Source organism: Mycobacterium sp. NGS40, assembly GCF_059812735.1.
Window position 1 is genome coordinate 111,517 of record NZ_JCALDG010000012.1, and the last position, 104,641, is coordinate 216,157.

The 104,641-nt window shown below is 67.1% G+C and carries 89 protein-coding genes and 1 pseudogene (1 of these 90 cut by a window edge); 41 read left to right on the top strand and 49 right to left on the bottom strand.

The window, feature by feature from the left end:
• The 5 genes in view from AC5Y5O_RS19330 to AC5Y5O_RS19350 are tightly spaced (at most 10 nt apart) and all read right to left on the bottom strand, a layout consistent with a single transcriptional unit that may run on beyond the window.
• On the bottom strand, window positions 1-566 hold the 5' portion of the coding sequence (locus tag AC5Y5O_RS19330) for an acyl-CoA dehydrogenase family protein (RefSeq protein ID WP_096289682.1). 526 nt of this gene lie to the left of the window's left edge; only the first 566 of its 1,092 coding nucleotides appear in the window; it begins with the start codon at window positions 564-566; the stop codon falls past the left edge of the window.
• 10 nt (window positions 567-576) lie between these two features.
• Window positions 577-975: a Zn-ribbon domain-containing OB-fold protein gene (locus AC5Y5O_RS19335; RefSeq protein WP_096289681.1), complete on the bottom strand. Its 399-nt coding sequence runs from the start codon at window positions 973-975 to the stop codon at window positions 577-579.
• A complete protein-coding gene (locus tag AC5Y5O_RS19340; protein WP_096289680.1) occupies window positions 972-1,523 on the bottom strand; it encodes a MaoC family dehydratase in 552 nt (183 codons plus the stop codon). Before AC5Y5O_RS19340 ends, AC5Y5O_RS19335 begins: the two co-directional genes overlap by 4 nt.
• Window positions 1,520-2,749 (bottom strand): acyl-CoA dehydrogenase family protein, encoded by a 1,230-nt coding sequence (locus AC5Y5O_RS19345; RefSeq protein WP_096289679.1) that lies wholly within the window; start codon window positions 2,747-2,749, stop codon window positions 1,520-1,522. The genes AC5Y5O_RS19340 and AC5Y5O_RS19345 overlap by 4 nt, the downstream gene beginning before the upstream one ends.
• A gap of 3 nt (window positions 2,750-2,752) precedes the next feature.
• Entirely contained in the window at window positions 2,753-3,934 is a 1,182-nt protein-coding gene (locus AC5Y5O_RS19350) for a cytochrome P450 (protein WP_096289678.1), read from the bottom strand.
• A 214-nt stretch (window positions 3,935-4,148) separates the two neighbouring features.
• Here AC5Y5O_RS19350 and AC5Y5O_RS19355 point away from each other — a divergent pair, with 214 nt between their 5' ends.
• Complete coding sequence (locus AC5Y5O_RS19355) at window positions 4,149-5,618, top strand: aldehyde dehydrogenase family protein (RefSeq protein WP_500026782.1); 1,470 nt, start codon at window positions 4,149-4,151, stop codon at window positions 5,616-5,618.
• The gene (locus AC5Y5O_RS19360; protein ID WP_500026783.1) at window positions 5,615-7,909 is read left to right on the top strand and encodes a CaiB/BaiF CoA transferase family protein; all 2,295 of its coding nucleotides are present in this window, start codon (window positions 5,615-5,617) and stop codon (window positions 7,907-7,909) included. The genes AC5Y5O_RS19355 and AC5Y5O_RS19360 overlap by 4 nt, the downstream gene beginning before the upstream one ends.
• Window position 7,910: 1 nt before the next feature.
• Here AC5Y5O_RS19360 and AC5Y5O_RS19365 read toward each other — a convergent pair whose 3' ends face one another.
• Window positions 7,911-9,086, bottom strand: coding sequence for a cytochrome P450 (locus AC5Y5O_RS19365; protein WP_500026785.1), 1,176 nt, complete (start codon window positions 9,084-9,086; stop codon window positions 7,911-7,913).
• Between the two features lie 101 nt (window positions 9,087-9,187).
• Here AC5Y5O_RS19365 and AC5Y5O_RS19370 point away from each other — a divergent pair, with 101 nt between their 5' ends.
• From AC5Y5O_RS19370 to AC5Y5O_RS19380, 3 genes are all read left to right on the top strand, one after another.
• A complete protein-coding gene (locus AC5Y5O_RS19370; protein ID WP_500026787.1) occupies window positions 9,188-10,096 on the top strand; it encodes an alpha/beta fold hydrolase in 909 nt (302 codons plus the stop codon).
• Between the two features lie 36 nt (window positions 10,097-10,132).
• The gene (locus AC5Y5O_RS19375; protein WP_500026791.1) at window positions 10,133-11,554 is read left to right on the top strand and encodes an acyl-CoA synthetase; all 1,422 of its coding nucleotides are present in this window, start codon (window positions 10,133-10,135) and stop codon (window positions 11,552-11,554) included.
• Window positions 11,555-11,791: 237 nt separating this feature from the next.
• Window positions 11,792-13,048 (top strand): MFS transporter, encoded by a 1,257-nt coding sequence (locus tag AC5Y5O_RS19380; protein WP_096291314.1) that lies wholly within the window; start codon window positions 11,792-11,794, stop codon window positions 13,046-13,048.
• 1 nt (window position 13,049) lies between these two features.
• Here AC5Y5O_RS19380 and dapD read toward each other — a convergent pair whose 3' ends face one another.
• Window positions 13,050-14,003, bottom strand: a complete 954-nt coding sequence (gene dapD, locus AC5Y5O_RS19385; protein ID WP_096291313.1) for a 2,3,4,5-tetrahydropyridine-2,6-dicarboxylate N-succinyltransferase — start codon at window positions 14,001-14,003, stop codon at window positions 13,050-13,052.
• A gap of 57 nt (window positions 14,004-14,060) precedes the next feature.
• Between dapD and dapE the strand changes: the two genes are divergently transcribed.
• Window positions 14,061-15,149, top strand: coding sequence for a succinyl-diaminopimelate desuccinylase (gene dapE, locus AC5Y5O_RS19390; protein WP_096289673.1), 1,089 nt, complete (start codon window positions 14,061-14,063; stop codon window positions 15,147-15,149).
• Here the strand turns inward: dapE and AC5Y5O_RS19395 are convergent.
• A complete protein-coding gene (locus tag AC5Y5O_RS19395) occupies window positions 15,146-17,293 on the bottom strand; it encodes an AAA family ATPase (protein ID WP_096289672.1) in 2,148 nt (715 codons plus the stop codon). The genes dapE and AC5Y5O_RS19395 overlap by 4 nt on opposite strands.
• A 99-nt stretch (window positions 17,294-17,392) precedes the next feature.
• On the opposite strand from AC5Y5O_RS19395, the gene log reads away from it, so the two are divergent.
• From log to AC5Y5O_RS19430, 7 genes are all read left to right on the top strand, one after another.
• On the top strand, window positions 17,393-17,956 hold the full coding sequence (gene log, locus AC5Y5O_RS19400) for a cytokinin riboside 5'-monophosphate phosphoribohydrolase (RefSeq protein WP_096289671.1): 564 nt from the start codon (window positions 17,393-17,395) through the stop codon (window positions 17,954-17,956).
• 33 nt (window positions 17,957-17,989) lie between these two features.
• Window positions 17,990-19,774 carry a long-chain-acyl-CoA synthetase FadD6 gene (gene fadD6 / locus AC5Y5O_RS19405; protein ID WP_096289670.1) on the top strand — a complete coding sequence of 595 codons (1,785 nt, stop codon included), beginning with the start codon at window positions 17,990-17,992 and terminating at the stop codon, window positions 19,772-19,774.
• Between the two features lie 160 nt (window positions 19,775-19,934).
• Entirely contained in the window at window positions 19,935-20,759 is an 825-nt protein-coding gene (folP, locus tag AC5Y5O_RS19410; RefSeq protein ID WP_096289669.1) for a dihydropteroate synthase, read from the top strand.
• Window positions 20,756-21,751 carry a glucosyl-3-phosphoglycerate synthase gene (locus tag AC5Y5O_RS19415; RefSeq protein ID WP_096289668.1) on the top strand — a complete coding sequence of 332 codons (996 nt, stop codon included), beginning with the start codon at window positions 20,756-20,758 and terminating at the stop codon, window positions 21,749-21,751. The genes folP and AC5Y5O_RS19415 overlap by 4 nt, the downstream gene beginning before the upstream one ends.
• A gap of 47 nt (window positions 21,752-21,798) precedes the next feature.
• Window positions 21,799-22,155: a DivIVA domain-containing protein gene (locus AC5Y5O_RS19420; protein ID WP_096289667.1), complete on the top strand. Its 357-nt coding sequence runs from the start codon at window positions 21,799-21,801 to the stop codon at window positions 22,153-22,155.
• Window positions 22,156-22,214: 59 nt separating this feature from the next.
• On the top strand, window positions 22,215-22,730 hold the full coding sequence (locus AC5Y5O_RS19425; RefSeq protein ID WP_423790948.1) for a DNA-3-methyladenine glycosylase I: 516 nt from the start codon (window positions 22,215-22,217) through the stop codon (window positions 22,728-22,730).
• Between the two features lie 212 nt (window positions 22,731-22,942).
• Entirely contained in the window at window positions 22,943-23,110 is a 168-nt protein-coding gene (locus AC5Y5O_RS19430; RefSeq protein WP_003406247.1) for a DUF3117 domain-containing protein, read from the top strand.
• Window positions 23,111-23,132: 22 nt separating this feature from the next.
• Here AC5Y5O_RS19430 and glgA read toward each other — a convergent pair whose 3' ends face one another.
• Complete coding sequence (gene glgA, locus AC5Y5O_RS19435; protein ID WP_096289665.1) at window positions 23,133-24,296, bottom strand: glycogen synthase; 1,164 nt, start codon at window positions 24,294-24,296, stop codon at window positions 23,133-23,135.
• A 216-nt stretch (window positions 24,297-24,512) separates the two neighbouring features.
• On the opposite strand from glgA, the gene glgC reads away from it, so the two are divergent.
• Window positions 24,513-25,727, top strand: a complete 1,215-nt coding sequence (glgC, locus tag AC5Y5O_RS19440; RefSeq protein WP_096289664.1) for a glucose-1-phosphate adenylyltransferase — start codon at window positions 24,513-24,515, stop codon at window positions 25,725-25,727.
• A 10-nt stretch (window positions 25,728-25,737) separates the two neighbouring features.
• On the opposite strand, the gene AC5Y5O_RS19445 is transcribed toward glgC, so the two are convergent.
• The 5 genes from AC5Y5O_RS19445 to AC5Y5O_RS19465 all read right to left on the bottom strand — a co-directional run bounded on the left by AC5Y5O_RS19445 (window position 25,738) and on the right by AC5Y5O_RS19465 (window position 30,418).
• Window positions 25,738-26,412, bottom strand: a complete 675-nt coding sequence (locus AC5Y5O_RS19445; RefSeq protein WP_096289663.1) for a methyltransferase family protein — start codon at window positions 26,410-26,412, stop codon at window positions 25,738-25,740.
• Window positions 26,409-28,031 carry an ABC transporter permease gene (locus tag AC5Y5O_RS19450; RefSeq protein WP_207768587.1) on the bottom strand — a complete coding sequence of 541 codons (1,623 nt, stop codon included), beginning with the start codon at window positions 28,029-28,031 and terminating at the stop codon, window positions 26,409-26,411. The genes AC5Y5O_RS19445 and AC5Y5O_RS19450 overlap by 4 nt, the downstream gene beginning before the upstream one ends.
• Window positions 28,028-28,951, bottom strand: a complete 924-nt coding sequence (locus AC5Y5O_RS19455; protein ID WP_096289662.1) for an ABC transporter ATP-binding protein — start codon at window positions 28,949-28,951, stop codon at window positions 28,028-28,030. The genes AC5Y5O_RS19450 and AC5Y5O_RS19455 overlap by 4 nt, the downstream gene beginning before the upstream one ends.
• Window positions 28,941-29,579 carry a TetR/AcrR family transcriptional regulator gene (locus AC5Y5O_RS19460; protein WP_096289661.1) on the bottom strand — a complete coding sequence of 213 codons (639 nt, stop codon included), beginning with the start codon at window positions 29,577-29,579 and terminating at the stop codon, window positions 28,941-28,943. The genes AC5Y5O_RS19455 and AC5Y5O_RS19460 overlap by 11 nt, the downstream gene beginning before the upstream one ends.
• A 170-nt stretch (window positions 29,580-29,749) precedes the next feature.
• Complete coding sequence (locus AC5Y5O_RS19465; protein ID WP_096291311.1) at window positions 29,750-30,418, bottom strand: O-methyltransferase; 669 nt, start codon at window positions 30,416-30,418, stop codon at window positions 29,750-29,752.
• A 203-nt stretch (window positions 30,419-30,621) separates the two neighbouring features.
• On the opposite strand from AC5Y5O_RS19465, the gene sigE reads away from it, so the two are divergent.
• The 4 genes from sigE to tatB all read left to right on the top strand — a co-directional run bounded on the left by sigE (window position 30,622) and on the right by tatB (window position 33,979).
• A complete protein-coding gene (gene sigE, locus AC5Y5O_RS19470) occupies window positions 30,622-31,374 on the top strand; it encodes an RNA polymerase sigma factor SigE (RefSeq protein WP_096289660.1) in 753 nt (250 codons plus the stop codon).
• Between the two features lie 129 nt (window positions 31,375-31,503).
• Window positions 31,504-31,899 (top strand): anti-sigma E factor RseA, encoded by a 396-nt coding sequence (gene rseA / locus AC5Y5O_RS19475; protein ID WP_096289659.1) that lies wholly within the window; start codon window positions 31,504-31,506, stop codon window positions 31,897-31,899.
• Between the two features lie 146 nt (window positions 31,900-32,045).
• Complete coding sequence (gene htrA / locus AC5Y5O_RS19480; protein WP_096289658.1) at window positions 32,046-33,575, top strand: serine protease HtrA; 1,530 nt, start codon at window positions 32,046-32,048, stop codon at window positions 33,573-33,575.
• Complete coding sequence (tatB, locus tag AC5Y5O_RS19485) at window positions 33,575-33,979, top strand: Sec-independent protein translocase protein TatB (protein WP_096289657.1); 405 nt, start codon at window positions 33,575-33,577, stop codon at window positions 33,977-33,979. The genes htrA and tatB overlap by 1 nt, the downstream gene beginning before the upstream one ends.
• Window positions 33,980-34,055: 76 nt before the next feature.
• On the opposite strand, the gene AC5Y5O_RS19490 is transcribed toward tatB, so the two are convergent.
• The 5 genes and pseudogenes from AC5Y5O_RS19490 to AC5Y5O_RS19510 form a co-directional block, all read right to left on the bottom strand.
• Window positions 34,056-35,222, bottom strand: a complete 1,167-nt coding sequence (locus tag AC5Y5O_RS19490; protein ID WP_096291310.1) for an Mrp/NBP35 family ATP-binding protein — start codon at window positions 35,220-35,222, stop codon at window positions 34,056-34,058.
• Between the two features lie 47 nt (window positions 35,223-35,269).
• Window positions 35,270-36,643, bottom strand: a complete 1,374-nt coding sequence (locus tag AC5Y5O_RS19495; RefSeq protein ID WP_500026802.1) for a lytic transglycosylase domain-containing protein — start codon at window positions 36,641-36,643, stop codon at window positions 35,270-35,272.
• A gap of 183 nt (window positions 36,644-36,826) precedes the next feature.
• Window positions 36,827-37,336: a DUF1003 domain-containing protein gene (locus AC5Y5O_RS19500; protein ID WP_096289655.1), complete on the bottom strand. Its 510-nt coding sequence runs from the start codon at window positions 37,334-37,336 to the stop codon at window positions 36,827-36,829.
• Window positions 37,335-38,643: pseudogene (locus AC5Y5O_RS19505) on the bottom strand (magnesium transporter MgtE N-terminal domain-containing protein); the annotation flags it as partial. The pseudogene AC5Y5O_RS19505 and the gene AC5Y5O_RS19500, both read right to left, overlap by 2 nt.
• A gap of 59 nt (window positions 38,644-38,702) precedes the next feature.
• The gene (locus tag AC5Y5O_RS19510) at window positions 38,703-39,272 is read right to left on the bottom strand and encodes a DUF4190 domain-containing protein (protein ID WP_500026804.1); all 570 of its coding nucleotides are present in this window, start codon (window positions 39,270-39,272) and stop codon (window positions 38,703-38,705) included.
• Between the two features lie 86 nt (window positions 39,273-39,358).
• Between AC5Y5O_RS19510 and AC5Y5O_RS19515 the strand changes: the two genes are divergently transcribed.
• Genes AC5Y5O_RS19515 through AC5Y5O_RS19540 form a run of 6 tightly spaced genes read left to right on the top strand, consistent with a single transcriptional unit; the run spans window position 39,359 to window position 44,810 of the window.
• On the top strand, window positions 39,359-39,886 hold the full coding sequence (locus AC5Y5O_RS19515; protein ID WP_096289652.1) for a YflT domain-containing protein: 528 nt from the start codon (window positions 39,359-39,361) through the stop codon (window positions 39,884-39,886).
• Window positions 39,887-39,941: 55 nt separating this feature from the next.
• On the top strand, window positions 39,942-41,300 hold the full coding sequence (locus AC5Y5O_RS19520) for an extracellular solute-binding protein (RefSeq protein ID WP_243394169.1): 1,359 nt from the start codon (window positions 39,942-39,944) through the stop codon (window positions 41,298-41,300).
• Entirely contained in the window at window positions 41,297-42,193 is an 897-nt protein-coding gene (locus AC5Y5O_RS19525) for a carbohydrate ABC transporter permease (protein ID WP_096289650.1), read from the top strand. The genes AC5Y5O_RS19520 and AC5Y5O_RS19525 overlap by 4 nt, the downstream gene beginning before the upstream one ends.
• Window positions 42,183-43,022, top strand: a complete 840-nt coding sequence (locus AC5Y5O_RS19530) for a carbohydrate ABC transporter permease (RefSeq protein ID WP_096289649.1) — start codon at window positions 42,183-42,185, stop codon at window positions 43,020-43,022. The genes AC5Y5O_RS19525 and AC5Y5O_RS19530 overlap by 11 nt, the downstream gene beginning before the upstream one ends.
• A 4-nt stretch (window positions 43,023-43,026) precedes the next feature.
• Complete coding sequence (locus tag AC5Y5O_RS19535) at window positions 43,027-44,196, top strand: ABC transporter ATP-binding protein (RefSeq protein ID WP_096289648.1); 1,170 nt, start codon at window positions 43,027-43,029, stop codon at window positions 44,194-44,196.
• On the top strand, window positions 44,193-44,810 hold the full coding sequence (locus tag AC5Y5O_RS19540) for a suppressor of fused domain protein (RefSeq protein ID WP_096289647.1): 618 nt from the start codon (window positions 44,193-44,195) through the stop codon (window positions 44,808-44,810). Before AC5Y5O_RS19535 ends, AC5Y5O_RS19540 begins: the two co-directional genes overlap by 4 nt.
• Before the next feature lie 27 nt (window positions 44,811-44,837).
• Here the strand turns inward: AC5Y5O_RS19540 and corA are convergent, their stop codons facing one another.
• Window positions 44,838-45,935: a magnesium/cobalt transporter CorA gene (gene corA / locus AC5Y5O_RS19545; RefSeq protein ID WP_500026813.1), complete on the bottom strand. Its 1,098-nt coding sequence runs from the start codon at window positions 45,933-45,935 to the stop codon at window positions 44,838-44,840.
• A gap of 216 nt (window positions 45,936-46,151) precedes the next feature.
• On the opposite strand from corA, the gene AC5Y5O_RS19550 reads away from it, so the two are divergent.
• The 3 genes from AC5Y5O_RS19550 to AC5Y5O_RS19560 are packed head-to-tail and all read left to right on the top strand — an operon-like array spanning window position 46,152 to window position 49,244.
• Window positions 46,152-47,141 (top strand): malate dehydrogenase, encoded by a 990-nt coding sequence (locus AC5Y5O_RS19550; protein ID WP_500026817.1) that lies wholly within the window; start codon window positions 46,152-46,154, stop codon window positions 47,139-47,141.
• Between the two features lie 55 nt (window positions 47,142-47,196).
• Window positions 47,197-48,369: an NAD(P)-dependent malic enzyme gene (locus tag AC5Y5O_RS19555; protein WP_500026821.1), complete on the top strand. Its 1,173-nt coding sequence runs from the start codon at window positions 47,197-47,199 to the stop codon at window positions 48,367-48,369.
• On the top strand, window positions 48,366-49,244 hold the full coding sequence (locus AC5Y5O_RS19560; protein ID WP_500026826.1) for a glycine betaine ABC transporter substrate-binding protein: 879 nt from the start codon (window positions 48,366-48,368) through the stop codon (window positions 49,242-49,244). The genes AC5Y5O_RS19555 and AC5Y5O_RS19560 overlap by 4 nt, the downstream gene beginning before the upstream one ends.
• Window positions 49,245-49,248: 4 nt before the next feature.
• On the opposite strand, the gene AC5Y5O_RS19565 is transcribed toward AC5Y5O_RS19560, so the two are convergent.
• The 4 genes from AC5Y5O_RS19565 to AC5Y5O_RS19580 all read right to left on the bottom strand — a co-directional run bounded on the left by AC5Y5O_RS19565 (window position 49,249) and on the right by AC5Y5O_RS19580 (window position 55,781).
• Window positions 49,249-50,082 (bottom strand): SDR family NAD(P)-dependent oxidoreductase, encoded by an 834-nt coding sequence (locus AC5Y5O_RS19565; RefSeq protein WP_096289642.1) that lies wholly within the window; start codon window positions 50,080-50,082, stop codon window positions 49,249-49,251.
• A gap of 68 nt (window positions 50,083-50,150) precedes the next feature.
• Window positions 50,151-51,017, bottom strand: a complete 867-nt coding sequence (locus tag AC5Y5O_RS19570; RefSeq protein ID WP_096291309.1) for an SDR family NAD(P)-dependent oxidoreductase — start codon at window positions 51,015-51,017, stop codon at window positions 50,151-50,153.
• A gap of 77 nt (window positions 51,018-51,094) precedes the next feature.
• Complete coding sequence (locus AC5Y5O_RS19575) at window positions 51,095-54,811, bottom strand: multifunctional oxoglutarate decarboxylase/oxoglutarate dehydrogenase thiamine pyrophosphate-binding subunit/dihydrolipoyllysine-residue succinyltransferase subunit (protein WP_500026835.1); 3,717 nt, start codon at window positions 54,809-54,811, stop codon at window positions 51,095-51,097.
• Between the two features lie 181 nt (window positions 54,812-54,992).
• The gene (locus AC5Y5O_RS19580; RefSeq protein ID WP_500026838.1) at window positions 54,993-55,781 is read right to left on the bottom strand and encodes a hypothetical protein; all 789 of its coding nucleotides are present in this window, start codon (window positions 55,779-55,781) and stop codon (window positions 54,993-54,995) included.
• A 330-nt stretch (window positions 55,782-56,111) separates the two neighbouring features.
• Between AC5Y5O_RS19580 and AC5Y5O_RS19585 the strand changes: the two genes are divergently transcribed.
• Window positions 56,112-58,049 (top strand): MFS transporter, encoded by a 1,938-nt coding sequence (locus AC5Y5O_RS19585; protein WP_096291308.1) that lies wholly within the window; start codon window positions 56,112-56,114, stop codon window positions 58,047-58,049.
• Here AC5Y5O_RS19585 and AC5Y5O_RS19590 read toward each other — a convergent pair.
• Complete coding sequence (locus AC5Y5O_RS19590) at window positions 58,046-61,462, bottom strand: TM0106 family RecB-like putative nuclease (protein WP_500026841.1); 3,417 nt, start codon at window positions 61,460-61,462, stop codon at window positions 58,046-58,048. The two genes, AC5Y5O_RS19585 and AC5Y5O_RS19590, sit on opposite strands and share 4 nt — an antisense overlap.
• 58 nt (window positions 61,463-61,520) lie before the next feature.
• On the bottom strand, window positions 61,521-62,105 hold the full coding sequence (locus AC5Y5O_RS19595) for an LppP/LprE family lipoprotein (RefSeq protein WP_370499420.1): 585 nt from the start codon (window positions 62,103-62,105) through the stop codon (window positions 61,521-61,523).
• Window positions 62,106-62,227: 122 nt separating this feature from the next.
• Between AC5Y5O_RS19595 and AC5Y5O_RS19600 the strand changes: the two genes are divergently transcribed.
• Both AC5Y5O_RS19600 and AC5Y5O_RS19605 read left to right on the top strand, forming a co-directional pair.
• Window positions 62,228-63,946, top strand: a complete 1,719-nt coding sequence (locus tag AC5Y5O_RS19600; RefSeq protein WP_500026843.1) for a DEAD/DEAH box helicase — start codon at window positions 62,228-62,230, stop codon at window positions 63,944-63,946.
• Entirely contained in the window at window positions 63,943-65,082 is a 1,140-nt protein-coding gene (locus AC5Y5O_RS19605; RefSeq protein ID WP_500026845.1) for an acyltransferase family protein, read from the top strand. The genes AC5Y5O_RS19600 and AC5Y5O_RS19605 overlap by 4 nt, the downstream gene beginning before the upstream one ends.
• On the opposite strand, the gene AC5Y5O_RS19610 is transcribed toward AC5Y5O_RS19605, so the two are convergent.
• A complete protein-coding gene (locus AC5Y5O_RS19610; protein WP_370499385.1) occupies window positions 65,079-65,657 on the bottom strand; it encodes a TetR/AcrR family transcriptional regulator in 579 nt (192 codons plus the stop codon). The two genes, AC5Y5O_RS19605 and AC5Y5O_RS19610, sit on opposite strands and share 4 nt — an antisense overlap.
• Window positions 65,657-66,898: a cytochrome P450 gene (locus AC5Y5O_RS19615; protein ID WP_500026849.1), complete on the bottom strand. Its 1,242-nt coding sequence runs from the start codon at window positions 66,896-66,898 to the stop codon at window positions 65,657-65,659. Before AC5Y5O_RS19615 ends, AC5Y5O_RS19610 begins: the two co-directional genes overlap by 1 nt.
• Window positions 66,899-67,186: 288 nt before the next feature.
• On the opposite strand from AC5Y5O_RS19615, the gene AC5Y5O_RS19620 reads away from it, so the two are divergent.
• On the top strand, window positions 67,187-68,992 hold the full coding sequence (locus AC5Y5O_RS19620) for an ATP-dependent nuclease (RefSeq protein ID WP_500026851.1): 1,806 nt from the start codon (window positions 67,187-67,189) through the stop codon (window positions 68,990-68,992).
• Between the two features lie 58 nt (window positions 68,993-69,050).
• Here AC5Y5O_RS19620 and AC5Y5O_RS19625 read toward each other — a convergent pair whose 3' ends face one another.
• The 3 genes from AC5Y5O_RS19625 to AC5Y5O_RS19635 are packed head-to-tail and all read right to left on the bottom strand — an operon-like array spanning window position 69,051 to window position 71,231.
• On the bottom strand, window positions 69,051-69,422 hold the full coding sequence (locus AC5Y5O_RS19625) for a ubiquitination-like system serine protease family protein (protein ID WP_500026853.1): 372 nt from the start codon (window positions 69,420-69,422) through the stop codon (window positions 69,051-69,053).
• Complete coding sequence (locus AC5Y5O_RS19630) at window positions 69,422-70,603, bottom strand: ThiF family adenylyltransferase (RefSeq protein WP_500026855.1); 1,182 nt, start codon at window positions 70,601-70,603, stop codon at window positions 69,422-69,424. The genes AC5Y5O_RS19625 and AC5Y5O_RS19630 overlap by 1 nt, the downstream gene beginning before the upstream one ends.
• Entirely contained in the window at window positions 70,578-71,231 is a 654-nt protein-coding gene (locus tag AC5Y5O_RS19635; protein WP_500026857.1) for a multiubiquitin domain-containing protein, read from the bottom strand. The genes AC5Y5O_RS19630 and AC5Y5O_RS19635 overlap by 26 nt, the downstream gene beginning before the upstream one ends.
• A gap of 167 nt (window positions 71,232-71,398) precedes the next feature.
• On the opposite strand from AC5Y5O_RS19635, the gene AC5Y5O_RS19640 reads away from it, so the two are divergent.
• The gene (locus AC5Y5O_RS19640) at window positions 71,399-72,268 is read left to right on the top strand and encodes an ImmA/IrrE family metallo-endopeptidase (RefSeq protein WP_500026860.1); all 870 of its coding nucleotides are present in this window, start codon (window positions 71,399-71,401) and stop codon (window positions 72,266-72,268) included.
• Window positions 72,246-72,710 carry a helix-turn-helix domain-containing protein gene (locus tag AC5Y5O_RS19645; protein ID WP_500026862.1) on the top strand — a complete coding sequence of 155 codons (465 nt, stop codon included), beginning with the start codon at window positions 72,246-72,248 and terminating at the stop codon, window positions 72,708-72,710. The genes AC5Y5O_RS19640 and AC5Y5O_RS19645 overlap by 23 nt, the downstream gene beginning before the upstream one ends.
• Window positions 72,711-73,007: 297 nt before the next feature.
• On the opposite strand, the gene AC5Y5O_RS19650 is transcribed toward AC5Y5O_RS19645, so the two are convergent.
• On the bottom strand, window positions 73,008-74,363 hold the full coding sequence (locus tag AC5Y5O_RS19650; protein ID WP_096291302.1) for an FAD-binding oxidoreductase: 1,356 nt from the start codon (window positions 74,361-74,363) through the stop codon (window positions 73,008-73,010).
• A 33-nt stretch (window positions 74,364-74,396) separates the two neighbouring features.
• Window positions 74,397-75,644, bottom strand: a complete 1,248-nt coding sequence (gene tap / locus AC5Y5O_RS19655; RefSeq protein ID WP_096289631.1) for a multidrug efflux MFS transporter Tap — start codon at window positions 75,642-75,644, stop codon at window positions 74,397-74,399.
• Between the two features lie 71 nt (window positions 75,645-75,715).
• Between tap and AC5Y5O_RS19660 the strand changes: the two genes are divergently transcribed.
• From AC5Y5O_RS19660 to AC5Y5O_RS19670, 3 genes are read left to right on the top strand one after another with little or no spacing between them, the layout of a single operon-like run.
• A complete protein-coding gene (locus AC5Y5O_RS19660) occupies window positions 75,716-76,552 on the top strand; it encodes a uracil-DNA glycosylase (RefSeq protein WP_500026866.1) in 837 nt (278 codons plus the stop codon).
• 6 nt (window positions 76,553-76,558) lie between these two features.
• Window positions 76,559-77,689 (top strand): FAD-binding protein, encoded by a 1,131-nt coding sequence (locus AC5Y5O_RS19665; protein ID WP_096289629.1) that lies wholly within the window; start codon window positions 76,559-76,561, stop codon window positions 77,687-77,689.
• A gap of 38 nt (window positions 77,690-77,727) precedes the next feature.
• Complete coding sequence (locus AC5Y5O_RS19670) at window positions 77,728-78,771, top strand: LLM class flavin-dependent oxidoreductase (protein ID WP_096289628.1); 1,044 nt, start codon at window positions 77,728-77,730, stop codon at window positions 78,769-78,771.
• On the opposite strand, the gene AC5Y5O_RS19675 is transcribed toward AC5Y5O_RS19670, so the two are convergent.
• The 3 genes from AC5Y5O_RS19675 to AC5Y5O_RS19685 form a co-directional block, all read right to left on the bottom strand.
• On the bottom strand, window positions 78,768-82,736 hold the full coding sequence (locus AC5Y5O_RS19675) for a diguanylate cyclase domain-containing protein (protein WP_500026874.1): 3,969 nt from the start codon (window positions 82,734-82,736) through the stop codon (window positions 78,768-78,770). The genes AC5Y5O_RS19670 and AC5Y5O_RS19675 overlap by 4 nt on opposite strands.
• A gap of 110 nt (window positions 82,737-82,846) precedes the next feature.
• Window positions 82,847-83,299 (bottom strand): nitroreductase family deazaflavin-dependent oxidoreductase, encoded by a 453-nt coding sequence (locus tag AC5Y5O_RS19680; RefSeq protein WP_096289626.1) that lies wholly within the window; start codon window positions 83,297-83,299, stop codon window positions 82,847-82,849.
• Window positions 83,300-83,309: 10 nt separating this feature from the next.
• A complete protein-coding gene (locus tag AC5Y5O_RS19685; RefSeq protein WP_096289625.1) occupies window positions 83,310-83,738 on the bottom strand; it encodes an HIT family protein in 429 nt (142 codons plus the stop codon).
• A gap of 46 nt (window positions 83,739-83,784) precedes the next feature.
• Between AC5Y5O_RS19685 and AC5Y5O_RS19690 the strand changes: the two genes are divergently transcribed.
• Window positions 83,785-85,173, top strand: coding sequence for an amidase (locus AC5Y5O_RS19690; RefSeq protein WP_500026882.1), 1,389 nt, complete (start codon window positions 83,785-83,787; stop codon window positions 85,171-85,173).
• A 5-nt stretch (window positions 85,174-85,178) separates the two neighbouring features.
• Here the strand turns inward: AC5Y5O_RS19690 and AC5Y5O_RS19695 are convergent, their stop codons facing one another.
• Complete coding sequence (locus AC5Y5O_RS19695; RefSeq protein ID WP_096291301.1) at window positions 85,179-85,673, bottom strand: DNA-deoxyinosine glycosylase; 495 nt, start codon at window positions 85,671-85,673, stop codon at window positions 85,179-85,181.
• A gap of 39 nt (window positions 85,674-85,712) precedes the next feature.
• Here AC5Y5O_RS19695 and AC5Y5O_RS19700 point away from each other — a divergent pair, with 39 nt between their 5' ends.
• Both AC5Y5O_RS19700 and abmR read left to right on the top strand, forming a co-directional pair.
• A complete protein-coding gene (locus tag AC5Y5O_RS19700) occupies window positions 85,713-86,840 on the top strand; it encodes an adenylate/guanylate cyclase domain-containing protein (protein ID WP_500026885.1) in 1,128 nt (375 codons plus the stop codon).
• Between the two features lie 242 nt (window positions 86,841-87,082).
• On the top strand, window positions 87,083-87,643 hold the full coding sequence (abmR, locus tag AC5Y5O_RS19705; protein ID WP_500026888.1) for an ATP-binding transcription factor AbmR: 561 nt from the start codon (window positions 87,083-87,085) through the stop codon (window positions 87,641-87,643).
• A gap of 59 nt (window positions 87,644-87,702) precedes the next feature.
• Here abmR and AC5Y5O_RS19710 read toward each other — a convergent pair whose 3' ends face one another.
• From AC5Y5O_RS19710 to AC5Y5O_RS19760, 11 genes are all read right to left on the bottom strand, one after another.
• Window positions 87,703-89,604: a serine/threonine-protein kinase PknH/PknJ gene (locus AC5Y5O_RS19710; RefSeq protein WP_500026890.1), complete on the bottom strand. Its 1,902-nt coding sequence runs from the start codon at window positions 89,602-89,604 to the stop codon at window positions 87,703-87,705.
• Window positions 89,605-89,782: 178 nt separating this feature from the next.
• Window positions 89,783-92,152, bottom strand: coding sequence for an FHA domain-containing protein (locus AC5Y5O_RS19715; RefSeq protein ID WP_500026893.1), 2,370 nt, complete (start codon window positions 92,150-92,152; stop codon window positions 89,783-89,785).
• A gap of 153 nt (window positions 92,153-92,305) precedes the next feature.
• Window positions 92,306-94,111, bottom strand: coding sequence for a serine/threonine-protein kinase (locus tag AC5Y5O_RS19720; protein ID WP_500026897.1), 1,806 nt, complete (start codon window positions 94,109-94,111; stop codon window positions 92,306-92,308).
• Between the two features lie 243 nt (window positions 94,112-94,354).
• Window positions 94,355-95,509 carry a BTAD domain-containing putative transcriptional regulator gene (locus AC5Y5O_RS19725; RefSeq protein ID WP_096289618.1) on the bottom strand — a complete coding sequence of 385 codons (1,155 nt, stop codon included), beginning with the start codon at window positions 95,507-95,509 and terminating at the stop codon, window positions 94,355-94,357.
• Between the two features lie 282 nt (window positions 95,510-95,791).
• Window positions 95,792-96,490 carry a C39 family peptidase gene (locus AC5Y5O_RS19730; RefSeq protein WP_096289617.1) on the bottom strand — a complete coding sequence of 233 codons (699 nt, stop codon included), beginning with the start codon at window positions 96,488-96,490 and terminating at the stop codon, window positions 95,792-95,794.
• 126 nt (window positions 96,491-96,616) lie between these two features.
• Window positions 96,617-96,973, bottom strand: a complete 357-nt coding sequence (locus tag AC5Y5O_RS19735; RefSeq protein WP_096289616.1) for a DUF4189 domain-containing protein — start codon at window positions 96,971-96,973, stop codon at window positions 96,617-96,619.
• A gap of 51 nt (window positions 96,974-97,024) precedes the next feature.
• The gene (locus AC5Y5O_RS19740) at window positions 97,025-97,759 is read right to left on the bottom strand and encodes an LppX_LprAFG lipoprotein (RefSeq protein ID WP_096291300.1); all 735 of its coding nucleotides are present in this window, start codon (window positions 97,757-97,759) and stop codon (window positions 97,025-97,027) included.
• A 346-nt stretch (window positions 97,760-98,105) separates the two neighbouring features.
• Complete coding sequence (locus AC5Y5O_RS19745; RefSeq protein WP_096289615.1) at window positions 98,106-98,441, bottom strand: DUF732 domain-containing protein; 336 nt, start codon at window positions 98,439-98,441, stop codon at window positions 98,106-98,108.
• A 165-nt stretch (window positions 98,442-98,606) separates the two neighbouring features.
• On the bottom strand, window positions 98,607-98,942 hold the full coding sequence (locus tag AC5Y5O_RS19750) for a DUF732 domain-containing protein (RefSeq protein ID WP_096289614.1): 336 nt from the start codon (window positions 98,940-98,942) through the stop codon (window positions 98,607-98,609).
• A 131-nt stretch (window positions 98,943-99,073) separates the two neighbouring features.
• Complete coding sequence (locus tag AC5Y5O_RS19755) at window positions 99,074-100,969, bottom strand: ABC transporter ATP-binding protein (protein ID WP_500026908.1); 1,896 nt, start codon at window positions 100,967-100,969, stop codon at window positions 99,074-99,076.
• Window positions 100,966-102,723: an ABC transporter ATP-binding protein gene (locus tag AC5Y5O_RS19760; RefSeq protein ID WP_096291299.1), complete on the bottom strand. Its 1,758-nt coding sequence runs from the start codon at window positions 102,721-102,723 to the stop codon at window positions 100,966-100,968. The genes AC5Y5O_RS19755 and AC5Y5O_RS19760 overlap by 4 nt, the downstream gene beginning before the upstream one ends.
• Before the next feature lie 185 nt (window positions 102,724-102,908).
• On the opposite strand from AC5Y5O_RS19760, the gene AC5Y5O_RS19765 reads away from it, so the two are divergent.
• The gene (locus AC5Y5O_RS19765) at window positions 102,909-103,460 is read left to right on the top strand and encodes a DUF3558 domain-containing protein (RefSeq protein WP_096289612.1); all 552 of its coding nucleotides are present in this window, start codon (window positions 102,909-102,911) and stop codon (window positions 103,458-103,460) included.
• Window positions 103,460-104,005 (top strand): DUF3558 domain-containing protein, encoded by a 546-nt coding sequence (locus tag AC5Y5O_RS19770; RefSeq protein WP_165796463.1) that lies wholly within the window; start codon window positions 103,460-103,462, stop codon window positions 104,003-104,005. The genes AC5Y5O_RS19765 and AC5Y5O_RS19770 overlap by 1 nt, the downstream gene beginning before the upstream one ends.
• A 6-nt stretch (window positions 104,006-104,011) precedes the next feature.
• Here AC5Y5O_RS19770 and AC5Y5O_RS19775 read toward each other — a convergent pair whose 3' ends face one another.
• Window positions 104,012-104,488 carry a SixA phosphatase family protein gene (locus tag AC5Y5O_RS19775; RefSeq protein WP_423790926.1) on the bottom strand — a complete coding sequence of 159 codons (477 nt, stop codon included), beginning with the start codon at window positions 104,486-104,488 and terminating at the stop codon, window positions 104,012-104,014.
• Between the last annotated feature and the right edge of the window lie 153 nt (window positions 104,489-104,641).

The following is a 104,641-nucleotide window of genomic DNA, read 5'->3' on the forward strand; positions in this document are numbered from 1 at the left end:
TCGACACCTGGGGCGTCGCTGGGCAGCAGGAACAGGCTCACCTGCCCGTCGCCGATGGTGGCGGGCACCAGCACGGTGTCGGCAAGCTGGGCGGCCGGCACCAGTTCCTTGGCGCCGTCCAGGCGCCAGTTCTGGCCGTCGCGAACGGCTTTGGTGACCGGCCTGAGCGGGTCGGAACGACCGGGTTCGGCCAGCCCGGCGGTCAGGATGCGAGTTCCGGAGATGACGCCGGGCAGAAACCGCTGCTGCTGCTCGCGACTGCCGTGGCGGGCGATCGGGTCCGCGCCCAGCACCAGGGTCGCGTAGGCCGGCACCGGGGCCACGCTCCAGCCGACCTCCGCCAGCAGCACGCCGAGTTCCAGGAAGCCGCCGCCGGAGCCGCCCAACGACTCCGGCAACGCGGTGCCCAGCAGGTCGACGGCCGCGAGCTCCTTCCAGAGCGAGGCGTCGAAGCGGGTCTCGCCGGCTTCCAGCTGGGTCAGTCGCTCCGGGGTGGCACGGCGCCCGAACAGGTCGCGGGCCACCTTGCTGACGGTCTCTTGCTCCTCGGTGAAGGCGAAGTCCATCAGGCGTTACCTACCTGCTCGGCCGGAACTGATGCAGCACCAGATCGTTGTCGAAGGACTGGAAGAAGACCTCGACCGGCATTCCGACGGTGACGTCCGCCGGATCGATGTCACAGAGATTCGACACCAGCCGCACGCCTTCGGCGAGCTCCACCAGCACCACGATGTAGGGGTACTCGAAGAACGGAAACTTGGGTTCGTGCGGCATCACGTAGCTGTAGACGGTGCCGCGGCCCGACGATTCGATGGCCTCCCACTCCAGCGAGCGGCAGTGGGGGCACATGGGGCGTGCCGGATTGCGCAGCGTTGCACATCTCTTGCAGCGCTGGATCAGCAGCTTGCGATCACGCAGCCCGTTCCAGAAGAACTCGGTGTCCGGACTGATCGCGGGTGCCAGCCGGGTGCTCATGAGTTCTCCGGCTTGAAACGCAGGACCCGGAACCGTTGCCGGCCCAGGACTTCGCCGTTCTGATCGGAGTAGGTGATTACCCAGGTCAGGAAGAAGCCGGATCCCTTCGCGGTCTTCTTCTCGTCGGATACTTCCTCGAACACCGACGTCGCGCTGATCACGTCGCCCAGCCGGGGATAGCGTTCGATCTCGAATTCCGAGTTGGTCGCGACCGTGCTGCTGTATCCGGCCTCGTCGAGGAAAGCGGTGGGGTTGTCCTTGATCTCCATCGGTGCCCCGCCGCGCTCGCCGATGCCCTCCAGCTTGGGCGACGGCATCGTCCAGGTCTGCAACATGACCGGTGGCGACACGATGCCGCCGAACCGCGATGCCGCCGCGAACTCCGGATCGAGGTACACCGGGTTCATGTCGTCCAGTGCGTACGCCCAATGCCGGATCATCGGTTGATTCACCGGATCCGGTGCAAGGGTGGGCGTTCCGCTGCCTCCGGTGGGCTTGTTGACGAGCCCCCGCAACTTGGCGAGGAACTCGGGATCTTGGTTGGTCACGTGCTGGATCCTCCTGACTGTTCCTGACTGTTTTGGGGGCCCCGTAGGTCACGCGGTGCTCGTGGCATGCCCAACCCCGCCATGGCGATGATGTCACGTTGAATTTCGTTGGCGCCGCCGCCGAACGTGTTGATCACCGCGAACCGGTACGCCGACTCCAGCGCCCCGCGCAGTGGCGCGTCGTTGCCCTTGCGTAATCCGTTGCGGTCGAGCACCTCCAGCAGTTGGCGGGCGACCTGCTGGGTGAGTTCGGTGCCGAACACCTTGGCGGCCGACGCCTCGCCCATGTTCAGCACGCCCTTCGTCATGGCCGCGTTGACCCGCATGTTCACCAGTTTGTACGCGGCAACCTGCGCTTCGACCCGGGCCAGTGTCAGCCGGACCCACGGTTGGTCGATCACGTACCCGTCGTCGATCGCGGTGGTGCGGGCCCAGTCCAGCGTCTTATCGAACAACGGCTCCAGCGCGCCGAGGTTACCCAGGGCCGCGCGTTCAAAGTTCAGCTGCGTGGTGATCAGTTGCCAGCCCTGGTTCTCGCAGCCGACCAGAGCGCTGGCAGGGACCCGCACGTTGTCGTAGAACGTGTAGAAGGTGGAGACGCCCGGCATGGTATGCAGCGGCTGCCAGGAGAAGCCGGGCGATGACGTGGGCACGATCAGGATCGAAATCCCTTTGTGTTTCTTGGCATTCGGGTCAGTGCGGGCGGCCAGCCAGATGTAGTCGGCGTAGGCGGCGCCGCTGGTGAACATCTTCTGTCCGTTGATCACGTACTCTGCGTCTGGCCCTGAGCCGTCCCTGACCGCGGTGGTGCGGACCGACGCCAGGTCGCTGCCGGCTCCCGGCTCGGAATAGCCGATCGCGAACTCGACGCTGCCGTCCAGGATCGAGGGCAGGAACTTCTGCTTTTGTTCCTCGGTGCCGCACTGCATCAGGGTCGGCCCGACCGTGTTGAGCGTAACCAGCGGGATCGGAGCATCGACCCGCCGCGCCTCCTCGGCGAAGATGAATTGCTCGATCGCCGAGAAGCCGCGTCCGCCATACTCTTTGGGCCACCCCACGCCGAGCAGGTTCGCCTCGGCCAGGGCGCGCACGCACTCGCGTACCTCGGGGCCGCCCTCGACGCGGTCCTTGATCGCGTCGGCGCGCTCTGGTGTCATCACCTGTTGCAGCGTACTGCGGATCTCGGCGCGCAACTGCTCCTGCTCGGCGGTGTACTCGAGTTGCATCGTTCAGTCACCGGCCCCGAGTCGCACCGGCATACGTTTCACCCCGGGCACCATCGTGGCGCGCATCCGGTCCACGTCGCCCACCAGCTCGATCGCGGGGAAGCGCCGCAACAGTTCTTCGAACATCACCGTGGCCTCCAGGCGCGCCAATTGCGCACCGATACAGGAATGTTCACCGCAACCGAACGCGATGTGCGGGTTCGGATGCCGGGTTACTTTGAATTCCTCTGAGTCCGAACCGAATACGTCCTCGTCCCGGTTTGCCGAACCATACAGCATCACCACCACCTGGCCGGCGCGGATCTGCTGACCGCGAATCTCCACATCGGCCGTCGCGGTGCGGGCCATGTGGACCACCGGGCTGTTCCACCGCAGCATCTCCTCGACGGCACCTGGGATCAGCGTCGGATCCTCGACCAGCAGCCGGCGCTGGTCGGGATGCGCGATCAGCGCCAGGGTGCCGAGCGCGATGAGATTGCGGGTGGTTTCGTTGCCGGCGACCAGCAGCAGGAACGCGAAGTTGAGCAGGTCTTCGTCGGTGAGCCGTTCCCCGTCGATCTCGGCGTCGGCCAGCACCGACAGCAAGTCGTCGCGCGGTTGGCCGCGGCGGGCGGCGATCAACCGCTGAAAGTACTCGTAGAGTTGCCCGGCCGCCACCAACGGGTCGAGCTCGATCTCCGGATCGGCCGTGCCGGTCGCCGCGTCCGACCACGCCCGAAATTGCTCCCAGTCGTCGGGAGGTGCGCCGATGAGTTCGGCGATCATCCGGGTGGGCAGCGGAGCGGCGATCTGTTCGGCGAATTCGTGGACGGAGCCCGGCTCGATGCCGTCGAGGATGCCCGTCACGATCTCGCGGATCTTTCCCTCGAGCACCGAAACCCGGCGCCGGGTGAACCCGGCGTTGATCAGCTTGCGCATCTGCCGGTGGCGCGGCGGGTCGGTGAAGATCAGGCTGCCCTGCTGCACCGGGTTGGGCAGGTGCGGATCGGGAATCGTGATGCCGTGGGTGGAGGTGAACAGCGCCGGATTGCTCGACACGAAGCGGATGTCCTCGTACTTCAGCAGCGCCCAGAAGTTGGTGACGTCGTTCCAGCACACCGGCGCGGCGGCCCGCAGCTCCCGGTACGCCGGGTAGGGATCGCCTGCGTAGAAGTCGGGGGAGTGCAGTGGAAAGGTGGTCTGCATGGCCTGGCCTCCCTGGCGCTCCGGCGGGACGGGCCATCCGACAGATTGCCGCAATGTGTCCTGCGACGTTGTGTCTACTCCGGCCCGCATGGCGCTGTCAATACATGCGCAACGCGCTGTAATGCCTCGGAATTCACGAGATTGGTGATTGACGTCACAGGTGCATAGGTGTACACCAGGTGTTTAGATGACCGACCGTCGGGTGAGGATGCAGATGACCGAGCTTCAAACTCCGAAAACGCTTGTCGACACCTACGGGCTGTATATCGACGGCAACTGGGTCGAGCCCGCCGACGGTCGCTACGACGACATATCCCCGGCCAGTGAGCAGGTGATCGCAACCGCACCCGACCCGAGCGTCGCACAGGTGGGCGACGCGATCGCGGCGGCGCGGCGTGCCTTCGACAGCGGCCCGTGGGGCACGATGAGCGCCGAGCAGCGCGCCGGGTGTCTGCGTCAGCTCGGTGATGCGCTGATGAAGCACGCCGACGACTTCTTCGGTCTGTCGCAGGTGGAGTGGGGCTGCACCGCCAACGAGCGCGTGATGCAGATCGACGGTGCCGGGTTCATGTCCATATACGCCGCCCAGCTCGCCACTGAGCTGACCGACCTGCAGGTCAGCGGGATGGGCGCGGGCACCACGGTGCTGCGCCACCAGCCGCTGGGCGTGGTGTCGGTGCTGACGCCGTGGAACTTCCCGCACTGCCTCAACGTGATGAAGCTGAACCATGCCCTCGCCGCCGGAAACACGGTCGTGCTCAAGCCGTCGCCGCTGACGCCGTTGGCCGGCCTTGCGCTCGCGCGGATCATCGACGAGTACACCGACATACCACCGGGTGTCGTCAACGTGGTCACACCGTCGGGCGTCGAGGCGGCCAGGCTGCTGACCACCGATCCGCGGATCGACATGGTCAGCTTCACCGGCAGCTCGGTCATCGGCCGCCAGGTCATGTCCGCCGCCGGGGACACGATGAAGAGACTCCTGCTCGAGCTCGGCGGCAAATCGGCGAGCATCGTCCTCGAGGACACCGAGATCACCGACGAGATGCTGCGGCAGATGCTGTTCGACGGCTGCGCGCTGCACGCCGGGCAGGCCTGCATCCTGCACAGCCGGGTGCTGCTTCCCGATTCGCTGCACGACGAGGTGGTCGATCGGCTGGCCGCCTTGGCCGGCGCGGTCAAGGTCGGCGACCCCACCGATCCGGACGTGCACATGGGTCCGCTGATCAGCGCCGCGCAACGGGAGCGGGTCGAGGCGCACGTGGCCGGCGCGCTGGCCGAGGGCGCCACGCTGGTCACCGGCGGGCGCCGTCCGCCCGGCCTGAACTCCGGCTTCTACTTCGAGCCGACGATCCTGACCGGTGTCGAGCCGAATTCGACTATCGCGCAAGAGGAAGTGTTCGGTCCGGTGATGACCGTGCTGCGCTACCGCGACGAACAGGACGCGATCGCGATCGCGAACAACTCGCAGTACGGACTTTCCGGCGCGGTGTGGGGTGCCGACGTGGATCGCGCTACCCGCGTAGCGCGTCGCATCCGGACCGGGCAGGTCGCCGTCAACGGTTGCAGCCCGGGTGGTGCGCCGTTCGGCGGCTTCAAACTCAGCGGACTGGGCCGCGAGGGCGGTGGCCTCATCGGCGTCCATCAATACATGGAACAGATGGCCATCGGGATTCCCGCGTGACGGGACCCCTCACCGGGCTCCACGTCGTCGAAATCGCCAACCAGATCGCAGGTCCTTACGCCGCAAAGCTTTTCGTAGACCTCGGCGCCGAGGTCACCAAGATCGAGCCGCCCGCCGGGGATCCACTGCGCCGCTGGGGCCCGTTCGCGTCCGGGAACGCCGAACCGGCATGGGGCGGCTTGTTTGGATACCTCAACGCGGGCAAGAGCGGTGCCACTCTTGACTTCGACGAGCCGGATGGCGTTGCGGCCGCGAGCGAATTGATCGCCGGTGCGCATCTGCTGGTGGAGAACTTGGCGCCGGCAACGCTGGACGGCTGGGGGCTCGGCATCGACACCCTGCAACGGCTCAACCCAAACTTGGTGGTGCTGCGTATTTCTCACTGCGGCCAGTCAGGACCCATGCGGGACCGTCCGATGACACCGCTGACCATGCAGGCGGCCTCGGGCTGGATCAGTAGCCGCGATCCCGACCGCCCACCGGTGCAGGTCGGCGGCCGGATCTCCGAATATGTCGCGGGGACGTACGGGGCACTGGGCGCGCTGACCGCGCTGCGTATGCGGTCTGCCGGCCGAGTCCGCGAGGTGGACGTGTCGGAGGTCGAGGCGTTGCTGTCGACGCTGCCCTATCCGATGTTGATGGCGCAGCGGATGAAACGACTTGGGCTGCCGGCGAATATGCGCTCGGCGCCGATGCTGGGCGTGGTGCGGGCCGTCGACGGCTGGGTGGGCATCAACTGCCTGACGGGACAGCACTGGCTCGACGTGTGCGCGATGCTGGGCCTGCCCGAGTACGGCGAGCAGCAGATCGCGATCATGCTGGGTGGCCCCGAGCGTGACGAATTCTTCGCCAAGGCCGAGCCGATGCTCGCCGGCCAGACGGTCGCCGAGATCGTCGAACTTGGCCAGGCGCTGCGGATTCCGGCCGCCCCGGTCAACGACGGCGCCAGCGTGCTGGACTGCCCGCAGTACGCCGCGCGCGGATTCTTCGCCGAATACGACGGCCACCAGCGCCCCGGGCCGCCATTCCGGTTCTCGAAAACTCCTGTGCCGCAACCGGGTCCGCCGCCACGGCCGGGAACAACAGCCGCCCCGTGGGCTACCGCGGGCCAATCGCTGACGCCGGCGGCGGGCGAGGTGGCGTTCGCCGGATTGCGGGTGCTGGACCTGACCACATTTTGGGCCGGGGCGTATCTGACCTGCTACCTCGGCGCGTTCGGCGCCGACATCGTCAAGGTCGAATCGATCCAGCGCCCCGACGGCCACCGCTACTCGGGGGCGTTCGCTTACGAGGGCGACGACTGGTATGAGCGCAGCCCGATCTGGCAGGGGACCAACCTCAACAAGCGCGACCTGACGCTCGACCTGACCTCGCAGCGTGGCCTCGACATCGCCCGCCGGCTCGCCGCCACGGCCGATGTCGTGGTGGAGAATTTCTCGCCGCGCGTGGTGGAGAACTTCGGTCTGGACTACGGCGCGCTGACGGCGCTGAACCCCGACGTGATCGTGATTCGAATGCCCGGTTATGGATTGGCCGGGCCGTGGCGCGACTACGTCGGCTGGGCGCTGAACTTCGAGCAGACCGCCGGCATGTCGGCGATCACCGGGTATCCCGACGGGCCGCCGTGCAATCCGCAGGGCCCGGCCGACCCGATCGTCGGGGTGCACGCGGGAGTCGCGCTGCTCGCCGCGCTCGAACACCGAAGCCGCACCGGAGTCGGGCAGCTGATCGAAATCGCCCAGATCGAGGTCGCCGCGTGCGTGACCGCCGAGCCGGTGATCGAGTACTCGATGAACGGCGTCGTCTCATCCCGGCAAGGCAACCGTCAACGCGGCTACCTGCAGGGCGTCTATCCGACCGCCGTCGACGGTGTCTGGGTCGCGATGTCGCTATCCGACGACGAGACGATCGACCACGACGTCTTCGACGAGCTGGTCACCGCCTGGACCCACACGCAGCAACCCGCCGACATCATCGAAAGTCTGGGAAGGCAGGGCATTCCGGCCGAGCAGGTGATCACAGGCGAGCAGATGTATGACCCCGAGTTCATCGGCGCCCAGCTCGACGCGCGTGGCTTCTACGAAGAGTTCGAACATCCGATCACCGGCCCGCACCGCTATCCCGGCTGGCCGTTTCGCATCAGACCCGGGCCGGATCACCACCACCGCAGCGCGCCGCCGACACTCGGGCAGCACAACGACGAAATCCTGCGTGGTCTCGGGCTGTCCGACGACGAGGTGGCCACGCTGCGCGATCAGCGGGTGATCGGCGAGCGGGTGCAAGGCGCCTAGCCTAACCGCCGAACCGCACCGGCATCCGGGTTACCAACGGCAACATCGTGGCCGGCATCCGGTCCACCTCGCCGGCCAGCTCCATATCGGGAAAGCGACCCAGCAGCTCGCCGAAAAACACCGTCGCCGTGAGGCGGGCCAGTTGCGCACCGACACAAGCATGTTCACCGGAGCCGAACGCGATGTGCGGGTTCGGATTCCGGGTCACCCTGAATTCTTCGGCGGTGGAACCGAATACGTCCTCGTCTCGGTTGGCCGAGCCATACAGCATCACCACCAACTCGCCCTCGGCGATCCGCTGACCGCGAATCTCGACCTCCGTCGTCGCCGTGCGGGCCATGTGCGTCACGGGGCTGGTCCAGCGCAACATCTCCTCGACACCGCCCGCGATCTTCGCCGGATCCTCGACGAGTAGCCGGCGCTGGTCGGGGTGTGCGACCAGCGCCAGCGTGCCGAGCGCGAGCAGACTGCGGGTGGTCTCTATTCCGGAGGCCAGCAGCAGGAACGAAAAGTCAAGCAGTTCATCGTCGCTGAGCCCGACCCCGTCGGCCCGCGCACCGGCCAGCACCGACAACACGTCGTCGCCACCGGCGGTGCGGCTGGCCGCGACCAGCTGGCGGATGCAGTGATAGAGCCGGCCGGCGGTCTCGAGGCCGTCGAGCTCGGGGCTGGTGCCGGCGGTTGCGATCACCGCGTCCGTCCAGGCCTGGAATTGCTCGCGGTCGTCGCGCGGCACACCGAGTAGTTCGGCGATCACGCGCGCCGGCAGCGCAGCGGCAATCGTCTCGATGAAGTCGTGGACCGAGTCCGGCTCGATGCCGTCCAGCATCCCGCCGACGATCTCGCGGATCGCCGGTTCCAGCAGGGCGCCCTGGCGGCGGGTGAATCCGGCGTTGATCAGCTTGCGCAGCTGCCGGTGGCGCGGCGGGTCGGTGAAGATGAGGCTGCTTTCCTGCACGGGATTGGGCAGGCCCGGCGTGGGGATGTTGATGCCGCGGGTGGAGGTGAACAGCGCCGGGTTCGTCGAGACGAAGCGGACGTCGTCGTAGCGCAGCAGCGCCCAGAACCCGGCGACCTCGTTCCAGCACACCGGCGCCGTCGCGCGTAGCTCTCGGTAGCCGGGGTAGGGGTCGCCCGCGTAGAAGTCGGGGGAGTGCAACGGAAACGAACTCTGCATGGCAAAGCCTTCCTGGCCCGGTCGAGCAGCACCCTACCGAAGGCGATGCGGCCTCGGCGTGAGCCTTTCGTAAACGGCTTGTCACATGCCAAGCTGCTGACATGGTCATCGAGATCGCCCGTCCAAAGCTCGAAGGAAACGTCGCCGTCGGCGACGACCGCCAAATCGGGTTCGCCGAATTCGGTGACCCGCACGGCCGGGCGGTGTTCTGGCTGCACGGCACCCCGGGTGCCCGCCGGCAAATTCCGACCGAGGCCCGCGTCTACGCCGAAGATCACGGCATCCGGTTGATCGGCCTGGATCGTCCGGGGATCGGCTCGTCGACGCCGCACCGCTACGAGAACATCCGGGCGTTCGCCGATGACCTGCGCACGATCGCCGACACCCTCGGTATCGACAAGATGGCCGTCATCGGCCTGTCCGGCGGGGGCCCGTACGCACTCGCCTGTGCCGCGGTGCTGCCTGATCGCGTCGTTGCGACCGGTGTGCTGGGGGGCGTCGCGCCGTTCGTCGGTGACGAGGGGATCAGCAGCGGGCTGATGGAACTGGGCAAGCGGGTGGCGCCGCTGTTGCGGCTGGGCGGTGACCCGCTGCGGATCGGCGCCAGCCTGATGGTCCGGACCGTCCGTCCGCTCGCGAACACCGCGCTGTATCTGTATGCCGCGATATCGCCGGAAGCCGACCGGCGCCTGCTCACCCGGCCGGAGTTCGGCGCCATGTTCCTCGACGATTTGCTCAACGGCAGCCGCAAACAACTCGCGGCCCCGTTCAACGACGTGATCCTGTTCGTCCGGGACTGGGGGTTCCGGCTGGACGAGGTCAAGGTTCCGGTCCGCTGGTGGCACGGCGACAGCGACCACATCGTGCCCTTTGCCCACGGCGAGCACGTGGTGTCCTTGCTGCCCGACTGCGAATTGTTCGTACTGCCGGGCGAAAGTCACCTGGCCGGGCTGGGCCGCGGCGAAGAGATCCTGTCCACACTGATGAAAATATGGGACGAGCAGGCCTGACAGGGCCTAGTCGACAGGTGTCGGTAGCCTGCTGAGGTGCTGCTCGCATCGCTGAATCCCGCCGCCGTTACAGCTACTGACATCCCCGACGCGGTCAAGATCGACGGCGCCGTACTGAGTCGCAGCGACCTGATCGGCGGCGCGACGTCGGTGGCCGAACGCGTCGCCGGCGCAGACCGCGTCGCGGTGCTGGCCACCCCGAGCGTGTCGACCGTGCTGGCGGTCACCGGCTGCCTGATCGCCGGCGTCCCCTTCGTCCCGGTGCCCTCGGACGTCGGCGCGGCCGAACGCAAGCACATGCTGACCGACTCCGGCGCGCAGGCGTGGCTCGGGACAGAGCCCGACGAGCCGGGGGGCCTGCCGCACATCCCGGTGCGGCTGCACGCCCGGTCCTGGCATCGCTATCCCGAGCCGGCGCCCGAGGCCACCGCGATGGTCATCTACACCTCGGGCACCACGGGAGCGCCCAAGGGCGTCGTGGTGAGTCGCCGGGCGATCGCCGCCGACCTGGACGCGCTGGCGCAGGCCTGGCAGTGGACTCCCGTCGACGTGCTGGTGCACGGGTTGCCGCTGTTTCACATCCACGGCTTGGTGCTGGGTCTGCTCGGGTCGCTGCGGATCGGAAACCGCTTCGTGCACACCGGGAAACCGACACCGGCCGGTTATGCGAAGGCCCACACGGAATCCGGTGGCACCCTGTACTTCGCGGTGCCGACGGTGTGGTCGCGGGTGGTGGCCGATCAGGCGGCCGCCGAGACATTGCGCTCGGCACGGCTGCTGGTATCCGGTAGCGCGGCGCTGCCGGTTCCGGTGTTCGACCGGCTGGAACAGCTGACCGGGCACCGGCCCATCGAACGCTACGGCGCGTCGGAGTCGTTGATCACGGTGTCGACGCGGGCCGACGGCGAACGCCGCCCGGGCTGGGTCGGGCTGCCGCTCAGTGGCGTCGAGACCCGGCTGCTCGACGACGCCGGCGATCCCGTCCCCCATGACGGGGAAACCGTTGGCAAGCTTGCGGTTCGGGGCCCGACGCTGTTCGACGGATACCTGAACCGGCCGGAGGCCACCGCCGAGGTGTTCGATGCCGACGGCTGGTACCAGACCGGCGATGTCGCGGTCATCGACGGCGAGGGCATGCACCGCATCGTCGGCCGCGAATCGGTTGACCTGATCAAATCGGGCGGATATCGCATTGGCGCAGGCGAAATCGAGACATCGCTGTTGGGCCATCCTGGCGTGCAGGAAGCGGCCGTTGTCGGAATGCCCGACGACGACCTTGGCCAGCGCATCGTCGCATTCGTGGTCGGCGTTTCCGGCCTCAACACCAACGAGCTGATTGACTTTGTCGCCCAAGAGCTTTCGATACACAAGCGACCGCGCGAGGTCCGGGTGGTGGACGCGTTGCCGCGTAACGCGATGGGCAAGGTCGTCAAGAAGCAGTTGCTGTCCGAGGGATGAGACGTAGCGCCGTTTCTGGTATGCAGGTTGAGGGTCGTTTTAGGGGCCTGGAACTTTTAGCGACACGCAGGATTTTGCCAGGCTTTCGGACAAGCGAGAGTCCACTGCTTCGCATAATTTCGTTTGTGGACATGCAGGCAAACACACCACGGGGACAGGTAAGGATGTGCCATGGGTGAGTCGATCCGCCCGGCGGGTGCTGCGACGACGATCGCGGACCAACCGCGCGCCGCACCGATGGCGCGGGTCGCGACCTCGTGTCTGGTCGGTTCGGCGATCGAGTTCTACGACTTCCTGATCTACGGCACCGCGGCGGCACTGGTGTTTCCCGCCGTGTTCTTTCCGAACCTCACGCCCGGCGTGGCGATGATCGCCTCGATGGGGACGTTCGCCACGGCGTTTTTGTCGCGGCCCATCGGTGCGGCCGTCTTCGGGTACTTCGGGGACCGGCTGGGCCGCAAGAAGACGCTGATCTCCACGTTGCTGATCATGGCCGTGGCGACCGTGAGCGTCGGCCTGGTTCCCAGCACCGCCTCCATCGGGGTGGCGGCGCCGTTGATCCTGATGGGGCTGCGGCTGCTGCAGGGGTTTGCGGTGGGCGGCGAATGGGCCGGGTCGGCGTTGTTGAGCGCCGAATACGCCCCGGGCGCCCGTCGCGGCTTGTACGGGATGTTCACCTTGCTGGGCGGCGGTGTCGCCGGAGTGCTGAGCAGCCTGACCTTCCTCGGCGTGAACGTCACGATCGGCGAATACAGCCCCGAGTTCCTGCAGTGGGGCTGGCGGATCCCGTTCCTGATCAGCTCGGTGCTGATCGCGCTGGCGTTGTACGTGCGGCTCAACATCGACGAGACTCCGGTGTTCGCCGAGGAGAAGTCACGCGACCTGGTGCCCAAAGCGCCGCTGGCCGAGGTGTTTCGCCTGCAGGGCCGGGAGATCCTGCTGGCCGCCGGCAGCGTGCTGTGCACGATGGCGTTCTGCTACATGGGCAACACGTATTTCACGATGTACGCGCACACCCACCTGGGCTATACGCGCGGCTTCATCTGGTCGGTCGGTGTGCTGAGCGGTCTGGTGAGCATCGCGGCGGTGATCGCCTCGGCCATTCTGAGCGATCGATTCGGCCGGCGCCGGATCATGTTGGTGGGCTGGGCGACGTGTGTGCCGTGGGCGTTTGTGGTGATCCCCCTGATCGACACCGGCCACAAAGCGTTGTATACGGTTGCGATTGTCGGCACCTTCGCGATCTCCGGGATCGGCAGCGGACCCATCGGAGCCTTCATCCCCGAACTCTTCGCCACCCGCTACCGCTATAGCGGCTCGGCACTGGCGATCAATCTGGCCGGCGTCTTCGGCGGGGCGCTGCCGCCGCTGATCGCCGGGACGCTGCTGGCGACCTACGGCAGCTGGTCGATCGGGGTCATGCTGGCGGCTCTCGCGCTGATCAGCCTGGTCTGCACTTATCTGCTGCCCGAAACCTGCGGGACGTCGCTGTAGCTCAGTTGGCGTGCAGGTCCTCGTTCAGCGCAATGCCCTGACCGCCGCGGGCCACCACTTCCACGGCACCGCTGACCGAATTGCGGCGGAACAACAGGTTGTTGCCGCCCGACAGCTCCAGTGCCTTCATCGTTTTGCCTTCGGGCGTAATGACTTTGGTGCCGGCCGTGACATACAGGCCGGCTTCGACGACGCAATCGTCGCCCAGCGAGATGCCCAGGCCCGCGTTGGCACCGAGCAGACACCGCTTACCGATCGAAATGACTTCGGTACCACCGCCGGACAGTGTGCCCATGATCGACGCGCCGCCGCCGATGTCGGAGCCGTCGCCCACCACGACGCCGGCCGAGATGCGGCCCTCCACCATCGACGTGCCCAGCGTGCCGGCGTTGTAGTTGACGAAACCTTCGTGCATCACGGTGGTCCCGGACGCGAGGTGCGCGCCCAGGCGCACCCGGTCGGCGTCGGCGATGCGGACCCCGGTGGGCATCACGTAGTCGACCATCCGCGGGAACTTGTCGACGCCGTAGACGGTCACCTGTCCCTTGCGGCGCAGCCGCGCGCGGACCGACTCGAAACCCTCGATCGCGCAGGGTCCGTGATTAGTCCACACCACATTGGTCAATACGCCGAACAAGCCGCCGGCGTTCAGCCCGTGCGGCGCGACCAGGCGGTGAGACAGCAAGTGCAGCCGCAGGTAGGCGTCGTAGGCGTCGGCGGCCACCTCGTCGAGTGAGCCGATGACCGTGCGTACGGCCACGGTCTCGGTGTTGCGGTCGTCGTCGCGCCCGACCAGTGCGGCCAGCTCCGGCGGAATATCGGACAGCGCAAGGCGCGACGTGCCGCTGGTGTCCGACTCCGTCAGTTCCGGTGCGGGAAACCATGTGTCGAGGATCGATCCGTCGAAGGCCAGTGTCGCCAACCCGATACCTGCAGCTCCAGTCACGGCGGTCAGGTTACTTCGTGCGTTGCGCGCGGGTCCGCGCGCCCTTCCGACCATTACGCTGGTTGGGTGCTGGACTTGCATGGGGATCCGATCGCGTTGACCGCGGCGCTGGTCGACATCCCCAGCGAGTCGCGAGACGAAGCGCGCATTGCCGCCGAGGTCGAGGCGGCGCTGCGCGCGCAGACCACCGGCTTCGAGATCGTCCGCAACGGCAACGCGGTGCTGGCGCGCACCCGGCGAAACCTGCCGTCGCGGGTGCTGCTGGCCGGTCATCTCGACACGGTCCCAGCCGCCGACAACCTGCCCAGCCATCGCTCGGCGGACGCCGAAGGCGACATGCTGTATGGCTGCGGCACCTCCGACATGAAATCCGGTGACGCCGTGTTTCTGCATCTGGCCGCCACGGTGGCCGAACCGGCACACGATCTGACGCTGGTGCTCTACGACTGCGAGGAAATCGACGCGGCCGCAAACGGTTTGGGCCGCATCGAGCGTGAGCTGCCGGACTGGTTGGCCGCCGACGTCGCGATCCTGGGTGAGCCCACCGGCGGCTATATCGAGGCGGGGTGTCAGGGCACGCTGCGAGTTGTGGTCAGCGCCAACGGAACCCGGGCGCATTCGGCGCGGTCCTGGTTGGGCGACAACGCAATTCACAAACTGGGTACGGTGCTGGAGCGGTTGGCCGCCTACCAGGCTCGAACCGTCGACATCGACGGCTGCCAATACCGGGAAGGCTTGTCGGCGGTGCGGGTCGACGGCGGCGTCGCCGGCAACGTCATTCCCGACGCCGCCTCGGTCACCGTCAACTACCGCTTCGCCCCCGACCGGTCGCTCGCCGAGGCGCTGCAACACGTGCATGACGTGCTGGACGGCATCGACGTGCGGATCGAGCAGACCGACGGCGCCGCCGGAGCGCTACCCGGGCTGTCCCAGCCGGCCGCCAAGGCGCTGGTCGAGGCGGCCGGCGGGCAGGTGCGCGCCAAGTACGGCTGGACGGACGTGTCCCGATTCGCCGCCCTGGGCATCCCGGCGGTCAACTTCGGGCCCGGCGACCCCAACCTGGCGCACACCCGCGACGAACGGGTGCCCGTCGCCGCGATCACCGCCGCCGCGGACATGCTGCGGGGATACCTAGCGGTTTTAGCAGGCGGCTAAGCGCACTGCTGGGCCTGCGCGGCCGCAGTGGCGGCCGCAGCGTGCAGACCGACCGCCGTCAGCTCCGCGGCCACCGCACGCAGCGCGTCCCCGTCGTTCGTCGCCAGCGCTTTGGCATGAGCCAGCGCGAGCTGTCCCGCCACGCAGTCGACCTCGTCGCACAGCCGGGCCAGCGGATCGACCGCGCGGATGTCGCCGAGGCGCACGGCCTCGTGCCAGACGCGAAGCGCCACCGCAGACTGCCCGCGTCGTTCGGCCATCCGGGCCGCGTCCCGGACCGCGGCGATCGCCCCGTGCGAGTCGCGCCCGGCGGCCAACCGCCAGGCCCGGGCCACGCCCAGCTCGGGGCTGAACAGAGCCGACTTGGTGCCATGCCGAGATTCGGCTCTGCTCAAGGCTTTTGCCGCGGCGGCGATGTCGCCCTGCTGGGCCAGCGCGGTGGCCAGCAGCATCAGCGACAGCGGCCCCCACGAGTAGCCGGTGCGTTCCAGGGCCGCGGCCGCCGGACCCAACAGCGCGGCGGCTTCGCCGAATCGGCCGGCGGCGATCATCATGTGCGCCAGCAGCACCTCGCCGATCGCGCGACCCGGCTGCTGCAATTCGGCGAAATCGGTGAACTGCTGCGCCAGTTCGGTCGCCGTCTCGACCCGGCCGGCCATCAGCAGGGTCGTCGTCTCGCCCAGGCCGACCGTGAACCGCAGCAGCCCGGGGTGCTCGGCGCCCAGCGCGCGTTGCGCCAGCGGCTCTACGTCGGCGAACCGGCCCTGGCGCGCCGAACACAGCGTCGCCGCGCTCGCCGCCCAGGCCACCGCCTGGTCGTCGGCGGCCGGTGAGTCCAGCACCCGATGCGCGATCTCGACGGCGCCCCCGATGTTGCCGGCGTTCATCGCGAAGGTTGCGCTCAGCGCGTCGAGCGTGACCCGCGGGCCGACATCGGGAACGCGATTACGGATCGTCAGCAGAAACGCGGTGGCCCGCTCCGGCTCGCTGAGCATGAAGAACTGATTGGCCGCCCGCAGCAGGGTCCATGCCATCAGGTCTTCTTCGGACAACGCGGCGGAATCCACGGCGGCCAGCAACTCCTCGGCCTCGCGGCCCCGGCCCTGAAACGCCAGCGAATTCGCCAGCGGCAGCCGCGCGGCCAGTGCCTGGCCGTCCTCGCCGCGCGCCAGCGCGGAGCGGGCGAACCGTTCGGCGAGCGTGAGATCGCCGAGCCGCAGCGCCTGTTGCGCGGCGTCGACGACCGCGGCCACCGGCTGCGGAGCGTCGCTGTCCAGCGCCAGGGAGGCCAGCCGCAGCCGGTCGCTGAGGTGTTCGGACGGATGCCGGGACTGCAGCTCGACCACCTCGGTGCGCCGCTGCCGGGCACCGTCGGCGCCCAGCGCGGCCCGCGCCCGTTCGGAGAACAGCGGGTGGGCGGTGTAGACGACCGGATCTTCGGCGCGCTCGTCGCGCACCCGGGTTTCGGCCGCGCCCCACTGCTGCGCCTCGCCGACCGCGCCGTCGCCGGCCAGCGCGGTGAGATCGGCCGCCGACAGCGGCTCCTCGACGGCGAGATAGTCGAGCACCGCCCGCGCGGCGGCGGGCAACTCGGCGATGAAGGTGTCGACCTCGGCCGTGCTGGTGGGCTGGCCGGGCGCGTCGACATCGATGCGCTCCAGCAGGCCGTCGGTCCACAGCGCCGCGATGGCCTCGGGTGCGGTGTCAGCGCGGGCGGTGACGATCATCCGGGCGGTCCCGGCCAGCGCCAGCTGGTAGACCAGGGTGGCCGACAGGATGTCCAAGTCGTGGGCATCGTCGACGATCAGCAGCAGATCTCCCTGCCGGTCGCCGCTCAGCGATGCCCGGGCCGCCCGCAGCAGCGCGGCCGGCTTCCCGATGTCGTCCCCGAAGTTGGAGAAGTCCACGATGTGGCTGAAGGCGCCGAACGGGACCACGCGCTCGGTCGGGGTGCCGGTGACCCAGCGGATGAAAGTGCTCGGGTTGCCACGAGAGAAGTTCTCGGCGGCCAACCGCGCCAGGGTCGACTTGCCGACGCCGTCGGGACCGAGCACGACCGCACCGCGCCGCGGTCCGTCACCCAGCGCGGAATCCAGTCGTTCCAGGGTGGACGCGTGCTGCGGGACGTTCCATCGAATCGGCATCGCCGAATTTTATGGCGGCGCGGTGGCCAGCCGATGACTAGCTAGCGCGAAAGCCCCATACGCGCACGGTTCGAACGGCGTTGGTCTACCTTGGCGGTTATGCGCCCCGACGGCGAATCCTCGAGCGAATGGGCGGTCTGCGTCTACTGCGCGTCCGGCCCGACACATCCCGAATTGCTTGATCTGGCTAGCGAACTCGGCGAAGCGATCGCCGACCGCGGCTGGACCCTGGTGTGGGGCGGCGGCGACATATCGGCGATGGGCGCGGTGGCCAGTGCGGCGCGCGCCCGTGGCGGCAAGACGGTCGGCATCATCCCGCGCCAGTTGGTGCGCCGCGAACTCGCCGACGAGAACGCCTCCGAGCTGATCGTCACCGACAACATGCGCGACCGGAAGCGGATCATGGAAGACCGCTCCAACGCGTTCATCGCGCTTCCCGGTGGGATCGGCACGCTCGACGAGCTGTTCGAGGCATGGACGACGGGCTCTTTGGGTATGCACGACAAACCCGTGGTGCTGCTGGATACCTGGGGACACTACGAGGGCTTGTGGGTCTGGCTGAACGACTTGGTGGACCGCGGGTACATCTCACAGGTAGCGATGGACACGCTGATGCTGGTCGATAAGGTGAATGACGCAATCGAGGCGTGCGCCCCTAACTGAGGTCGGCTGCGTCAAGGGGAATCGAGGGAGCACGTGTCCGATCACGCCGGGGGAGCACGCAGACGGATCGGCCTGACCGACATCGCGTCGGGACTGCCGGCCGTACTGGCCGACATGCGGGTGATCCTTCGCGGCGCGGCGACCGGGCTGTTGGCCCAGCCGGGCTCGCACCGGTCGATCGGCAGCGTGTTCCAGGACCGCGCCGCCCGCTACGGCGACAAGGTCTTCCTGCGCTTCGGTGACCAGCAGCTGACCTACCGCGAGGCCAACGCGGCCGCCAACCGCTATGCCGCGGTGTTGGCCGCGCGCGGAGTCGGCCACGGCGACGTCGTCGGGATCATGCTGCGCAATTCGCCCAACACGGTGCTGGCGATGCTGGCCACCGTCAAGTGCGGGGCCGTCGCCGGAATGCTCAACTATCACCAGCGTGGTGAAGTGCTCGCGCACAGCCTTGGATTGCTCGACGCCAAGGTGCTGATCGCGGAGACCGACCTGGTCAGCGCGGTCGCCGAGACCGGCTCCGCGGGCACCGCCAACACGCTGACGATCGAAGATCTGGAGCGCTTCGCGGTAGGCGCGGTGGCCACCAACCCGGATTCGGTGGGGGCTGTGCAGGCCCGCGACACCGCCTTCTACATCTTCACGTCGGGCACCACCGGGTTCCCCAAGGCCAGCGTGATGACGCATCTGCGCTGGCTCAAGGCCCTGGCGGCGTTCGGCGGGCTGGGGTTGCGGCTGAAGGGCTCCGACACCTTGTACAGCTGCCTGCCGCTGTATCACAACAACGCGCTGACCGTGGCGCTGTCGTCGGCGATCAACTCCGGGGCAACGCTGGCGTTGGGTAAGTCGTTCTCGGCCTCCCGGTTCTGGGACGAGGCCATCGAGAGTCAGGCCACCGCGTTCATCTACATCGGCGAGATCTGCCGGTATCTGCTCAACCAGCCGCCGAAGGACACCGACCGCAAACACAAGGTGCGCCTGATCGCCGGCAACGGATTGCGCCCGGAGATCTGGAAGGACTTCACCAAGCGGTTCGGCATCTCGCGGGTGTGTGAGTTCTACGCGTCCAGTGAGGGCAACACGGCCTTCATCAACGTCTTCAATGTGCCCGGGTCGACGGGCCTCGCGCCGATGCCGCTGGTGTACGTGGAGTACGACCCCGACACCGGGGACCCGTTCCGCGACGCCAACGGCCGGGTGTGCAAGGTGCCGGCCGGTCAGCCCGGACTGCTGCTCAGCCCGGTCAACCGGCTGCAGCCGTTCGACGGCTACACCGACAAGGCGTCGAGCGAAAAGAAGTTGGTGCGCAACGCTTTCCGCGATGGTGACTGCTACTTCAACTCCGGCGACGTGATGAGCCCGCAGGGCATGCGGCACGCCGCGTTCGTCGACCGGCTCGGCGACACCTTCCGGTGGAAGGGCGAGAACGTCGCCACCACGCAGGTCGAGGCGGCGGTGGCGTCGGACAAGGCCGTCGAGGAGTGCACCGTGTTCGGTGTCGAAGTGCCCAACACCGGGGGACGTGCCGGGATGGCCGCGGTCCAGTTGCGCGAGGGCGCGGAGTTCGACGGCAAGGCACTGGCCAGTGCGGTCTACGGACAACTGCCGGCCTACGCGCTGCCGCTGTTCGTCCGCGTGGTCAAGACGCTCGAGCACACCACGACGTTCAAGAGCCGCAAGGTGGAGTTGCGCGAGCAGGCCTACGGGCCCGACGTGGCGGATCCGCTGTACGTGCTCGCCGGCCGCGACGAGGGCTATGTGCCGTACTACGACGAATACCCCGGCGAGGTCGCGGCCGGTAAGCGACCGCAAGGCTGAAGCCTTGGGGGAGGCGCACCGGCCAATCGGCTCGAGCCGGTAAGCGACCGCAAGGCTGAAGCCTTGGGGGAGGCGCACCGGCCCCCGACGGAGCAGGCACTATGGACGTGTGCAGTCAACTCTGTGCGGCCGACCCGTTGCCGGGGATCGCGCGCTGGTCATGGCGATCATCAACCGCACACCCGACTCGTTCTACGACAAGGGTGCGACCTTCAGCGACGAAGCGGCCCGGTCAGCCGTGCACCGGGCCGTCGCCGAGGGTGCCGATCTCATCGACGTCGGCGGGGTCAAGGCGGGACCCGGCGAGAACGTGGACGCGGCCATGGAGATCGCCCGGCTGGTGCCGTTCATCGAATGGTTGCGGGGCGCCTACCCCGACCAGCTGATCAGTGTCGACACCTGGCGCTCCGAGGTGGCCCGACTGGCCTGCGCCGCCGGCGCCGACCTGATCAACGACACCTGGGCGGGCGTCGACCCGGCCCTGCCGGAGGTCGCCGCCGAACTCGGCGTGGGCCTGGTGTGTTCGCACACCGGTGGCGCGCAGCCGCGCACCCGCCCGTTCCGGGTGCGCTTCGGCACCACCACCCGCGGCGTGGTCGACGACGTGATCCGTCAGGTCACCGGCGCCGCCGAGCGCGCGGTCGCCGCCGGAGTGGCCCCCGACCGGGTATTGATCGACCCGACGCACGACATGGGCAAGAACACCTTCCACGGGTTGGTCCTGTTGCGCCACGTGAGCGAACTTGTTAATACCGGATGGCCCGTGCTCATGGCTTTGAGCAACAAGGACTTCGTCGGGGAGACTCTGGGTGTGGAACTGACCGAACGGCTTGAGGGGACACTGGCAGCCACCGCGTTGGCAGCGGCCGCCGGCGTGCGGGTATTTCGGGTGCATCAGGTTGCCGCGACGCGACGGGTGCTGGAAATGGTCGCCTCGATCCAGGGCATCCGGCCGCCGGCGCGCACCGTGAGAGGACTGGCATGACGGCATCCGACCTGGTCGCCGGGGAGCTGACCAGCAGTGAGGCCGCCGCGGCGCGGCAGTGGCTGCAGCGTCGCAGCTGGAGCCGTCCCACCTGGACGATCAAGCAGCTGGAAGAGGCCAAGGGCGGGCGAACCGTCTCGGTCGTGCTGCCGGCCCTCGACGAGCAACAAACCATCGCCTCGGTGGTCGGCAGCATCTCGCCGCTGGTCCGCGATTCCGGGGGGCTGGTCGACGAGCTGATCGTGCTGGACTCCGGCTCCACCGACGAGACCGAGATCCGCGCGATCGCGGCCGGCGCCCGCGTCGTCAGCCGTGAACAGGCGTTGCCCGAGGTCGCGACCCGGCCGGGCAAGGGTGAGGCGTTGTGGCGTTCGCTGGCCGCGACCAGCGGCGACATCGTGGTGTTCGTCGACTCCGACCTGATCAACCCGCACCCGATGTTCGTGCCGTGGCTGCTGGGTCCGCTGCTGATCGGCGACGGCATTCACCTGGTCAAAAGCTTCTACCGCCGACCGCTGAACGTCAGCGAGGCGGGTGACCCGTCCATCCGCGGCGGAGACGCCGCGAACGGCGGCGGGCGGGTCACCGAGCTGGTGGCCCGGCCTTTGCTGGCGGCGCTGCGGCCGGAGCTGGGCTGCGTGCTACAGCCCCTTGGTGGCGAATACGCGGCCACCCGCGAATTGCTGACCTCCCTGCCGTTCGCCCCGGGCTACGGCGTCGAGATCGGCCTGCTGGTCGACACCTTCGACCGGCTGGGCCTGGACGCGATCGCGCAGGTCAACCTCGGTGTGCGGGCGCACCGCAACCGGCCGCTGGCCGAGCTGGGCGCGATGAGCCGTCAGGTCATCGCGACCCTGCTGTCGCGTTGCGGCATCCCCGACTCCGGGGTCGGGCTGACGCAGTTCTTCGCCGACGGCGAGGGGTACACCCAGCACACCCGGCCGGTGTCGCTGGCCGACCGGCCGCCGATGAACGGGGTGAGGCCCCAATAGGGCCCACGCTCGCCGTCCTGTCGGCGGCATAGGGCACTATCGATTCCGTGGCGTTGGTCTTGCTCTACATCGTGGTGTTGGTGCTGGTGGCGATCGTGCTGTTCGGCGCGGCGAGCCTGCTGTTCGGGCGTGGTGAGCAGCTGCCGCCCCTGCCGCGGGGGACCACGGCGACGGTGCTGCCCGCCTACGGTGTCACCGGCTCCGACGTCGACGCGGTCAAGTTCACCCAGGTGCTGCGGGGTTACAAGACCAGCGAGGTCGACTGGGTGCTGGACCGGTTGGCCCGCGAGCTCGAGGCGCTGCGGGGTCAGCTGGCGGCGGTCAGTGCGGCCGCAACAGCAGCGCATCGCGAGGCCGTCGACGCGGCCGACGGCGAGGACACCCCGGGCGGGGATCCGGCGTGACCGACGACGGGCGGACTCGCTGCAGCTGGGCGGTGGGCCGGCCCGGGCCCGACTTCGACATGTACCGCAACTATCACGACCAGGAGTGGGGCCGGCCGCTGCGTGGCGGGGTGGCACTGTTCGAGCGGATGAGCCTGGAGGCCTTTCAGAGCGGCCTGTCCTGGTTGACGATCCTGCGCAAGCGGGACAATTTCCGCCGTGCCTTCGCCGGGTTCGACGCCGAAAAGGTGGCGCGCTTTACCGAGGCCGATGTGCAGCGGCTGATGGCCGACTCCGGCATCGTCCGCAACCGGGCCAAGATCGACGCGACGATTGCCAACGCGCGGGCGGTGGCCGAATTGGGATCGGCGGAAGACCTGTCCGACCTGCTGTGGTCGTTCGCGCCGCCGTCGCGGCCGCGTCCCGCCTCCGAATCCGAAATCCCTTCCGCTACCGATGAATCCAAGGCCATGGCGAAGGAACTCAAACGCCGCGGTTTCCGGTTCGTGGGCCCCACCACCGCGTACGCGCTGATGCAGGCGACCGGGATGGTCGACGACCACGTCCGTGATTGCTGGGTTCCCTCGCCACGATGAGGGGTCGGGCGACAAGCCCGGCAAACCACGCGCGAACCCCCGCGGAGGGCGCTACGGACGGGTCTTGTGCATTTAGTGAGCCGAATAGGGAACAATGGGGGGGTGATTTGGCAGTTCAAAGTCGGGTATGGCTGGAAATCCGCTGGCGGGACTAGCTCGCTGCCGACCAGGCTCGCGAGGACGGGCCAACTCGAATCTGGAGGGAGCACTCGATGGCGGCGATGAAGCCCCGGACCGGAGACGGTCCTCTCGAAGCGACTAAGGAGGGGCGCGGCATCGTAATGCGGGTACCACTTGAAGGTGGTGGCCGTCTCGTCGTCGAGTTGACGCCCGACGAGGCCGCTGCCCTGGGTGACGAACTCAAGGGCGTCACCAGCTAAGTCCCCCGGGTGTCGGGGGCAGCTAAGAACACACCTTTCGGTAGATCTCCAGGGTCTGCTCAGCGACATGCGCCCAGGAGAATTCCTCGATGCAACGACGCCGTCCGGCGCGTCCGTAGCGCTGCGCCTTCGCCGGGTCCGCGACGAGTTCATTGACCGCTTTTGCCAATCCCGCCCGGTAAGCCCCGGCGTCGTCGGGGTCGTAATGCACCAGCGATCCGGTGACTCCGTCGACGACCACCTCCGGAATTCCGCCGACGTCGGAGGCCACCACCGCGGTCGCGCAGGCCATCGCCTCCAGGTTGACGATGCCCAACGGCTCGTACACCGATGAGCACACGAAAACCGTCGCCGCCGAGAGTATTTCGCGCAATTCCGCGACGGGAAGCATTTCCTGGATCCAGAACACGCCCGAGCGGACGCGGGCGAGCCCGTCCACGGCGGTGCGTACCTCGTCGGCGATCTCCGGGGTATCGGGAGCGCCGGCGCACAGCACCAGTTGCACGTCGGGGCTGAATTGGTGCGCGGCAGCGACCAAATGGCCGACGCCCTTCTGCCGGGTGATCCGACCGACGAAGGCCACCATCGGCCGGTTCGGATCGACGCCGAGCTCGGCCAGCACCGAGCCGGTGTCCGCCGGTCCGGCGGGATGCCACACGTCGCTGTCGACGCCATTGCGGACGACGTGCACCTGACTGGGATCCAGCGTCGGGTAGACCCGCAGCACGTCCTCGCGCATGCCCGAACTCACCGCGATCACCGCATCGGCCGCCAGCACCGCGGTGCGCTCGACCCACGACGAGATCCGGTAGCCCCCGCCGAGTTGTTCGGCCTTCCACGGCCGCAGCGGTTCCAGCGAATGCGCCGTCAGGATGTGGGGGATGTCGTAGAGCATCGCGGTGAGGTGCCCGGCCATGCCGGTGTACCAGGTATGCGAATGCACCACCGTGGCCTCGGCCGCGGCGTTAGCCATCACCAGATCCGTGGACAGCGTGGACAGCGCCGCGTTCGCGTCGCGCAGGCGCCGGTCGGGCTCGTGCGCGACGGCGCCGGGACGCGGGGCGCCCATGCAGTGCACGTCGACCGTGCACAGTCGGCGCAGTTGGGCGACGAGCTCGGTGACGTGTACGCCGGCTCCCCCGTAGACGTCTGGTGGGTACTCCCGAGTCATCATTGCCACCCGCATACACCGCACCGTAGTTCGCTTGCGACGCCCCTCGCGAATCGGACGGAAAAGCGGCTGGTGAATTCCCGCGGCGACGCCACCGCGCGCCGGGCGGCACAATCGATTACGGTGAGCGGCGGCCACGTTTGCCAAACACCTTGACGGACAGCCCGTCGCAACGCCGCCCCGGGGGATTGCCCCTGGCAGCGGTTCGTGACGGCCGATAGGTTTGGAGTCATGAGGGAAGCACCCCACGTGCTGGGCATCGTCCTGGCCGGCGGTGAGGGCAAGCGGTTGTATCCGCTGACCGCGGACCGGGCCAAGCCCGCGGTTCCCTTCGGCGGCGCCTATCGCCTGATCGACTTCGTGCTGTCCAACCTCGTCAATGCCCGATACTTGCGGATCTGCGTTCTCACGCAATACAAGTCGCATTCACTTGACCGTCACATTTCGCAGAACTGGCGGCTGTCCGGTCTGGCCGGTGAGTACATCACCCCGGTGCCGGCCCAGCAGCGCCTCGGCCCGCGCTGGTACACCGGCTCCGCCGACGCGATCTACCAGTCGCTGAATCTGATCTACGACGAAGACCCGGACTACATAGTGGTTTTCGGCGCCGACCACGTGTACCGGATGGACCCCGAGCAGATGGTCCGTTTTCACATCGACAGCGGGGCCGGCGCGACGGTGGCCGGCATCCGGGTGCCGCGCGGCGAAGCCTCGGCATTCGGCTGCATCGACGCCGACGAATCCGGCCGGATCCGCAGCTTCGTCGAGAAGCCGCTGGAGCCGCCGGGCACGCCCGACGATCCGGAGACGACGTTCGCCTCGATGGGCAACTACATCTTCACCACCAAGGTGCTCGTCGACGCGATTCGCGCCGACGCCGACGACGACCACTCCGATCACGACATGGGTGGCAACATCATTCCGCGCTTGGTGGACGACGGGATGGCCGCGGTCTACGACTTCAACGACAACGAGGTGCCCGGCGCCACCGATCGCGACCGGGCCTACTGGCGCGACGTCGGGACGCTGGATGCGTTTTACGACGCGCACATGGATCTGGTGTCGGTGCACCCCGTGTTCAACCTGTACAACCGGCGCTGGCCGATTCAGGGCGCGACGGAGAACCTGGCGCCGGCGAAGTTCGTCAACGGCGGCTCCGCCCAGGAGTCTGTCGTCGGCGCGGGCAGCATCATCTCGGCGGCCTCGGTGCGCAACTCGGTGCTGTCGTCGAACGTGGTCGTCGACGACGGCGCGATCGTGGAGGGCAGCGTGATCATGCCGGGCGCCCGGGTGGGCCGTGGCGCGGTGGTGCGCCACGCGATCCTGGACAAGAACGTGGTGATCGGGCCCGGCGAAATGGTCGGGGTGGATCTGGAGAAGGACCGGGAGCGCTTCGCGATCAGCGCCGGCGGCGTGGTCGCGGTGGGCAAGGGCGTCTGGGTCTGAACTCTCGCCGCTACCAGACGTAGGGCAGCAGCCGATAGCGCACGTGCTGGGTGTACTCGCGGTATCCGGGCAACTGCTCGGTCAACAGCTTCTCTTCGTCGAGGATGCGAAAAACGATCACCGCTTGGCCCGGGATCACGAACAAAAGTCCCCAGTAGGAGCCGAGCGAAAGCGGGATACCGATCATCATGATGAAGTTGCCGACGTACATCGGGTGCCGCACATACTTGTACACGCCGCTGGATACCAGCGTCTGGCCCGATTCCACCGTGACTGTGGCTGCGGCGTAGGCATTCTGGACGATCACCAGCATGGCGATGCCGAGTCCTATCGCGACCAGCGCATCACCGAACACCGATACCCAGCCGGGCACCGATGACCAGTTCATCCGATGGTCGTAAGCACTGAACACCAGCATCGCGATCAACGCGGTAAACGCGCTGACCATCACGACCTTCTGTACGACTCTGGTCTCTGCCTTCGGTCCGGCGTGCATCCGGCGCTCGAGCGCGGCGGGGTTCGTCCGGCCGATGTAGACGGTGGGCAGGATCGTCGCCACCAGGGTGGTCGCGATGAAGGCCCAGGCTTGCCAATAGTTGAGCGTGCCCGCTGGTAGGAACAGCAGCAGGCCCAAGACGGCCAGTCCGAACACCGACGATGCCGTCGCGCGTACACCGGTGTTCATGAGCGCAGATCCCGTCGGCGAAAGGCCATGGCCCCCAAAGCAATCAGGGCCGCGTCGATGACCAGCAGCCACACCAGCGGCAGCGCGATGAAGTCGCTGCCGACCCGCGGCACGTGTGCGAAGGGCTCGAGATCCAGGACCCACTGCGGGAAGCCGGCCAGGGATCCGATCAGGTACAGGGCAATGAACGCGATCAACACGCCCCAGGCCACCGGCGTGAATCGTGGTGCCACACCGAAGATTACGACCGTCACGGCTGAGGCCAGCCAGACGGCCGGCAACTGCACGGCCGCGGTTCCGGTCACGACGGCCATCTTGGCGCCGACGTCGCCGGCCGCGATCCCGTAGAGCAGCCCGCCGGCCGCGCCGGCGACCACCATCGCCGCTGCGGACCCCAGCAGGGCTGCCGCTAAATGGCTTGCCAGCCAACGAGTTCGGGACACCGCGCCGGCCAGCGTCGTCTCGGCGCGCAGGCCGGCCTCTTCCTGGTGTGGTCGCAAGGTGAGCGAGACGGCGAAGGCCGACGCCACCATGCCCATCATGTTGAACGCCACCGCGAGGAAGGCCTCTTCCAACGCGGAGGTGCCGCCCATCCTCGCGACGATGTCGCGCGCCATGCCGCCGCCGATCTCATCGCCGATGCCGTGCGCGACGCTGCCCATCACCAGTCCGTACAGGCACAGGCCCACCGTCCACAGCAACAGGGCGCCGCGGTCCAGCCGCCAGGTCAGTCCGAACACGTTGCTCAACCACGGTGCGGCGGTGGCCGGGCCGGCGCGCTCGGCGATGAGTCCCGCTCCGACGTCGCGCCCGGCCAGCAGCCGATACGCCACCGCGGTGAGCACGATCGCGGTGACCAGATGCAGCAGCAGCACCCACCCGTGATCGCCCGCATAGGGCCGGACCTGTAGAGACCAGCCCAGCGGGGAAAACCAGGACAGCGTGCCGGAACCGGCGTCGCCGATGGCGCGCAGCGTGAACGCGGCTCCCAGCACCGCGAAGGCGGCACCGCGGGCGAATCGCGCGCTCGACGACAGCTGCGCGGTCACGGCGGCCACCGCCGTGAACACCACTCCGGAGCCGGCCAGCGCGGCGCCGAAGGCCAGCGATCCGCTGGCCGGGACGTTGGTGGACAGCAGTCCCGCCGCGCCGATCGCGCCAGTGGCGATCGAGGCCCCGAAGCTCAGGATCAGCGCCGCGGTCAGGCTGGCGTAACGTCCGACCCCGGTCGAGTCCACCAGCTCGGTGCGACCACTTTCCTCGTCGGCGCGGGTGTGCCGGATCACCGTCAGAATCACGGCCACCGCGATCAGCACATGGAACATCCCGGCTTTCCAAATGCCCACGGCGCCAAGGCTGTCGTTGTAGACCTGCCCGTAGAGGGCACGCTGCGCCGGGCTGGCCATGATGGTCGCCGCGAACCCGGCCCGGGCGGCTTGGCTGGGATAGACCTTCTCGATGCTGCCGATGTAGACCGTCGCCAACGGAAGCGACAGCAGCAGAATCCACAGTGGCAGCGAGATCCGGTCGCGGCGCAGATACAGCCGCAGCATGCCCAGTGTTCCGGTGAAGTTCGAACTGCGTTGCAGAGCAGGACGTTCCAGCGTTGCGATGCTCATGATGCCGAGACCTTCTTTTCGCTGCGGCCGGTGTTGTAGTGGCGCAGGAAGAGCTCCTCGAGCGTCGGTGGCTGGCTGACCAGGCTGCGCACGCCGGCGTCGCCCAGCACCCGGATGAGTTCCCCGAGGCTTTCGCTGTCGACCTGTGCGCGCAACGTGTTGCCCTCGACGCTGACATCCTCAACACCCTTGATCCGACTGAGATCACCAGGGCCACGGATCATTTCGGCTTTGATGGAGGTGCGGCTGAGATGCCGCATCGAGTCCAGTGAACCGCTTTCGATGGTCCGGCCGGCCCGGATGATCGTCACCGTCTGGCACAGCGCTTCGGTTTCGGCCAGGATGTGGCTGGACAACAGGACCGTCACGCCACGGTCGCGGGCCTCGGCGACACACTGCTGAAAGATGTTCTCCATCAACGGGTCCAGGCCACTGCTGGGTTCGTCCAACAGCAGCAGGCTGGCCCGCGACGAGAAGGCCGAAATCAGGGAGACCTTCTGTCGGTTGCCCTTGGAGTAGGTGCGCGACTTCTTGGTGGGGTCGAGGTCGAAGCGCTCGATCAGCTCCCGGCGCCGGGCGTCGTCGATGCCGCCGCGCATGCGGGCCAGCAGATCGATGGTCTCACCACCGGTCAGCGACGGCCACAGCGTGACGTCGCCTGGCACATAAGCGATTTGACGGTGCAGTTCGACGGCATCGGACCACGGGTCGCCGCCTAACAGTCGCACGCTGCCGCTGTCGGCCTTCACCAGGCCCAACAGGATGCGGATGGTGGTGGACTTGCCGGCGCCGTTGGGACCGAGAAAGCCGTGCACTTCACCTCGACGCACCGTCAGGTCGAGGCCGTCCAGCGCCCGCGCCGCACCGAAGTTCTTGGTGAGGTCCCGGATTTCGATGGGCGCGACGCTATCAACTGCCATGGGATTCTCCTTGATCATCGGCGGCCAGGAATGCGTCATACATGGTGCGGTCCACCATCAGGCCCTCGGTGTAGAGCTCGAGGGCCGGCAGCACCATATCGCGGGCATAGTCGCGCAGGACTGCCCGCAAATCCGTTGGGTTGTCGTGCATTTGGATGTAGAGCAAGAATGCTCCACCGTTGTTCATGCCCAGGTATCTGGCTCGGGCCTTCGGGTCGCGGCTGGGCTTGATCAGGCCGTTGCGCACCCCTTCGTCGAGGTATTGCTCGGTGTTGTCGATCATCTGTTGCCACAACTTCTTTGCCAGCTCGCCACCGGACTGCATGCTGCGCACCAGGTAGGCCATCATCGGCGCATAGGACTCGATCTCGGCCAGCTGCCCCAGCCAGGTGGCCGGATCGTTGGTCTGCATTGCTTCGGATTTGCTTACGCGGACCTCTTCGGCGACGAAGTCGTCGCACGCCTTGCGCAGGCCGTCCTTGGATCCGAAGTGATGAATGACCAGTGCGGCGCTCACCCCCGCGGCCTCGGCGATGCTGCGCAGTCCCACGCCGAAGCCGTGCTGGCCGAATTGCTCGATCGCGGCATCGCGGATCCGGGCGGCCGCGGTCAGGTCGGCTGAACGCATGTTCAGTAGATTAAACGCGCGTTCAGTCGACGGTCAAGGGGGCGCCGCGTCAGGGATGCGTAAAAGAAACAGTGCGATGCCGGGCCTGGAGGTGCGACGCAGTGCCCGGGCAGCCGGGCACGCAGCGCCGAGCGCCCGGCCGGCCGGGCAGTCGCGCCTAGAAGGGCGGGCTAGTCGCGGACCGCGGCCAGCATGCCGTCACCCAGCGGCACCAGCGCGGGCGTCAGCCGCTCGTCCTCGGCGATCAGACGGGCCGCCTCCCGGACCGCGACCACTTCGGCGTCGCGGGCCGCGGGATCGCCGGCCCGCCCGCCCAGCGCCGAGCCGTGCACGACGATGATCCCGCCGGATCGCAGCAGCCGCACGCCTTCGACGACGTAATCGGGCTGGTCGATCGGGTCGGCGTCGACGAACACCAGGTCATAGGACTCGTCGGCGAGCCGGGTGAGCACCTCTTGGGCGCGGCCGCTGATCAGCCGGGTGCGTGACGGTCCGATGCCGGCTTCGGAGAACGCCTGCTTGGCCAGCCGCAAATACTCGGGCTCGATATCGATCGTGGTCAGTACGCCGTCGTCGCTCATCCCCGACAGCAACCAGAGTCCGCTGACCCCGGCGCCGGTGCCCACCTCGGCCACGGCCTTGCCGCCGCTGAGCTTGGTCAGCAGGCTCAACAGCGCCCCCACCGCGGGCGTGACCGCGCCGGCGCCGATGTCGACGGAGCGTTCCCGGGCGGCGGCCAGAATCGCGTCCTCGGAGATCGACCCTTCCGCGTGCGCGGAGAGCGATTCGGCCCGACTGGGGGCCGCCTGGCCGGGGGTTTCTTCCTCGGTGCCGTCCATGCCCGCAGCGTATTGCATCCGCACGCGCAGTCCGTCAGGCGCGCGGCGAATCGAAGCGTTTCCGACACGCCCGGCGACACCGCGACGGCGTAAGTCACTCCACTGCGGGTATGCCCTGCGTGTGGCAGGTAACGATAAGGTTTCTCAGCCAAACCTCAGATTGCTCCTATGCCGCGCATACGCCGGTAGGCGACGGTGACGGTATGGAACGTGGAGGACGTTGGGCGGGGAATACAGATTGGCAACTGCGTGTTGCCGATGACGAACTGCCCCTTTCGGGCAGGACACATTATTCGGAGGATTCGATCAACACCACTCTCTTGAGCCCGAACACGATGTCGCACGCCCAGGAACTCCCGGACGACGAATGGGTCGAACCGGCCGACGGCCTGCAGGGCACCGCAGTGTTCGACGCGACCGGGGACAAGACGACCATGCCGTCGTGGGACGAGTTGGTGCGTCAGCACGCCGACCGGGTGTACCGCCTGGCTTACCGGCTCTCGGGTAATCAGCAAGACGCCGAGGACTTGACCCAGGAGACATTCATCCGGGTCTTCCGGTCGGTGCAGAACTATCAGCCCGGAACCTTCGAGGGCTGGCTGCACCGCATCACCACGAATTTGTTCCTTGACATGGTGCGCCGGCGTGCCCGCATCCGGATGGAAGCGTTGCCGGAGGACTACGACCGGGTCCCGGCCGACGAGCCGAACCCGGAGCAGATCTACCACGACGCGCGCCTGGGACCTGACCTGCAGGCCGCGCTGGACTCGCTGCCCCCGGAGTTTCGCGCCGCCGTGGTGCTGTGCGACATCGAGGGCCTGTCCTATGAGGAGATCGGCGCCACTCTGGGCGTCAAGCTGGGTACTGTCCGCAGCCGGATCCACCGCGGACGTCAGGCGTTGCGCGACTATCTGGCCGCGCATTCCGAGCCGGAAACCCACGCCCAATCGGCTTAGAAAATGGCTGGGCCGGTTCACCGCACGACCCGCGGGCCGAGAATCGTGCGATTTCGCACGATGCATATCGGTGCGGGGCACCTTGTCGCGCTACATTCGAGGGGTACGTGGCAGCGAAAGGGGCTGGTGATGGCCGACCGGGGACATGTGTTCCGCCGCGCGTTCTCCTGGCTTCCCGCGCAGTTCGCCTCTCAGAGCGACGCGCCGGTCGGCGCGCCACGGCAATTCGGCTCCACCGAGCACCTGTCCGTCGAAGCGATCGCCGCGTTTGTCGACGGTGAGCTGCGGATGAATGCTCACCTGCGAGCGGCCCATCATCTGTCGCTGTGCCCGCAATGCGCGTCCGAGGTCGACGACCAGAGCCGGGCGCGCGCCGCTTTGCGCGATTCCCACCCGATCCGCATCCCCAGCACCCTGCTCGGGATGCTCTCGGAGATTCCGCATTACCCGCCCGACGACACGCCATCGCAGGCGACCGACCGTTTCGCTGATCGCAATGTGCGCGACCAGCGTAAGCGCCGGTAGCACTCGGGTTGCCCCAGCTCGTGGGTTCATGCCGACCGCTCAGCAACCGTGGATACTAGGGTGGACACGGACAATTCTGTGCCTGGTGCTCGCCCTGGACAGGGGCCGGCGTGCGAGGCCGGTTTCGAGCATCAAGTAGAGGATTCATGACCTCCGACCAAGGCTTCTACCAGGGGCAAGACGGCGGCGACAACGGAGCCAACCGCCTGGCGCCGCGCCCCATTTCCCGGCCACCGGTCGACCCCGCGGCGCGTCAGGCCTTCGGTCGCCCGGATGGTCTACAGGGATCCTTCGTCGCGGAGCGGGTACGCCCCTCTAAGTACCGGGACCAAGTCGAGTTCAGCCCGCACGACCAGCGTCGCGACCCGGTGCTGGAGGAGGCGTTCAGCAAGCCGGTCGGCGGCAGCACCGAGACATTGCAGCGCCACCCGATCGACGCCAGCGCGCTGGCCGCCGAGCAGAACGGCTTCGACGAGGACGAGGCGGACGATCCGTGGCGGGACCCGGGCGCCGCGGCGGCGTTGGGGACCCCGGCCGTCACCCAGACCACGGCGCCCACGCCGTCGGGATACACCGGCAAGCTCGGCGTTCGCGACGTGTTGTTCGGCAAGAAGGTGTCCTACCTGGCGCTGGCCGTCCTGTTCGTCATCGCGCTGGTGATCGGCGCCATCGGCGGGCTGATCGGCAACAAGACGGCCGAGGTCGTCGAGGCCTTCACCACCTCCAAGGTGACGCTGGCGACCAACAACAACACCGAAGAACCGGCGGGCCGCTTCGCCAAAGTGGCGGCCGCGACCGCCAACTCGGTGGTGACCATCGAGTCGAAGAGCGAACAAGAAGGCATGCAGGGCTCCGGTGTGGTCATCGACGGCCGCGGCTACATCGTCACGAACAACCACGTGATCTCCGAGGCAGCCAACAACCCCAGCCAGTTCAAGACGACCGTGGTGTTCAACGACGGTAAGGAAGTGCCCGCCAACCTGGTCGGTCGCGACCCCAAGACCGACCTGGCTGTGCTCAAGGTCGACAACGTCGACAACCTGAGCGTGGCGCGGCTCGGCGACTCCGACAAGGTGCGCGTCGGCGACGAGGTGATCGCCGCGGGTGCGCCGCTGGGCCTGCGCAGCACCGTGACGCACGGCATCATCAGCGCCCTGCACCGTCCGGTCCCGTTGTCGGGGGAGGGGTCTGACACCGACACCGTCATCGACGCCCTGCAGACGGACGCGTCGATCAACCACGGCAACTCCGGTGGTCCGCTGATCGACATGGACTCTCAGGTGATCGGTATCGACACCGCCGGAAAGTCGTTGTCCGACAGCGCAAGTGGCCTTGGCTTCGCGATCCCGGTGAACGAGGTCAAGTCGGTGGCGCAGACGCTGATCAAAGACGGCAAGATCGTGCACCCGACGCTGGGCGTCAGCACCCGGTCGGTGAGCAACTCGATCGCCGCCGGTGCCCAGGTCGCCAACGTCAAGGCGGGCAGCCCCGCGCAAAAGGGCGGCATCCTGGAAAACGACGTCATCGTCAAGGTCGGTAGCCGCAAGGTCGCCGACGCCGACGAGTTCGTGGTCGCCGTGCGCCAGCTGACCATCGGGCAAGACGCCCCGGTCGAGGTGGTCCGCGATGGCCGCAACGTCACCCTGACCGTCAAACCCGATGCCGACAGCGGCTGATGTTCGCCAACGTCGGCTGGGGGGAGATGCTTGTCCTCGTCGTGGTCGGGCTGGTAATCCTTGGCCCGGAACGGCTTCCGGGCGCGATCCGCTGGACGTCGAACGCCCTGCGTCAGGCCCGCGACTACCTCAGCGGTGTCACCAGCCAGCTGCGTGAGGACATCGGCCCCGAATTCGACGACCTGCGCGGCCCGCTGAGCGAGCTGCAGAAGCTGCGCGGCATGACGCCGCGCGCGGCGCTGACCAAGCACCTGCTGGACGGCGACGATTCGTTCCTCACCGGCAATTTCGAGCGGCCCGTCAACGGAACTCCGCCGCCGGCCCCGCCCCCGGCGCCGAATGGCAACCCGACATTCGGCGTTGGGCAACACGGTCCGGCGCCGTTCGACAGCGACGCCACCTAACGGCCCCGCGAGCGTAAGCACACTGCGAATTCCGCGACCATAAATCGCAGCCCGCTTACGCTCGCGGCGATCAGGCCTACTTCCGCATCGGGTCCAGCCCCAGCGACACGCCTGCCAAGCCGCGCTTGCGCGCCGACAGCTTCTCGGCGACGCTGCGCAGCTCCTTGCCCACCGGCGAATCGGGCGCGCTCAGCACGATCGGCACACCGGAATCGCCGGCAGCGACCAGCGCCGGGTCCAGCGGGATCTGACCCAGCAGCGGTACGTCGGCGCCCACCGCGCGGGACAGCCGCTCGGCCACCTGCGCGCCGCCGCCCTCGCCGAACACCTGCATGGTGGAGCCGTCCGGCAGCACCAGCCCCGACATGTTCTCCACCACGCCGACGATGCGCTGGCGGGTCTGCAGCGCGATGCTGCCGGCCCGCTCGGCGACCTCGGCCGCGGCCAGCTGCGGCGTGGTGACAACCAGGATTTCCGCGTTGGGGATCAGCTGGGCCACCGAGATGGCGATGTCGCCGGTGCCGGGCGGCAGGTCGAGCAGCAATACGTCCAGGTCGCCCCAGTAGACGTCGGCCAGGAACTGCTGCAGCGCGCGGTGCAGCATCGGACCGCGCCACACCACCGGGGCGTTGCCCTCGGTGAACTGGGCGATCGAGATCACCTTCACCTCGTGGGCGATCGGCGGCAGAATCATCGACTCGACCTGGGTGGGCCGGTCGGTCGTGCCCATCATCCGGGGGACGGAATGGCCGTGGATATCGGCGTCCAGCACCCCGACCGACAGGCCGCGCGCGGCCATCGCGGCGGCCAGGTTGACCGTCACGCTCGACTTCCCCACGCCGCCCTTGCCGGACGCGACCGCGTAGACCCGGGTCAGCGAGCTGGGCTGGGCGAACGGAATGACGGGCTCGCCGGCCCCAGAATTCGGGCCGCGCAGCTGCTTGCGCAGCTCGGTGCGCTGCTCGTCGTTCATCACGTCCAGGCTGACTTTCACCGCCCCGGTGCCCGGGACGTCGGCGACGGCCTGGCCGACCCGATCGCTGATCTCGGTCTTCTTCGGGCAGGCGGCGGTGGTCAGGTAGATCTCGACGTGCACGCCGCCGTCGGAGGCGACGTCGATGCTCTTGACCATCCCGAGTTCGGTGATGGGACGCCGCAATTCGGGGTCGATCACCTTGCCCAGTGCGGTGCGGATAGCTGCGTTCAGATCGGCTTGCGAACCAGGGGGGTCGTGACGAGACATCACCGCCGAGTGTAGGCGGCTCGCATTTCGCGCTGCTGGCAGGCGGGTCAGTGCGTCGGCGCGGGTGCCTGCGCCGGGGTGGCCGGCTTCGGCGCGGGTGCCGGACTGGGCGTTGCGGCTGCCGGGTTCGGCGCGGCGGCCGGGGGCGGAGCACTCGGCGGCACGGCCTGCGGGTCCGGAGGTGGTGGCGCGGCCGGCGGTTGCGCCCACGGGGGCGTCCAGGGCGGCGGCGCGTTCGGCGGTGGCGGCGGGGCCGGCGGCGCAAACGGCTGCGGTCCGCCCGGCGGCGGGGTTTGCGAGCTGATGCAGATCACCGTGCATCCGGGCATCTGGCCCATCGTCGGCTGCGGCGGCGTGTTGGGCTGCGGCATCCAGGGGAACATCGGCTGCGTCGGGCTGGCCGGCAGCTGCTGCTGGCCGGTCAGGTCGATCAGCGGCATCCGCGCCATCGGGTCGTCCTGCGGCAGGCCGATCATGTTGATCGGCAGGCCGGGCCCGAGGCCCTCGGGGTGCTCGTCGTGAGCGTTGCCCAGCGGCGGCGGCGGCCCGGTGATCGGCGGCAGGTCGACCGGGACCACGCCAGTCGCATACGCCGCGGCCCAGCCCAGCACGTTCTGGGCGTAGGCCGTCGAGTTGTTGTAGCGCAGGATCGCGGCCATCACCTGGGCCGGGTCGCGCAGATTCAGCCCGCCGCTGCACAGGTAGCGGGCGGCGGTCAGCGTGGAGTCGAACAGGTTCTGCGGGTCGGCGATGCCGTCGCCGTCGCCGTCGGCGGCATACCGTGCCCAGGTGCCGGGCAGGAATTGCATGGGTCCCATCGCGCGGGCGTAGGTGACGCGGTTGCCGACGTTGCTGGAGACGATCACCTCGTTGCCCGGCAGCGTGCCGTCCAGCGAAGGCCCGTAGATCGGGGTGACCGCGGTGCCGCGGGCGTCGACGGCGCCGCCGCCGGCATGTCCGGATTCGATGCGCCCGATGCCGGCCAGCAGGTTCCAGCTGACCCCACAGGCCGGGTCCGACACCGACATCTTCTGTTCGGCGTTGCGGTATGCGGTCAGCGCCATCATCGGAATGCCCAGCGCGCCGGGCGCACTCACCACTCTGGGCGGCGGCGGTGCCGAGGAGGCGCCCGCCGCGACGTGGAAGGCCGTCGGCGCCCGGTCGATGGCGATGACAACCGGTCCGGACAGATCGGGGACGGTCGGGGAAACCGCGGCGACCGGGGTGATGACGGCATGCACCGACGGAATCGGGCTCTTCGCGTGTCCGTGTAGTGGCTCAGGCGTGGCGCCGACGGCACCCGCGAACACCAACGGACTGATCACCGCCACGCTGAAGGCCTGAGCCCGGGTAACCGGAAGCCTCGGCTTCCGCACCGCCGCGACGGCCGGGTGGGCACCCAAGCGACCCCCTATGCGCACTCCACCGTCCTAAGTATGTGGGTCGCCGCAGACCGTGTGAGCTGCCGGAAACCTGTTCTTAGCCTCGTGAACTAGATCACCATACATAACTCTTGTGACGGGAGTGGCGCAATGGCGGAATCGGTATTCACGGGGATCTCTTAGTGGTCCGCGCCTGGCCCTTACCTGGTCCGGACCGGGTGATCACCGGCGCGTTGGCGGCTCGTCGGCCGGGATCTGCGGGTCCGGTCCAGTCAGCAGGGCGCGCAGCTCATCCAGTTCATCGCGCAGGTATTCGCGGGTCACCACCTCGCCGATCGCCAGCCGCAGGGCGGCCAGCTCGCGCGACAGATATTCGGTGTCGGCCTTGGTCTGGGCGGCGCGGCGACGGTCCTCGTCGAGGGCAACCCGGTCCCGGTTCTCCTGCCGGTTCTGGGCCAGCAGGATCAGCGGTGCGGCGTAGGCGGCCTGGGTGGAGAAGGCCAGGTTCAGCAGGATGAACGGGTACGGGTCGAAGCGCAAACTCGCCGCGGCCAGGTTGATCGCGATCCACACCACCACAATGACGGTCTGGATCAGCAGGTAGCGGCCGGTGCCGAAGAAGCGCGCGATGGCCTCGGTGCTCTGCCCCACCGCCTCGGGGTCCAGCCGCAGTGAGAGCCCGCGCGATGTCCGCGGGGTGTAGAGCCGCCGTACCGGCGCCGACTTGCTCACGAGGCCCCCTCGGTTGCTTCGGAGCCGGGGACGGCCGCGGTCAGCTCTTGGGCGTGGGCGCGCCAGTCGTGCGGCAGCAGGTGGTCGAGCAGGTCGTCGACGGTGACCGCGCCCAGCAGGTGGCGTTGGTCGTCGACCACGGGCCCGCACACCAGGTTGTAGGCGGCGAAGTAGCGCGTCACGGAGGCCAGTGAGGTCTCCGGGGTCAGGGTGAGCAGATCACTGTCGACGATTCCGCCGACCAGCTCGCTCGGCGGTTCGCGGAGCAGTTTCTGCAGCGGGACGCAGCCCAGATACTTCCCGGTGGGTGTGGCGGTCGGTGGGCGCGTCACGAACACCATTGACGACAGCGCGGGGGTGAGGTCGGGATCGCGGACCAGGGCCAGCGCCTCGGCCACCGTGGTGTCGGCGGTCAGCACCACCGGATCCGACGTCATCAATCCACCCGCGGTGTCGGGCGAGTGTTTCAAAAGCCTGCGCACCGGGGCGGAGTCGTCGGGGTCCATCCGGGCCAGCAGCAGCTCGGCATCCGTCGGATTCAGCTCGCCGAGCAGGTCGGCGGCGTCGTCGGGGTCCATCTCCTCGAGCACATCGGCCGCGCGTTCGGTCCCCAGGTGCGACAGCGCGTCGGCCTGCTCCGACTCCGGCAACTCCTGCAGGATGTCGGCCAACCGCTCGTCGGTCAGCGCCTTGAACACCTCGGTGCGCCGTTTGACCGGGAGCCCGCGAATCGCGTCGGCCACGTCGACCGCGCGGCGTCCCTCGAACTGGTTGAGCAGTTGCGCCACCGCCTGGCCCGGCATCGCCAACGCCGACGGTGTCAATCCGTGCACGCTTTGCCAGTCGACGACGTGTGCCGGTCCACGCCGGCCGAGCCGACGCTGGCTTCGCACCGCGATCCTGGTCACCAGCCAGTCGCGGGTCCGGGACTGCTCGATGCCCAAATCGGTGATCACGACGTCGCGCCCGACCAATTCCGGCAGCTCGGGGTCGTTGACCGTGACGGGAGTGTCGAGGATCTGACCGATCGCCAGCACCTCGCCCGGACGCTGCTCGAAGTGGCGCAGGGACACGCTGCCGGTGTTCAGGGTGACGGCGTTGGGCTCGATCGCGGCGACGCGCAGAATCGGGATGAAGATGCTGCGGCGGGTGGCCAGATCCACCACCAGACCCAGCACCCGCGGTTGCTGGCGGACGATGCTGATGCTGATCACGACGTCGCGGATGCGGCCGAAGTTCTCGCCCATCGGTCCCAACACCAACATCCGCGCCAGCCGCGCCACGTACACCCTGTTGACCGATGCCATGGGAGAGAGCCTAGGCAGCCGGTCGCGCGATGGCAGCGAACCGGCTCTGGCGAGCCCTGCTAATGGGAGTGCACCGCGAAGATCATCACGATCAGAGCCACCACCAGGGTTGCGATGCCGATCACGATGCCCGCGACGGCCATGCCGTAACCGTCTTGGCGGGTCCGCTTGATCTGGTCGAGTGCGATCGTGCCCAGCACGATCGCCGCGATCCCGCCGACGCAGCAGAGCAAGCCGGTGAACGACGTGATCAGCGCCGCGATCGCCATCCCGTTGGTACCGGACCGGACGCCCTCGTGCGACCAGTAGTCGCCCGGATAATCCGGTGCCGGGTAATAGCCGCCGGGATACGGCGTGGGACCGTAGCTGGGTGGTGGTCCACCGAATTGCGGAGGTCCCGGCGGGTAGGGCGGGGCGCCGGGCGGCTGCTGGTAGCCGAACGGCGGGGTGAACCGCGGGTAATCGAGCGGGTAGCCGGGCGGCGGGTAGGGCGGGCTCGGATAGTCCGCTGGTGGCGGCGCGCCCGGGGGATTCCAGGGGGCTGCCCATCCCGGCTGGGCAGGCGGCTGCCCGCCGGCCGCGTGCGGATCGGCGGCGTCTTCTCCACTGGCACCGCCGGGAGCTGTCATGGTGTTCAACCTAGCTTGCAGGCTGCCTCGATAGGGTGGGAGGGCCGAGGTGAAACTACGGCCACGGCGTAGGAGAATGAGCTGCGATGACTAGTCCTTTCCAGCCTGGCCAAGTCCCTGGTTCGACGCCCACCGGCGCGGCCGCGGGCCGGCGCGGTGTGCCGCAGTTGCCGACTCCGCCAAAGGGCTGGCCGGTGGGCTCCTATCCCACCTATGCCGAGGCGCAGCGCGCCGTCGACTACCTGTCCGAGCAGCAGTTCCCGGTGCAGCAGGTGACGATCGTCGGCGTCGATCTGATGCAGGTCGAGCGGGTCACCGGCCGGCTTTCGTGGCCCAAGGTGCTCGGCGGCGGTGTGCTCAGCGGGGCCTGGCTCGGGCTGTTCATCGGGTTGGTGCTCGGGTTCTTCAGCCCCAACCCGTGGGGCGCGCTGGCGACCGGCTTGGTCGCCGGGGTGTTCTTCGGTTTGATCACGTCCGCTGTTCCGTACTCAATGGCCCGCGGCACAAGGGATTTCAGTTCGACGATGCAACTGGTTGCCGGCCGCTACGATGTACTCTGCGATCCGCAGAATGCCGAGCGCGCCCGGGATTTGCTTGCGCGACTGGCGATTTAATTTGCGGGTGAGTCGCCACGGGCGAGTGCGTCGGCTAAGCGCAGTTCTGCTGGCGATGCTGACCGTGTCAACGCTGCCCGCCTGCGGGTCCGGCCACGGCGGCCTGGTGGTCACCTTCTACACCCCGGCCGCCGACGGCGCGACGTTCGACGAGGTCGCGCGGCGCTGCAGCCAGGAGGCCGGCGGCCGGTACACCGTTTCACACATCAGCCTCCCCAGAGCCCCTGGCGCGCAACGGTTGCAGTACGCCCGGCGGCTGGCCGGTCACGACCGCACGATGGACGTGATGTCGCTGGACGTGATCTGGACCGCCGAGTTCGCCGAAGCGGGCTGGGCGCTGCCGCTGTCCGACGACCCGGCCGGTCGGGCCGAGGCCGACGCCACCGTCGACACGCTGCCCGGCCCGCTCGCAACGGCCCGCTGGAAACACCAGCTGTACGCCGCGCCCATCGCAACGAACACTCAATTGCTTTGGTATAGGCCAGATTTGGTGCAACAGCCACCGCTGGACTGGAACGGCATGGTCGCCGCGGCCACCCGACTGCACGCCGCCGGGTTACCCAGCTGGATCGCCGTGCAGGCCCACCAGGACGAGGGCCTGGTGGTGTGGTTCAACACGCTGCTGGTCAGCGCCGGCGGTCAGGTGCTTTCCGACGACGGCCGGCAGGTCACCCTGACCGACACTGCGGCACACCGGGCCGCCACCGTCAGTGCCCTGCGCATCCTCAAGACGGTGGCCACCGCGCCGGGAGCCGATCCGTCGATCAACCGCACCGACGCGAGCACGGCGAGGCTGGCGCTCGAACAGGGCGACGCCGCGCTGGAAGTCAACTGGCCCTACGTCATGGCGTCGATGCTGGAGAACGCGGTCAAGGGTGGCGTGAACTTCCTTCCGCTCAACCGGATTCCAGCGCTGACCGGCAGCATCAACCAGTTCGGCACTTTCGTGCCCACCGACGAGCAATTCCAGATCGCCTATCAGGCCAGCCAGAAGGTGTTCGGGTTCGCGCCCTACCCCGGTGTGGTGCCGGGCCGGCCGGCCAAGGTGACGATCGGCGGGCTGAACCTGGCGGTGGCCAGCACCACCCGGCACAAGGCCGAAGCCTTCGAGACGATCCGGTGCCTGCGCAATCTGGCGAACCAGAAGTACATCTCGATCCGTGGCGGACTGCCCGCGGTGCGGACATCGGTGTACTCCGACCCGCAATTCCAGACCAAATACCCGATGTACACGATCATTCGCCAGCAGCTGACCGACGCCGCGGTGCGCCCCGCGACGCCGGCCTACCAAGCGGTGTCCATTCGGCTGGCGGCGGCCCTGAGCCCGATCACCGACATCGACCCGGAGCGCACCGCCGATGAACTCGCGATCCAGGTGCGCAAGGCGATCGACGGCAAGGGGCTGTTGCCGTGAGTCGCCTGACCCGACTCTGGAACCGCCCACCCGAGCAGCGACTGGCCTTCATCCTCGTTGCGCCCGCGGCGACGCTGATGCTGGCGGTGACGGCCTACCCGATCGGTTACGCGATCTGGCTGAGCCTGCAGCACAACAATCTGGCCACCCCGAACGACACCCGATTCATCGGCTTGAGCAATTACCAGACGATCCTGACCGACCGGTATTGGTGGACGGCGCTGGCGGTGACGCTGGCCATCACGGTGGTGTCGGTGTCGCTCGAGTTCGTACTCGGCCTGGCGCTTGCGCTGGTGATGCATCACACCCTGATCGGCAGGGGCGTGGTTCGCACCGCGGTGCTGGTGCCCTACGGCATTGTGACGGTGGTCGCCGCCTACAGCTGGTACTACGCTTGGACGCCGGGCACCGGTTATCTGGCCGGCCTGCTTCCGCATGGCAGCGCGCCGCTCACCCAGCAGATCCCATCGCTGGGCATCGTCGTGATCGCCGAGGTCTGGAAGACGACGCCGTTCATGTCGCTGCTGCTGCTGGCCGGGCTGGCGCTGGTGCCAGAGGATTTGCTGAAGGCCGGTCAGGTCGACGGCGCCGGCGCCTGGCGGCGGCTGACCAGGATCATGCTGCCGATCATCAAGCCCGCGGTCGTGGTCGCCCTGTTGTTCCGGACCCTGGACGCCTTTCGTATCTTCGACAACATCTACGTACTGACCGAGGGCAACAACAACACCGGTTCGGTGTCGATCCTGGGCTACGACAACCTCTTTGAAGGCTTCGACGTCGGCCTGGGCTCGGCGATCAGCGTGCTGATCTTCGTCTGTGTGGGCATCATCGCGCTGATTTTCATCAAGCTGTTCGGCGCCGCTGCTCCGGGTGGTGACGTCGATGGGCGCTGAGTCGGCGGGCGCGCGGCGCACCGCGATGTGGGTCGTGATCAACACGGTGGTCGTGGTGTACGCGCTGGTGCCGGTGCTCTGGATTCTCAGCCTGTCCCTGAAGCCGACGTCGACTGTCCGGGACGGCAAGCTAATTCCGTCGTCGGTGACGCTGGAAAACTATCGCGGGATCTTCCGCGGCGACGTCTTCACCTCGGCGCTGATCAACTCGATCGGAATCGCGCTGATCGCCACCGCGATCGCGGTGGTGCTGGGCGCCATGGCGGCCTACGCGATCGCCCGGCTGAACTTTCCCGGCAAGCGGCTGCTGATCGGCTCGACCTTGCTGATCACCATGTTCCCGGCCATCTCGTTGGTCACGCCGCTGTTCGAAATCGAACGCTGGGTAGGGCTTTTCGACACCTGGCCCGGGCTGATTCTGCCCTACATCACCTTCGCGCTGCCGCTTTCCATCTACACCTTGTCGGCCTTCTTCCGCGAGATCCCCTGGGATCTGGAGAAAGCGGCCAAGATGGACGGGGCCACGCCGGGGCAGGCCTTCCGCAGGATCATCGTCCCGCTGACCGCGCCCGGGCTGGTGACCGCGGCGATCCTGGTGTTCATCTTCGCCTGGAACGACCTGCTGCTGGCACTGTCGCTGACCGCGACCAAGGCGGCGATCACCGCGCCGGTGGCGATCGCGAATTTTCCCGGCAGTTCCCAATTCGAGGAACCCACCGGATCGATCGCGGCCGGTGCGATCGTGATCACGGTGCCGATCATCGTGTTTGTTCTAATCTTCCAACGACGGATTGTCGCCGGGTTGACCTCAGGCGCCGTGAAGGGATAACGCGATGGCCGAGATCGTGCTGGAGCACGTCAACAAGAGTTACCCCGATGGGCACACCGCGGTGGCCGACCTGAACCTCACCATCGCCGACGGCGAATTCCTGATCCTGGTCGGCCCGTCCGGCTGTGGCAAGACCACCACGCTGAATATGATTGCCGGCCTTGAGGATATCTCGTCGGGTGAGCTGCGCATCGGAGGCGAACGCGTCAACGAGAAGGCGCCGAAGGACCGCGACATCGCGATGGTGTTCCAGTCCTACGCGCTGTATCCGCACATGACGGTTCGCCAAAACATCGCCTTCCCGCTGACCCTGGCGAAGATGAAGAAGGCCGACATCGCGCAGAAGGTCGAGGAAACAGCGAAAATCCTTGACCTGAGCGAACTTCTGGATCGTAAGCCCTCCCAACTGTCGGGTGGGCAACGGCAGCGCGTAGCGATGGGCCGGGCCATCGTGCGCCAGCCGAAGGCCTTCTTGATGGACGAGCCGCTGTCCAACCTCGACGCCAAGCTGCGAGTGCAGATGCGCGGCGAGATCGCCCGGCTGCAGCGCCGGCTGGGCACCACCACCGTGTACGTCACCCACGACCAGACCGAGGCGATGACGCTGGGGGATCGCGTGGTGGTGATGCACGGCGGTGTCGCCCAGCAGGTCGGCACCCCCGCGGAGCTCTACGAGCGCCCCGCGAATCTGTTCGTCGCGGGCTTCATCGGCTCACCGCCGATGAACTTCTTCCCCGCCACGCTGACATCGTCGGGGTTGACGCTGCCCTTCGGCGACGTGATGCTGGCTCCGGAAGTTCAGGACGTGATCGCCGGGCACCCGAAAGCAGACAACGTCATCGTCGGGGTGCGGCCCGAGCACCTGCTGGACGCCACGTTGATCGACGGCTACCAGCGCATCACGGCGACGACCTTCGAGGTGAAGGTCGACCTGGTCGAATCGCTGGGGGCCGACAAGTATGTGTACTTCACCACCACCGGATGCGACGTGCATTCGGCGCAGCTCGACGACTTGGCCGCCGAGTCGAAGGTCGTCGAAAACCAGTTCGTGGCACGGGTTCCCGCCGAGTCCAAGGCCGTCATCGGCCAGACGGTCGAATTGGCCTTCGACACCGCGAAACTCGTCGTGTTCGACGCCGATTCCGGTGCGAACCTGACCGTGCCGAGCACGTGACGCAGATTCTGGACCAGGTCCGGGCCCACCTGCGCGACCACTACGCGAAGACGGGTCAGTGGGGTGAGCCCGACTCGGCGAACGTGACCTTTCTGGGTGCCGAGCCCACCGAAGTGCTGCGGTTCCGCAAGCGGGCTGACGGGCCAGAAGAAATAGTGCAGTACGTGTCGCTGGGATGCTCGCGCCACCCGATGGGCGATCCAGGCGAAATCGTCGTCGACCCGCAGTGCGGCCCGCGCGCCGAGATCGTGCTCTGTCTGCGAGATCCGGGGCCGGCCACCGGAATTGCCCGCAGCCTGGCGATACTGGCGGCCGCACCGGCCGTCGACGGTGTGGTACTCGTCGCTGATGCGCTGATCGATCTTGGTTCGCCGCTGTGGGCATGGCCGTCGCGGCGGGTCCCCTTCACCGCTGTGCTGTTGGGCCGCAGCGACATTGCGGATCTGCCGCTGGACCCCCCGCGCGACCCGGTGACGTTTCTGGCGGCGACGCCGATCACCGCGACCGAGGCGGCGTGGGTGCGGCTCAAAGGTGCCGAGGCCATGCGGCAGGCATGGCAGAGCGACGGTGTCGACGTGCTGGATCCGAATCGCCGTGCGGCACAACCACACTGAGTCAGCACCCGATGGCGGACGGCCTGGCTACAGCCAGTTGTTGCGCCGGAATTGGAAGTACAGGACCAGGCAGGCCAACGTCATCAACCCCATGATCCCCGGGTAGCCGTACGTCCAGTCCAGCTCCGGCATGAAATGGAAGTTCATGCCGTAGATGGCGGCGACCATGGTGGGCACCGCCAAGATACCGGCCCAGGCCGCCATCTTGCGCATGTCGTTGTTCTGCTGCATGCCGACCCGGGCCAGCGCGGCCTGCACCAGCGAGTTGAGCATGTCGTCGTAGCTGGCGATCTGGTCGGCGGCCTCGGAGTGGTGATCGCCGACGTCGCGCAGATAGCGACGGACCTCTTTGGAGATCAGGTCCTTGTTCTCCACCTGGATTCGGTGGAAGGCCGCGGACAGCGGGTTGACGCAACGGCGAAGCTCAACGACTTCGCGCTTGAGCATGTAGATCGGTTCGATGTCGAGCTTGCGGCCCGGGGCGAAGGCCACCTCCTCGATGCTGTCGATGTCGCTCTCCATCAATTGGGTCACCTCGAGGTAGTGATCCACGACGTGGTCGGCGATCGCGTGCATCACCGCGAACGGGCCCAGCCGCAGCTGTTCGCCGTCGGCTTCCATGGCCTTGCGCACGTCGGCCAGTCCGCTGTGTTCGCCGTGGCGGACCGTGACCACGAAATCCTTGCCGACGAAGACCATCACCTCGCCGCTCTGCACGATCTCGCGCGCCAGCGCCACCGACTCGTGCGGGACATACTGGACCGTCTTGAGCACCAGCACCAGCGTGTCGTCGTAGCGCTCCAGCTTGGGCCGTTGGTGGGCGCAGACCGCGTCTTCGACGGCCAGGGCGTGCAACCCGAAAACGTAAGCCACTTCCTTCATCTGGGTCTGGTCGGGCTCGTACAAGCCGACCCAGACGAAGGCCTCATGCCCCAGCATCTCGATCTGGTGCACCTTGCTGCAGGCGGCCGTGTAGCTGAACTTGCCGGGCAGCCGTTGGCCCGCGACGTAGACGGCGCAGTCGACCAGGGCATCGCGCGGGGTGGGTGGCGCCTCGGGCTCCGGACGCGGCTCGTGCGCGATCGTGCGAAGCGCTTCGGGCAATGCGTCGAAACCCTCGAACACCGTAACCTCCTCACGCAGCGCAGGTCTGGCAGAGCGGTGCTCCATGCTACGCGTACTGGTAAAACACCGAATGAAAAGGCACGCCGGGAGATCGGTTGCCCGATGCGCCGCGGTGAATTCTGCGCGGCGTCGGACCGGAGATTTCCGGCAACCGGGGGTGCGCTAGTTTCGACCGGAAGCCAAACGACCGAACTTTCTCCAAAAGGAGCCAACGACGTGAGCGCAACTCCTCTGAAGGTCGCCGTCACCGGCGCTGCCGGCCAGATCGGCTACAGCCTGTTGTTCCGCCTGGCCAGCGGCTCCCTGCTGGGGCCCGACCGCCCGATCGAACTGCGGCTGCTCGAGATCGAGCCCGCGCTCAAGGCACTCGAGGGCGTCGTGATGGAACTCGACGACTGCGCGTTCCCGTTGCTGTCCGGCGTCGAGATCGGCGCCGACGCCAACAAGATCTTCGACGGCGTGAACCTGGCGCTGCTGGTCGGCGCGCGGCCGCGCGGCCCGGGCATGGAGCGCAGCGACCTGCTGGAAGCCAACGGCGCGATCTTCACCGCGCAGGGCAAGGCGCTGAACTCGGTTGCCGCCGACGACATCCGCATCGGCGTGACCGGTAACCCGGCCAACACCAACGCGCTGATCGCGCTCAGCAACGCCCCCGACATCCCCAAGGAGCGGTTCTCCGCGCTGACCCGGCTGGACCACAACCGGGCGATCTCGCAGCTGGCCAAGAAGACCGGTGCCGCGGTCACCGACATCAAGAAGGTGACCATCTGGGGCAACCACTCGGCCACCCAGTACCCGGACATCTTCCACGCCGAGGTCGGCGGCAAGAACGCCGCCGAGGTCGTGGGCGATCAGAACTGGATCGAGAACGACTTCATCCCGACCGTCGCCAAGCGTGGTGCGGCGATCATCGATGCGCGCGGCGCCTCCTCGGCCGCCTCGGCCGCCTCGGCCACCGTCGACGCCGCCCGCTCCTGGCTGCTGGGCAGCCCGGACGGCGACTGGGTGTCGATGGCGGTGTACTCCGACGGCTCCTACGGCGTGCCCGAGGGCATCGTGTCGTCGTTCCCGGTGACCACCAAGGACGGCGACTGGTCCATCGTCCAGGGGCTGGAGATCGACGAGTTCTCCCGCGGCCGCATCGACAGGACCACCGCCGAGTTGGTCGACGAGCGGGCGGCGGTCACCGAGCTGAAGCTGATCTGAAGGGCTCCGACACAGTCGATTAGGGCTACTAATGAGTAGTCAGTACCCTGGGCGCGTGTCCGAAATCGTGCCGTCACAGATCGACATCGGGGACGACGAGATCTTCGACGCCCACGTAGGTGGGAAGCTTTCGGTCGAGATGAAGGCCCCGCTGGACACGCAGCGCGCATTGTCGATCGCCTACACGCCGGGCGTCGCACAGGTCAGTCGGGCGATCGCCGCCGACCACACCCTGGCCGATCGCTACACGTGGGCGAACCGGCTGGTGGCCGTCGTCAGCGACGGCAGCGCGGTGCTCGGTCTCGGCGACATCGGACCGGCGGCGGCGCTGCCGGTGATGGAGGGCAAGAGCGCGCTGTTCAAGCAGTTCGCCGATCTGGACGCGATCCCGATCGTGTTGGACACCAAGGATCCCGACGAGATCGTCGAAACCCTGGTGCGGCTGCGGCCGACGTTCGGTGCGGTCAACCTCGAGGACATCTCGGCGCCGCGCTGCTTCGAGATCGAACGACGCGCCATCGAGGCGCTGGACTGCCCGGTGATGCATGACGACCAGCACGGCACCGCGATCGTCGTGCTGGCCGCGTTGATGGGCGCTGCCAAGTTGCTCGGCCGGGACATGGGCTCGATGCGGGTGGTGGTCTCGGGTGCCGGGGCAGCAGGCGTCGCGTGCTCGAAACTCCTTCTCGCCATGGGGGTTTCGGATGTCACCGTGCTCGACTCGCGCGGCATCCTGCACATCGGCCGCGACGACATGAACGTCGTCAAGACCGATCTGGCACGCAGCAGCAACCCCCGCGGTCTGGCCGGCGGCATGGTGGAAGCACTCAAGGAAGCCGACGTGTTTCTGGGGGTGTCGGCCGGCGTGGTGCCCGAGGAGCTCATCGCCACGATGGCCCCGGACTGCGTCGTGTTCGCGTTGTCGAATCCCGACCCGGAGATCCGTCCCGACATCGCGGCCAAGTACGCCGCCGTGGTGGCCACCGGCCGCAGCGACTTTCCGAACCAGATCAACAATGTGCTGGCGTTCCCCGGGGTGTTCCGCGGCGCGCTGGACGCCGGGGCCCGGCGAATCACTCAAAAGATGATGGTGGCCGCGGCCGAGGCGATCTTCGCCGTCGTGAGCGACGACCTCTCGGCCGACCGGATCGTGCCGAGCCCGCTGGAACCGGGTGTCGGCGAGGCGGTGGCGCAAGCCGTGGCGCAGGCGGCAGACTCCTCGGCGTGAGAATCGGCAAGCTGGCGGCGCTGCTGATCGCCGTCGTGCTCGCCGCCTCGCTCTGCGCCGGCTGTTCGGCCGGCCCCGGCGATCACCGCGATGTGTCTGCTCTGGTGGTCGGTTCCCGCAACGATCCGACGTCGAGGCTGCTGGCCGGCGTCTACCTCGCGGCGCTGCGGTCCTACGGTTTCGCCGCGGAAGTTCAGACCGCTGACGATCCGATGGCGCGACTGGACTCCGGCGCCTTCACCGTCACGCCCGCCTTCACCGGTCAGATGCTGCAGAGCTTGCAGCCCGGGGCCACGGCGATCTCCGACGCGCAGGTCTACCGCGCCATGGTGTCGGCGCTGCCGGAGGGCATCGCCGCGGGTGACTACACCACCGCCGCCGAGGACAAGCCGGTGCTGCTGGTGACCCAGCCGACCGCCAAGGCCTGGGGTGGGCAGGACCGCAGTGCGGATCTTTCCGTGCTGCCCAAGCACTGTGACGGGCTCATTGTCGGGATGGTGGCCGGTCGTCAGGCGCCGTCGGCGATCGGTAGCTGCCGGCTGCCCGCTCCTCGCGAATTCCCGGACGGCACAACGATGTTCGCGGCGATACTGGCCGGGCAGCTGACCACGGGATGGACCACCACCGCCGACCCCGCCATTCCGGGCGACCTCGTGTCACTGGCCGACGGCAAGCCGGCGCTGATCCGGGCGGAGAACGTGGTGCCGCTCTACCGCCGCAACGCGCTGACTGATCGGCAGGTGCTGGCGCTCAACGAAGTGGCGGGTGTGCTGGACACCGCGGCCCTGGCCGACATGCGCCGCCAGGTCGCCGACGGTGCCGACGCGTTGGCGGTGGCGGGCGCCTGGCTGGCCGAACACCCGTTGGGGCGCTGAGGATCTACCGCTTGCCGCTGGGCAGAATGCGGCGCGTGGCGGTCCCGAACAGCCGCTGGTATCCCGGGCCGGTGAGGCGCACCAGGGCATCGAGCACTTTGGCGTCCGTGCCGACCAGCACCCGGGGCTTGTTCTTGCGGACCGCGTCCAGGATCACCCGCGCGGCCGTCTCCGGGCTGGTCCTGGCCATCCGCTTGTCGAAGACCTTGGCCAGTTGGGCCGCGTCGATTCCTTCGGCCGCGGTGGCGTTGCGCGCGATCCCGGTCTTGATTCCGCCCGGGTGCACCGTGGTCACCTTAACCGGATGCCCGGCCACCCACATCTCCTGGCGCAGCGCCTCGGTGAACCCGCGCACCGCGAACTTTGCCGCGTTGTAGGCGGCCTGGCCCGGCACCGAGAACAACCCGAACACGCTGGAGACGTTGACGACGTGGCCGTCCCCGGACGCGATCAGGTGGGGCAGAAATGCCTTGGTGCCGTTGACAACTCCCCAGAAGTCGACGTCCATCACCCGTTCGATGTCCTTGAACTGGCTGACCTCGATGTCGCCGGTGAACGCGATGCCGGCGTTGTTGTAGATCTGGTTGACCTTGCCGAAGTGCTCGTTGACGGCGTCGGCGTAGGCCAGGAAGGCCTCGCGTTCGCTCACGTCGAGCCGATCGGAGCGCACCGGCGCGCCGATGGCCTTGAGCCGTTCCTCGGTCTGGGCCAGTCCCTCGGTGTTGACGTCACTGATCGCGACGCTGGCACCCGAGCGCGCCAGCTCGACGGCCAGCGCCTGGCCGATGCCTGAACCCGCGCCCGTGACCACCGCGATCTTGCCGGCGAACCCCTGCACGTGCACCCTCCCTCATGTCCACAATTGTCTCGAGATTACCGGTACCGGCGGTCCCGGGTAGTAACGGGTCAGCTCCTGCGCGCCAGCAACCCGCGCGCGAAGGTCGTCACCCGGCCCAGCAGGCCCGGCCCACCGAACAGCAGTTCGTGGTAGCGCGTACCGGCAACGCGCACCAGCAGGTCCGCGGATTTCGCGTCGGCGCCGATCAGCACCCGGGCCCTGTTCTTGCCCACCGCGGCCATGATGGTTTGAGCGGCCTGTTGCGGTGTGGTCTTGGCTACCTGCTGGTCGAAGTTCTCCAGCATCTCGTCGTGGTCGATGCCCATGCCCTCGGCGACGGCGGCGTTGGTGCCGAACGCGGTCTTGACACCGCCCGGGTGTACAACGGTCACCCCCACCGGGTGGCCGGCCACCGCCATCTCCTGGCGCAGCGCCTCGGTGAACCCGCGGACCGCGAACTTGGCCGAGACGTAGGCGACCTGACCGGGCAGCGCCATCACCCCGAGCACGCTGGAGATGTTGATGATGTGGCCGTCCCCGGACGCGATCACATGGGGGAGAAAGGCTTTGGTGCCATTGACGACACCCCAGAAGTCGACGTCCATCACCCGTTCGATGTCCTTGAAGTCGCTGAACTCGAGGGTGCCGATGTGGGTGAGGCCCGCGTTGTTGTAGATCTGGTTGACCTTGCCGAAGTGGTCGTTGACGGCGTCGGCGTAGGCCAGAAAAGCCTCGCGCTCGGTGACGTCCAGTTGGTCGGCCTTGACCGGCGCGCCGATCGCCTTCAGCTGCTCTTCGGTCTGGGCCAGTCCTTCGGTGTTGACGTCACTGATCGCAAGGCTGGCACCCGCGCGGCCGAGTTCGACGGCCAGCGCCTGACCGATGCCCGAACCCGCGCCGGTCACGACGGCGACCTTGCCGGCGAACTTCTGCATGTACACCCTTTCCCAAGTCCGCCCCATGCGTCGAGGTTAACTGGTGTCTGCGGAGGTCCAGCCGGTGACTGAAAAACTCAGCCGAATGCGGTGTCGAGTATCTCCTGTTGTTCGACCGCGTGCACCTTCGACGATCCCGACGACGGCGCCGACATCGCCCGGCGCGAGATGCGCTTGATGCCGGTCAGTTTGTCCGGCAGTAGCTCGGGCAGCTCCAGGCCGAACCGGGGCCAGGCCCCCTGGTTGGCCGGCTCTTCCTGAACCCAGAAGTACTCGCCGGCGTCGGGGTAGCGGTCCAGCGTTTCGCTCAGCCGCCGCTTCGGCAGCGGCGCAAGCTGCTCGATCCGCACAATCGCGATGTCGTCGCGGTTCTCCTTGGCCTTGCGTGCCGCCAGCTCGTAGTAGATCTTGCCGCTGGTCAGCAGGATCCGGCGGACCTTGCCGCGATCGCCGATGCCTTCTTCGTAGGTGGGTTCCTCGAGCACCGAGCGGAACTTGATCTCGGTGAAGTCCCGGATGTCGCTGACGGCCGCCTTGTTGCGCAGCATCGACTTCGGGGTGAATACGATCAGCGGGCGCTGAATCCCGTCCAGCGCGTGCCGGCGCAGCAGGTGGAAGTAGTTCGACGGCGTCGACGGCATCGCGATCGTCATCGAACCTTCGGCCCACAGCTGCAGGAAGCGCTCGATCCGGCCGGAGGTGTGGTCCGGACCCTGGCCTTCGTGGCCGTGCGGCAGCAGCAGCACCACGTTGGACAATTGGCCCCACTTGGCCTCACCGGAGCTGATGAACTCGTCGATGATCGACTGCGCGCCGTTGACGAAATCGCCGAACTGCCCCTCCCACAGCACCAGTGCGTCCGGGTTGCCCACGGTGTAGCCGTACTCGAAACCCACGGCGGCGTATTCGGACAACGGCGAGTCGTAGACCAGGAACTTGCCCCCGGTCGGGGTGCCGTCGGGGTTGGTCGCAAGTAGCTGCAGCGGCGTGAACTCCGCGCAGTTGTGGCGATCGATGATCACCGAGTGGCGCTGCGAGAAGGTGCCACGGCGGGTGTCCTGGCCGGACAGCCGGATCAGCTTGCCTTCTGCGACAAGGGATCCCAGCGCCAGCAGCTCGCCGAAGGCCCAGTCGATCTTGCCCTCGTAGGCCATCTCCCGGCGCTTCTCGAGCACCGGCTGCACGCGCGGGTGCACCGAGAATCCCTCCGGCGCGGCCAGAAACGCGTCGCCGATGCGGGCCAGCAGCGCCTTGTCCACCGCGGTGGCCAGCCCCGCGGGCACCGGCTGGTCGGCCTCCACCGATGCGCTCGGCTGCACGCCGTGCTTTTCCACCTCACGGACCTCGTTGAACACCTGCTCCAGTTGGCCCTGGTAGTCGCGCAGCGCGTCCTCGGCCTCCTTCATCGAGATGTCACCGCGGCCGATCAACGCTTCGGTGTAGCTCTTGCGGGCGCCGCGCTTGGTGTCGACGACGTCGTACATGTAGGGGTTGGTCATCGACGGGTCGTCGCCCTCGTTGTGGCCGCGACGGCGGTAGCACAACATGTCGATGATGACGTCCTTGTGGAACTTCTGGCGGAAGTCCACGGCCAGCCGCGCCACCCACACGCAGGCTTCCGGGTCGTCGCCGTTGACGTGGAAGATCGGCGCGCCAATCATTTTCGCCACGTCGGTGCAGTATTCGCTGGACCGGGAGAACTCCGGCGCGGTGGTGAAGCCGATCTGGTTGTTGACGATCACGTGGATCGTGCCACCGACGCGGTAGCCGGGCAGCAGTGCCAGGTTCAGCGTCTCGGCGACCACGCCCTGGCCGGCGAAGGCGGCGTCGCCGTGCAGCATCAGCGGCATCACCGAGAAGGCCCGTTCTTCTTCGCCGTCGACGTGCCCCAGTTCCAAAAGGTCCTGCTTGGCCCGAACCAGACCCTCGAGGACCGGGTCGACGGCCTCCAGGTGTGACGGGTTGGCGGTCAGCGACACCGCAATGTCGTTGTCGCCGAACATCTGCAGGTACACGCCGGTGGCACCGAGGTGGTACTTCACGTCACCGGAACCGTGCGCCTGCGACGGGTTGAGGTTGCCCTCGAACTCGCTGAAGATCTGCGAATAGGGCTTGCCGACGATGTTGGCCAGCACGTTGAGCCGGCCCCGGTGCGGCATGGCGATAACCACTTCGTCCAGGCTGTGCTCGGCGCACTGATCGATCACCGCGTCCATCAGCGGGATCTGGCTTTCGGCGCCTTCCAGCGAGAACCGCTTCTGCCCAACGTATTTGGTCTGCAGGAAGGTTTCGAAGGCCTCGGCCGCGTTGAGCTTGCTCAGAATGTACTTCTGTTCGCCCACCGTCGGTTTGACGTGCTTGGTCTCGACCCGCTCTTCCAGCCAGCGCTGCTGCTCGGGCTCGAGAATGTGGGTGTATTCCACGCCGATGTGGCGGCAGTAGGCATCGCGCAGCAGGCCGAGCACGTCGCGCAGCTTTTTGTACTCACAGCCGGCGAAGCCGTTGACTTTGAACACCCGGTCCAGATCCCACAGCGTCAGGCCGTGATTGAGGATTTCCAGGTCGGGGTGGCTGCGGAATCGGCTGGTGTCCAACCGCAGTGGGTCGATGTCGGCCATCAGATGCCCGCGATTGCGATATGCCGCAATCAATTCCATCACCCGGGCGTTCTTGTCGACGATCGAGTCCGGGTTGTCGGTGCTCCATCGCACCGGCAGGTACGGGTTGCCCAGCTCACGGAAGATGTCGTCCCAGAACGCATCCGAAAGCAGCATCTCGTGGATGGTGCGCAGGAAGTCACCCGATTCCGCACCCTGGATGATGCGGTGGTCGTAGGTCGAGGTGAGGGTGATCAGCTTGCCGATACCGAGTTCTGCGATGCGCTCCTCGCTGGCGCCCTGGAATTCGGCGGGATATTCCATCGCGCCCACACCGATGATGGCGCCCTGGCCGGCCATCAGTCGCGGCACCGAGTGCACGGTGCCGATGGTGCCCGGGTTGGTCAGCGAAATCGTCACTCCGGCAAAGTCTTCGGCGGTCAGCTTGCCGTCACGGGCGCGGCGCACGATGTCTTCGTAGGCGGAGACGAACTCCGCGAAGCGCATCGTCTCGCAGCCTCTGATGCCGGCCACCACCAGCGAACGCTTGCCGTCCTTGCCCTGCAGGTCGATGGCCAGACCGAGGTTGGTGTGCGCCGGGGTGACCGCGGTGGGCTTGCCGTCGACCTCGGCGTAGTGCCGGTTCATGTTGGGGAATTTCTTGACCGCCTGCACCAGCGCGTAGCCCAGCAGGTGGGTGAAGGAGATCTTGCCGCCGCGGGTGCGCTTGAGTTGGTTGTTGATGACGATCCGGTTGTCGATCATCAACTTCGCCGGGACGGCACGGACGCTGGTCGCCGTCGGCACATCCAGCGATGCGGACATGTTCTTGACGACGGCCGCGGCGGCGCCACGCAGCACCTGCACCTCGTCGCCTTCGGCCGGTGGGGGCGCGGCGGGCTTGGGCGGCGCGGGCGCGGCGGGCGCCGGGGTGGCGGCGCCGTTGCCGGCCGGGGTGGCGGCGGGCTGAGCCGCGGCGGCCGGCGGTTCGGCGACAGCGACCGGCTTGGGTGCCGCGGCGGGCTGCGCGTCAGCCGGGCTCGGCGCGTCCTGGGCCGCGGCGGCAGACTCCGGGTTGTAGTCCACCAGGAACTCGTGCCAGCTGGGATCCACCGACGTTGGGTCGTCGCGGAACTTGCGGTACATCTCCTCGACCAGCCATTCGTTTTGCCCGAATGGTGAACTGCTATTGCTCACGGTCGCTGTTCGCCTCAATTCCTTTGCTCTGCAAGCCCATTGCCCCGGCGCCTGCGACTCTGCGCACCTCGGTCGACGAGGTACCTCACACCCGCGGCGGACTGGTACGTTTCCGCCCCATAAAGGCTAACCCTTCGCTGCTGATTCGCCAGCGAGACCTTGGGAACCGGGGTCCTGGGGGCTACCGGCTCGCCTCGCGCACCGGCGGCAACACGTGCAAGGGGTTCGGCCAGCGGACCGGCGGCGGGCCGAGCGCGTGGCGGGCATTGCGGATGATCTTCTTGCCGATGATGCGATTGCCGCCGCCACCGACCACGGCGCCGATGCCGACGGGCAGCATTTTGCCGAACATCAACGCGCCGCGCCGCAACGCGTACCGCTTGACGAAGTACTTGAGCATGCGCGCGTTGAACCGGCCCAAGCTCGACAGCGGCAGCGAGGCCATGCCTTCGGCCAGCCACCCGCCGTTGGTGCGCGCCGGACCGATCAACTCGCCGATGGCCCGCTTGCTGTCGTCGCCGACCAGCACCGACAGCACCAGCGCGCGGCGCCGTTCGTAATGATCGGCCGGAATGCCGTAGACCAGGGCGGTCGACAGCACGAAGATGGCGGTCGCTTCCAGGAAGAACACGGTTTCACCGGCGCCCGCCGACATCGCCGTCAACGTCCCGACCCCGGGGAAGGTCGCCGCCGAACCGACCGCGGCACCGCTGGCCATCAGCGCGGTCAGGTAACGGTTTTCCAGCTTGGTGACGATCTCGGCCGGGCTCGCGTCGGGGTTCGCGCGCCGCAGCCGGGCCACCAGTGCTTCGGCGGCGGGGCCCTGGGCCCGCGAACTACGCTCGATGACCTGCGCCAATGCGCGCGTCGAAGCCTTCGGGCGGCCGGGGCGGCCGGACGGCACGTGCTCGGGCGGTGGGTCGGTTCGTCTCAGGGGCCAGGGCCCTGACCTTGTGCGTCGCGCGCTCATGGTGCCTCTCCTGCGAATGGCGTCTCTTCAGGCTAACGCGAGTTTGCTGAACGTGGCGCCAGCCGCGATTCGTGCGCGTCAACCCGACCGCGGACGGCGGGTGGCCGGGCGACCCGGAATAATGCAGGCGGGACACCGCTCGGCGGCGATGCGGGCCGTTAGTCGGCTGCAGCTGGGGGAACCGTGGCGTGCGGGCGGTATCACACCTGCTCACGGCGGCAAGCCGGTCGTCGGGCGCTAAAGCGAGGTGAGTGCATGACCGGGGCCACTTCCGGGGCCACGTCCGGGTCGTCCGGCGGAACCCGGCGCGCGGGGCCCAGCCGTGCCGACATGGAGCCGGAGCGCAAGTTCCTCGCGCCCTCGGGGCCGCGCGGCCGCGACAACCCGTGGCTTGCCCTCTTCGCGATGATGATCGGGTTCTTCATGATCATGGTCGACTCGACCATCGTCGCGATCGCCAACCCGACGATCATGGCCGACCTGCGTATCGGCTACGACGCGGTCATCTGGGTGACGAGCGCCTACCTGCTCGGGTACGCGGTGGTGCTGCTGGTGGCCGGCCGCCTGGGGGATCGGTACGGGCCGAAAAACCTCTACCTGATCGGCCTGGTGGCATTCACCGCCGCCTCGATGTGGTGCGGACTGGCCGGTGGCGCCGGCATGCTCATCGCCGCCCGGGTGGTGCAGGGGATCGGGGCTGGCGTGCTCACCCCGCAGACGTTGTCGACGATCACGCGGATCTTCCCGCCGCAGCGGCGCGGGATCGCGGTCAGCCTGTGGGGCTCCACCGCCGGGGTCGCCAGCCTGGTGGGCCCGTTGGCCGGTGGCGTGCTGGTGGACGGGCTGGGCTGGAAATGGATCTTCTTCGTCAACATCCCGATCGGTCTGGTCGGGCTGGCACTGGCGGTGGGGCTGATTCCCGAACTGCCCACCCGGGCGCATCGGTTCGATCTGGTCGGCGTCGCTCTGTCCGGGGTGGGCATGTTCCTGATCGTGTTCGGTCTGCAGCAGGGCCAGTCGGCTCATTGGCAGCCATGGATCTGGGCGACGGTCGTGGCCGGCGTCGGGTTCGTCTCCGCGTTCGTCTACTGGCAGTCGGTGAACACCCGCGAGCCGCTGATCCCGCTGGACGTGTTCACCGACCGCGATTTCAGTCTGTGCAGCCTCGGGGTCGGCATCACGTCGTTCTCGGCGACCGCGATGATGTTGCCGCTGACCTTCTATACGCAGTTGGTGTGCGGGCTGACGCCGACCATGTCGGCCCTGGTGATCGCCCCGATGGCGATTGCCAATGGCGTGCTCGCGCCGTTCGTCGGCCTGATCGTCGACCGATACCACCCGCGCCCGGTGCTGGGGCTCGGCTTTTCGGTGCTGGCGATCTCGTTGACCTGGTTGTCGTTCGAGATGACGCCCGACACGCCGATCTGGCTGCTGCTGTCGGCGTTCTTCCTGGTCGGTGTCGGGATGGCGTTCGTGTGGTCGCCGCTGACGGCCACCGCGACCCGCAATCTGCCACCCGAACTGGCCGGAACCGGTTCCGCCGTCTACAACTCGGTCCGCCAGCTCGGGGCGGTACTCGGCAGCGCCGCGATGGCCGCGTTCATGGCGTGGCGCATCGGTGCCGAGATGCCGCCCGAGGTGTCCGAGCACGATGCGGCCGATGGCGCTATTCCGTTGCAATTGCCCGAATTCGTGCGTGAGCCCTTCGCGGCGGCGATGTCGCAGTCGGTGCTGCTGCCCGCGTTCATCGCGTTGTTCGGGATCGTCGCCGCGCTGTTCCTGGTCGGCTTCGCGTCCTCGACGATGTCGCGTACGGGCAAAAGCGCGGCGCCGCCGAACGACGACGATCACGATGACGACGACGACTACGTCGAAGTCATCCTGCGCCGCGAGCAGAGCAGCCCGCCCGCGCCCCGCGCCGCAAGCGCACCGCCCAGGGCCGAGGTGACGCTGCCGAGGGCCGCGGTAGCGCGGCCCGAGGAGCTGCACAGCGATCCCGCCGGGCCGCGCCGCCGCCGTCGCGACGATCCGCCGTCGCGGCCCGAGCCGATTGGTTTCGCCCACAACGGATCTCACATCGATCGCGAAAAGCGGTACCGGTCTGTCGTCGAGCTACCGCCGCACTGGCACGGCCCGGCTACCCGCAGCGATCGCAGCGCCCCGTCGCCGGGGCGGCGGGTGGACGGCTCTCTGCGGGCGCCGCGGGGGCAGCGTTACGGCCCGGACGACGATCCCACCGGCCGCGGCCGGCATTCCTCGGGCAGCTAGGCTTCACCGCTGCCCGTCAGCGCCAGAAAGCCGCCCAGCTCCAGCAGGCCGGCCGGTGTGGTCGGCAGGTATTCGGTCAGCAGCTCCGAACGCACGATCACCGCTGCGTACTGGGCCCGACTGACCGCGACGTTGAGCCGATTCCTGTTGAGCAGGAACGAGATTCCGCGTGGCACTTCATCGACCGACGATGCTGTCATCGAGATGAAGACCACCGGCGCCTGTCCGCCCTGGAACTTGTCGACGGTCCCGACCCGTACCGCATCCAAACCCACCGATGCCAGCCGCTCGCGCATCAGTGCCACCTGAGCGTTGTACGGCGCCAGCACCAACACGTCCGGGGCGGCCAGCGGCCGGCTGCCGTGCTCGTCGCTCCACGACGACCCGAGTAGGCGCCCGATCTCGTCGACGATCGCCTCGGCCTCCTCGCGGCTTTCGATCGAATTACCTTGGTGTCGAATCGAAAGCACGCGCACTCCGGGCGCACAGCCGTCGAGGCGGCGGGCGGCGGTGCGCTCGGTGACCGAATGCAGTCGGCCTTCATACGACAGCTCGGAGACCGCGGCGCAAACGGCCGGGTGCATCCGGTAGGACAGGTCCAGAAAGTAGCCGCGCTCGTCGGGCAGCGTGCGCTGACCGTCGACCAGCCAGTCGAGGGCGGAGGTGTCGACGGGCTCGGGATGGGTGCCCTGACTGACCTGGGGTAGCTGCTGCGGGTCCCCGAGCAGCAGCAGGTTGCGTGCCGCCGGCGCCACGGCGATCGTGTTGGCCAGGCAGAACTGGCCCGCCTCGTCGATCACGAGGAGATCCAGGCTTCGCGGTGGCACCCGATTGGCGTTGGCGAAATCCCAAGCCGTGCCGCCGATCACGCATCCGGCGTGGGCCGAGATGAACGCCGGATATTCGCTGCCGTCGATCTCCTGCCAGCGCGGGGCGTGGTGGTCGTACTTCTTCTTCGCGACCCGGCCCGGCTCCAGCCCGGCATCGATCACCGCGTCGAGCAGGTTCTCCACCGTGGCGTGCGACTGCGCGACCACACCCACCCGCCAGCCGTGCTCGGTGACCAGGCGGGTGATCACCGCCGCCGCGGTGTAGGTCTTTCCGGTCCCCGGCGGCCCGTGTACCGCAAGGTATGACGACTCGAGATCCAGTGCCGCCGTAGTGATATCGGCGATCGTGTCACCACTGCGCGGCAGCGCGCTTTTGGTGCGTGGCGCGGCACGCAGCAGGACGTCGATCATCGCCGTGCGGGGCAGTTGCGCCAGCCCGGCGGCCACCGCGATCGCGGTAGACTCGATCGACTCGCGCAGCGCGGTCGTGGGCAGCGGCGGACCGGGCGTCAGCGCGAAGGGTAGTTGGTGAAAAGCATTGCCATCGCTGCCTATTCGTTCGAGGATGACGACTTCGGTGGGCACTGCCGGATCATCGGCCTCGACGACGGTGGCCCGTCCGGCGGCGCGCCGGTCGGGGTTGTCGGTCATGCTCGGCGGCGCCGGCGCCTCGTAGAGTGCGAAGACGTCACGCACCAGGTCACCGCGGGCCAGCTCGCCGCGCATCCTCACCCGTCGCTGCGGCTTGCGGGCCTTCGGCGGGGTATGCCAGTCCACGCTGACCGATACGCTGCCCGGTGCCGGGTCGGCGACGAATACGTCGGTGTTGTCCGCCCATTCGTCGACCGGGAAATTCAGCCGGTCGAAATGCGCCCACCAGAACGGTTTGTCCTCGCGCCGGTGGTAGCCGCGCGCCGCGCCCACCAGTGCGACGGCGACCTGTTCCGGCGTGCGGTCGCCGACGGCGGCGTCCCCGGTGAACGCCGCCAGTGTGGCCGCCAGCTCGTCGTGGTCCTCGACGGTGCTGCCGCCGGAAACCGGTTGGGCACCAACGGGAGTGACGCCGGATTCCCACGCACGCACCAGCAGCCAGTTGCGCAGCTCTTGGGTCGACCGGCAGTCGTAGTGGTTGTAGTCCTCGATCTCCTTGAGCACGGTCTCGGCCTCGTCGGCGCGGCCGGTGTCGCGCAGTTCGCAGGACTTGGCGTAGGAGGTGATCGAGTCGGCGGCGGTGGTCACGTCGCCCGAGCGCAGTTGTGCTCCCATGTACAGCGGCTCAAGGGCCTTGAGGCTGAACGATTCGGCGCCGCATCGAATGCTCTTGCGCACCAACGGATACAGGTCCACCAGCGTCCCGCTGCGCAATAGGTCGTCGACTTCGTCCTCGCCGACGCCGTAGCGTCCGGCCAGCCGCAACAGCGCGGTCTTCTCGTACGGCGCGTAATGGTAGATGTGCATGTTGGGCCGGCGTTTGCGGCGCTTTTTCACCATCGCCAGGAAATCGATCAGGGCCTTGCGCTCGTCGACCCGATTGTGCGCCCACAACGGGCTGAATTTCCCTGCGGCATCGAGCACGCCGAACAGGTACTCTAACCCCCAATCCTGGCCGTCGGCGGTCCACAGCGGATCGCCCTCGAAGTCGAAGAACAGATCACCGGGGTCGGGCTCCGGCAACAGCGTCAGCGGCTGCGGATCGACCACCTCGAACTGCGCAATACCGGTATCCCGTTGCCGTACTTGTAGTTTCGCTTGGGCGGTCAGCTTGGCCACCGCGCTGGGAGCCAAATCGGGCACCGGCCCGCAGTGCCGGGCCAGGTCGGCGACCGTGGTGATCCCGGCAGCAATCAGCCTGTCCCGCTGGCTGATGCGCATGCCGGCCACCCGCAGCAGATCATCGGTGGCCTGCACCTGCTCGACGCACAGCGGACACCGAAAACACGCCCGCACCCCCTCGTCCTCCCAGCGCACGGCGGTCGCGCCGGCGTGGTGCTCGTCGAGCAGCCGCTGCAACTGCACGCGCTGGGAACGAAAGACTGGGATCAGATCGCAGACCCGATAGCGCACGACCGAGCCGTCGCCCAGCCGCAGTTCGGCCTCGTCCGCGACCGCCACGCCCATCCGGGTCAGTGCGTCGGCATAGGCCGCCAGCTGCAGTAGCGCGGTGACCTTGGGGGAGCGGGCCAGCTTGGTGTCGACGAGCCGATACTGCCCGCCGTCGGCGACCAGGAAGTCGGCGAACCCGACGAAGCGACCGTCGAACATCGCGGCTTGATACACCACCGGAGCGTGATTGGCGATCGCGCGCCGGGTCGCCTCGGCGGCGGCGGTCAGACCGGCCAGCGTGTAGGCCGGACGCCCGATGACCGCGACGCCGTCAGCGAACTCGTCGCGCAGCCGGTCGAGTTCGCGTCGCTCGTGGTCGTCACCAAGGGCGGCGGTGCGCGCGAGCAGGTCGTCCTCGACGTCGACGGCGGGCCCCCGGCCCAGCTTCGCGTCGAAATTCCGGAGCAGCGCGTACTCGCATCGGGCGGCCGCGGCCAGGTCCGACGCGCTGTACAGGATGCTGTCGTCGGTGACGAACACAGCAGCCACTGTAGGTGAGGTGGCCGACAGCGATGCGATTGCGCGAAGGCGCGCCGGGTCAGTGCCCGGGGCCGTTGCCGATCAGCTCGACGGTGTTGCCGTTCCAATGGAATCGGACGTTGGTGTTCAGGCCGTTGATACCGCTGGGATAGGTCAGCGCAACCGTGTCGCCGGTGGTTTGCGCCGCGTCGATGCCGTTGAACCCGTAGGTGTCGGGCACCCCCTGCGGGATGAACTGGCCGAGATGGAACAGCACCGCCCGGGTGGTCGCGTTGACCGCGTTCGTGTTGGCCTTGATGATCACCGCGGAAAGCTGTGCGCACTGGTTGTAATTACCGGCCAGCGGCTCCGGGTTCCACGCCTGCTGACTGCGCGGATCGCGGGGCAACTCGGAGACCACCTTCGCGATCGTGGGCGAGGTCAGGTCGACCGCGCAGGGGTCGGCCGGCGCGCTGGAACCCGGCGACGCGATTTCGGTCGGCTTGGGTGTGGCGGGTGCGGTGATCGACGCGGTCGACGTGGTGGCCTGCGGCGTCTTGGCCACCGTCGAATCTCCCGAACCGCAGCCGGACAACGTCACGGCGAGCAGGACGCCGACGGTCAGTGGCTCGACACGGCACGGTAGGCACCACACATCGCGCAACCGTACCGGCATCGCGCGCGCCGGTGTGACAGGCATGCCGCGCGCCGTGGCGCCCGGTCGATGTCACGTCCCACGCGCCCAGCTGCGCTGTGCTCGCGGCCACCACTAAACTTCTTCCCACGATGACAGTCCCCGACGGCACGCCTGAAGCGGCCGCTACTTCGTTCGCCGACCTGCAGATTCATCCCGACGTCGTGCGGGCGCTCGCCGATGTCGGCTACGAGTCGCCGACCGGAATCCAGGCGGCGACCATTCCGGCACTGATGGCGGGTTCGGACGTGGTCGGCCTGGCGCAGACCGGCACCGGCAAGACGGCGGCGTTCGCGACCCCGATCCTGTCCAAAATCGACGTCACCAGCAAAGCAACCCAGGCCCTTGTCCTGGCGCCCACCCGCGAACTGGCCCTGCAGGTGGCCGAGGCGTTCAGCCGCTACGGCGCCCACCTGCGGCAGCTCAACGTGCTCCCGATTTACGGCGGGGCGTCCTACGGCGTGCAGCTGGCCGGGCTGCGCCGGGGCGCCCAGGTGGTGGTCGGCACGCCGGGCCGCGTGATCGACCACCTCGAACGCGGGACGCTGGACCTGTCCCGGGTGGACTACCTGGTGCTCGACGAGGCCGACGAGATGCTCACGATGGGTTTCGCCGAGGAAGTCGACCGCATCCTGAGCGAAACTCCGGAGTACAAGCAGGTTGCTCTCTTCTCGGCGACCATGCCACCGGCGATCCGCAAGATCACCAACAAGTACCTGCACGACCCGTTCGAAGTCACCTCGAAAGCGAAAACCGCTACCGCCGAAAATATTTCGCAGCGCTACATTCAGGTCGCCGGGCCCCGCAAGATGGACGCGCTGACGCGAATTCTGGAAGTCGAGCCGTTCGAGGCGATGATCGTCTTCGTGCGCACCAAGCAGGCGACCGAAGAGGTGGCCGAAAAGCTGCGGGCCCGAGGCTTTTCCGCGGCCGCCATCAACGGCGATATCGCCCAGGCTCAGCGCGAGCGGACCGTCGCCGCGCTGAAGGACGGCAGCATCGACATCCTGGTCGCCACCGATGTGGCGGCCAGAGGCCTGGACGTGGAGCGCATCTCACACGTGCTCAACTACGACATCCCGCACGACACCGAGTCCTACGTCCACCGCATCGGACGCACCGGCCGGGCCGGACGTTCGGGCACCGCACTGTTGTTCGTCTCCCCGCGGGAACGCCATCTGCTCAAGTCGATTGAGAAGGCCACGCGTCAGTCGCTGACCGAGTCCGAACTGCCCACCGTCGAAGACGTCAACGCGCAGCGGGTGTCGAAATTCGCCGATTCCATCACCGCCGCGCTGGCCAATCCGGGACTTGACCTGTTCCGCAAGCTGGTGCAGGACTACGAGCGTGAGCACGATGTCCCGATGGCCGACATCGCCGCGGCGTTGGCGGTGCAGTCCCGGGACGGCGAAGAGTTCTTGATGGTGCCCGAACCGCCGCGACAGCGCCGCGAGCGGCCCGAGCGTGACGGCGAGCGTCGGGAGCGTCCGGAAAAACCAAGGGGCACAAGATCATTCCAGACCTACCGGATCGCCGTCGGCAAGCGGCACAAGATCGGTCCGGGGGCGATCGTCGGCGCCATCGCCAACGAAGGTGGCCTGCACCGCAGCGATTTCGGCCACATCGCCATCGGGCCGGACTTCTCGCTGGTGGAGTTGCCCGTCAAGCTGCCGGCGGCGACGCTGAAAAAGCTTGAGAAAACCCGTATCTCGGGTGTGCTGATCGACCTCAAGCCGGATCGCTCGTCCGGCAAGTCCTCGGATAAGCCCCGGCGCGGTGGGCCCAAGCCGCGCAGAAACGACGCCGGATGACCCTGTCCGACGAACGGGACGCCCAAGGCGGACTCGAGGCTGTCGCGCACGTCGACCGGGTCGCTTCCCTGACCGGCATCCGCGCGGTCGCGGCGATCCTGGTCGTCGGCACCCACGCCGCCTACACCACCGGCAAGTACACGCACGGCTATTGGGGCCTGGTCGGCGCCCGGATGGAGATCGGCGTGCCGATCTTCTTCGTGCTGTCCGGCTTTCTGCTGTTCCGTCCCTGGGTGAAGGCCGCCGTCACCGGTGGACCGTCACCGTCGGTGAGTCGCTATGCGTGGCATCGGGTTCGGCGCATCATGCCGGCCTACGTCATCACCGTGCTGTTCGCCTATGTGCTGTACCACTTCCGCGATGCCGGACCCAACCCCGGGCATTCCTGGCTCGGACTGGTCCGCAACCTCACGTTGACGCAGATCTACACCGACGGCTACCTCGGCAAGTATCTGCATCAGGGCCTGACCCAGATGTGGAGCCTGGCGGTCGAGGCATCCTTCTACGTCATCCTGCCGTTTCTGTCTTACCTGTTGTTGGTGGTGATCTGCCGGCGGCGCTGGCGACCCCGGTTGTTGGTGGGCACGCTGTTGGCGCTGTCGTTGATCAGTCCGATATGGGTGGTGTTGGTGCACACCGATCATTGGTTCGCCGACGGCGCCCGGCTGTGGCTACCGACCTATCTGGCGTGGTTTCTGGGCGGCATGTTGCTGGCAGTGCTGCAGGCAATGGGGGTGCGCTGCTACGCGTTCGCGGCCATCCCGTTGGCGGCCATCTGCTATTTCATCGTCGCGACCCCGATCGGCGGTGCGCCCACCACGTCGCCGGCGTCGACGCCGGAGGCGGTCGTCAAGACGGTGTTCTACGCGGTGATCGCCACCCTGGCGGTGGCCCCGCTGGCCCTCGAGGGCTACGGCTGGTACTGGCAGCTGCTGGCCAGCCGGCCGATGGTGTGGCTCGGCGAGATCTCCTACGAGATCTTCCTGATCCACCTGGTGACCATGGAATTCACGATGGTCTACATCGTGCGCGCCCACGTGTACACCGGGCCGATGCTGTATCTGTTCGTCGCGACGCTGGTGGTGACGATCCCGTTGGCGTGGCTGCTGCACCGCCTCACCCGGGTACGCGCCTAGTGGGTGCCGACCGGCGTGATGATCGGGACGACGAATTCCTCGATCATCGCCCGCTCGTCGTGCGCATCGCGTCCCGGATAGGTCAGCAGCGAGACGATCACCCGCACCGTCCAACGGGCTCGGCGTTCGATGGCGGCGGGATCGTCAGGTCCCAGCGAACTCAGGAACGCCGATGCCAGGGCCGCGATCACGTCGGATTGTCCGGCCAGCTCGCCACCGATCGGCGGACGGGTGGTGGCAAACCACGACGCCAATGCCGGGCTCTCGCGAACCATGCCCAGCGTGACGAGAATGCTCACCACCAGCTTTTCGCGGGGGTCCTCGATGCCGCCGGTGCGCTCAATGATGTCGCGGCCCAGCCGGTGCGTCTCGCGGTGGATGTAGGCGGTGCGCAGCGCCTCGCGGTTGTCGAAGTACCGATACAGCGTCGCGCGGGAACAGCCTGCGGCCCTGGCGATTTCGTTCATGCCGATCGAGTTCGAATCGCGTTGGGTGTAGAGCTGCCCGGCCGCGTCGAGGATGCGGTCCACCGCCGCCTCGCTGCGGCTCGAGGCAAGCCAGTCGTTACCCGGCATCAGGACTTCACGGTGATCGGCACCGACACCGGACGGCGCACGTAGCTGCCGCCCGCCCACCCGATCGAATTCTCATCGACGTCGAAATCCGGGCAGCGGGCCAGCAGTTCGGTCAGGGTGACCCGCGATTGCATCCGCGCCGCCGACGCGCCCAGGCAGTGGTGGGCGCCGTGGCTGAAGGTCAGGATATTGCGCGGGCGGCGCGTGACGTCGAGTTCACCGGCGTCCGGCCCGTATTGACGTTCGTCGCGGTTGGCCGAGCCGTACAGCAGCAGCACCCGGCGACCCGCCGAGATGGTGGTGTCGCCGATCGCCACGTCGCGTGTGGTGGTGCGGGCCAACCCCTGCACCGGCGAGGTCAGCCGCAACAGCTCCTCGACGGCGTCGGTGATGAGTTCGGGGTTGTCCACCAACAGCTTTCGCTGATCGGGCCGCTGGTGCAGCAGCGGCATCGAACCGCCGAGCATGCCGGTCACGGTGTCGTTGCCGCCGGTGACCATCGTGAAGGTGAACGCCAGAATCGACAGGGTGCCCGAGATGTCGCCCTCGGCGCCGACTCCCGCGGCGACGAGGTGGGAGATGGTGTCGTCCTGCGGCTCGACCTGGCGGCGCTCGATCAGCCCGGTGAAGTAGGCCATCATCGATCCGACCGCGTCGCCTACGGTCTCCAATGCGCCCGCGACGCCGCCGTCGGCGGTGTTGGCCGCGACGATTGCCTGGGTCCAGCCGTCGAATTGGGCCCAATCTTCCTCGGGCACACCGAGATAATGCGCGACTACCATTGAGGGCAGCGGCTTGAACAGCTCGGCGACGATGTCGCCGCCGCCCTGGGCGCGCAAGCCCTCGATGCGCTCCACGACGAATTGCCGAACCTTGGGCTCGACCGCCTCCACCTGGCGAGGTGTGAACCCGCGCGACACCAGCTTGCGAAACTCGGTGTGGACCGGCGGGTCCTGCATCACGAACGGCGGGTTATCTTGCAGCCCAATCATTTCCAGGTCACCGTAGTTGACCGTCAGGCCTTGGGCCGAGGAGAACGTCTCGTGGTCGCGCGCCGCCGCCCACACGTCGGCGTGCCGGGACAGCACGTAGTAGTCCTGCTCGGGATGTTTGGGGGGCACCACGTGATGGACGGGGTCGTGGTCGCGCAGCGCGCGGTACATCGGCCATGGGTTCGGCCAGGTATCGGCGGTGGCGAGCGCGAACATGACCGGTGCGTTATGAGACATAACTGCTGCCATGTCTCATTCGTACGACAATGAGTGCTAGATGTCAACCGCTGTGTGGGATCGCAGCAGGTTTGTCCTAGTCCCAGATGGTTTGTCCACCGTGTCCAAATCGAGAGCGTTTGGACAACTCCAACGTTGGCGGGGTCTGCGGTTGGGGGTCATCGGTGTAATCAGTACCAATTGAGTGACTGCCCGGCGCAGCAGCGAAGCTGGCCCGGTCCATCGGGTGGAACGGATTAATGCAAGACGCCTCTCCCGCCGTGCTCCGCAATTAGGTTGAGCGACGTGCATATAGATCGTGTGGACGTCGAGCGACTTCTGGGGTTCGAGCAGCTGAGCGTCGAGGTCGACTCCGAGCTGCAGCTCATCGCGGGTCCGAACAACGCCGGTAAGTCCTCGCTCCTCCGTGTACTTGAAACGTTTTTTGCGGATCCGTCGAGTGCTGATCTCCAGCGGTTGAAGCCCCTGCATGATTACTACGTTCACGGCGGCCCGCGCATGATGTCGAGCATTCAGGTGCAGTTCGGCGGCCTCACCGAGGGCGAGGCGGAGTTCTTCTCGGACGCGGTCGTGAGAAACGGAACCTTCTGGGTCAAGATCTCCTGTACCCGGGGCGGGACGATCAGCTACCACGCGAGCCGCAAGTCACCGCGTGCCCGCGACATCTACGAACGGGTGCTGGAGTCCTTTAGCTTCGTCAAGATCCCGTCTGTGCGTGTGAGCGAGACAGGCCAGGGCGAGAACGACCAGTCGCTACTCCGTTTGCACGAGACCCTTGAAGGCGTCCTGGTGCGCTCGGGCGGTTCCCGGAAGACGCAGCTGCAGAAGGAGTTTGAAGACGTGATCGCTCCGTTCGAGGAACTCGTGCACAGGGTGCTGAGTGACTCGATGGAGGCGGTCGCCTCAGAACTGCCGTTCCGAGAGCGGGATTTGGGCATCAAGCTGCCGGACTCTCGGCATGCGCTGCGCGGCATGCTCAAGGAAGCCGTCATCACAAGCAGGGACGAGATCGAGGTCTCCATCGCCGAGCGCGGAACGGGGTTCCAGTCCGCGATGGTGCTGGGTATCCTCCGATACGTCTCGTCGCGTAGCAACCAGACGGCCGGCAGGGTGGTGTTCGTAATCGAGGAGCCCGAGGCGTTCCTCCATCCGCAGACGCAGCGGGCGATGGCGAAGATCCTGCGGGACATCTCCAGCGACGCGCAGCTCCTTGTGACGACTCACAGTCCGGTACTGGTGGATTCCTTCTCCGTCCGCCGTATCGTCCGACTGCCCTTGAGTCCGTCCGGGATGAATTATGAGGCAAGGCGCCAGGAGCTGTCGGAGGCAGAGGAGGGGCGACTGTCGAGGTACTGCGACGCGACCAACAGCGAGTTGGTGTTCGCGAACGCGGTGATCCTCGTCGAGGGGCACGGCGACAAGCTGCTAATTGACTACCTGCTCGAGAGGATCACGGGAGGGGCCGGCGGACACTACGCAATGGGCATTACCGTGATCGAGGCGTCGAGTATCGACAACATCCCCCATCTAGTCCGACTCGCCCAGCTTTTTGGGGTGCGGGCGTACATCATCACCGATAAGGACGGGGTGCATAAGGCTGGCGAGAACGGCAAGCGCAAGCTGCTGGAAATTTTGAAGGCGGGGGATCCTCGGCCGTCGCAGGACGACCTGTCGCAGCTGCGCGGTCTGGCAGACAATAATGTGTCCACGTTGACGGCGGCGCTGGAACAACAGGCCGAGATAAACACCAAGCTGGCCGCGTGGGACGCATTCGTGCTGGCATCCGACCTCGAGGGTCTCTTACTCGACACCATCGGGCAGAAACGCCTCGCCGAGAAGCTCGGTCCAGACGGCGAGAGGCAGCTCGACAGGGCCACCGCGGCGAGGTACGCGGAAGGAGCCGCGGGTAAGGAGGAGATGGCCTCGTGGCTCGGCTCCAAGGGCTGGAACTCCACGAACAGAAAGTCCGGCAAGGTGAAGCCGCATCTCCCGTCGGCGTTGCTGAGGGAGCACCTGAGCTCGCGCTCGGGCCTGCCCCGCGCCATCCGCCCGCTGGAAGTGTGGCTCCGAACGATCGTCTCGGAGCGCGAGCGATCGCCGCTCTGAGTCACCGTGGCGCATCCGCGCTGGTAAGCGAACAGATCGTCACGGGGCGTGTGCGACGTCAATTGTGCAGGTGCAACCACCGCCGAAAGCGTTGAAGCCATGAAGCTTTGGTCGCAGCTGAGAAGTCTTCGTCGCCAGTTCGTTGGTCTGTGTTCGCTGGTATCCAGGCAACAAATCCCTGCCGAATGAAGTAGTGCGATCGACAGTGGAAGCTCCAGTTACCGATCGAGGGGTTGATAGTGATGCTCTCTCCGTCGAACGTCATCGCAGACGCTGTGGGCGACAGGTTGCAGACAACCTTGGTGCCGCAGCCGCATGCGCAGAGGTGAACGATGGTTCGGTACTCCAGTGAGACGTAGATGACGCCTTCGTCGGGATTTGAGGGTATGAACTCGACGAACTGGTGCGCGAAGCGCTCGACGGGTGGCATCAGCGATCTTCGTTGATCGTGGTGTTGCCGTCGACGGTGTACACGGTATGGTGCTCATGGCTCAGATCCGCGTAGATGCCCGCGTATCGTTTCCAGCGTCCAACGGCCAAGCACGCATTTAGCGCATTGAGGTCGACGATCTGGACGTTCTGGTCGTAGATGTCCTCTCCGCGTGCTCGGGTCGGCAGCCGCTTGCGGTCGTCGCCGAATCGTTCTCGGTAGGAGGGCAAGATGCTGCTGATACGGAGCTGCCCGCCGATTGTGTCGTTTGCAACGAACAGCCCCATTCCGACGTCGATGTAGCTGGTGTTGATGGCGTCGAGATAGGCGGTGATCGTTGCGCGACTTGGGTTGTCGTCAATCGCGAGGAACACAAAATCGAATCCCTTCAGGTCGCCTACCGTTTCGTCGCTGAGATAGATCGGATGCGCGATCACGCCATGGCGGAAGGCGGCGTAGCGTTCGGCGAAGTAGGTTGCCTTATGAGGCTTCGCGGCAACAACCTCCAAGGGGATCGCTCCCGGGTAACGAAACGCGTTGTGCTGCATCAAGACATCACCGTCGAATAGGTGAATCTCGGCGATCGGCGACTTCGTGATAAGGTCGAGAATGTAGGCCCCGGTCCCGCCTAGTCCGACAATCGCAATTCGCTGCCCGAAGACCTTGTCGTTGACTGCAGCAATACCCGCGCGTCCAGACGCTGTGTCGAGGTAAATGAATGGGCTGTTGTCCTCCTTATCTGGTGTAACGGCAGGATACGTACGGGCAGTGGCTGATTCGTCTACGGCGGCGACGTGCTTTGATAGGAGGGCGACGTAGGTGGTCACCAGCTCGTAGTAGTCCGCGTAGCCCCTGGGTGGCTTCTTCGACAAGGTGTGGTCGACGACGACATCAGGCAGTGGCTGTTGTCGAGTGCTTGAGTTGATCACGCTGGCCAGCGGGCTGCCGGCCGCGTCGTGCGGGGCGGGGCCGGCGAGGAAGATCGTGTGGTCGCCTTGGTAATCGGCGACATCACCGCTGAGCGTCAACGCCTTGACGAGGGTGCCGCGGACGATGTCCTTGGCACCGTTGAGGTATGGGACGTCTCGGACCACTAGGAACGGGCCCCGAGTGGTGATGTCATAACCGTCGGCGCGGAGTTTTGAGAGGTCGGGACTACGACCGATCAGTGCCTGTGACAACGAAGATCATCCCTTCTCGTACTTTGATGGACTGGCCTTCGACCAGCGTTCCTTCGGGGTGTCGGGGGTCACCTGCTCGGTAGGTGACGGTGTAGTCGGGGTTGGGGCCGACCGGAGTTGGAAACTCCATCTCCACTAGCGTCTCGAACGAGATCAGCCCTTTGCGCACTGTCCGAGGGGTGCCGTTAACGATGATGGAGATGTCGTCGTGGTGGTGCCGCGCAACCGCGATGAACCTTGAGCCGTCGTGGATTTCGACGATCTCATTGTCGGCCAAGCGGCGATCGAGCGCGTCGGTGATGTCCTCGAATAGCGTGAAGTCTTCACTGACGGGAGTTTTCGGGAGTGCCCGCAACTCCTTCTCGGTGATGACCCCGGCTGGTACGCGGTAGGCCGCGCCGTCCAGGTAAATAGTGATGAGCTTGCTGGTAAAGAACCGCATGTTTGCCGTCACCGCTATAACTGCGTCAAGGGCGATGGCTTCATCCTGCGCGTCGTCAACATCGAGCCACAGGTCCACAGCTGGTGGCGATAAGATCGCGCGCAGATCGGCGCCACTGTGACGGCCAGGTCGGATTTCATGCGGATTCCCATCGATCCAGATGGTGATCTTCGAAGTAGCGTTCATTTGTGTTCCCCTTTTCGCGTGCGGTTTGTGCCGCTAGCTGGTCGGGTTCAGATGGTTACCTGTGGGCCTGTTCGTTTTAATCAGATAACCGTTCCCTTTCGGGAACACCCTAACACGCGCCGTTCTCTTAAGCGAACGCGCTATGGTGTAGCGAGAACGGAGAGGCCATGCTGTCTGACTTTGAGCAGGTGCGCGCTGTGTCGTCAGCGATGTCCGACGACGCGGTCGTAGTCGCAATGGTGCAAGACACCCTGCGCGACCTTGAGCTCGCCGTTCCGGTCGATCACCGCATCGTGGCTTCGTATCGCGGTATCTCCGACATCAAGGAGGCTGACCAACCATGGGCTGGCTACATCGCGCCTGGGGATTCGGGCTTAGTGATAAGCGTGCGGCGAAGCGACTCTCCCGGGCGGCGGCGGTTCACCGTCTTTCATGAGGTGCTACACACATACATGAAGGGCTTTTATGTGGAGGAACGTGCGTATCGCTGTGATCCCGGCGACCCCACTTTGGGTGTCGTTTCTGATACGCGCTTAGAGGCCCTGTGCGATCGGGGCGCTGCGGAGATGTTGTTCCCAAGAACCGAGTTTCTCGATGACTTGGCGGGCAAGAAGGTCACTTGGGATTTGGTGTATGACCTGGCCGAGCGATACGACGCGAGCCGAATTGCCACCGCGGCCAGAGTCTGTTCTCTGAACCCGGCGAAGACGATGTTGGTGAGGCTTGCGGTGGCGACTAAACCGCGAGATCCGCTTGGTGTGCCAAAGCTCCGCGTCCGATCCTGCTTCGGCGGTGCCGGATGGAACTATGTCCCCGAGCATAAGTCCGCACGTGAAGGAGGAGTTTTTGACCGCGCGCAGCGGGGTGAGGTCGTTGATGAGACGCTTTACTTCGACGAGTTGACAAGAAGTCCCCTTGGGTGGGTGCACGTCAATGCACGGCGCTTCGACTATTTTGACAACGATGGGAACGCCCAGATGGAAGTGCGAGCACTCATCACCCAAGTAAGCAGGAATGGAACACACCTTGGTCGGTGACGCCGAGGGCCACGCAAATGCAGCCGGCGCCGATGGCATCGGCGAGAGAATCCGGCGCTTCCGCACTGACAAGGGCATCAGCCTAAGTCAACTCGCTGAGCGCGCGGGAATGAGCAAGGGCTATCTATCTGCGCTGGAAAACAGTGACCGCTTGGGCCAACCAACTCGAAGACCGTCAGCTAAGACGCTGTACGCAATCGCTCGAGAGCTTGGCGTGACGATGTCCGATCTACTTGGGCGCCGGTTATTGATCGAAACGCCCGATCGGCCGACGCCAGAAGGCTTGCGGGAGTTCGCTGATCGCCGTGGGCTGCCCGCTGCGGATCTTGAGATGCTCAAAGCCATCAGATTTCGTGGCGAACCACCCCGCACAGCTGCGCGGTGGGAGTACATCTACAACGCAATTAGTACGAGCGAAGCTATCGACAACGCGGGCGAGTAACGCCTGATGGTTGTCGAGATCGCGCCTAGGTTGCGTGACTCTGGGGTCTCTCCAAAGATGTTGGCAATTAACAACTCTGACGAAACGGCGCTGTCACTTCCGGCCTGGTAGTGCCGAAGCTGCGGTTCGCTGCCGACCAACCGGATGTCGGCAAAAATGACAAGTCTTTGAGACGGATTCCCCATGACAAAGTTCGGTACATCCCAGATCGCGCCAGTTCACGAGTGAGTCGCATGACAGGGGAGCGCACACTCACCGCCCAGGACGCACACTCAACGAGCACGCCGACCGGCAGAACTAGATCGCCGCGCCGGGGTTGAGGATGCCCAGCGGGTCCAGGGCCTGCTTGATGCGCTGGTTGAGCGCCATCACCTCGGGTCCGAGGTAGCCGTCCAGCCAGGGCCGCTTCAGCCGGCCCACCCCGTGCTCGCCGGTGATGGTGCCACCCAATCCGACTGCCAGGTCCATGATTTCGCCGAACGCGAGCTGGGCGCGCGCGGCCATCGCGGCGTCGGCGGGGTCGAACACGATCAGCGGGTGGGTGTTGCCGTCGCCGGCGTGGGCGATCACCGAGATCATCAGGTCGCGCTGCGCGGCGATGTGGGCAATCCCGGTCACCAGCTTCCCCAGCGCGGGAAGCGGCACCCCGACGTCTTCGAGCAGCAGCGAACCCTTGGCCTCGACGGCGGGGATACAGAACCGGCGCGCGGCCACAAACGCCTCGCCCTCGGCCGGATCGTCGGTAGTGAAAACGTCCGTTGCCTTGTTCTCGGCGAATATCGAGGCGATCAGTTCGGCGTCCTGGCCGCTGGCGCGGCCGCGCTCATCGGAGCCGGCCACCAACATCGCGGCGGCCCCACGGTCCAGGTCCATGCGCAAGATGTCCTCGACGGCGTTGATCGCCGCCGAATCCATGAACTCCAGCATTGCGGGCCGCAGCCGCGACGTGACGCCCAGCACCGCGTCGACGGCCGACTCCACCGAGGCGAAGCTGGCCACCACGACGCTCGACGTGTTCTGCGCGGGCAGCAGCCGCAGCGTCACCTCCGTGACGACGCCCAGCGTGCCTTCACTGCCGACGAACAGCTTGGTCAGCGACAGCCCCGCGACGTCCTTCAACCGCGGACCACCCAGCCGCACCGCGGTGCCGTCGGCCAGCACCACCTGCATCCCCAGCACGTAGTCGGTGGTGACGCCGTATTTCACGCAGCACAGGCCGCCGGCGTTGGTGGCGATATTGCCGCCGATGCTGCAGATTTCATACGACGACGGGTCCGGCGGATACCACAGGCCGTGCTCGGCGACGGCCTTCTTCACCTCGGCGTTGAGCAGCCCGGGCTGGCATACCGCGGTCCGGGTGACCGGGTCGATGGTGATGTCGCGCATCTTCTCGGTCGACAGCACGATCCCGTTGGCCAGCGCCGTCGCCCCGCCCGACAAGCCGGTGCCGGCCCCGCGCGGCACGACGGGCACCCGGTGGGCGGTGGCCCAGCGCAACACTTTCTGCACGTCTTCGGTGCAGCGCACCCGCACCACGGCCAGCGGCGTGCCGGCCGCCGGATCGAAGGCGCGGTCGTGGCGATAGCCGTCGGTAATGGTCGGGTCGGTGACCACCATCCCGTCCGGTAGATCGGCGATCAGGCCGGCCAGCATGTCTTCATTGACTGTGGTGCTCACGTGCCGATTTTACGGCGCGGAATCCTCAGCAAACTCCGGCGCGCGATCGAGTTCGCGCAGCGACGGCAGCGCGCAGGCGATCAGGCCGACCACGATGATGGGCACCGCCAACGCCAGGAACGTGACCCGCAGCCCGGCGGCGTCGGCCAGCGGACCGGCTACCAATAAGCCCAGCGGGCCCGCGGCGAAGGTCAGCCCCGTCATCACCCCGACCACCCGGCCGCGCAGATGGTGCGGAGCCCGGGTCTGCATCACGTAGTTGTAGATCGGCTGGATCGGCCCGTATACCAAGCCGGTCAGCGCGCACAGCACCAGGATCACCGGCAGCGGCGGCAGGAACGCGATCCCGACCGACGCGGCACCGAACGTCAGCGTCGCGGTCAGCACGGCCGTGCGCCGCCGCAGATACTTCGACAGCACGGCATAACCGAGGGCACCCGCCACGCCGCCGGCCCCGAGCGCCATCAGCGCCCAGCCCAACTCCGCGGGTTCGTGACGATCGCTGAAGTACTTGGGAAACAGCACGCTTTCCATCGGCAGATACAGCGCCGTGACAACCAGATCGACCAACGCGAGCGTGCGTAGCACGCGCATGTTCCAGACGAAACGCAAACCCTCGGCGACGCCGGACACCAACCCGTCGGGCCGGGTGGCGTGATGCGGCTTGCCGATGCCCTCGAGCCGCAGCACCCCAATTGCGATGAACGACAACCCAAAACAGCCCGCGGTGATCCACATCGTGTTGACGCCGCCGACCGTGGCGATCATCAAACCGCCGATACCCGGACCCACGATGTAAGCCAGATTGAGAATCGCCTCGTACACGCTGTTGGTGCGGTCCAGCGACCAGTTGGCCCGCGCGGCGGCCTCGGGCAGCATCGACTGGCGCGCCGTTGTCCCGGCGGGGTCGAATCCGGCCGAAAGAAATGCCAATACGGCCAGCTCGGCGACATTGAGCGCATTCGCCCCGAATAGCCAGGCGATCACCGGAACCGAGGCCACCGCCATGCCGGACAACCAATCGGAGACCAGCGAAATGCGCCGGCGCCCGAAAAAGTCGACCGCGGTCCCGGCGACCAGCGTGGAGAGCACCAGCGGCACCGTCATCGCCGCTGCCACGATCGACGCGTCGCCTGCGCTCTCCCGGTGCTGCAGCGCCAGCCAGGGGAAAGCGACCAGCGAAATGCCGGTACCCGCGGTCGCCACCAGCGTGGCGAACAGGATCAGAAGTGCCGGACCTCGGCTGGAATGTGTCATAAATATCGCCGGGAGAATCTAACCCCAAAGCGATCGCGGCAGCCACCGAATTTCGTGCTCCTGTCGGCTGAATGCAGGATGTTCATGTGCTTGTTCATCCGAATACCGGATTGGCCTTCGATTCGCCGGTGCTGCCCGGCACCGGATGGCCCGGCGATCCGGCCGAACCGGGGACCCCGAAGGCCGCCGACGCGGCACAGGTCCAGGCGCTGGCCGGCGCGGCCGGCTCGGTGCCGGAACTGGACGCCGTGGTCAGCGTCTGTCGCGCCTGCCCGCGTCTGGTCGCCTGGCGGGAGGAGGTCGCCGTGGCCAAACGGCGTGCGTTCGCCGACCAGCCGTATTGGGGCCGGCCGGTGCCGGGATGGGGATCGCTACGGCCGCGAATCTTCATCGTCGGGCTGGCGCCGGCCGCGCACGGCGCCAACCGAACCGGGCGGATGTTCACCGGCGACCGCTCCGGCGACCAGCTGTACGCCGCCCTGTATCGGGCCGGGCTGGTGAACCAGCCGACCAGCGTGGACGCCGCAGATGGGTTGCACACCAAGCAGGTTCGCATTTCCGCCCCGGTGCGATGCGCGCCGCCGGCCAACGCCCCGACCCCGGCCGAGCGTGACACGTGTTGGCCCTGGCTGGAAGCCGAATGGCGGTTGGTGGCTGAGCACGTGCGCACCATCGTCGCCCTTGGCGGGTTCGGCTGGCAGATCGCGCTGCGGCTGCCGGGTGTCACCGCGATGCGAGCAACGCCCAAGCCGCGCTTCGGCCACGGTGCCGTCGCCGAGTTACCGTCGGGCGTGCGTTTGCTGGGTTGCTACCACCCCAGCCAGCAAAACATGTTCACCGGTAGGCTGACTCCGGCAATGCTTGACGATATCTTCATTGAAGCCAAGAAGCTGGCAGGGATTAAGTGACCTTCTATGGTTAAAGTACTGATTTCCGGGGCCAGCGTCGCCGGTACAACGTTGGCGTATTGGCTTGGGCGGCATGGCTATTCGGTGACCGTTGTGGAGAGCCACCCAGGCCTGCGCCCGGGCGGACAGGCCATCGATGTGCGCGGTCCGGCGCTGACGGTGCTGGACCGCATGGGTCTGCTGGCCGCCGCCGCCGATCGCAAGACGGGCATTCGCGGCTCCTCGGTCGTCGACCGCGACGGCAACGAGCTCTCCCGCGACACCGAATCGACGCCGACCGGTGGCCCCATCGACAACCCGGACATCGAGCTGCTGCGCGACGATTTGGTCGAGTTGCTTTACGAGGCAACGCAGCCCGCGACCGAGTACCTCTTCGACGACAGCATCACCGGTCTGCAGAACCGCGGCCTGGCCGTCGATGTGACGTTCGAACGTGCACCCGCGCGCAGCTTCGACCTGGTGATCGGCGCCGACGGTCTGCATTCCAATGTGCGCCGACTGGTTTTCGGTCCCGAGGAACGATTCATCAAGCGGCTGGGCACGCACGCCGCGATCTTCACCGTGCCCAATTTCCTGAATCTGGACTTCTGGCAGATGTGGCACTACGGCGACACCACGATGGCCGGGGTCTACAGCGCCCGCAACAACACCGAGGCGCGCGCCATGCTGGGCTTCATGGACACCGAACTGCGGCTGGACTACCGCGACATCGAAGCCCAATTCGCCGAGGTCGAGCAGCGGATGGCCGGCGACGGCTGGGTACGCCCACAACTGCTGAAGTACATGCGCGACGCACCGGACTTCTACTTCGACGAGATGGCGCAGATCGTGATGGATCACTGGTCGATCGGCCGGGTGGCGCTGGTCGGCGACGCGGCGTACTGCTGCTCGCCGCTGTCGGGCCAGGGGACCAGTGTCGCGCTGCTGGGCGCCTACATCCTGGCCGGCGAGCTCAAGCGGGTCAGCCAGGGCGACTGGGTCGACCACGGGGTCGGCTTCACCAACTACTTCAAGCGCTTTCACGGCTATACCGAGCGCACCCAGTTCCTGGCCACCGACAACATTCCCGGCGGGGCCCCGATCTCGCAGGAGCAGTTCGAGGCCGTCGTGAATTCGATTACGCCGAGCAACTACTAGCCGGGAACGAACCCCGCGCCGAATGCGTTGAGGCCATCGTGCGCCTTTCCGTCCTCGATCTCGTCCCGGTACGCACCGACCAGTCGACCGGTGACGCGCTGGCCGCTACCGTGCAGCTGGCGCAGAGCGCCGACCGGCTGGGCTACACCCGCTACTGGGTCGCCGAGCACCACAACATGCCCTCGGTCGGCGCGACCAGCCCGCCGGTGCTGCTGGCCTACCTGGCCGCCCAGACCTCGCGGGTGCGGCTGGGATCCGGCGGAGTCATGCTGCCCAACCACGCGCCGCTGGCCGTCGCCGAGCAGTTCGCCCTGCTGGAAGCCGCGGCGCCGGGCCGAATCGACCTGGGCATCGGACGGGCGCCCGGCTCCGACCCGGTCACGTCGTACGCGTTGCGCGGTGCCCGCTCAGCAGCCGAGCAAGATCGCGACATCGAGAACTTTCCCGAATACCTCGACGACGTCGCGGCGTTGATGAGTGCGCGCGGCGTGCTGCTTCCGTTGCGCTCCGGCGACTACCGGCTCAAGGCCACGCCGGCCGCGGCGAGCGAACCGCGGTTGTGGCTGTTGGGCTCGTCGATGTACTCGGCGCGTTTGGCGGCGGCCAAGGGGCTGCCGTATGTGTTCGCACATCACTTCTCCGGCAACGGAACCGAAGAGGCGCTCGAAATCTACCGCACGCGATTTGAGCCCAGCGCACTGACCGCCGAGCCCGTGACGTTCTTGACGGTGAACGCCGCCGTAGCCGAAACACGGGAAGAGGCAACGGCATTGATGTTGCCCAACTTGCAGATGATGGCTCGGCTGCGGACCGGACAGCCGCTGGGCCCGGTCCCGCTGGTCGAGGAGGCCGAGGTGGCCGAACTGACGCCGGCTCAGCAGCACATCGTGGACAGCGGGTTGGCGCGTGCCGTCCTCGGCACTCCGGCCCAGGCCGCCGAGCAGGTGCGAGCGCTGGCCGGGCAGTTCGGGGTCGACGAGGTGATGGTGAACCCCGTCGCGTCGGCTCATCGCGGCACCGACCCGGCCACCGCGCCGGGCCGGGTGGCAACGCTGGAGCTGTTGGCCAAGGAGCTGTTCTAGTCGGCTACCCCGGCCTGCTCCGACGTTCTCGGATTCTGTTGGGGCACATTGTGACTGATCCATTCCTCGAGCTCGGCCGGCGGCAACGGCGGGGTGTGTACGAACCCCTGGGTGATCGTGCAGCCGAATCGCTGCAGGGCGCTCAGCGTGACCTCATCTTCGACTCCCTCGGCCACCAGGTCCGCGCCCAGGCTGTCCGCCAGCGCCACCGTCGACCGCACGATGGCGACCGAGCGCGCGTCTTGGGCCAGCCGCGCCACGAAAATGCGGTCGAGCTTCAATTCGTCGACCGAGACATCCTGCAAGCGCGCCAACGACGACCAGCCGGTGCCGTAGTCGTCCAGCGAGACGCGCACCCCCAGGCGCTGCAACTCGGCTACGGTGTTACGCGACCGCGCCGAGTCGACCAGGGCGCTTTCGGTGATCTCGACGATCAGGGCGTCGGCGGGCAAACCGCGTGCCCACAGCAGCCTTTCGATCGAGCCGACCAGCTCGAGGTCGAGCAGGTTGGTCGTCGCCAGGTTCACCGCGACCGACGATGTGACACCCTTTTCGCGCCAGTACTGGATCTGTGAGAGAGCGAGTTTGAGTGTGCGATCAGCGATCTTGCGCATCAGCCCGGCTCGTTCGGCGGCGGGCAGGAATTCTTCGGGCAGCAGCACCTCGCGGGTCGGGTGGTCCCACCGCAGCAGTGCCTCGACGCTGTGCACGCTTCCGTCGCTGGTGTTGATCTTGGGCTGGTAATACAGCGTCGGCTCCTCACCCTCGAACAGCGCGGCGCGCAATTCCTCGACGAGGTTGGGGTCGGTGTCGCGGTGCAACTCGAACGCCGAGTCGTAGACCGCGATCTTGCCCAGAGCGGATTTGGCGTGCGGCATCGCCGCCTCGGCGCGACTCAGCAGGTCCTGCGGATGCTCGCAATGGTCCGGGCACAGCGCGATGGCGATGCGCGCATCGACTCGCACCGTGATTGCGTCCAATGCGAATGGCTCGCTTAGGGATTCGAGCAAGCGGCCCGCCTGGGCCCGGGCGCCGGTCAGGTCGGATCCCTCGGTCAGCAGGATCGCGAATTCGTCATCGGTCACCCGCGCCAGAAGATCCTCGCGGCGCACGGTCGTGGCAAGCCGGTCGGCGATATGGCGCAACAGCTCGGCACCGAAATGGCGGCCGAGTGAGTCGCTGATCTCGTCGATCTCGTACAGCTTCACCAACAGCAACGCCTTGCGTGACGGCGTCTTGAGTGCCGGGTCGAGCTCTGCCGACGGGGAGTCGGACATCGACGTCAGCGCGGTGGCCAGTGACCGCCGGTTGGGCAACGTCGTCAACTCGTCGGTCATGGCGTGCTTGTAACTTTCGGCCATCATGCTGACGTCGCGCAGCGTCAGCGAAAACCGCACGGCGGCCGTAACCAGGCTCAAAGCCGCCAAAGCCGTTGCCAGTCGCGAGTTTTCGTCCAAGATGATCACGCTCAGTGCGACTGCCGTGCACGCTACCGGCACGGCGTAGGAGCCGAATCCTCGCTTGAGTGCCGGCGGTACCGACGCGGCGGGCGCCCAGCTGGCCATGGCCACCAGTAGCGACGCCGCGGGCCAGGCGGCATCCAGCGTGGTGCCGACCCGGTAGGAGCCCGCGGCCGTCTCGAAGAGATAAACCGTGTCGGCGAGCGCAAATCCCACCAGCCCGGCCACCAGTAAGAGCCAGCGAAATTCGTTGCGCCAACCCACTACTGGCAGCATGCCGGCGGCCAGGGCCGCCAGCACCAGATCTCCCCACGGGTAGAGCAGTCCTACCAAGACGGTGTCCGGCGTCCGGGTCGCCGCCGCGTGGAAGGGTCCGGCCCGCAGCGCCACACCCAGTGCGGCCATGGCCAAACCACATACCAGCGGATCGAGGCGGATCGGGATCGGTACGGCGGCCAGGCGTGCCCGGACGAGCAGCAGCAGCCCGAGATAGACGAATGGGTAGAACGCCAGATACTCGGCGTCGGCCACCGAGGGCGACTGCCCGTCGGGCACCCGCAAGAGGTAGACAAAGTCGCCGACGGCCGAGCTTGCCATACCGAGCGCAATCAGCCACCAGGCCAGTCGATCGGCCGCGACGCGATAGGCGCGTGCTCCAATGAGCATGGCCGCCAACAGGTTCAACGCCGCGTACAGGATATTGGTGAAGGCGGTGTCTTTGGCATTGAGTCCGGCCAGGCTGGTCGCGGTAAAGGTGATCACGCCAATTGCCAAGAACGCCATAGCAATTCGTACTGGCAACGGTCCCCATTGTGGGCCTTCGGGCGGGTCCGCCGCGACGGCCGGCATCGATGTGTTCGGGTGTGCCCCCGCGGTGCGTGGCGCGCCGGAGGCGCCCGAGACGGCGGCCGAAACGGGCACCCAGTCCGCCAGTTTGGCCGGCAACGCCGAGGCCGCCGAGACCGCCGACTCGGTGGACCGCGGGAATGTATAGGAGAACGGAATGTCGGGCACAAAACTGCGGACGCAGTGTCCGCCTTCCCGTTTCGCGGTGTACATGGCCAGGTCGGCGTGCCGGAGAAGCTGGTCGACGGTGCACGTCGACGCGGCCGTGGCCACGGTGAAGCCGATGCTGGGTCGCACCGCGACGGGCACGCCGTCGATCACGATCGGGGCGCTGAACGCCTCGAGCACGTCCTGCGCGGCGGCCTGGGACTCTTCGACGGAACCTTCGAGCAGCACCGCGAATTCGTCACCGCCGAGGCGGGCGATCAGGCCGTTGTCGTGCAGGGCGGCGGTGAGGCGTCCGGCTACCCGGATGAGCAGCTCGTCGCCGGCCGGGTGCCCAAGGCCGTCGTTGACCGCCTTGAAGTTGTCCAGGTCGAGGCACAGCACCGCTATCGGTGCGCCGTCTTCATTTCGAGCCGCGACGGCGTCTTCGAGCCGATGCAGGAAATGCGGCCGATTCGCCAGGCCGGTCAGGCTGTCCCGAAACGCCTCCCGCGCGACCGCCGACAACAGCTCCTGGTTCTCGGTGAGCGCGATGAATTGCCGGACCAGCACCGCGCCGACGAGAATGCCCAGCAGAGCGGTCAACACCCCGTGCTGGGCCCGGACGATGGCGCCGAATCCGACGACCGCGGCCAGCGCCAGCGGCAGGTAGGGCAACCACAGCAGGGTGCGCGACAACACCTCGCTGCGCGACGCCGAGACCTGGGTGGTCTCGTTGACGCTGGCCAAGGCGCCGAGCGTGATCATGCACAGTCCGGCCACTCGGCCCAGGTCGCCCAGATCGCTGACGTGATAGCTGCCTATCCCGGTGTCGAACACCATCGTGATGTCGGCAATGCTGATCACCGCGATACCGGCGGCCACCAGGCTGCGGCTTGGTCGCTCACCGGGGCGGCCCCGGGACAGCATCAGGATCGCCGTCGTCAGCAGGATGCCGTCGTTGACCACCTGTGCGACCGTCGCGGTCCGGGACCCGGTGGTGTCACGCAGCTGCTTTTCCAGCACGAAGACCCACGACACCACGAGCAGCGAGGTGACCAGGATCAGGCCGTCGAGCACCAGCCGCCGCGAACTGTGCCGAGACACGTTGGACAGCGCCACCAAGGACGTCATGGCGCCGAATGGCCACAGCAGCAGCACGATCTCGGCGGCCGCCGGGTGCGATGCGTGGTCCAGCTGGGAGCGCACGTCGTAGAACGCCCAGATGAGCTCGCCGATCGCCCAGCCCAGCTGGGCCGTCACCATGGCCAGCCAGCCCAGTCTTCGACGCCCGTCGGCGAAGCGCGCGGCTCGCAGACAACATGCCGAACCGAACAGCAGACTCCCCGCCAGCGCGATCTCGTCGACCGGGCGGGTCGCGTAGGCGCCTTCCAGGTTCCGGACGTCCGCGATGACGATCAGCAGGCCGGCGCAGCCGTATCCCGCGACGACGAGCCACCCGAGGCGCGCGGACAGCCCGAGTCGCTGCCACGGGATCCCCGTCCAGCGCTTCATTGCCGCTCCAGCCGATCAGTCCCCCCGGGTGAACGCATGGAGGCTTCACCAGTGCTAGGGCAGAATAAACGTCCCCGTTGGCTTAGCTGGTGCTTTTGTGCAGGTTAGTGCTATTTGGTAGGCGTTAACGCGACGATCGGGATCGGCCGCGACGTCCGGGTCTGATAGCCCTCGTACCGGTTGGCGTTGTTCTTGTTGACGATCTGCCACAGCCGCGCATAGTCGGGGTCATCGGGGCCGATGCTGCGCGCGGTGACCGCGAAGCGCTTCGAGCCGACGTTGATTTCGCACTCCGGGCGCTTGCGCAGGTTGTGGTACCAGCCGGGCGCGCTGTCGCTACCTCCATAGGACGCGACGACCAGGTACGAGTCACCGTCCTTGGCGTAGCTCAGGGTGGAGGAGCGCTGCTGGCCGGTCTTGGCGCCGATCGTGTGCAGCAGCAGGCTGTCCGGCATGCCGGGTATGTGGTGGCCGATCCGGCCGTCGGTTTTCCGGTAGAGCGAGTCGTGAACGCGCAGCAGTGGAGCCAGAAAGATCCGCTCCAGGGTGGTGAGGTTGCTCATGAAGTCAGTTCTACTGACTGGCGTCGATGCGTGCCAGCGCGTCGCGCAGGATCTGCCCGGTGGCCTCGCGATCGGGGTCGCGGCGTAGCAACATCCCCTTGGCCACCGACAGCTTGTCGCCGTTGCGGCGGGGCAGCACGTGCAGGTGGATGTGGAACACGGTCTGGAAGGCCGCACTGCCGTCGTTGATCCCGATGTTGGTCGCGTCGGCCAATTCGGTCGCCCGGGCGGCGCGCGCGATCCGCTGGCCGATGGCGATCATCCCGGCCAGCGTCGACGGCGGGGTGTCGGTCAGATCGACGGTGTGCTGTTTGGGGATCACCAGCGTGTGCCCGCGGGTGAACGGGCGGATGTCGAGGATCGCCAGGTAGTCGTCGTCTTCGTAAATCCGGATGGCCGGAGCCTCCCCGGCGACGATCGCACAGAACACGCAGGACATGTCGCCACCGTACTGGCCGGGCCGACCCGAGGGTTACGCTGCCGCAGTGGACGCTCGCGATGTCGCATTCGCCGGTGCGGGCGCACTGGCACGGATGCTCGCCGACGGTGAAATCAGCGCTGTCGACCTGCTCGAGGTCTACCTGGAACGGATCGCTCGGCTGGACAGCGACCTGCGCTGTTACCGCGTGGTGCTGGCCGACAGCGCACGTGAGGACGCCTACGCCGCTCAGGAACTGCTCGACGCGGGCGAGCGGCTGCCGCTGCTGGGCGTGCCGATCGCGATCAAGGACGACGTCGACGTCGCGGGCGAGGTGACGGCCTGCGGCAGCGGCGGCCACGGTCCGCCGGTGACCTCCGACGCGGAAGTAGTCCGCCGGTTGCGCGCGGCCGGCGCGGTCATCATCGGAAAGACCAATGTGCCCGAGCTGATGATCTTTCCGTTCACCGAGTCGCTGACGTTCGGCGCGACCCGCAACCCGTGGAATCTCGGGCGCAGCCCCGGCGGGAGCAGCGGGGGTAGCGGCGCCGCGGTCGCCGCCGGGCTGGCCCCGCTGGCGTTGGGATCCGATGGCGGCGGCTCGATCCGTGTCCCGTCGTCCTGGTGTGGGCTGTACGGTCTGAAGCCGCACCGCGATCGCGTCTCGCTGGAACCGCACGACAACGCCTGGTACGGCCTCTCCGTGAACGGCCCGATCGCGCGCTCGGTGGCCGATGCGGCGCTGTTTCTCGATATCACCTCGACGATCCCGGGACCCGAGGGCGAGTTCGTCGCCGCGGCGTCGCGCGATCCGGGCAAACTGCGAATTGCGTTGAGCACCAAGATCCCGACGGTTCCGCAGCGGGTCGGTCGCGAAGAGCTGGCGGCGGTCGAGGCGGCCGGTGCGCTGCTGCGCGATCTCGGGCACGAGGTGATCACCGCCGATCCCGACTATCCAGTGGCCCAGCTCTATACGAACTTCCTGCCGCGCTATCTGCGCGGCATCTGCGACGACGCCGACGCGCAGGCTCACCCGGAACGGCTCGAGTCCCGCACCCGCACGCTGGCGCGGATGGGGTCGTTCTTCTCGGACCGCAGGATGGCAGCCGTGCGGGCCGCCGAGGAAGGCATGAACACCAAGATTCAGTCGATCTTCGACGATGTCGACGTCGTGATCACGCCGGGCACCGCGGAAGGGCCGTCGCGCATCGGTGCGTACCGGCGCCGCGGCGCGGTGTCGACGCTGTTGCTGGTCGCCCAGCAGGTGCCGTACTTCGCTCCGTGGAACGCGACCGGTCAGCCCGCCGCGGTGGTGCCGTGGGATTTCGACGGCGACGGCCTGCCGTTGTCGGTACAGCTGGTGGGCCGGCCGTTCGACGAGGCGACGCTGCTGTCGCTGTCCGCGCAGATCGAAGCGGCGCGACCGTGGGCGCACCGCCGACCGCCGGTGTCATGACGGGGTCATAGCCGCAACATCTCGCGCCAGGCCGCCAGCTTGACGCCGGGCCGGGTGGCATGGGCCGGGCTGCTGGACGGCAGCCGGTGGAACTCGATCCGCTCGTCGGGCTGGGCCAGCCTGCGGTACATCTCGGCCGCCTTGGCGCCGTTGAAGTAAACCCCGGCGATTCCCGGGTAGTCGGCGAACAACCCGGCAAAGTCGTTGACCACCAAGCTTTTCGGATCGATCGCCGAGTCGGCACTACCGGCTCGGCGGCAGCTGCGCAGCACGTCCCACAGCGCCACCCCGCGGGATCGCAAAACGGTCAGCCGGGACTCGTAGGGCGCGTCGGGGTCGAATCCGAAAAGCGCACCGGCGATGGGCCAGAACGCATTTCGCGGATTGGCGTAATACTGCTGGGCCACCAGCGACTGGGCACTGGGAAACGAGCCCAGGATCAGCACCCGGGCGCGCTCGTCGACGACGGGTGCGAAACCATGCAGCAGCGGCGGGGTCATCACTGCCATCATCGCCCGCCGGCGTTGTAGGTTGGCCACGTGGACGACGAGGTCGACGCCAACATTGACGATCTGCTCGACGGACTCGACGGCGACGCGCGCAGGGAACGCGCCGAGCTGGTCGCCTGGCTACTGGGACAGGGCGTCACCCCCGCGGAGATCCGGGCCACCAATCCGCCGCTGCTGCTGGCCAGCCGTCGCCTGATCGGAGACGACGGCACCTATGTGTCGGCGCGCGAGATCAGCGAGCAACACCACATCGACCTGACGCTGCTGCAGCGCGTGCAGCGGGCGATCGGGCTGGCCCGGGTGGACGATCCGGACGCGTCGATCCACATGCGCGCCGACGGCGAAGCGGCCGCCTACGCGCAGCGCTTCGTGGAGCTGGGGCTCAACCCCGACCAGGTCGTGCTGGTGGTGCGGGTGCTCGCCGAAGGCCTCTCGCACACCGCCGAGGTGATGCGGTATGCCGCGCTGGAGGCGATCATGCGCCCGGGAGCCACCGAGCTGGAGATCGCCAAGGCATCCCAGGCGCTGGTGGGCCAGATCGCGCCGCAGCTCGGACCGATGATCGAGCAGATGCTGTTCATGCAGCTTCGGCACATGATGGAGACCGAAGCGGTCAACGCCGCCGAGCGCGCCGCGGGCGAACCGTTGCCGGGCGCGCGCGAGGTCACCGTCGCGTTCGCCGACCTGGTCGGTTTCACCAAGCTGGGCGAGGTGGTCTCGCCCGAGGAGCTGGGGCAACTGGCCAGTCGGCTGGCGGGGCTGGCCCGGGACGTGACGGTCCCACCGGTCCGGTTCATCAAGACGATCGGGGACGCGGTGATGTTCGTCTGTCCCGAGCCCGCGCCCTTGCTCGATGTCGTGCTGAAGCTTGTCGAAACGGTCGATACCGACGACGACTTTCCCCGGCTGCGGGCGGGGGTGGCCGCCGGGATGGCGGTGAGCCGGGCCGGTGATTGGTTCGGCCGCCCGGTCAACGTCGCGAGCCGGGTCACCGGCGTGGCCCGCCCCGGCACCGTTCTGGTCGCCGACTCGGTGTGGGAGGCCGTCGGCGAAACCCTGGAGTTTTCCGCGTCTTTCGCGGGCGCACGCCGCCTCAAGGGCGTCAAGAATGAGGTCAAGCTGTTCCGGGTGCGCCGCGGCGACGGTGACAACGACTGAGTCCGTTACAGGTTTAGGCAGGCCCGGGCGGCGCTGGGGGGCGTCTGACACGGTCCGACGCGGCCGGCTCCTTCCCCTCTGCCAGCGCTTTGACTTGGCCGCTTCCGGGCCTGCTTCGTGATCAAAAATACGCCTGTGAGCGGGCCATATCAACGGTTTTGCGGTCCATGCCCAGGACCGGTTGCCGTTCGCCGCGAGCGAACCGGTCTTCATTTCATGTGCAACGGTGTAATGATGTAATCATGAAATCACACCATCACAGTTCTAGGCGGTACGGCCGCCCCGGGGGCTGGCAGCAAGCCCAGCAACCCGATGCCACCGGCGCGGCGGAATGGTTCGCCGGACGCCTGCCCGAAGGCTGGTTCGACGGCGACCCGACGGTCGTGGTGGACCGCGAGGAGATCACTGTCATCGGCAAGCTCGCGGACGCGGCCGAAGACAGCGAGGCGCGCGCCGAGGGCCGGGCCTCACGGTTCCGCGAGGAGACCCGCTCGGAGCGGATGCGCATCGCCGACGAGGCGCAGGATCGCTACGGCCGCAAGGTTTCCTGGGGCCTGGAGATCGGTGGCGAGCGAATCCTGTTCACGCACATCGCAGTTCCGGTGATGACGCGCTTGAAGCAACCGGAACGCCAGGTGCTCTACACGTTGGTGGACGCCGGTGTCGCCAGGTCTCGCGCCGACGCTCTGGCGTGGTCGGTCAAGCTCGTCGGCGAACACACCGAGGAATGGCTCGCCAAGTTACGCGACGCGATGTCGGCGGTCGACGACCTGCGCGCCCAGGGGCCAGACCTACCCGAATAGGCTCCCGAATAGGCTCCCGAATAAGCTAATGCCGCAGCGCCGCTTAGGTATTGGCGTCGCTAGGTGTTGTTCACCTTGTCGACGATCTTTTCGGCGATCTGGCTGGACTGATCGCTGATGTGGTAACCGCAGGCGTTGACGTCGACGATCACATTGTTCGCCACGCTCATCGCGTGCTCACACTGCCAGCCGTCGGCCCCCTCCTGGGTCTGCAGCACCGATATCTTCGGTGAATTGCCTTGGACGGGGGCGAAAGTCCACCGATAGGTCTTGCCCGAATTGTCCACCGTCACCGTCTGGCCGACACACTTCTTCCACTTGTCCAGCGAGCCCTGCAGGAACGCCTTGGCCTTGTCGGCGGTCGGGAAGGCCACCACCGCCTGGTTGACCCAGTGGTCGTTGTTGTCGCCGGGTTCGGCGGACACCAGGCCGTAGATGCCCGTCCAGCCACTGCCGGCGTACACCGGATCCTGAGTCGTGTACAGCGCGCCCTCGCAGTCCGGTATCGACACCGTCATCGAGGAAGTGCCCATCGACGTAATGGGCTTGCCGGGCTGGATGTTCGTCGCGCCCATGATGGTGTTGATATCCGAGGCGCTCAGCAGCAGCGAGTTGAGCCGTGTGGACGCAATCGGTTCCGGTGGCGGCTTGGGGTCGGGAATGATCAGCCAGATAGCCACCGCGCTGACCACGACCACGAGCACCACGGCGGCTGCGGCGATGATCGGCCACGGATTGCGCTTGGGTCTGGGCGGCTGCTGGCCCAGGTTCCACGGGGTGGGGCCGACGGGCTGCGCGTGCGGGTGGGCACCCGATGGCGGGCCGCCCCAGTTGCCGCTGCTGCCTTGGTAATACTGCGGGCCCGAGACGGGCGGACCCGGGGTGGGGACGGGCCCGCTCTCGGGCGCCCAGGGCCGCGGGCTCGGAGCGTGGTGCGGCGGCACCGGCGGGGAGCTCGGACGCGGATACGGCGTCGGCGTCGGCGGCGGCGAGGGTGCGGCAAGCCGCTGCACGGGCGGCGCGGCTGCGGTGCCCGCGATCGTCGGTGGCTGCTCGAGCTTGTCCTTGCCGGGCAGGGTCGCTTCCTGACTGCGGCGCAGGATGTCCGACGCGTGGTCTTGGTCGGGAGTGCTCAGTGCCTCATGCGCGGCCAGCGCCAGATCGCCCGCGCTCGCGTAGCGGTCTTCGGGCTTCTTGGCCATCCCGCGTGCGATCACCGCGTCGAAAGCCTTGGGAATGCCCGCGCGGACCGCGCTGGGCAGCGGGACGGGATCGCTCATGTGCGCCTTGACCAGCACACCGGCGCTGTCGGCGCGGTACGGCGGGGCTCCGGTCAGGCATTCGTGCAGCACACACGCCAACGCGTAGATGTCGGCGCGGTAGGTCACCTCGTCGTTGGTGAATCGCTCCGGGGCCATGTATTTCCAGGTGCCGACCGCGGTGCCGAGCTGGGTGAGCTTCTCGTCGGTGGTGGCGCTGGCGATGCCAAAGTCGACGAGGTAGGCGAAATCATCCCGGGTGACCAGGATGTTGGGCGGCTTCACGTCACGGTGCATAACGCCGGCGGCGTGGGCGGCATCCAGAGCCGACGCGATCTGGGTGATGATCGCGACCGCGCGTGGCGGCGTCAGCGGACCGTACCGTTTGAGCAAGCTGTCCAGGTCGGTGCCCTCGACGAGGCGCATCTCCATGAACATTTTTCCGTCGATCTCGCCGTAGTCGTGGATCGGCACGACGTGCGGTTCCTGCAAACGGCCCGCGGTGCGCGCTTCGCGCTTCATCCGCTCACGAAAGACGGGGTCCGAGCTGAACTGGTCCGACATCAGCTTGACCGCGACGGTCCACTCTTTGACGGTGTGCTCGGCCTCGTAGACCTCGCCCATCCCACCCCGGCCCAGCAGCCGTTTCAGGTGGTAGGGCCCGAACGTCGAGCCCTCCCGTGAGGCCTGCCCCTCGCTCATCGCTGATCCTCCAAACCAACCGCAGACCCGCCGACCATATCAACAAAATCCCCGCAAACCCGTCGGCCGCAATGCCCGGCAAGCACGCACGACGGTGGGCGCGGCCGACCCGCCGCTCGGCGACGGCAAACGCCGACGGAACGCCTCCGTCTCGATCGCGGCCCCCGGGGGGCGAGCGTCACTTGGCCGCTTTGCGTTGCGGGTCAAGCTGTCTGAGTCGCAGCGCGATCAGGATGATCAAGACGATCGCCTGGATGGCGCAGGCAGCCGCGGCCGTCCACCAATCGCCGGGGTCGTACTCCCACAGCGGGTCTTCGTCGCCGCCCGCGGTGCGGCGCAGATCGTCGAGATCGATGGTCGAGGCGGCCATCGCGTAGGCCCAGCGTGACGGCGATAGCCACGCCAGTTGTTCCAGCGGGATGCGGCCCTTCACCCCAAACATGCCGCCGCACAGCACGAGTTCGGCCATGACGACGAGCACCAGCAGCGGCATGCCGCGGTCGGCGTTGCCGATCATCGCCGAAATCAGCAGACCGATCAGCATCGAGACCACGGTGACGGCGACGACCGCCATCGCCACTTCGGCTCTGGGCCAAGGCAGGACGACGGCCTGGTCCGGGGGAGGCAGGCCGACCACCCCCAGGAAGCCCAGAATCAGCCCTTGCAGTGTGGTCAACGCCGTTAAAACCACCACTTTGGAGGCCAGATAGGCGACGCGCGACAACCCGATGCCGTGCTCGCGTTGATAGATGGCCCGTTCCTTGACGATCTCGCGGATCGAGGCGGCGCAACCCATCAGGGCGCCCCCGATGATCAGCAGCACCAGCAATTGCGAGGGCTGGGTGGACTTCGTTTCGATGGCCTTGGTCAGCGACAGCCCGGCCTCCCCGGGGACGGCGTGCGCGAACAGACTCAGCAGCAGCGGCAGGACCAGCAGCGTCACCGCGTACTGGCGATCCGCGGCGATGACCGCCAGATACCTGCGGCACAGCGTGGCGAATTGGGCGACGGCGCTCTGCTGGGCGACCGCCTTCGCGGGACGGCTGGCCGGAGCCGGGGCCTTCAGCGTGGCGTGCGGTCCGGTCAGGGCGCCGTGAATCGGCGATGCGACATAGCGGCCGGTCCAGTCGGTCGTGGTGTCGTGTTCGAGGAGGTTGAACAGGTCGGCGAAGTCGTTGCAACCGAAGTAATTCAGAGCCTGTTGCGGGGGACCGAAGTACGCCAGCCGGCCGCCCGGCGCCAGGATGAGCAGCCGGTCGCACAGATTCAGTTGCGCCGTGTTGTGGGTGACCACCACGACGGATCGACCGTCGTCGGCCAGCGCGCGCAGCGTTTGCATGACGGACTTCTCGTAGCCCGGATCGAGTCCCGAGGTGGGCTCGTCGAGGAACAGCAGGGATGGTTTGGTCAGCAGTTCCAGTGCGACGCTGGTGCGCTTGCGCTGACCGCCCGACAGGCTGTCGATCCGTTGATTGGCATGTGCGGCCAGCCCGAGCTCGCCCAGCACCTCGTCGATGCGCTGCCTTCGTTCCCGGGTCGATACGTCCTGCGGAAAGCGAAGCTGCGCAGCGTAATTCAGCGCTCGTCGCACCGTCAACTGAGTGTGCAGGATGTCGTCCTGCGGCACGAAGCCGATCCGGTGCCGCAGCTCGGCGTAGTTCTGATAGAGGTCGCGATTGTCGTATCGGACCTCACCGCTAGAGGCCGGACGGAATCCGGTCAACGCGCTCAACAACGTGGATTTGCCTGCGCCGCTTGGCCCTACCACCGCCATGAAGCAGCGTTGCGGTAGGGCGAAACTGACGTTGGCCACCAACACCTTGCCCTTGTTGGAGACCACCCGCAGGTTCGACGCCTGGTAGGACACGTCGCCGGTGTCGGTGTATTCGACGAGTTGGTCGCCGGACAGGTGCAGCAGCTGGTGGCCGATGCCGACGATGTCGTTCGGGCCGATGATCGCGCGCGCGATCCGGTGACCGTTGACGTAGGTTCCGTTGGCGCTGTTGCTATCTACCAGTTCCCACTGTTGTCCGGAGCGGCGCAGCACCGCATGGTGGCGAGAGACCAGCAAGTCGTCGAGCACGACGTCGTTGTCTGTTCCGCGGCCAATCCCGATGGTTATCTGGTCCATCGCGTAGACCGCGGTTGGAGGCCGGGCCACCGTGGTCTCGCCGACCGACCCCATCGTCGGCGCGACGGTTTGGGTCCGAGCCGGACTCGGAGGTGGGGCGATCGGGCAGAGCTCGAGCGACTGCCCGGAGGACGGCGACCCCAGCACGACGGTGATCGGCTGGGTTATCGGCAGGCTCTGGACTCGCCGCCCGTTCACGAACATGCCGTTGTTGCTGCGGTTGACCAGAACCCAACCCGCGGGCGTCGGCTGTAGCACCGCGTGCTGGCGCGACACTCTCGGGTTTTCCAGCTGAATGTCGGCCTCGTGCGCACGGCCAACGCTCCAGGACCGGCCAGCGGTGGCCTGCCAGGTACGCCCACCCGCCCGCAGTTGTAGCCCGGGAATGGTGGTGACCATGTCGGTCCTGTCGTCCACGCATTGCCTCCGCTGTGTTAGCTAGCCGCCTCGAGAACGGTACTCACATCCACCACTTGTATAGCTGATCCAGGCGTGGTCCTCGCGTTATTGCGCCCTCGGGCGCGGTTGCTGGCAATGCCGTTGGGCTGGTTGATCTTTAGCTGCCGCGGGTCAGCCACCGTATTTGGTCCACCAGGTGTGCAGCTCCTCGATGGTCGGGGGGTCGCCGAAGACGTCGCACAGCAGCAGCTTGACCTGGTTGCTCCACACCATGTTGGGGTGGTTGTTGTAGGTGCCGCAGGCGACCACGCCGACGTCGACCTTCGGGTCATTCGGGTGCTGCCAGGTTTCCGGGTTGTTGGTTTCCCCGGGACAGGTCGCCAGCGTCAGGAGCTTGATGTCGGCGTCCGTCGCGTCTTTGAGGACACCCGGATTGGGGAAGAGCCCATAGCGCGCTTTGGACGGGCCGCCGGGGTTGGTGTTCTGGTCGCAGTCGACCACCGCCAGCGCGTCCGACCACACGGTGTTGGGTTTTGCGGTGGCCGGTGTGCACACGCCGCTCGGGTAGCCGGGGGGCACCATGCTGAGCAGCTGGCCTTCCAGGTCGCCGGGCGCGGGTGTCGTGGTGGTGGGGGTGGTCGTGGTCGTGGTCTTGCGCGGGGTGGTGGTGCTGGTCGGTGGGGGATGCGGAGTGGGTTTGTCGTCCTCCTTCGTGGCCAGGTAGACGCCGATCGCGGCAAGCACCAGGACCACGACCAGGGCGACCGCTCCGATCACGATCGGCCAGGGGCTGCGTTTGGGTTTGGGCGGCGGTGGCTGTCCCAGCGTCCAGGTAGTGGGCCCGGCGGGCGGGGGTGCGCCCGGCGGCGTGCCACCCCAGTTACCGCTGGTGCCTTGGTAATAGTGCGCGCCGGAGGGGTGCTGGCTCGGAGTCGGCACCGGGCCGCTCTCGGGTGCCCAGGGCCGGGCGGTCGGTGTGGGCCGCACCGGCCCGGAGCTCTGGCCCGGATACGGCCCCGGCGGCGTACTGGGCGGCGGTGGCGCCGTGGCGGGAGTGGTCGGGGGAGGGTCGCTCTTGATCTCGGCGGCCAGGGTGGCCTCGACGCTGCGGCGCAGGATGTCGTCGGCGTGGTCTTGATCGGGGTTGCTGAGCGCCTCGTGGGCGGCCAGCGCCAGATCACCGGCGCTGGCGTAGCGGTCCTCGGGCTTTTTGGCCATGCCGCGCGCGATCACCGCGTCGAAAGCCTTGGGGATTCCCGAGCGGACCGCGCTGGCCTGCGGGATGGCGTCGGTCGTGTGAGCCCGGACCAGCTCGCCCGCGGTGCCCGCGCGGTACGGCGGGGTGCCCGTCAGGCACTCGTACAGTACGCAGGCCAACGCGTAGATGTCGGCGCGGTAAGTTACCTCGCCGTTGGAAAAGCGTTCGGGCGCCATGTATTTCCAGGTGCCGACCGCGGTGCCGAGCTGGGTGAGCTTCTCGTCGGTGGTGGCGCTGGCGATGCCGAAGTCGACCAGGTAGGCGAAGTCGTCGCGGGTGATCAGGATGTTGGGCGGCTTGATGTCGCGGTGCATGACGCCGGCGGCGTGGGCCGCGTCGAGGGCCGAGGCGATCTGGGTGATGATCGCGACCGCGCGCGGTGCGGTCAACGGTCCGAACCGCTTGAGCATGTCGTCCAGGTCGATGCCCTCGATGAGGTGCATCTCCATGAACATCTGGCCGTCGATTTCGCCGTAGTCGTGGATAGGTACGACGTGCGGTTCCTGCAAACGGCCCGCGGTGCGCGCCTCGCGCCGCATCCGCTCACGAAAGACGGGGTCCCGGCTGAACTCCGCGGTCATCACCTTGACCGCGACCGTCCACTCCTTCACGGTGTGCTCGGCTTCGTATACCTCGCCCATCCCGCCCCGGCCCAGCAGCCGCTTGAGGCGGTAGGGCCCGAACATCGTCCCGACCCGCGAGTTCTGCTCCTCGCTCATCGCTGATCCTCCAAACCGACCGCAGACCCGCCGACGATATCAACAATTACGGGCAGATCCTCGCTCGTAACCACCGCGACTAGCAACCATCACGGTAGGCCGTCGCGCATCCGAACGCGTGACAAATCGCGAGATCCCCGCGCGGGCGAGTCGCCCACCGACACCGGTGCGGCCCGGCGAAAAGCCTTGTGGTGATTGACCATGCCAGCATTTATTACGAAAGAACTTGTACGACAACAATATTCAGTTTGCTGCGTCGCTGTTGTAGCCCCGGGGGATCTCGAACGTGAATTCGTGGTCGCAGATTCGGACGTGATCGCCGTCCTTCAGCGTGGCCGCCGAGCGGATGCGTTGGTGTTGCACGTGTACGCCGTTGGACGACCGCAGGTCGTTGATGATGTAGCTGGTGCCGGTGTCGACGATGACGGCGTGATGGCGGCTCACGTTGGCGCTGGCCAGGACGATGTCGTTGTCACTGAGACGCCCGATCCGGGTCTCCGCCATGCGCAGTGGGTAACTGCGACCCGACGCCTCGTGCAGGTAGGCGGCGGGCTTGCCGGCGGGGACCTTGGTGCGCTGGTCCAGCAGGGTGATGGTGCCCACCGCCGTGGTCCGCGCCGATTTCTTGGCGTCCAGCGGCTCCTGGCGCAGGATCTTTTCGTTCAGGTCACGCAACGTCGGGCCGGGGTCGATCCCGAGCTCGTCGGCCAGTGTCGTCTTCACCCGCCGGTACGCGGCCAGCGCGTCGGATTGGCGGTCGGTCAGATAGTAGGCCGTGATCAGCTGGGCCCACAGCGGCTCGCGATAGGGGTGCTCGGTGATCAGGACCTCGAGGTCGCTGACCACGGAGGCGCCACGTCCGCAAGCGATTTCGGCCTCTGCCTTCGCGGTGTGGACGAGAATTTTCTCCTCCACGAGCGAGGTGGCGAAGGTGTCGACGAACTGAAAGTCGCGCAGGTCCTCGAGCACCGGTCCCCGCCATTGCGCCAGCGCCGTCGACAGGTGCTGGCTGGCCTGCTCGAACCTGCTGAGCGCGGCCGCCTGCACGCCCGCGGTCTTCTCCGTGATGAACCGTCCCAGATCGCAACTGTTTTCGTCGACGGTGAGCCGGTAACCCGGCGGTGCCGCGGCCAGCACCACCCGCGGGTCAATACCCGCGCCGCTGAGCAGTTTGCGCAGATTCGACACGTAGGAGTGGATGCTGGCCCGGGCGCCGGACGGGGGCTCGTCCTGCCACAGGGCGGTGATCAGCCTTTCGACGCCGACCGGGCTGTTCCGGTTCATCAGCAGCATGGCCAGCACCGCCCGCTGTTTGGGCGTGCCCAACGGCACCATGGTGCCGTCAACAGTCATCTCCAACGGCCCGAGCAGGCCGAATTCGAGACTTTTGTCTACCATCGTCGCTAACCAGCCCTTCCGGGTTCCCTGCGCGGCGTCATCTGCCCATACGGTGAGTCATTCCTTGACATTGTGATACGAACCCACCGAATTCGGTAATACCGGTGAACATTGGTGTGCCGCGGTTTCGGCGTTGCCGCCGACTGAAATGCGTTCCCTGCCAGCGTGATCATGGACGGCTCGCTCGAATTCGGTTGGGATTCATCGAAACGCATCAGGCGGGCAGCCGGCCCGATGCGTGTGCTTCGGGTGGCTGCCCGCCGGTTTGCCGTGCGTGTGCGGCTAGGTGGTGAATACCATCAGCTGCTTGCTGGCCTCCCAGGCTTTCATGAAGAGCGCCATCGGGATCTGCTCGTCGCGGCCGTCCTTGGTGCCGCTGTCGTTGAGGTGGACCACATCGTTGGCGGTGTCGATACCGGTGACCACCACCGCGTGGTCACCGCGGGGGTTGCCCTTGTCGTCCTTGTTTTCGACGGGCTGGCCCCAGATGAGTTCTCCGTTGACGCTGACGATGACCTTGTGGCCCTCGCCGAGTTGCTCCTCGAGCCCTTCGATGCCACCGAGGATGCCGTCTTTGGCGGCGTGCTCCCTGTTGGTGATCGTGCCGTTGATCTTGTACAGCTCCAGCAATGTCGGGATGTCCGCAAAGCTGGTGCCCATACCGGAATTCGGGTTCTTGGTGTTGGCCGGCGTGGTGTAGATCGAACCGGGGTGCACGACGCTCGGCGTGGCTTGGGCCGCCTTGATGATGGCCCGCTCCGAGGGCTCCTTGCCGGTGATCTGGCCGATCACGTCGGCGCTCGACATCAGGACGCAGTCGTCGTACTTCTGGTAGCGCCAGTACTTGGCGGCGGCCACCGGGTCGCCGTACATCGTGCCGGCGGCGGCGCCGGCCGGTGCGGCCAATCCCAGCGCGACGGCAACGGCGATGATTGCCAGGGTGGCGGTCTTGGCGATCGCGGCGATCTTCGTGGTCTTCATCGTTGTCCCCTTTTCTCGTCCCGCGGTTGTGCGGGGTGGTTGAGAAAAGGCTCTGATCGTGGCCTATTTGTTATCTCCACGAATTCTTGGAGTGACCTCGCGCCGTCCGCGCGGGGATGAAGACCGCTAGTTGCACGCCCACGTGTCGATGGAGCCGCCACCGAGTTTGGTCAGCGCGTCCCTCATCGCGGCGGCCAGGGTGGCGCCGACTCCGCCCTGGAACGCCCTGCCATTGGTCGCGACAGCGCCGCAATCGGTGAAGCTGGTCAGCACCTTGCAGTCCGTGTAGGCGCAATTTTTGACCGCGGTGGCCTCCGCGGCCGGCCGGGTCGGGTAGTCCCAGCTGCGGCCCCAGGAACCGTTGCTGGAGTAGGCGATCGCGCCGTATTGATCGGCGGCGCCGGCCGCGGGAGCCAGCGCGACGCTGACGACGGCGGCAGCGGCCATGCCGGCCATCGTGAACCGCCGGCGACGAGTAATCATCCTCATTGGTGATTCCTTTCCGAGTGCCGGCGGTCCGGCGGTTTGCACGGTCTACACAGGCTTGGTGGCGGTGACTGTCTTGCCCCAGTCCGACATCGTCAGCGTCACCGAGGTGTCATTCGTGGGATGGACCTGGAGCTGGACCAGGTGTGAGGAGCCGTCCGAGGCGATCCAGACCGTGGTGGGCACCGTCGTCACACTCTGGGCGGTCAGCTTGGAGCCGGCCAGCGTGGCGACGTCGTCCGCCGACGAGTTGCCGGTGATCTTGGTGGTCGCGACGCCGTTGACCTGCTCGGTGCCGGCCACCGCGCCGCCCTGCAGTTTCGACAGCAGGTTGGCCAGCCCCTTACCGGGGTCCAGCAGCACCGACACGTTGTAGATCGAGGCGCCGTTGCCGAAGTCGGTGTAGGTGCCCGGTTGCCCGAGGTCGGAGTAGAGGTGGCCGTCGACGTAGACGAACTTCGCGTCTTGCGGGGATTTGCCGACGAGCAGCGTCGCGCTACCGGTGGCAACCGTCTGCGGTGTGTTGGAGATGTCGCCGTCGAGCTTGGTCACCCGCAGGTTGGGCACGTCGCCCTGCACCGCCACGCTGACGTGCATCCCGGTCACCTTGGTCATCGCGTCCGCGGCCTGCTTGAGCAGCGTGGCCGCCTCACTGCTGGAGGTGGTGGCGGTGGTCCCGGGCGATTTGCCGGTGTTCGAATTGCTCGAGCAGCCGGCGATGGTGAGGACGAGGGCGAGCGCGGCGGCAGCGGCGGCGCTAACGGTGCGAGGCGAGAGCTTCATCGACATCTCCTTGAAGTGTTGGCCACAGCTGCTTCCTGCATATCAATCGCCGCGCAGCAAATCAACAGCCGCCCTGAAAGCTTAGTGAGGCCGATGCCGGATTCGGAAGGTCTGAATCGGGTCACGCGGCCTTGATGAACCGGCCCGCAGCCGGATGTCTGCCACCGATGCGATGAATTACCTTGATTGACAAAGCGTTCCAATGCGGCTTCGGTGTTGTGGACGCGGCTGTTCCGTCGAGTGCAGTGCGTGGCCGGCGCGCAGGTGTGCGTGTCTGTGGCCAATGCATATGCCTAACGGGGGGATCCCGGTTACCGAGATCCCCGCGTTAGGCCGGTGCTGCGATTCAGCTGAGCGGGCCGCCCAGTTGCGGGCAGTACGCGGTGGCCGCATTGACGACGAAGTGGGCGGCCTGGCTGCGGGTCAGGTTCGTCTGGCCGACGACCTCGTTGGCGATGTCGACGCCACTTTCGCCGGAGGCCAGCGCCTGGCACACCTTCTGGCCATTGTTGACTGCCTCCGCCGGTGAGGTGAAGGTGACGCCCACCTTGCCCATCTGCGTGATGAAGGAGTCGTCGACGGTGCTGGCGCCGGCAACGCCGGCGCTGGCGACTGCGGCGATCCCGATGGCGGCGGCGCCGATCGCGGTGCTGGCAATTGTGCGGATACGGTGAGCGAACATAGCTGTGGTCCTTTCGGGTGTGCGGTCTGTCTGGCCGATGAACACAGCGTCGCGCCGACCCCTAAAAGGATTCTCAATGACTTGGCCGGCGGACTTGGCCGGCCGGTAAATGGCGGATGGGGGATCCCGGTTACCCGAGACCCCCCATCCAGTGGGTGGGCGCGATTAGGTGAGCTGCGGTGCGAGTGACGGGCAGTAGGCGTGGGTCGCGTCGACGACGAAGTAGGCCGCCTGGTGGTTGGTCAGGTCCGTCTGCTGCAGGATCTCGGTGGCGATGTCGGTCCCGGTTTTGCCGGCGGCGAGTTCCTGGCAGACCTTGTGGCCGTCCTTGATGGCGTCCGCCGGCGAGCGGAAGGAGATGCCGAGCTTGTCCATCTGAGCGAGGAACGCGTCGTCGGCGGTGGTGGCTCCGGCGGTGCCGGCGGTGCCGATCGCGACGATCCCGATGGCGGCGCCGCCGATGATGGTGCTGGCGATGGTGTTGATGCGGCGAGTGAACATTGCTGTGATCCTTTTCAGGTGTGCGGTTGGGGTGCTGATGGGACTAGCGTCAGCCGCACTTCTAAATGGATCCTCTATAACTTCTTGGCGCCGTTTCAGTAACGCCTCAGGTTCGCGGCCGGACCGAAAACTCAGACCCTGGTCATCGCGTAATAGGCGCCGCGGAGCGCCATCAATTCGGAGTGGTTGCCCTGCTCCACGACGCGCCCGGACTCGACCACCACGATGCGGTCGGCATCACGAATCGTCGAAAGTCGGTGCGCAATAACGAAACTCGTGCGGTCGCGGCGAAGCTCGTGCATGGCCCGCTGAATAAGCGCCTCGGTGCGGGTGTCCACCGAGCTGGTTGCCTCGTCCAGAATCAGTAGCTGCGGGCGGGCCAGAAACGCGCGGGCGATCGTGATCAGTTGCTTCTCGCCGGCGCTGATGTTGGCGCCGTCGCCGGTGACCCGGGTCTGGTAGCCGGCCGGCAGGGTCTGGACAAACCGGTCGACATAGGCCGCCCGGGCGGCTTGGACCACCTCGTCCGCGTCGGCGCCGGGGCGTCCATAGGCGATGTTCTCCGCGATGGTCCCGTCGAACAGCCAGGTGTCTTGCAGCACCATGCCGATTCGCGATCGCAGGGCTTGCCTGCTCATCGTGGTGATGTCGACGCCGTCGATGGAAATGCGGCCGGAATCGGCGTCGTAGAAGCGCATCAGCAGGTTAACCAGCGTGGTCTTGCCCGCTCCGGTCGGTCCGACGATCGCCACGGTGCTGCCCGGCTCGGCCGTCATCGACAGGTCTTCGATCACCGGCGTGCCGGGGCGGTAGGCGAAGCTCACGTGCTGGAATTCGACGCGTCCGCGCGGCTGGCCCATGGGCGGCATCGGCGCGGCGTCCGGCGCTTCCTCGGGCTCGTCGAGCAGCTCGAACACCCGCTCGGCGCTGGCCACCCCGGATTGCAGGGTGTTGTACATCCCGGCCACCTGGCTCAGCGGCGTGTTGAACTGCCGGACGTATTGGATGAACGCCTGGATGTTGCCGAGGGTGATGTGCCCGGTGGCCACCTGCAGGCCGCCGATCACCGCGACCGCGACGTAGCCGAGGTTGCCGATGAACGTCGTGGCCGGTGCCACCAAACCGGAGAAGAACTGGGAGCCGAAGCTGGCGTGGTAGACGTCGTCGTTGAGGCGGCGGAATTGTGCGCGTGCCGCCTCCCGGTGACCGAAGGTCCTGACCACGGTGAATCCGCTGTAGGTCTCTTCGATGTGGGCGTTGAGCGCTCCGATGCTGGTCCACTGCGCCACGAACAGGCGGTGTGAGCGACGCGCGATCGCGCGCGATGCCAGCAGCGACAGCGGCACGGTCAGCACGGTGATCAGCGTCAGCAGCGGCGAAATCGACAGCATCATGACCAGCACGGTGACGACGGTCAGGATCGACGTCAGCAGCTGGCTGATCGTCATCGAAAGCGAGGATTGGACGTTGTCGATGTCGTTGGTCACCCGGCTCAGCAGCTCGCCACGCAGCCGTCCGTCGAAGTAGGACAGTGGCAGTCGGTGGACCTTATCCTCGACCTCGCTGCGCAGCGCGACCATGGTGCGCTGCAGAGTCAGGTTGAGCAGCCGGGCTTGAGACCAAATCAGAAACGCGGCAACGATATACAGAGCCAGGGCAAGGGCCAGTGTTCGTGCCACCGCGCCAAAGTCCACGCCCTGGCCGGGCACCACGTTCATTCCCGACAGCAGGTCGGCAAACGTTTCGTCACCGCGCGCTCGCGCTTGGGCGACGGCCTGTGCCTTGCTGATTCCCGCCGGGAGCCCGCGCCCGATCACGCCGTTGAAGAGCAAATCGGTAGCGTGCCCGAGGATTCGGGGAACAATGACGCCGATCACCGTGCCGGTCAGGCCCAGGGCGATTACCGCGATGCTCAGCGCCCGTTGGGGCGCAAGCCGTTCCACCAGCCGGGCCGCGGTGCCCCAGAAGTCCCGGGATCGCGTGCGGGGCGCGGTTTCGCGGGCGACCCGGTTCGTCGCCGTGGTCACCGCGGTCCTCCTACTTGGCCTGATCGCAAGGCGCCGACCGACTGCGAGTCGGCGAATTCCGCGTAGCTGGCGCAGTCGGCCAACAGCGACTCGTGGGTGCCCGAGCCCACTATCTTCCCGTCGTCGACGACGACGATGTGGTCGGCCTGGGACGCGGTCGAAATACGCTGTGTGACAACGATGATGGTCGCGTCGCCGGAGATCTCCCGCAGGGCGGACCGGACCCGCGCGTCAGTGTGCACGTCGAGCGCGGAGAACGCGTCGTCGAACAAGTAGATGGCCGGGCGGCGGATGACGGCCCTGGCGATCGCCAGCCGTTGCCGTTGTCCGCCGGAGAAATTCATCCCGGCCTGGCCGACGCGCATCTGCAGCCCGTCGGCGTGCGCGCGCACGAATTCGTCGGCCGCCGCGACCCGCAACGCTTCCCACATCTCCTCGTCGGTCGCGTCGGCCTTTCCGAAGCGCAGGTTCTCCGCGACGGTGCCGGAGAACAGATATCCGCGCTGTGGGACCAGGCCGATCGCCGACCAGAGCCGCTCGGTGTCGTAGTCGCGGACGTCGAGGTCGTCGAGCAGGACCGCACCGTCGGTCGCGTCGTAGAGCCGACAGATCAGCGACACCAGCGTCGACTTGCCCGAGCCGGTGCTGCCGACGACCGCGGTGGTGGTGCCGGGTAGTGCGGTCAACGAGATATGTTGCAGCACAGGGCGGTCGGCGCCCGGATAGGTGAACGTCGCACCGTCGAGGCGGACAACGCCGGTGATCCCCGCGTCCGGAAGCCGGGGATGTTGCGGGCTCTCGATGGCGGGACGGGTGGACAGCACCTCGCTGATCCGCTCGGCGCATACCGACGCGCGCGGCAGCACCACCAGCGTCATCGTCGCCATCAACACCGCCATCAGGATCTGCGTGAAGTAGGCCAGAAACGCGGTCAGCGAGCCGACCTGCATCTGGCCGCGATCGATGCGCAGCCCGCCGAACCAGATCAGCGCGACGCTGGACACGTTGATGGTCAGCGTGGTCACCGGAAGCATCAGCGCTTGCCAGTTGCCGGCGGTCAGGGATGCATTCGACAGCGCGGTGTTGGCGCGGGAAAACCTCTCGCGCTCAAAGCTTTCGCGGGTGAAGGCCCGGACTACCCGCACGCCGGCCAGCTGGTCGCGCAGCACCCGGTTGATGCCGTCGATCAGGGCTTGCATGCTGCGGAACAGCGGCAGCATGTGCGACATGATCCAGTAGTTGGCCACGGCCAGGATCGGGACGCTGACGAGCAACAGCCAGGTCAGTGCGGCCTCTTGGTGGATGGCCATGAAGACCCCGCCGATGCACATGATCGGCGCGGTGATCAGTACCGTGCCCGTCATCTGAACCAGGTATTGGATCTGCCGGACATCGTTGGTGCTGCGGGTGAGCAGCGTCGGCGCGCCGAATCGGGCGGTTTCGGGCTCGGAGAAGGTGGTGACGTGTTCGAACATCGCCAGTCGCAGGTCGCGGCCAAACCCCATCCCCGTGCGTGAGCCGAAGTAGGTGGCCCCGACCGAGCACAGCACCTGCAGCCCGGTGACGGCCAGCATCACCACGCCGAGCCGGACGATTGTCGCGGTGTCACCCTTGCTGACGCCGTCATCGATGATCGCGGCGTTGACCGTCGGCAGGTACAGCGTCGCCAGCGTGCTGATCAGTTGAAGCACCATCAGCACCGCCACCAGCCGGCGGTACGGCCGGATGTACTGGCGCAGCAGTGCCAGAAGCATTTGGTAACTGTCGCATACGGCACGCATCGCGGGGCGCAGCACCGCCGGGCGGTTGGGTGCGCGCGCGTCGCCCGGCAAACACTTTGAAATGCCTGCTCAGGTGGCGCGTCGGTGGTTGACCCGGTGGGCTGCCGCTACAGTGCATCGTGTGGACCAGCAGCAGGCTGAGCAGAAGCAGGGTAGCGGTGCGTCGTAACCTCACGGCGCTGGCCATTGCGGCCATCACGATCTTCGTCCCGGCGGTTGCGGGCTGCTCGGGTTCCGGCGACAACAAGCCGGGCGGGACGTCCTCGTCGACGCCGGGCAACGCGGAGGGCCACCACGGACCGATGTTTCCGCAATGCGGAGGCATCAACGACCAGCAGGTCGCCGAGCTGACCAAGGTCAGCGGGCTGATCAACACGGCGCGCAATTCCGTGGGCTGCCAGTGGTTGGCCGGCGGCGGCATCCTCGGTCCGCACTTCTCTTTCTCCTGGTACCGCGGCAGCCCGATCGGGCGTGAGCGCAAGACCGAGGAGCTGTCGCGCGCCAGCGTCGACGACATCAACATCAACGGTCACAGCGGCTTCATCGCCGTCGGCAATGAGCCGAACCTGGGCGACTCGCTGTGCGAGGTCGGCATCCAATTCCAGGACGACTTCATCGAGTGGTCGATCAGCTTCAGCCAAAAGCCCTTCCCGCCGCCGTGTGACATCGCCAAAGAACTGACTCGTCAATCGATTGCGAACTCGAAATGATGACAAGACGCGTCCGGACGGCGGTGGTCATCTTGACCGCCGCGCTGATGGTCCTGACCGGTTGTTCGAGGTCGATCGGCGGCAACGCCGTCAAGGCCGGCGCCGGCGGGGTGCCGCGCAACAACAATTCCCAGCAGCAGTACCCGAACCTGCTGAAGGAATGTGAGGTTCTGACCAGCGACATCCTGGCCAAGACCGTGGGCGCCGACCCGCTCGACATTCAGAGCACGTTCGTCGGCGCGATCTGCCGGTGGCAGGCGGCCAACCCGGCCGGCCTGATCGACATCACCCGGTTCTGGTTCGAGCAGGGCAGCCTGAGCGAAGAGCGTAAGGTCGCGGACTTCCTCAAGTACAAGGTGGAAAACCGGACGATCGCCGGGGTGAGCTCGATCGTGATGCGTCCGGACGACCCGAACGGTGCCTGTGGGGTGGCCAGCGACGCCGCCGGTGTGGTCGGCTGGTGGGTCAACCCGCAAGCACCTGGTATCGATGCCTGCGCTCAGGCTCTCAAGCTGATGGAGCTGACGCTCTCGACGAACTCCTGACGGGGTTCAGCGCGGGATGTGAAAGCCGATCAACGCGGCTCCGTCTAGCTGCAGGTCCTTCCAGTTGCCGGTCACCTTCAGGATCGCGATCGCCGACGTCGGGAACTTCTCTGAAATGCGTTGCACTGCAGCCACATCGGTGCCTTCGTCTCTCGCCAGACCGAGCGCCAGCGACGACATGGTCGGTTCGTGTCCGACGACGAGCAGAGTGTCGACGGAGTCGGGAACCTTATTGATCTCGTCGATCATCGTCCCGGTGGTGGTGTCGTAGAGGCTTTCGCGGAATTGCACGGGCGCATCGATGCCAGTGCGGTCCAGGGTCTGGCGGGTCCGGGTGGCCGTCGAGCACAGCACGGCGTCGATGTCGGGTTGATTGGCGCGCAGCCAGTCACCGCCCAACGCCGCTTCCCGGATGCCCCGGGGTGCCAACGGCCGCTCGTGGTCCCCGACACCGGGTGGGTATCCAGATTTCGCATGCCGCATCAGCAGCAGGGTGCGCTCGCCGTTCACGCGGCTCACGCTACGTCGTCTCCGTCGTGGAGGAGTTTGTTGGGGTGGTGGTAGGTGTTGGTGCGGGGTTGGCCGCGATCCAAATGGGGTGGGGGGATCCATTCGGTGTGGCCGTTGGGGTGTTTG

Coding starts and splice junctions, on each gene's coding strand:
- AC5Y5O_RS19515 (WP_096289652.1), top strand. CDS start 39,359: ATGACTAGTCCTTTCCAGCCTGGCCAAGTCCCTGGTTCGACGCCCACC.
- AC5Y5O_RS19465 (WP_096291311.1), bottom strand. CDS start 30,418: ATGGACGGCACCGAGGAAGAAACCCCCGGCCAGGCGGCCCCCAGTCGG.
- AC5Y5O_RS19735 (WP_096289616.1), bottom strand. CDS start 96,973: ATGATTACTCGTCGCCGGCGGTTCACGATGGCCGGCATGGCCGCTGCC.
- folP (WP_096289669.1), top strand. CDS start 19,935: ATGGCGATCATCAACCGCACACCCGACTCGTTCTACGACAAGGGTGCG.
- AC5Y5O_RS19640 (WP_500026860.1), top strand. CDS start 71,399: ATGCTGTCTGACTTTGAGCAGGTGCGCGCTGTGTCGTCAGCGATGTCC.
- AC5Y5O_RS19760 (WP_096291299.1), bottom strand. CDS start 102,723: ATGCTTCTGGCACTGCTGCGCCAGTACATCCGGCCGTACCGCCGGCTG.
- glgA (WP_096289665.1), bottom strand. CDS start 24,296: ATGCGGGTGGCAATGATGACTCGGGAGTACCCACCAGACGTCTACGGG.
- AC5Y5O_RS19460 (WP_096289661.1), bottom strand. CDS start 29,579: ATGCGTTCAGCCGACCTGACCGCGGCCGCCCGGATCCGCGATGCCGCG.
- AC5Y5O_RS19720 (WP_500026897.1), bottom strand. CDS start 94,111: ATGAGCGAGGAGCAGAACTCGCGGGTCGGGACGATGTTCGGGCCCTAC.
- AC5Y5O_RS19445 (WP_096289663.1), bottom strand. CDS start 26,412: ATGAACACCGGTGTACGCGCGACGGCATCGTCGGTGTTCGGACTGGCC.
- AC5Y5O_RS19380 (WP_096291314.1), top strand. CDS start 11,792: ATGGCGCGGGTCGCGACCTCGTGTCTGGTCGGTTCGGCGATCGAGTTC.
- htrA (WP_096289658.1), top strand. CDS start 32,046: ATGACCTCCGACCAAGGCTTCTACCAGGGGCAAGACGGCGGCGACAAC.
- AC5Y5O_RS19725 (WP_096289618.1), bottom strand. CDS start 95,509: ATGGTAGACAAAAGTCTCGAATTCGGCCTGCTCGGGCCGTTGGAGATG.
- AC5Y5O_RS19600 (WP_500026843.1), top strand. CDS start 62,228: ATGACAGTCCCCGACGGCACGCCTGAAGCGGCCGCTACTTCGTTCGCC.
- AC5Y5O_RS19335 (WP_096289681.1), bottom strand. CDS start 975: ATGAGCACCCGGCTGGCACCCGCGATCAGTCCGGACACCGAGTTCTTC.
- AC5Y5O_RS19365 (WP_500026785.1), bottom strand. CDS start 9,086: ATGCAGAGTTCGTTTCCGTTGCACTCCCCCGACTTCTACGCGGGCGAC.
- AC5Y5O_RS19355 (WP_500026782.1), top strand. CDS start 4,149: ATGACCGAGCTTCAAACTCCGAAAACGCTTGTCGACACCTACGGGCTG.
- AC5Y5O_RS19745 (WP_096289615.1), bottom strand. CDS start 98,441: ATGTTCGCTCACCGTATCCGCACAATTGCCAGCACCGCGATCGGCGCC.
- AC5Y5O_RS19450 (WP_207768587.1), bottom strand. CDS start 28,031: ATGAGCATCGCAACGCTGGAACGTCCTGCTCTGCAACGCAGTTCGAAC.
- AC5Y5O_RS19770 (WP_165796463.1), top strand. CDS start 103,460: ATGACAAGACGCGTCCGGACGGCGGTGGTCATCTTGACCGCCGCGCTG.
- AC5Y5O_RS19675 (WP_500026874.1), bottom strand. CDS start 82,736: ATGAAGCGCTGGACGGGGATCCCGTGGCAGCGACTCGGGCTGTCCGCG.
- AC5Y5O_RS19455 (WP_096289662.1), bottom strand. CDS start 28,951: ATGGCAGTTGATAGCGTCGCGCCCATCGAAATCCGGGACCTCACCAAG.
- AC5Y5O_RS19645 (WP_500026862.1), top strand. CDS start 72,246: ATGGAACACACCTTGGTCGGTGACGCCGAGGGCCACGCAAATGCAGCC.
- AC5Y5O_RS19635 (WP_500026857.1), bottom strand. CDS start 71,231: ATGAACGCTACTTCGAAGATCACCATCTGGATCGATGGGAATCCGCAT.
- AC5Y5O_RS19610 (WP_370499385.1), bottom strand. CDS start 65,657: ATGCCGGGTAACGACTGGCTTGCCTCGAGCCGCAGCGAGGCGGCGGTG.
- AC5Y5O_RS19490 (WP_096291310.1), bottom strand. CDS start 35,222: ATGTCTCGTCACGACCCCCCTGGTTCGCAAGCCGATCTGAACGCAGCT.
- AC5Y5O_RS19750 (WP_096289614.1), bottom strand. CDS start 98,942: ATGTTCACTCGCCGCATCAACACCATCGCCAGCACCATCATCGGCGGC.
- rseA (WP_096289659.1), top strand. CDS start 31,504: ATGGCCGACCGGGGACATGTGTTCCGCCGCGCGTTCTCCTGGCTTCCC.
- AC5Y5O_RS19535 (WP_096289648.1), top strand. CDS start 43,027: ATGGCCGAGATCGTGCTGGAGCACGTCAACAAGAGTTACCCCGATGGG.
- AC5Y5O_RS19585 (WP_096291308.1), top strand. CDS start 56,112: ATGGAGCCGGAGCGCAAGTTCCTCGCGCCCTCGGGGCCGCGCGGCCGC.
- AC5Y5O_RS19530 (WP_096289649.1), top strand. CDS start 42,183: ATGGGCGCTGAGTCGGCGGGCGCGCGGCGCACCGCGATGTGGGTCGTG.
- AC5Y5O_RS19395 (WP_096289672.1), bottom strand. CDS start 17,293: ATGCCGATTCGATGGAACGTCCCGCAGCACGCGTCCACCCTGGAACGA.
- AC5Y5O_RS19425 (WP_423790948.1), top strand. CDS start 22,215: ATGTACCGCAACTATCACGACCAGGAGTGGGGCCGGCCGCTGCGTGGC.
- AC5Y5O_RS19740 (WP_096291300.1), bottom strand. CDS start 97,759: ATGAAGCTCTCGCCTCGCACCGTTAGCGCCGCCGCTGCCGCCGCGCTC.
- AC5Y5O_RS19370 (WP_500026787.1), top strand. CDS start 9,188: ATGGTCATCGAGATCGCCCGTCCAAAGCTCGAAGGAAACGTCGCCGTC.
- AC5Y5O_RS19685 (WP_096289625.1), bottom strand. CDS start 83,738: ATGTCCTGCGTGTTCTGTGCGATCGTCGCCGGGGAGGCTCCGGCCATC.
- AC5Y5O_RS19605 (WP_500026845.1), top strand. CDS start 63,943: ATGACCCTGTCCGACGAACGGGACGCCCAAGGCGGACTCGAGGCTGTC.
- tatB (WP_096289657.1), top strand. CDS start 33,575: ATGTTCGCCAACGTCGGCTGGGGGGAGATGCTTGTCCTCGTCGTGGTC.
- AC5Y5O_RS19680 (WP_096289626.1), bottom strand. CDS start 83,299: ATGAGCAACCTCACCACCCTGGAGCGGATCTTTCTGGCTCCACTGCTG.
- AC5Y5O_RS19350 (WP_096289678.1), bottom strand. CDS start 3,934: ATGCAGACCACCTTTCCACTGCACTCCCCCGACTTCTACGCAGGCGAT.
- tap (WP_096289631.1), bottom strand. CDS start 75,644: ATGACACATTCCAGCCGAGGTCCGGCACTTCTGATCCTGTTCGCCACG.
- AC5Y5O_RS19710 (WP_500026890.1), bottom strand. CDS start 89,604: ATGAGCGAGGGGCAGGCCTCACGGGAGGGCTCGACGTTCGGGCCCTAC.
- glgC (WP_096289664.1), top strand. CDS start 24,513: ATGAGGGAAGCACCCCACGTGCTGGGCATCGTCCTGGCCGGCGGTGAG.
- log (WP_096289671.1), top strand. CDS start 17,393: ATGCGCCCCGACGGCGAATCCTCGAGCGAATGGGCGGTCTGCGTCTAC.
- AC5Y5O_RS19520 (WP_243394169.1), top strand. CDS start 39,942: ATGCTGACCGTGTCAACGCTGCCCGCCTGCGGGTCCGGCCACGGCGGC.
- AC5Y5O_RS19775 (WP_423790926.1), bottom strand. CDS start 104,488: ATGCGGCATGCGAAATCTGGATACCCACCCGGTGTCGGGGACCACGAG.
- AC5Y5O_RS19650 (WP_096291302.1), bottom strand. CDS start 74,363: ATGCTGGCCGGCCTGATCGCCGATCTACCGGACGGGATGGTGGTCACC.
- AC5Y5O_RS19730 (WP_096289617.1), bottom strand. CDS start 96,490: ATGAAGACCACGAAGATCGCCGCGATCGCCAAGACCGCCACCCTGGCA.
- AC5Y5O_RS19430 (WP_003406247.1), top strand. CDS start 22,943: ATGGCGGCGATGAAGCCCCGGACCGGAGACGGTCCTCTCGAAGCGACT.
- AC5Y5O_RS19570 (WP_096291309.1), bottom strand. CDS start 51,017: ATGCAGAAGTTCGCCGGCAAGGTCGCCGTCGTGACCGGCGCGGGTTCG.
- AC5Y5O_RS19665 (WP_096289629.1), top strand. CDS start 76,559: ATGGTTAAAGTACTGATTTCCGGGGCCAGCGTCGCCGGTACAACGTTG.
- AC5Y5O_RS19625 (WP_500026853.1), bottom strand. CDS start 69,422: ATGCCACCCGTCGAGCGCTTCGCGCACCAGTTCGTCGAGTTCATACCC.
- AC5Y5O_RS19510 (WP_500026804.1), bottom strand. CDS start 39,272: ATGACAGCTCCCGGCGGTGCCAGTGGAGAAGACGCCGCCGATCCGCAC.
- AC5Y5O_RS19695 (WP_096291301.1), bottom strand. CDS start 85,673: ATGACCCCGCCGCTGCTGCATGGTTTCGCACCCGTCGTCGACGAGCGC.
- AC5Y5O_RS19580 (WP_500026838.1), bottom strand. CDS start 55,781: ATGAGCGCGCGACGCACAAGGTCAGGGCCCTGGCCCCTGAGACGAACC.
- sigE (WP_096289660.1), top strand. CDS start 30,622: ATGGAACGTGGAGGACGTTGGGCGGGGAATACAGATTGGCAACTGCGT.
- AC5Y5O_RS19345 (WP_096289679.1), bottom strand. CDS start 2,749: ATGCAACTCGAGTACACCGCCGAGCAGGAGCAGTTGCGCGCCGAGATC.
- AC5Y5O_RS19615 (WP_500026849.1), bottom strand. CDS start 66,898: ATGGCAGCAGTTATGTCTCATAACGCACCGGTCATGTTCGCGCTCGCC.
- AC5Y5O_RS19660 (WP_500026866.1), top strand. CDS start 75,716: ATGCAGGATGTTCATGTGCTTGTTCATCCGAATACCGGATTGGCCTTC.
- abmR (WP_500026888.1), top strand. CDS start 87,083: ATGAAATCACACCATCACAGTTCTAGGCGGTACGGCCGCCCCGGGGGC.
- AC5Y5O_RS19415 (WP_096289668.1), top strand. CDS start 20,756: ATGACGGCATCCGACCTGGTCGCCGGGGAGCTGACCAGCAGTGAGGCC.